Origin of the sequence: Gymnodinialimonas mytili, from assembly GCF_037544085.1 — a bacterium.
Lineage (GTDB): Bacteria > Pseudomonadota > Alphaproteobacteria > Rhodobacterales > Rhodobacteraceae > Gymnodinialimonas > Gymnodinialimonas mytili.
The window spans coordinates 1-115343 of record NZ_JBBIFW010000007.1 but is presented as its reverse complement, the minus strand read 5'-3'; the positions used below and the strand labels follow the sequence as shown (position 1 = coordinate 115343).

At 61.1% G+C, this 115343-nt stretch carries 92 protein-coding genes and 1 riboswitch; of the genes, 47 read left to right on the top strand and 45 right to left on the bottom strand.

Going from position 1 to position 115343, the window contains the following annotated elements:
* Positions 1–27 precede the first annotated feature (27 nt).
* Positions 28–480 carry an Lrp/AsnC family transcriptional regulator gene (locus V8J82_RS21765; protein WP_339978758.1) on the bottom strand — a complete coding sequence of 151 codons (453 nt, stop codon included), beginning with the start codon at positions 478–480 and terminating at the stop codon, positions 28–30.
* A 103-nt stretch (positions 481–583) separates the two neighbouring features.
* Here V8J82_RS21765 and V8J82_RS21760 point away from each other — a divergent pair, with 103 nt between their 5' ends.
* Both V8J82_RS21760 and V8J82_RS21755 read left to right on the top strand, forming a co-directional pair.
* Entirely contained in the window at positions 584–1264 is a 681-nt protein-coding gene (locus tag V8J82_RS21760) for an AzlC family ABC transporter permease (protein WP_339978756.1), read from the top strand.
* Positions 1261–1551, top strand: coding sequence for an AzlD domain-containing protein (locus tag V8J82_RS21755; RefSeq protein WP_339978754.1), 291 nt, complete (start codon positions 1261–1263; stop codon positions 1549–1551). Before V8J82_RS21760 ends, V8J82_RS21755 begins: the two co-directional genes overlap by 4 nt.
* 59 nt (positions 1552–1610) lie before the next feature.
* Here V8J82_RS21755 and V8J82_RS21750 read toward each other — a convergent pair whose 3' ends face one another.
* The 5 genes from V8J82_RS21750 to V8J82_RS21730 all read right to left on the bottom strand — a co-directional run bounded on the left by V8J82_RS21750 (position 1611) and on the right by V8J82_RS21730 (position 16558).
* A complete protein-coding gene (locus tag V8J82_RS21750) occupies positions 1611–5039 on the bottom strand; it encodes a hypothetical protein (RefSeq protein ID WP_339978752.1) in 3429 nt (1142 codons plus the stop codon).
* A 4-nt stretch (positions 5040–5043) separates the two neighbouring features.
* The gene (locus tag V8J82_RS21745) at positions 5044–11544 is read right to left on the bottom strand and encodes a CLIPPER-2 domain-containing protein (RefSeq protein WP_339978750.1); all 6501 of its coding nucleotides are present in this window, start codon (positions 11542–11544) and stop codon (positions 5044–5046) included.
* 730 nt (positions 11545–12274) lie between these two features.
* Entirely contained in the window at positions 12275–14440 is a 2166-nt protein-coding gene (locus V8J82_RS21740) for a TonB-dependent receptor (RefSeq protein WP_339978748.1), read from the bottom strand.
* Positions 14440–15750 (bottom strand): MFS transporter, encoded by a 1311-nt coding sequence (locus tag V8J82_RS21735; protein ID WP_339978746.1) that lies wholly within the window; start codon positions 15748–15750, stop codon positions 14440–14442. The genes V8J82_RS21740 and V8J82_RS21735 overlap by 1 nt, the downstream gene beginning before the upstream one ends.
* Before the next feature lie 145 nt (positions 15751–15895).
* Complete coding sequence (locus V8J82_RS21730; protein ID WP_339978743.1) at positions 15896–16558, bottom strand: TetR/AcrR family transcriptional regulator; 663 nt, start codon at positions 16556–16558, stop codon at positions 15896–15898.
* A 202-nt stretch (positions 16559–16760) separates the two neighbouring features.
* Between V8J82_RS21730 and V8J82_RS21725 the strand changes: the two genes are divergently transcribed.
* The 3 genes from V8J82_RS21725 (at position 16761) to V8J82_RS21715 (ending at position 20050) form a co-directional block, all read left to right on the top strand.
* Positions 16761–17474 (top strand): ABC transporter ATP-binding protein, encoded by a 714-nt coding sequence (locus V8J82_RS21725; RefSeq protein ID WP_339978740.1) that lies wholly within the window; start codon positions 16761–16763, stop codon positions 17472–17474.
* A gap of 30 nt (positions 17475–17504) precedes the next feature.
* Positions 17505–18641 (top strand): SufD family Fe-S cluster assembly protein, encoded by a 1137-nt coding sequence (locus V8J82_RS21720; protein ID WP_339978737.1) that lies wholly within the window; start codon positions 17505–17507, stop codon positions 18639–18641.
* Between the two features lie 371 nt (positions 18642–19012).
* Positions 19013–20050, top strand: a complete 1038-nt coding sequence (locus V8J82_RS21715) for a siderophore-interacting protein (RefSeq protein WP_339978735.1) — start codon at positions 19013–19015, stop codon at positions 20048–20050.
* A 185-nt stretch (positions 20051–20235) separates the two neighbouring features.
* Here the strand turns inward: V8J82_RS21715 and V8J82_RS21710 are convergent, their stop codons facing one another.
* Complete coding sequence (locus tag V8J82_RS21710) at positions 20236–22248, bottom strand: M1 family metallopeptidase (RefSeq protein WP_339978733.1); 2013 nt, start codon at positions 22246–22248, stop codon at positions 20236–20238.
* 506 nt (positions 22249–22754) lie between these two features.
* Here V8J82_RS21710 and V8J82_RS21705 point away from each other — a divergent pair.
* Positions 22755–25547, top strand: a complete 2793-nt coding sequence (locus tag V8J82_RS21705; protein ID WP_339978731.1) for a bifunctional aconitate hydratase 2/2-methylisocitrate dehydratase — start codon at positions 22755–22757, stop codon at positions 25545–25547.
* Positions 25548–25765: 218 nt separating this feature from the next.
* On the opposite strand, the gene V8J82_RS21700 is transcribed toward V8J82_RS21705, so the two are convergent.
* The 3 genes from V8J82_RS21700 to V8J82_RS21690 are packed head-to-tail and all read right to left on the bottom strand — an operon-like array spanning position 25766 to position 28337.
* On the bottom strand, positions 25766–26521 hold the full coding sequence (locus V8J82_RS21700; RefSeq protein ID WP_339978729.1) for an ABC transporter ATP-binding protein: 756 nt from the start codon (positions 26519–26521) through the stop codon (positions 25766–25768).
* Positions 26521–27297, bottom strand: a complete 777-nt coding sequence (locus V8J82_RS21695) for an ABC transporter permease (RefSeq protein ID WP_339978727.1) — start codon at positions 27295–27297, stop codon at positions 26521–26523. Before V8J82_RS21695 ends, V8J82_RS21700 begins: the two co-directional genes overlap by 1 nt.
* Positions 27298–27302: 5 nt before the next feature.
* On the bottom strand, positions 27303–28337 hold the full coding sequence (locus V8J82_RS21690; protein ID WP_339978725.1) for an ABC transporter substrate-binding protein: 1035 nt from the start codon (positions 28335–28337) through the stop codon (positions 27303–27305).
* 166 nt (positions 28338–28503) lie between these two features.
* On the opposite strand from V8J82_RS21690, the gene V8J82_RS21685 reads away from it, so the two are divergent.
* The gene (locus tag V8J82_RS21685) at positions 28504–30024 is read left to right on the top strand and encodes a sulfatase (RefSeq protein ID WP_339978723.1); all 1521 of its coding nucleotides are present in this window, start codon (positions 28504–28506) and stop codon (positions 30022–30024) included.
* Between the two features lie 24 nt (positions 30025–30048).
* On the opposite strand, the gene V8J82_RS21680 is transcribed toward V8J82_RS21685, so the two are convergent.
* The 6 genes from V8J82_RS21680 to V8J82_RS21655 are packed head-to-tail and all read right to left on the bottom strand — an operon-like array spanning position 30049 to position 37503.
* On the bottom strand, positions 30049–30996 hold the full coding sequence (locus V8J82_RS21680) for a formylglycine-generating enzyme family protein (protein WP_339978721.1): 948 nt from the start codon (positions 30994–30996) through the stop codon (positions 30049–30051).
* Positions 30983–31969, bottom strand: a complete 987-nt coding sequence (locus V8J82_RS21675; RefSeq protein ID WP_339978719.1) for a sugar-binding transcriptional regulator — start codon at positions 31967–31969, stop codon at positions 30983–30985. The genes V8J82_RS21680 and V8J82_RS21675 overlap by 14 nt, the downstream gene beginning before the upstream one ends.
* A gap of 3 nt (positions 31970–31972) precedes the next feature.
* Positions 31973–32638 carry a class II aldolase/adducin family protein gene (locus V8J82_RS21670; protein WP_339978717.1) on the bottom strand — a complete coding sequence of 222 codons (666 nt, stop codon included), beginning with the start codon at positions 32636–32638 and terminating at the stop codon, positions 31973–31975.
* Positions 32638–33702, bottom strand: a complete 1065-nt coding sequence (locus V8J82_RS21665) for a zinc-binding dehydrogenase (RefSeq protein WP_339978715.1) — start codon at positions 33700–33702, stop codon at positions 32638–32640. Before V8J82_RS21665 ends, V8J82_RS21670 begins: the two co-directional genes overlap by 1 nt.
* Positions 33699–35216, bottom strand: coding sequence for an FGGY-family carbohydrate kinase (locus V8J82_RS21660; protein ID WP_339978713.1), 1518 nt, complete (start codon positions 35214–35216; stop codon positions 33699–33701). The genes V8J82_RS21665 and V8J82_RS21660 overlap by 4 nt, the downstream gene beginning before the upstream one ends.
* Before the next feature lie 10 nt (positions 35217–35226).
* Entirely contained in the window at positions 35227–37503 is a 2277-nt protein-coding gene (locus V8J82_RS21655; protein WP_339978711.1) for a molybdopterin-dependent oxidoreductase, read from the bottom strand.
* Positions 37504–37585: 82 nt separating this feature from the next.
* On the opposite strand from V8J82_RS21655, the gene V8J82_RS21650 reads away from it, so the two are divergent.
* A complete protein-coding gene (locus V8J82_RS21650; protein ID WP_339978708.1) occupies positions 37586–38512 on the top strand; it encodes a transketolase in 927 nt (308 codons plus the stop codon).
* A 12-nt stretch (positions 38513–38524) separates the two neighbouring features.
* Positions 38525–39529 carry a transketolase family protein gene (locus V8J82_RS21645; RefSeq protein WP_339978706.1) on the top strand — a complete coding sequence of 335 codons (1005 nt, stop codon included), beginning with the start codon at positions 38525–38527 and terminating at the stop codon, positions 39527–39529.
* A gap of 121 nt (positions 39530–39650) precedes the next feature.
* Here V8J82_RS21645 and V8J82_RS21640 read toward each other — a convergent pair whose 3' ends face one another.
* The 8 genes from V8J82_RS21640 to V8J82_RS21605 all read right to left on the bottom strand — a co-directional run bounded on the left by V8J82_RS21640 (position 39651) and on the right by V8J82_RS21605 (position 49203).
* On the bottom strand, positions 39651–40802 hold the full coding sequence (locus V8J82_RS21640) for a substrate-binding domain-containing protein (protein WP_339978703.1): 1152 nt from the start codon (positions 40800–40802) through the stop codon (positions 39651–39653).
* Between the two features lie 43 nt (positions 40803–40845).
* Complete coding sequence (locus V8J82_RS21635; RefSeq protein ID WP_339978701.1) at positions 40846–41970, bottom strand: ABC transporter permease; 1125 nt, start codon at positions 41968–41970, stop codon at positions 40846–40848.
* Positions 41971–41983: 13 nt separating this feature from the next.
* Positions 41984–42745 carry an ATP-binding cassette domain-containing protein gene (locus tag V8J82_RS21630; protein WP_339978698.1) on the bottom strand — a complete coding sequence of 254 codons (762 nt, stop codon included), beginning with the start codon at positions 42743–42745 and terminating at the stop codon, positions 41984–41986.
* Between the two features lie 307 nt (positions 42746–43052).
* Positions 43053–44153 carry a substrate-binding domain-containing protein gene (locus tag V8J82_RS21625; RefSeq protein WP_339978696.1) on the bottom strand — a complete coding sequence of 367 codons (1101 nt, stop codon included), beginning with the start codon at positions 44151–44153 and terminating at the stop codon, positions 43053–43055.
* Positions 44154–44195: 42 nt separating this feature from the next.
* The gene (locus tag V8J82_RS21620) at positions 44196–45215 is read right to left on the bottom strand and encodes an ABC transporter permease (RefSeq protein WP_339978694.1); all 1020 of its coding nucleotides are present in this window, start codon (positions 45213–45215) and stop codon (positions 44196–44198) included.
* 11 nt (positions 45216–45226) lie between these two features.
* Positions 45227–46747: a sugar ABC transporter ATP-binding protein gene (locus tag V8J82_RS21615; RefSeq protein ID WP_339978692.1), complete on the bottom strand. Its 1521-nt coding sequence runs from the start codon at positions 46745–46747 to the stop codon at positions 45227–45229.
* A 156-nt stretch (positions 46748–46903) separates the two neighbouring features.
* Positions 46904–48307 (bottom strand): NADP-dependent phosphogluconate dehydrogenase, encoded by a 1404-nt coding sequence (gnd, locus tag V8J82_RS21610; RefSeq protein ID WP_339978690.1) that lies wholly within the window; start codon positions 48305–48307, stop codon positions 46904–46906.
* On the bottom strand, positions 48304–49203 hold the full coding sequence (locus V8J82_RS21605) for an SMP-30/gluconolactonase/LRE family protein (RefSeq protein WP_339978687.1): 900 nt from the start codon (positions 49201–49203) through the stop codon (positions 48304–48306). Before V8J82_RS21605 ends, gnd begins: the two co-directional genes overlap by 4 nt.
* 85 nt (positions 49204–49288) lie before the next feature.
* Between V8J82_RS21605 and V8J82_RS21600 the strand changes: the two genes are divergently transcribed.
* Together V8J82_RS21600 and V8J82_RS21595 are read left to right on the top strand one after the other, a co-directional pair.
* Positions 49289–49705, top strand: coding sequence for a GlcG/HbpS family heme-binding protein (locus V8J82_RS21600; RefSeq protein WP_339978685.1), 417 nt, complete (start codon positions 49289–49291; stop codon positions 49703–49705).
* Positions 49636–50565 (top strand): NAD(P)-dependent oxidoreductase, encoded by a 930-nt coding sequence (locus V8J82_RS21595; protein ID WP_339978938.1) that lies wholly within the window; start codon positions 49636–49638, stop codon positions 50563–50565. Before V8J82_RS21600 ends, V8J82_RS21595 begins: the two co-directional genes overlap by 70 nt.
* Here the strand turns inward: V8J82_RS21595 and V8J82_RS21590 are convergent.
* Positions 50552–51583: an L-idonate 5-dehydrogenase gene (locus V8J82_RS21590; RefSeq protein WP_339978682.1), complete on the bottom strand. Its 1032-nt coding sequence runs from the start codon at positions 51581–51583 to the stop codon at positions 50552–50554. The two genes, V8J82_RS21595 and V8J82_RS21590, sit on opposite strands and share 14 nt — an antisense overlap.
* A 9-nt stretch (positions 51584–51592) precedes the next feature.
* Positions 51593–52540, bottom strand: a complete 948-nt coding sequence (locus V8J82_RS21585; RefSeq protein ID WP_339978679.1) for a 2-hydroxyacid dehydrogenase — start codon at positions 52538–52540, stop codon at positions 51593–51595.
* Positions 52541–52624: 84 nt separating this feature from the next.
* Between V8J82_RS21585 and V8J82_RS21580 the strand changes: the two genes are divergently transcribed.
* From V8J82_RS21580 to V8J82_RS21530, 11 genes are all read left to right on the top strand, one after another.
* Positions 52625–53392: an SDR family oxidoreductase gene (locus tag V8J82_RS21580; RefSeq protein WP_339978676.1), complete on the top strand. Its 768-nt coding sequence runs from the start codon at positions 52625–52627 to the stop codon at positions 53390–53392.
* Entirely contained in the window at positions 53383–53898 is a 516-nt protein-coding gene (locus tag V8J82_RS21575) for a gluconokinase (protein ID WP_339978673.1), read from the top strand. Before V8J82_RS21580 ends, V8J82_RS21575 begins: the two co-directional genes overlap by 10 nt.
* Positions 53895–54782, top strand: a complete 888-nt coding sequence (locus tag V8J82_RS21570) for an NAD(P)-dependent oxidoreductase (protein ID WP_339978671.1) — start codon at positions 53895–53897, stop codon at positions 54780–54782. The genes V8J82_RS21575 and V8J82_RS21570 overlap by 4 nt, the downstream gene beginning before the upstream one ends.
* Positions 54779–55105, top strand: a complete 327-nt coding sequence (locus V8J82_RS21565) for a hypothetical protein (RefSeq protein WP_339978669.1) — start codon at positions 54779–54781, stop codon at positions 55103–55105. Before V8J82_RS21570 ends, V8J82_RS21565 begins: the two co-directional genes overlap by 4 nt.
* A 102-nt stretch (positions 55106–55207) precedes the next feature.
* On the top strand, positions 55208–56242 hold the full coding sequence (locus V8J82_RS21560; RefSeq protein ID WP_339978667.1) for a LacI family DNA-binding transcriptional regulator: 1035 nt from the start codon (positions 55208–55210) through the stop codon (positions 56240–56242).
* Positions 56243–56432: 190 nt separating this feature from the next.
* Positions 56433–57731 carry an amidohydrolase family protein gene (locus V8J82_RS21555; protein WP_339978665.1) on the top strand — a complete coding sequence of 433 codons (1299 nt, stop codon included), beginning with the start codon at positions 56433–56435 and terminating at the stop codon, positions 57729–57731.
* A gap of 29 nt (positions 57732–57760) precedes the next feature.
* On the top strand, positions 57761–58744 hold the full coding sequence (locus V8J82_RS21550) for a BMP family protein (RefSeq protein ID WP_339978662.1): 984 nt from the start codon (positions 57761–57763) through the stop codon (positions 58742–58744).
* Positions 58745–58750: 6 nt separating this feature from the next.
* Positions 58751–60103 carry an amidase gene (locus tag V8J82_RS21545; RefSeq protein ID WP_339978659.1) on the top strand — a complete coding sequence of 451 codons (1353 nt, stop codon included), beginning with the start codon at positions 58751–58753 and terminating at the stop codon, positions 60101–60103.
* Positions 60100–61626 (top strand): ABC transporter ATP-binding protein, encoded by a 1527-nt coding sequence (locus tag V8J82_RS21540; RefSeq protein ID WP_339978657.1) that lies wholly within the window; start codon positions 60100–60102, stop codon positions 61624–61626. Before V8J82_RS21545 ends, V8J82_RS21540 begins: the two co-directional genes overlap by 4 nt.
* Positions 61616–62659: an ABC transporter permease gene (locus tag V8J82_RS21535; RefSeq protein WP_339978936.1), complete on the top strand. Its 1044-nt coding sequence runs from the start codon at positions 61616–61618 to the stop codon at positions 62657–62659. Before V8J82_RS21540 ends, V8J82_RS21535 begins: the two co-directional genes overlap by 11 nt.
* Entirely contained in the window at positions 62656–63597 is a 942-nt protein-coding gene (locus tag V8J82_RS21530; protein ID WP_339978654.1) for an ABC transporter permease, read from the top strand. The genes V8J82_RS21535 and V8J82_RS21530 overlap by 4 nt, the downstream gene beginning before the upstream one ends.
* Here V8J82_RS21530 and V8J82_RS21525 read toward each other — a convergent pair.
* The 4 genes from V8J82_RS21525 to tssH form a co-directional block, all read right to left on the bottom strand.
* Positions 63594–63881 (bottom strand): hypothetical protein, encoded by a 288-nt coding sequence (locus V8J82_RS21525; protein WP_339978652.1) that lies wholly within the window; start codon positions 63879–63881, stop codon positions 63594–63596. The genes V8J82_RS21530 and V8J82_RS21525 overlap by 4 nt on opposite strands.
* Positions 63882–63968: 87 nt before the next feature.
* Positions 63969–65045 carry a hypothetical protein gene (locus V8J82_RS21520; protein WP_339978650.1) on the bottom strand — a complete coding sequence of 359 codons (1077 nt, stop codon included), beginning with the start codon at positions 65043–65045 and terminating at the stop codon, positions 63969–63971.
* A gap of 86 nt (positions 65046–65131) precedes the next feature.
* Entirely contained in the window at positions 65132–65608 is a 477-nt protein-coding gene (locus V8J82_RS21515) for an Hcp family type VI secretion system effector (RefSeq protein WP_339978647.1), read from the bottom strand.
* Positions 65609–65687: 79 nt separating this feature from the next.
* Positions 65688–68273: a type VI secretion system ATPase TssH gene (gene tssH, locus V8J82_RS21510; protein WP_339978645.1), complete on the bottom strand. Its 2586-nt coding sequence runs from the start codon at positions 68271–68273 to the stop codon at positions 65688–65690.
* A gap of 247 nt (positions 68274–68520) precedes the next feature.
* Between tssH and V8J82_RS21505 the strand changes: the two genes are divergently transcribed.
* From V8J82_RS21505 to V8J82_RS21440, 14 genes are all read left to right on the top strand, one after another.
* On the top strand, positions 68521–69564 hold the full coding sequence (locus V8J82_RS21505) for a type VI secretion system protein TssA (RefSeq protein ID WP_339978643.1): 1044 nt from the start codon (positions 68521–68523) through the stop codon (positions 69562–69564).
* 179 nt (positions 69565–69743) lie between these two features.
* Complete coding sequence (gene tssB / locus V8J82_RS21500; protein WP_339978641.1) at positions 69744–70259, top strand: type VI secretion system contractile sheath small subunit; 516 nt, start codon at positions 69744–69746, stop codon at positions 70257–70259.
* Positions 70259–71740, top strand: coding sequence for a type VI secretion system contractile sheath large subunit (gene tssC / locus V8J82_RS21495; RefSeq protein WP_339978639.1), 1482 nt, complete (start codon positions 70259–70261; stop codon positions 71738–71740). The genes tssB and tssC (V8J82_RS21495) overlap by 1 nt, the downstream gene beginning before the upstream one ends.
* 1 nt (position 71741) lies before the next feature.
* The gene (gene tssC / locus V8J82_RS21490; protein WP_339978637.1) at positions 71742–73154 is read left to right on the top strand and encodes a type VI secretion system contractile sheath large subunit; all 1413 of its coding nucleotides are present in this window, start codon (positions 71742–71744) and stop codon (positions 73152–73154) included.
* Entirely contained in the window at positions 73151–73954 is an 804-nt protein-coding gene (locus tag V8J82_RS21485) for a type VI secretion system accessory protein TagJ (RefSeq protein ID WP_339978636.1), read from the top strand. The genes tssC (V8J82_RS21490) and V8J82_RS21485 overlap by 4 nt, the downstream gene beginning before the upstream one ends.
* Positions 73947–74483 carry a type VI secretion system baseplate subunit TssE gene (gene tssE / locus V8J82_RS21480; RefSeq protein ID WP_339978634.1) on the top strand — a complete coding sequence of 179 codons (537 nt, stop codon included), beginning with the start codon at positions 73947–73949 and terminating at the stop codon, positions 74481–74483. Before V8J82_RS21485 ends, tssE begins: the two co-directional genes overlap by 8 nt.
* A complete protein-coding gene (tssF, locus tag V8J82_RS21475; protein WP_339978632.1) occupies positions 74476–76251 on the top strand; it encodes a type VI secretion system baseplate subunit TssF in 1776 nt (591 codons plus the stop codon). Before tssE ends, tssF begins: the two co-directional genes overlap by 8 nt.
* The gene (gene tssG, locus V8J82_RS21470) at positions 76248–77222 is read left to right on the top strand and encodes a type VI secretion system baseplate subunit TssG (RefSeq protein ID WP_339978630.1); all 975 of its coding nucleotides are present in this window, start codon (positions 76248–76250) and stop codon (positions 77220–77222) included. The genes tssF and tssG overlap by 4 nt, the downstream gene beginning before the upstream one ends.
* Positions 77219–78472, top strand: coding sequence for a hypothetical protein (locus tag V8J82_RS21465; RefSeq protein WP_339978628.1), 1254 nt, complete (start codon positions 77219–77221; stop codon positions 78470–78472). The genes tssG and V8J82_RS21465 overlap by 4 nt, the downstream gene beginning before the upstream one ends.
* Positions 78462–79781: a type VI secretion system baseplate subunit TssK gene (tssK, locus tag V8J82_RS21460; protein WP_339978626.1), complete on the top strand. Its 1320-nt coding sequence runs from the start codon at positions 78462–78464 to the stop codon at positions 79779–79781. Before V8J82_RS21465 ends, tssK begins: the two co-directional genes overlap by 11 nt.
* Positions 79778–81265: a type VI secretion system protein TssL, long form gene (gene tssL / locus V8J82_RS21455; RefSeq protein WP_339978624.1), complete on the top strand. Its 1488-nt coding sequence runs from the start codon at positions 79778–79780 to the stop codon at positions 81263–81265. Before tssK ends, tssL begins: the two co-directional genes overlap by 4 nt.
* On the top strand, positions 81262–84744 hold the full coding sequence (gene tssM, locus V8J82_RS21450; protein WP_339978622.1) for a type VI secretion system membrane subunit TssM: 3483 nt from the start codon (positions 81262–81264) through the stop codon (positions 84742–84744). Before tssL ends, tssM begins: the two co-directional genes overlap by 4 nt.
* Positions 84745–84747: 3 nt before the next feature.
* Positions 84748–86100 (top strand): type VI secretion system-associated protein TagF, encoded by a 1353-nt coding sequence (gene tagF, locus V8J82_RS21445; protein WP_339978620.1) that lies wholly within the window; start codon positions 84748–84750, stop codon positions 86098–86100.
* A gap of 58 nt (positions 86101–86158) precedes the next feature.
* Positions 86159–87265, top strand: coding sequence for a polysaccharide biosynthesis/export family protein (locus V8J82_RS21440; RefSeq protein WP_339978618.1), 1107 nt, complete (start codon positions 86159–86161; stop codon positions 87263–87265).
* Between the two features lie 87 nt (positions 87266–87352).
* Here V8J82_RS21440 and V8J82_RS21435 read toward each other — a convergent pair whose 3' ends face one another.
* The 6 genes from V8J82_RS21435 to thiC are packed head-to-tail and all read right to left on the bottom strand — an operon-like array spanning position 87353 to position 92610.
* On the bottom strand, positions 87353–88321 hold the full coding sequence (locus V8J82_RS21435) for a ThiF family adenylyltransferase (RefSeq protein ID WP_339978616.1): 969 nt from the start codon (positions 88319–88321) through the stop codon (positions 87353–87355).
* A complete protein-coding gene (locus V8J82_RS21430; RefSeq protein ID WP_339978614.1) occupies positions 88318–88911 on the bottom strand; it encodes a thiamine phosphate synthase in 594 nt (197 codons plus the stop codon). The genes V8J82_RS21435 and V8J82_RS21430 overlap by 4 nt, the downstream gene beginning before the upstream one ends.
* Positions 88911–89678, bottom strand: a complete 768-nt coding sequence (locus V8J82_RS21425) for a thiazole synthase (RefSeq protein WP_339978612.1) — start codon at positions 89676–89678, stop codon at positions 88911–88913. The genes V8J82_RS21430 and V8J82_RS21425 overlap by 1 nt, the downstream gene beginning before the upstream one ends.
* Position 89679: 1 nt before the next feature.
* Positions 89680–89877, bottom strand: a complete 198-nt coding sequence (thiS, locus tag V8J82_RS21420) for a sulfur carrier protein ThiS (RefSeq protein WP_339978610.1) — start codon at positions 89875–89877, stop codon at positions 89680–89682.
* Positions 89846–90814, bottom strand: a complete 969-nt coding sequence (locus tag V8J82_RS21415) for an FAD-dependent oxidoreductase (RefSeq protein ID WP_339978608.1) — start codon at positions 90812–90814, stop codon at positions 89846–89848. The genes thiS and V8J82_RS21415 overlap by 32 nt, the downstream gene beginning before the upstream one ends.
* Positions 90811–92610 carry a phosphomethylpyrimidine synthase ThiC gene (thiC, locus tag V8J82_RS21410; protein ID WP_339978606.1) on the bottom strand — a complete coding sequence of 600 codons (1800 nt, stop codon included), beginning with the start codon at positions 92608–92610 and terminating at the stop codon, positions 90811–90813. The genes V8J82_RS21415 and thiC overlap by 4 nt, the downstream gene beginning before the upstream one ends.
* 99 nt (positions 92611–92709) lie before the next feature.
* Positions 92710–92830, bottom strand: a riboswitch (TPP riboswitch).
* Between the two features lie 342 nt (positions 92831–93172).
* Between thiC and V8J82_RS21405 the strand changes: the two genes are divergently transcribed.
* The 5 genes from V8J82_RS21405 (at position 93173) to V8J82_RS21385 (ending at position 98648) form a co-directional block, all read left to right on the top strand.
* Complete coding sequence (locus V8J82_RS21405) at positions 93173–94009, top strand: MurR/RpiR family transcriptional regulator (RefSeq protein ID WP_339978604.1); 837 nt, start codon at positions 93173–93175, stop codon at positions 94007–94009.
* Positions 94010–94039: 30 nt separating this feature from the next.
* Positions 94040–95158 carry an ABC transporter substrate-binding protein gene (locus V8J82_RS21400; RefSeq protein WP_339978602.1) on the top strand — a complete coding sequence of 373 codons (1119 nt, stop codon included), beginning with the start codon at positions 94040–94042 and terminating at the stop codon, positions 95156–95158.
* 75 nt (positions 95159–95233) lie between these two features.
* Positions 95234–96979, top strand: a complete 1746-nt coding sequence (locus tag V8J82_RS21395; protein ID WP_339978600.1) for an ABC transporter permease — start codon at positions 95234–95236, stop codon at positions 96977–96979.
* A gap of 11 nt (positions 96980–96990) precedes the next feature.
* On the top strand, positions 96991–98049 hold the full coding sequence (locus V8J82_RS21390; RefSeq protein ID WP_339978598.1) for an ABC transporter ATP-binding protein: 1059 nt from the start codon (positions 96991–96993) through the stop codon (positions 98047–98049).
* Positions 98049–98648 (top strand): histidine phosphatase family protein, encoded by a 600-nt coding sequence (locus V8J82_RS21385; protein WP_339978596.1) that lies wholly within the window; start codon positions 98049–98051, stop codon positions 98646–98648. Before V8J82_RS21390 ends, V8J82_RS21385 begins: the two co-directional genes overlap by 1 nt.
* A gap of 68 nt (positions 98649–98716) precedes the next feature.
* On the opposite strand, the gene V8J82_RS21380 is transcribed toward V8J82_RS21385, so the two are convergent.
* Both V8J82_RS21380 and V8J82_RS21375 read right to left on the bottom strand, forming a co-directional pair.
* Complete coding sequence (locus tag V8J82_RS21380; RefSeq protein ID WP_339978594.1) at positions 98717–99826, bottom strand: Fic family protein; 1110 nt, start codon at positions 99824–99826, stop codon at positions 98717–98719.
* 97 nt (positions 99827–99923) lie between these two features.
* Positions 99924–100943: a LacI family DNA-binding transcriptional regulator gene (locus V8J82_RS21375; RefSeq protein ID WP_339978592.1), complete on the bottom strand. Its 1020-nt coding sequence runs from the start codon at positions 100941–100943 to the stop codon at positions 99924–99926.
* A 137-nt stretch (positions 100944–101080) separates the two neighbouring features.
* Here V8J82_RS21375 and V8J82_RS21370 point away from each other — a divergent pair, with 137 nt between their 5' ends.
* From V8J82_RS21370 to V8J82_RS21360, 3 genes are read left to right on the top strand one after another with little or no spacing between them, the layout of a single operon-like run.
* Positions 101081–101590, top strand: a complete 510-nt coding sequence (locus V8J82_RS21370; protein WP_339978590.1) for a TRAP transporter small permease — start codon at positions 101081–101083, stop codon at positions 101588–101590.
* Positions 101587–102870: a TRAP transporter large permease subunit gene (locus tag V8J82_RS21365; protein ID WP_339978588.1), complete on the top strand. Its 1284-nt coding sequence runs from the start codon at positions 101587–101589 to the stop codon at positions 102868–102870. The genes V8J82_RS21370 and V8J82_RS21365 overlap by 4 nt, the downstream gene beginning before the upstream one ends.
* 19 nt (positions 102871–102889) lie before the next feature.
* Positions 102890–103864 (top strand): DctP family TRAP transporter solute-binding subunit, encoded by a 975-nt coding sequence (locus V8J82_RS21360; protein WP_339978586.1) that lies wholly within the window; start codon positions 102890–102892, stop codon positions 103862–103864.
* A 105-nt stretch (positions 103865–103969) separates the two neighbouring features.
* Here the strand turns inward: V8J82_RS21360 and V8J82_RS21355 are convergent, their stop codons facing one another.
* From V8J82_RS21355 to V8J82_RS21330, 6 genes are all read right to left on the bottom strand, one after another.
* Positions 103970–105004 (bottom strand): ABC transporter ATP-binding protein, encoded by a 1035-nt coding sequence (locus tag V8J82_RS21355; protein WP_339978584.1) that lies wholly within the window; start codon positions 105002–105004, stop codon positions 103970–103972.
* Complete coding sequence (locus tag V8J82_RS21350; RefSeq protein ID WP_339978582.1) at positions 105001–106023, bottom strand: oligopeptide/dipeptide ABC transporter ATP-binding protein; 1023 nt, start codon at positions 106021–106023, stop codon at positions 105001–105003. Before V8J82_RS21350 ends, V8J82_RS21355 begins: the two co-directional genes overlap by 4 nt.
* Positions 106024–106025: 2 nt before the next feature.
* Positions 106026–106979: an ABC transporter permease subunit gene (locus V8J82_RS21345; protein ID WP_339978580.1), complete on the bottom strand. Its 954-nt coding sequence runs from the start codon at positions 106977–106979 to the stop codon at positions 106026–106028.
* Between the two features lie 14 nt (positions 106980–106993).
* Complete coding sequence (oppB, locus tag V8J82_RS21340; RefSeq protein WP_339978578.1) at positions 106994–107917, bottom strand: oligopeptide ABC transporter permease OppB; 924 nt, start codon at positions 107915–107917, stop codon at positions 106994–106996.
* Between the two features lie 62 nt (positions 107918–107979).
* Positions 107980–109578 carry a peptide ABC transporter substrate-binding protein gene (locus V8J82_RS21335; RefSeq protein WP_339978576.1) on the bottom strand — a complete coding sequence of 533 codons (1599 nt, stop codon included), beginning with the start codon at positions 109576–109578 and terminating at the stop codon, positions 107980–107982.
* A 286-nt stretch (positions 109579–109864) separates the two neighbouring features.
* Entirely contained in the window at positions 109865–110710 is an 846-nt protein-coding gene (locus tag V8J82_RS21330; RefSeq protein WP_339978574.1) for a hypothetical protein, read from the bottom strand.
* Between the two features lie 117 nt (positions 110711–110827).
* Between V8J82_RS21330 and V8J82_RS21325 the strand changes: the two genes are divergently transcribed.
* The gene (locus tag V8J82_RS21325) at positions 110828–111565 is read left to right on the top strand and encodes a helix-turn-helix domain-containing protein (RefSeq protein ID WP_339978572.1); all 738 of its coding nucleotides are present in this window, start codon (positions 110828–110830) and stop codon (positions 111563–111565) included.
* A 12-nt stretch (positions 111566–111577) separates the two neighbouring features.
* Here V8J82_RS21325 and V8J82_RS21320 read toward each other — a convergent pair whose 3' ends face one another.
* Entirely contained in the window at positions 111578–112288 is a 711-nt protein-coding gene (locus V8J82_RS21320; protein WP_339978571.1) for a DnaA N-terminal domain-containing protein, read from the bottom strand.
* 430 nt (positions 112289–112718) lie between these two features.
* Between V8J82_RS21320 and V8J82_RS21315 the strand changes: the two genes are divergently transcribed.
* Both V8J82_RS21315 and V8J82_RS21310 read left to right on the top strand, forming a co-directional pair.
* A complete protein-coding gene (locus V8J82_RS21315; protein ID WP_339978569.1) occupies positions 112719–114074 on the top strand; it encodes an AAA family ATPase in 1356 nt (451 codons plus the stop codon).
* Positions 114071–115165 carry a ParB/RepB/Spo0J family partition protein gene (locus V8J82_RS21310; protein WP_339978567.1) on the top strand — a complete coding sequence of 365 codons (1095 nt, stop codon included), beginning with the start codon at positions 114071–114073 and terminating at the stop codon, positions 115163–115165. The genes V8J82_RS21315 and V8J82_RS21310 overlap by 4 nt, the downstream gene beginning before the upstream one ends.
* Positions 115166–115343 lie beyond the last annotated feature (178 nt).

The following is a 115343-nucleotide window of genomic DNA, read 5'->3' as shown; positions in this document are numbered from 1 at the left end:
AATCTATCCGGAAACATGTGACCAACTCTAGATCGGCACTTCAAGGGTGGCTTTTTCGGTCGAGACCACGATCGAGGTTCTGAACTTGCGGACGGTCTTGTCGGCAAAGAAGAACCGATGCGTGAACGCCTCGTAATCAGCGATGTCTCTGGCCATAACGATCATCATGAAGTCCGCGTCCCCCGCGATGCAGTAGAAATGTGTGACCTGCGGATCTTCGCGCGCCTTTCGCTTGAAGGCGTTGATCTGGTCGAGCCGGTCCCGTTCCAGTTCAACGGCGACGATTGCGGTGACGCCCAGCCCGACCTTCCTGGGATCGATCACAGCGACTTCTTTTCGGATCACGTCTGCGTCGCGTAGCGCTTTCAAGCGTCGCTGCACGGATGCGGTGGAAATGCCTGTATCATCCGCCAGGTCCTGGATCGAGGTCTTTGCGTTTTGCTGCAAGGCTCTGAGCAAATTCTGATCGACGGCATCCATGATCTAAGTACCTTAGGAAAGCTCGCGTTGGTGATCTCATAGCATCGCAAAACGACGATATCATCCCTGTTTCCTATCACTGTCCTACTCCATATTCGGCGCCATGAAACAGGGTGCAATCGCAATTCTACCCCTCGCTGCGGGAGCCGCTCTTTATGGCTTCGCCTTTGGCTTGCTCGCGGCGCAGGTGGGCTTTCCGTGGTGGAGCGTGGGGCTGATGAGCGCATTCGTTCACGCGGGATCGTCTCAGATAGTCGCCGTCGAACAATTTGCCAACGCGCAGATGGTGCTTGGCGCGGCGCTTGCGGGCGCGGCGCTCAACCTGCGCTATATCGGGATCGTCGCATCCCTATCGGACGTTCTCGCAGGATTGTCGTTGCGCGCAAAGCTCTGCGCCATCCATATCACCGGCGATGAGAATTGGGCGCTCACCCTCTCCGAACGCGCCAAGTCGCAAGAGGTCGGAGCGCCCTTCTTGATCGGATCTGGTTTGGTCATGATCAGCGTCTGGACGGTTTCAACGGCGTCCGGCGCATTGTTGGGCGCGGCCCTGCCCGACCTGGAAAGGTTCGGCCTTGGCTTCGCCTTCACCGCCGCGTTCATCGCGATGGCGTGCGGGCTTTGGCGGGGGCGGTCCAATGCGCTGCCTTGGGCCGTGGCGTTTGGCACAGCGATTGCGATGGTGTTACTCGGCTTGCCCAAAGCCTACGCAATTGTCGCGGGCGCCCTGTCCGGGCTGCTGGCATCCTATGTGATCCGTCAGACAGCACGTATCCTGCCATGACCAGCTCCCATTGGGCTCTCATCCTCGTTCTGGCGCTTGCGGCAATCTCGATCCGGATCGCGGGACTGCTTGCAGGCGACAGGATCAGAACCTCCTCCCATGCCTGGGTGCTGGACGAGCTTCCCGGCCTGATCGTCGTCAGCCTCGTGGCTGCGTCCCTGGCCGGACAGCCCTGGCAGGTGTGGTCCGCCGCAGCTTTGGCGCTTGTCGTGGCGATCACGACAAACCACGTCCTCGTCACGATGTGTCTGGGCATAATCGTATTCGCATCGCTGAACATGATCTGACAGGTGGAGCAACACGTGATCCAGACCCAAGCAAAGTCTAAAGCTATATATTCGAGCGTTTAGAAGCGCCCGACCAGGTTGAGGAACAGGCCTTGTGCGTCGTAGTCGATGACAGTGGGATCGCCCGAGACCGAGCCCCATTCAACGCCGCCGCCGATGGAAACGGTATCGTTAATGTGGCGGTAGATGCCAAGGACCGCACCGCTTTCGGTGATATCCGTTTCTTCGGTGTAGAGCATCCGACCCTCGGCCATGACATCCCATTGCGCCAAAACCTCATAGTCAAAGCGCACAACGCCCAAGGTTGCCGTATCGGCAAAGAAATCGTCACTCCCCCGCTCCGCAATCTCCGAGGCACGGAAACCGAGATTGCCGGTCACGGTCAGACGCTCGTTCAGATCGTAATTGGCTCCGATTGAGAACACGGTGGAGCGTTGCTGTGGCCCATCAGTCGCTCCGCTGCCGCTGCGTTGATCCTCGGGGGAGGTGTCCTGAATATAGATCAGCCGTGACAGCACATTCAGCCGCTCATTTGCGATGGGACGATAGGCGTAGCCGATGCTCGCGGACAGATATTCGGCATCCGCCAAAGGCCCTTCCTCGGCGTCCGAGAAAATCGCATCTACATTCGCGAGCAATCGCCAATCGTCAGCCAATTGATAGCTGTAAGACCCCGAAATCGCCCAAGTGTCGCGATCTCGATCTGCGCCGTCACCGTCCTCGGTGCGATACTCCAACCGGACATGGGCGGCGCGATCGTCATCTGGGGACCAGGCAATGCCGAGCGACACACCGAGCCGATCGAAATCGCCGCTATCCCCATCCTCGATCCGCGCGGCCTCAAGACCACCGGACAGAGCCCAGGTTTGGCTGGGCGTGTAGGTCACCCCGTAGACTTGCGTCAGTGAGGTTTCATGCCCCGGTTGCGCATAGACGAATTCGTTGAAGACCCGCACCTGCTCAGAATAGGTGTATGCCGTCCCTGCAACCAAACGACCTCTGTCGCGTTCGCCGGGCTGACGCGAGCGCAGCGTGGGATCCAATGAATAGCCAATGTAAAGTTCGCCATTGTCATTGGGCCGCCAACTCGCCCGGGCATCGGCGGCCAGGCCGCCATCGCCGCCGGAAACTTCGCCCGAAACGCTGACGCGGTCACCGATATTGGCGACGGCCCCGAAGCCGGCGCGGTTGTTGGATGCCAGGCCACCAGACCGGTCCAATGTGCCTTGGGCAAAGGCGTAACCCAAGAAATCTTCGTTTGGCTCATAGGTCAGACGCAGGGCGGCGTCGGTCCGATCACCGGTTTCATCGGGCTCGCCAAGGGTAACCCGGTCCTCATGGGCCAGCGCGGCAGTCACCGACCAAATATCGGTCAGCCGATAGGTCAGGCTGATTTCGCCCTCACTTCGCCGCTCTCCGGTCTCGCGGCTGAAATCCTCAATCGCGGCGCCGAACCGCAGACGCTCGCTGATCCCCAGATCCAGGGTTAGACCATAGAGTTCCTGATCCGCCGCGGTGCTTTCGGTAAGGGTTTCAAAGCCTTCGTCACGGATCTGCGCATAGGCGGTGATACCGCCATCGGCGTTCAAACCCAGATCGCTGAATTGCAAAGCCCCACGCAGCTCAAACGCCATGGATTGATTTGCGACGCCAGCCAATTGCTCAACGCTGGTCAGCCCCCCATCGGTCGATGTTGAACGCCCGAAACCGGGGCCATCGGATTGCGCCAATTCCAATTCGATAAAACTCGCCTCGCCGAATTCTAGCCGGGTATCGACGCTCATCACGTCGTGCCGCCCCGCCCCGGTTTCGTCCGACATAAGCGTTGCGCCCAGGCGCACTTGATCGCCGATCCACCCCTCGGCACGACCGCCGTAGGAGGCATCGCCGATTTCACCGCTGGGGACGTATTCGTATTGCACGACCAGGTTGAACACCTGTTCGTCCCCTGCCCCGCTGATAACGGATCCGTCTTCGCCACCGCTGGACAAGGGCCTTGTCAGGATCACGACGCCTTGCAAGTAATCGACAACATAGTCTTCGCCTTCCACGAGGGTCCGGGACGATGTGACGAAACCTGTCACCGCGTCGGTTTCCTCAACCCGGATGGTGGCTGACCCACCGATCACATCGCGGCGCGATAGAAAATACAGTGATCCGCCGGTACCACGTAGGATATCGCGTTGCGGCAAGCTATCCGGCAAAGCAGCGTAGACAGATGCGCTATAGCGAAGCCGACCGTCGGCGGTGGTTCCCGGGCTGCGCAGGTCGAGCGATGCGCCGTACAAATCGCGAGAGGTACGGATCAGACCCGGCCCTTCGATCTGCGCGGTGAAATCCCCCCATGCCAGCGCGGTCGTATCGGTTTCCAGCCGCAGGTAGACATTGCCCGATGTGGGCGTACTGTCATACCACGTACTGTCATCGCCGTAGGTGGGATAGAGATCTGTTCCGTCCGAGCGGAGCGTATCCAGTACACGCAGGGGATCGCGATCATCCAGCCTGGTAAAGACGTCTTCGAGCGGACCATAAGTTGTGTCGGCAGAAGCGGTCACATTCCACCCTTGTGCCGTGTATCCGTTCACATAAAACGCAGCGCGCCCATCAAGGTAGGTGTCCTCGCTATCGTTCGGACCGCCATGGCGCAGACCGGCGGTGATATCGATCAGACCGGTCCGGAACCAATCGGTTTGGGGCACATGGACATCGCGCAACAAGCGCCGTCCATAGGCGTCGATCTCGACCACATTGTCGCCCACAGGCAGAATACGGCTGACCACGAAAGATCCACTGGCATCGACGGGCACGGCATCGCCACCGATGCGGACCGTGTCGCCCGGGATCGCATTGTTGGCCGAGATGATCACGGTACCGCCGCGCACACGGATGTTGCGGATGGCGGTGCGATCCTCCCCCTCGCCTGGTGCATGGTACAGGCTGGACGCGCCGCCTGGATCAACCGGCCTGTCGGAGCGGTGAAGATGGGCGGGAATGGTTTCATCGAAGCGCCCATTGCCGTCATAAACCCGTAGCGTATAGCCCAGATCCTCCGGGCCGTCGGCGGGCATCACCCAGGTGACGGTGCCATTGGGCCGGATCGGCAATGTCGCGACCTGGCGGCGACCTGGGCGTGTCCGGTCGTAGATTTGCACCTCAGCACGCGCGATGTAGGCAGGATAGTTGGTCGAGGCGCGAAATGTCACCTCGTCCCCGGCTTGATAGACTTGACGTTGCTCTTCGGTCAGCACGTTCAGCAAACGCGTGCGGGCCAACGTGTCGAATTGAACATTCAGATCCAGTAACCGGAATTCCCGATCCACCGGCGCTTGGCCCGGGCGGAATGGCGGCGTTGCCCCGGCAATGGTTTCGCCACCGTAAGAGATTGAGAACCCGGTCTGGTCAAAGTCTTCGGCAACGATTTGACCGCTGGCCATCAGGATCAGCACGGGAGTGATGGCTGTGGTTGCGAATGCACGCGTCATAAACATCGGATCACTCCCCCCGCCGTGTAAGTGTTTGCTCAATCCGCAATCGACCGGTGCCATTGCTGGACCATTGTCGGTTGATCTCCTCGGCGACCCGCCCCATGGCCAATCTGCCCTCGGCAACGGCATCGGGTCCCGCATTGGCGGGCAGGTGGTAGACCAACTCAACGATGGATGGCTCAACGAGCAGGCGCGCCACCATGGAGGCGATGCCATCTCGCATTGGTGCCGACACGGTCGGACCGTGTGCAAAGGCCTGCGCGCTCAGATCCACGCGCATCACCTGTGCCAAGCGAGCGCCGAAATTCATCTCGGTCATCACACCCGGGGTCAGGCGCATCACCCGCGGGTTCTGCGTTGTCATCGTGTAGCCCAGGGGCAATGTCCGCTCATCCAAGCTCAGCAGGAAGTTTGACCCGATATCGGCGGGCAAGGCCGCACAGGGCACTGAGAACAGGCCGTTCTGATCGGTGGTGATTACCAGACCGTCCAACGTCACCAAGCGCACACCCGGCAGGCCGACCTCATCGGTCAGGACCTCGGTCACCTCTTCGATTTTTGCCTCGCCATTGGGGTCTTCGGGGATCGCATTGGGATCGTAGGCATCCTGATAGCCGTCGCCATCGAGGTCATCGAACACCCGCCCAATAACATCGCTGCAATCAAACACGGCTTCCGGCAAAATTCGTATCTCGGCCGTCGCCGGGCCCGCCACCAACCCATAGAGCGGATCAAGGGCGATCGCCGTGTTGACGTAGGTGCCCGGATTGGCGCCATTCAGGATGCGTGCATTCAACCTTGCCGTGACCGTTGAATTCGCAGGAACGGTGATCCCACCAAAGGTGATCGTCTGCCCCGCCACATTCACCGCAAACGATGAGCCCTCGAAAGTGGCCGATCCGTCGATGTAGATGAGGCCTTCGGGCAGCGTATCGACCAGATCCAGATTTGTCGCAGGGAACGGATTGTCATTCCTCAATTGCAATGTGTAGGGCACGATCGTGCCACGCTGCACGACATCGTCAGGAGTGGTCTTGAGCAATGTCAGACCATCGGACGGGTTGGGCGGCTGTGCCGTCACCGTGCTGCTACCCGACACGGTCAGGGCGCTGGCGGCTGGACCATAGGTGCCCGTGGCTGTCGCGGTATTCTCGACCACGCCGAAATTGGCCACATCGGCGGCTGTCAGCGTATAGACAGCCGTGTAGGTGGTGCTGTCCACATTTGTCCCGTCCCCAGCAGCGGCCGGGTTCATCAGCGCAATCGGCCCCCCGGACAAGACGATTCCAGGCAGCATGTCCGTGACGGTGACATCGCGCAGCGGCACATTGCCGGTATTGGTGATGCGGAAACCGTAGAAAATCTGATCGCCGACTTGCACGCCATCATCGAATGCCGACGCATCCGTTATCGATTTGACCAGCTCGATCCCCGGAGCGGCGGGCAGGGTCACGCTTTCGGGATCATCATCGGTTACAGCCGAGCCGGTTGGTGGGTCGCCGGTCACAAATGCAGTGTTCAATCGCGCGCCTTCAGTCAGATCTGAAGGCGTCAGCATGTAAGTGCCCACATATGTCGCGCTATCGATATCACCGGGCGCCATTGAGGCAATCGGGCTGCCCTGCAGCACAAGCCCGGGTAGCGGATCGGTAACGGTCACATCGGTCAACGTAACGTTGCCGGTGTTACGAACCTCGAACCGATAGGTGATCGTGTCGCCGACCTGCGGCGGATTTTGCAGCGCTGAGGTATCTGCGGTTTTGATCACCTGCACGGCCGGGCCATCGGTGATGGTCAGAACCGTCGGGTCGTCATTGCCGAACCCTGTACCCGACATGTCGGAGACATCGGAGCCGATCGGCGGCGTGCCGGTCACCATCGCTTGGTTTTGCAACGTACCGGCATCGATATTCAGTTGGGTCAGCGCATAGCGCCCGGTGACAACACCCGTAATCGTCTGACCCGGTCCGATACTTGCCACAGGGGTGCCCGATAGCGTGATCCCCCGCAATGGGTCCGTCACAACGACATTGGTCAGCGTGACGTTGCCTGTGTTCCGGATCGAGAAATTGTAAGTAACAATGTCTCCCTCGACCGGTGGAGAGGACAATGCGCTGGTGTCGATCTCTTTCAACAACGCGATGCCGGGGGCCAATCCCGCGGTGACCGGCGTTGGATCGTTTTCGCCCGCTTCATCAGCGATATTGTCGCCGTCACTGTCGGTGTCGGTGCCATCATCGCTGGTGTCATTGGCCGTTTGACCCGTAAGCGCGCCGGTGCCTTGGGTCGTCGCCTGGTTTTCGTATTGACCGCCCGAGGGCTGCGTCGGCGGAAGGGGCGATGTGGGCTCGACCCGGATGCGGAAGGCGATGGTACAATTCGCACCCGCGGCCAAGCTAAAGCCCGACGCCAAAACCGTGTTGGTATTGCCATCGTACCCGGCGTTGAAACCACCACAGCTGCCCGATCCCGTTTGCACAATCGCATAAGTGCCCAATGCCAAAGGATCGGTCGCAGGGTTGGCCGGTGTCGCCAAAGTGCCAAATCGTGGCGCCGACCCGGACAGCGGATCATTGACCGAAATGTTGTTCAGTGGCTCGCCACTCAAGTTTTCGACCACCAGGTTAAATGTGGCCGAGAAGGAGCCGTCGGCGTTCTGGACCTGGTCCGTCAGGTCTTTGGCCAAACCAATTGTTGGCGTTGGGATCAATGTGAAGTCGTAATCGGTTGCTGCCGTTCGGTCCGGCACCTGAATGCCGGTGATCGCGTTGGGCGCGCTGGCCGTGCCCCCGCCCCCTGTGCCAGGCGTGTCGATACCGTCTGAGAAAAGCGGGTCAGATGGATCGCCGCGCGTGATCGCATAGGTCCATCCCGATCCGGGCAAGGTATCGAAGATGTAGTTGCCACTTGCATCGGTCACGGCCGTGCGTGTGATCGTGCGACCGTCCGGGTTGGTCCCAGTCAGGGTCATCGTCACGCCCGCAATGCCGGTATCTTCGGTCAGATTTTGAAGACCGTTATTGTCGTAATCCCGGAACAACGTCCCCGCGATCGAGGATGAAACGACCTCGACATCATCAAACGCGGTGACCGGGTTGGTGGTAATGTTGATCGAGTCGGTGGTGACCGCCGCATTGTTGCGCAACGTCTGAGGGTTCGACGTCACCGAAAGAACCTGAACAGGCACCGTTATCGTGGTATTCGTGCCTGCCGGAACATCACCGAGATTACAGATGAAATTTGTACTGCCTGGACCGCCGATACAGGCATTGGCCAAAAACGGCGTGGTCGGGGTGCCGGTCAACACCATTCCCGCCGGAAGCGTATCCGTCACCTGAACGTTCTCAGCCAGAGCCGCGCCAGAAGCGACCACCACACCGATCTCGTAGGTGAATGCCTCCTCCAATGCGACGCTGGTGGCAGAGGCGGTCTTGGTGATGCTCAGATCGGTGATCGTACGGACCGTCGTGTTTTCCGTGTTGACGTTGTTGCCCGTGTCACCATCAAGACCGTTCAGGGTTTCGAATGACCTGACCTCAACTCTGTTGTCGAAATCGCCACGCGCGACACCCGTCATCTCGACCTGGAACGTAAACACCTCGTCTTCGCGCAAATCCGGCAGATCACAGACCAGCGTGCCGCCGATATTATCCGAATCCACCATGGAATCGTCGCAAGAGCCGCCACCGCCGATGATGAAACGGACATATTCCATCCCCGCATTTGGCAATGTGTCGATGACCTGAATGTCTTCGGAGGTGGATGGCCCAAGATTGGTGACGGAGATCGTATAAAGCGTGTTGTTGCCCAGACCCAGTGGATCGACCGTATCGTCTTTGTTGATCAACAAGTCCGATGCCGCCGCAGTGACGGTGGTCTGTGCCGACGCCGTGTCGGTTTGATTCCCCTCATTGGGGTCTGCCCCTTCCTGGGGTGTGTCGGTATCGACCTCCGCGGTGTTGACCAGCGTTGTGGGCCCTGGAACCTGGGCATTTGTTGGCTGTAGCGTGATGGTCAGTGTGCGCTGTTCGTTGTTGCCGACACTGCCGTAGGAACAGACGATCTCGTTGTTGGGTGCGGCCGGGACAATGTCGTTCTCGGCAAACGGCGTCGTACATGTGCCCTGGGGCGAGACCGCCGATATGAACCGGGTGCCTGGGGGCAGGCGGTCGGTAATGGTGAAGTTGTCGGCATTCGATTGACCCGTATTGACGACAGACCCAACGATGGTGAACACAACGTTTTGCCCGGCTTGCGTGGACGGTGCGCTCGATGTCTTGGTGACCGTCACCTCCGTCAGGCGGTTTTGGGTGAACGACGTCTCATCAAAGTTGTTGCTTAGATCCGGGTCTGGTGTCGTGGCGGACACGATATCCGCGCGGTTCGGGATCGTTGTCAGATTGGTACCGTGGCGCACTTGCACCGTCACAATCGGACAGGTCGATCCCGAAACACAGGGCGCCAGAGCATCCGCGGTACAGGTCAGCAGGCGTTCGCGACCGCCCGTGGAAGCGGTGGAGCAGCTCAGATTTGTCGCGATGCCGTTGGGATCAGCGATCGAGAAATTGTCGAACCCGGGTTGTGCACCAGTGTCGCGATCGTTGATCAGGTTTTGGAACCGATCGGTTAGCGTCACATCCAAAGACGACGCTGGCGGTATCGTTGGCGGATTGCCGACGTCGTTGTTGACCAATTCCAGCGTGTAGGTCTGCAATTCACCGGCATTCAGAGGATTTGAGCCGGTGATGTTCTTGATCACTTCAATATCTGCAGACACGCCAGGTTGACCGCTGCCGATATCGAATGTGTCCGTGTCATTGCCGGGGTTTGAATCCGGGAAACTGGGATTGGTCGTTTCAATCGCCATCCGGTTGGTGAATGAGCCATCGGTATTGGCAGTCAGAACCAGATCGATTGTGTCAGCCTCGGCATCCGCGGCTAAGGGCGCGGCCTGGGTGTAGGTTCGGGTGCATTCGACTTCGTCTAACGGTCCCGGCGCGGGCGAGCCCGGTATCAGAATACAGCTCCATCCGGACCCGGTGGCAGAGACAAACGTAAAGCCGCGTGGAATGGTGTCGCGCACGGTCAACGTTCCGAAAAATGGGGAATTGCCCCGGTTCGCAACGTCCAGCGTGAATGTGTAATCTTGGCCGACAACGGCCAGGGCGGGGCTAGGTCCGCCCTTATTCGCGACCAAGTCAATTTCCTGATCCAGGATCCGCGTGGTCACGCTGTCCTGGTTGTTGCCGGGAACTTGGTCCGCTGGACCTGTCGATGTCACATTGACGACGCTGACCGCATCACCGTCTGCGACCGCCGTTGTTGGGATCACGATGGTGCCGAGCGACACCATATTCCCCGACGACGCGTTGGCGGGCAGAACCCGCGAAAAGGTCAGATCATTGCCGTTTTGCGTGATGGTCCAACCGGGTGCCACGATATCGCCAGGCACAAAGGTGAAGTTTGGTGGGACGGTGTGTGTGACCGTTACCGTATCGGGCGCATCGCCGGAATAGACAGGTGTCAGCGTGAATTCGACGGGAGAGTTTTCCAGCACCTCAAAGGGGGTGTCGCGCGAAATCGTTACCGACACGTCGGTGCCTGTCGTGATCAGCATCTGATCGGTCGAGGTATCGTTGCTGGCCACTGGATCGCCGGGAGAGTCTCCGTTTACATTCGCCGTCGCCGACACGTCCGAGCCAGATCCCGCCACAACGGCTGCATCAAAGGTGAATGTCGAGCTGGCGCCCACGGCGAAGGTTGACGTGATCGTACAGGTTACCGTGCCGCTACTCTCTGCACAGCCCGCTGGCAAATTCAGATCCGCGAGACCCGACGGAACGGCAAAGGTGAAGTTGTATCCATTGGAATCGTTGGGGCCGAGATTTTCGACATCAACGTCGAAATTGATCCGTCCGCCAGAAACGGCCGTGGGCGGAAGGTCGATTTCAATCGATAAATCCGCGCCCGCGCGAACCGTGGTGGTTTCCGTCAGGCTGTTGTTGGTGCTGCTGCTATCGACCCCGTTCACGTCCAGAACGGTCATCGTCAGATTATAGCTTTGCGGCGGGCTCGCCGGCGCTTCGGTCAACAATTGTGGTGTAAATCCAGCTTCCTGCAACGTCGCGAGGGGCGGCACGTCACAAATTACCCGTTCGCCCGCATTGGCAGGCAGTGGCGTACCGCCTGTAAACGGTGCCGTCGCCGTTGATGCAACAACCCGGCAATTGTTGATGACAGGACCTGAGCTTGGTTCGAGAGTTCCGGTCAAGGTCGTCAGATTTGGAACCGTGAACTCGATCCATGTTGCCGGAGCAGCGGAGCCGTTGTTGGTGACCGTCGCTGGGTAATCGACGGTGCCACCGGCTGGGATAGGGTCTGTTGCATCCGAGTAGTTGAGCAACCAATCGACGCTTTGCGCGTGCGAAGGGCCAGCATAGCCGAGCCATGTCATCACCGTGATGATTGTGGCCAGCAGGACCCGCAGCGCGACACTTTGCCATTCCACGGACACATTTTTAGACGCCGCAGAAATGCGGCGACCAGCAGTCGCACCTTGATAACGCACCCAGATCCCCCGATCCCCAGAAGCCGCCTATCCTACGGCTGAATCATCAATATGTGATGTGTATACAGGTTATTTGTATACAGGTGATGTGTGTACAGGTGTAGTGCAAGGGGATTTAACGCGGCAAACGGTGAGAGCAACTTTTGGATAAGCAGAGGCGAGTCAGATGCGAAGCGTGACACAAAAGCATCAAAAAAAGGTGCTCTTGCATCTGGCGAAGCCAACGTTCTGGCGACGAATAACCAATCACCGTCTTTAATTAGGTTTGCACGTCTTTGCGATACAACGAGAGCCGCAATCGGGCAAGGTGAACTGGTCATTTTGTCCACATTACCCGGCGAATCGATGTTACACATACGCAGCGCGCGCAACCGTTTCTTCGACAGAAAGGGTCAGGTCTTCAGGTCGAAACTCTCGGATTTGGACGTGAAGAGCTGATCAAATCTCGACTGAGCCTGATCTGTGCTCGTGGTATGGTCTGAGGTGGGAATGGCTTGCGCACAAGACGCAAGCCATGCTCGAAACCATGAATGGGTCAGTCACTTAGACATTCTGTTTGGGCGATCGGAGCTTGTCTATCATCCCCTGATATCAAACGCATTTAGACGGCCACACGCCGACAATATGCAACGCGTATTTGCCTCTATGCGATGCTATCTGCCCGACCGGATCAGAACTGAATTGTATAGCTTGCGAACAGACGGCGACCCTCATCTGCGACGGGTATGTTGTTGCCCGTCTCACGCGAAATTCGAACGACCGATGCGGTGGGATTCAACTGGTCCGTATCGAACAAATTGTCGACGCCAAAGCCGAACTCACCGCTGCCCAGGGGCAGAGATCCGCGGAGATTGATGCGCGTGGTCTCTTCCAGATCGGACAGGCCTGCATGGGATCGCTCGCCCGTGTAAACCAGCTCTCCCGACACGTTCAGACCATTGGCAAAGGCATAATCGGAATAAATCGTCGCCGTGAACGGCGCGACAATACGGTTGTTGGGCAGCCAGGAGTCAACCGATCCGTCGCCATCGTCGTCAAACCGACCCTCGGTGAATGCGGTGATCAGGCCCATGTTCCAATCATTGCTCAGCCTGTAATCCGCGGTTGCCTCGAACCCCCAAATCTCCTCCGCCTGTTGCGACAGCGCATTCGTCGCCGGATCAAACACCGTACCCTCATCTGAGGTAGAGAAAAACGCCGAGGCCGTCGCGGCGAGGACCGGTGTATTGTAACGCACGCCAACCTCAATCGTATCGACGATTTGAGCCTCCGGTGCGATCGATCCAAATGAAATCGTCTGCCCTGAAGCCGTCGGATCGTCGGTCACGGCCCGACGTGTGAATGCGCCAACATCCGGCAAAGAAAAGCCCTGGGAATAGCCGGCGAATACATCAAGCTCATCCGTGGCGCTCCAGACCGCCCCGATGTTGAACACCGTGGCATCGTAGTCGAAATCGCCACCGGTCACATTCAATGCAGGCAATGGAATGGCCACGCCGGAGCGCAATTCAATGGCGTCAGGACGCACAAAGTCCTCGACCGTCAGATCGAACCGCTCATACCGCACCCCTGCGGAGACTTCGAACGCGTCCCCCAAGGGAATGTCGATTTGCGCGAAGGCCGCATAGCTCGACTGATCCATCGGGGCGATGATGGGCGTGCCGTCCAGTAATTCCGTTGTGATCTCATCACGGCCAAGATCCACGCCCCAGGTCAACAAACTGCCATCCAGCGCACCCGACAAATCCGTACGTACCGTACTGCGAAGGCCGTAGGTGAATGTCTCCAACACCGATTGGCCGTCGGGCCGTTGCGCCGTGTCCGTCAAACTGATCGGATAATAAAGCGGATTTGCGGCCTCGTCCGGTTCCACCAAAGCAGCTTGGCGCCTGTTGTCGGAGGCATAGGCCTGAACCTCAACGTCCCCGATGGCCAATGCATCATTGCGCCAGGTCAGGGTGAAGGCCTGCGTATCGTCCGTGATCGGCTCACCGGTATAGGGCCGATCCGTCACGCTGACCGGTGTCATGCTGTAATCGGTGAAGAAGTCAATATCCTGCTCGAAATAGCTTGCATCAAAGCGCAGATCGATCTCGTTCGCGCCCCAGGCATATGCTGCAGCCAAGCCAAACTGATAGCTTTGATTGTTGTCGCCGCCGCCCTGGCCAATGATCGGATCATTGGGGATCAACCGCCCTGCCCCGTCAAACCGGTCGCCCATACCCAGAGTGCTAAGCTCAAAACGCAGATCAAGATCGCCAAGGCTCGTATTGTGTCCGATGGAGAACTGGTAGCCTAAGCTATCGGCAGCGTTTTCGGGCTGGACAGACAAGCGCGTGGTCACGCTGGTGCCCGGCTCCCCATCCGCGCCGCGCGTGATGACGTTGATCAAGCCGCCTGTGGCGCCATTGCCAAGCTGCGCGTTCGACCCGCGAATGACCTCGATCCGCTCGATGGACTCGGGGTTGATCAGCGCCAGTTCGCGGTCAAATCCGCGTAACTCGCTGGTTCGCGCCACGCCGTTGATCAGGATCTGCAGATTGCGGCCTCGCATCGTCTGGCTCGCCCCGCCAATTGTCCCGTTGGAGGGCGACAGCCCCGGAACGAAATCGGACAAAACACGCTCCAGCGATTGTCCATCCCCGGCCCGGCGCAGGATGTCTTCACGTTCGATGACCTGCACCGCACCGGGGATCGAGGCCACTTCGCTGTTGTTGCGGAAGCTCTCCAAGACGATGCGGCCAAGCAATTGCGGCTCATCGGGATTGGTTTGGGCCATAGCAGGTATGGCCACCGTCGCTGCGACGGTGGCACATGCGAAGCACTTGAATATCATCAGGGTTCCCCTTTTCCAGTGTGTAAGACCGGTTGCTGGGGCGCGAGCGCGGTGGCTTCGGTGCTTTTGTTAAGAAGGTGCATTGCGATCAGGCCAGTGAAGACCGACAGCACGGTAGCGAGCCAGAAGACGGGCGCATATCCAAAGGCCTCGGCCAATCCACCGGCCAGCATTGAGCCGCACATATAGACCAACAGATTGGCGCTTGAGAGAGTTGTGAAATCGGTGCCCGCCTGGTTCAGCGAGGCCACACGCATGAAGGCCGTGTAAAGCCCGACCAACTCCATATAGCGATTGGCCGTTTTCAAGAAGGACAACGCGACCAAAACAGCATCGGGCAGGCCCCAAACGGCGGCGATCCCATAGCCTGCGAAAATCAGGAAGCGCATGACCAAGATACCGACGAAGAAGGCGGCCAGGCCAAAACGGCGGATCAGGATGACACCCAGGGCCGCGCCACCAAGGCCAACCGCGGCCGCGGATCCACCGGAAATCAGGCCGATCTGCGACAACGAAAACCCATGATCGACCAGAAAGGACTGCTCCAGCGCTTGGATCAGACCTTCGGGCAGCCGAAAGATCATTGCGAAGGCCACCATCGCCCAGATGCCAGGCCGCGCCAGAAACGCGCGGATACTCGGCGCTTTTGCAACCATCGTCACAGGGCGGCGCCCCACATGCTCGGGCAATAGCAAAAACGGCACCACCGCGATCAACGAGGCGACACCCGCAACTAGAATAGAGAGCTGCCAGCCAATTGCATCATGCAGGATCAGCGTGCCAGTCCCGCCCGCTAGGACACCGATGGCGACAGACCCGCTTTGGATCGCATTCCCGCCCGCCTGCTTATGTTTGGGCAGGTGTTCGACCGCGTATCCATCGCTGGCGATGTCTTGCGTGGAGGCGGCAAAGGACATCAACAACAGGATCGGGAACAATGCGGATAGATCCTCAGCGGGATTCAGTGTCGACAGCAAGACAATCCCAAGAACCACAAGCGCCTGGGTGATCAAGACCACGCCTTTCCGCCCGATGGAGGGATGCCGAGACAGCCGGTCAACCAACGGCGCCCACAACGCTTTGAGCACCCAGGGCAAAAGTAGGATCCCAAGTCCACCAATCGTGGCCAGATCGACCCCGTAAGAGCGCAAGATGGGCGGAATCGCCGCCGCAACGAGGTATACTGGGATGGCTTGAGCGACATAGAGCCCGATCAAAACCGGCCAGAGACGACGGTCCAAGGACTCCTGCCCGTCAACGCGGGGGGCTGGCACCGCCTGCCCGTCCGGCACGTCACTTGCATTCGCCATATCTGCGCTGCCCCACCGGTCTCGCTGCATTCGGCGGAGGGTTTAGACCGATTTACCAAGAGGCACAACAAAAAGTGAGCATAAGCTCATAAAATCCAGAAACACGCTCTGTGCCAATGCTTTAGATTCCGAAACAAGTTTTTGGTCAGTCGGCGGCGCGTCGATCCACCCCTGATAACCGGTCGAAATCAAACACCAGCAAGGTCACCTTGCGACACCAATTCAAGATGTCATCGCGATTGGGGGAAGCTTCGGTCGCCGAGAGAACCTCAAGGCAAGCGATTGTGACTTGGTTCAGCAACAATGCAGCCTCGCGCCGCACGGATTCTGGCGGGCTCACGCCAAACTTGTCCTGCAAAGCGAGAATGCGCTTCACGACCTCCTGCTGATGCGTCGCCTCCAACTCAGCCAATTGCGCAGAACTCGCCATCGCGTTGCGCAATTGCCAGTTCGAGATGGAGTTCAGGCTCGTGTCGCCACCAAGCGCCTTCAGCACCGCCTCGACACAAGCCGCCTTACCCTCGGCCGGATCCACCTCTTGATAGACACGATCCAAAGAGGCGAGCGTTTGCGCAAGCCAGCGCTTGTAGAGCTCGTAGAAGATCGCCTCTTTGTTGGGAAAAAACTGATAGAGCGAGCCGATGCTGATCCCCGACATCGTGGCAATCGCATTCGTCGTCACCTGATCTGCGGGCGATTCCGAAAGCATTTTCAATGTCGTCGTCAGGATAAGCTCGATCTTTTCCTTCGACCTACGTTGCTTGGCTTCCTTCCTCGGCGAAAGGATGGCTTGGGATGTCTGGGTCATGGTCCAAAAAATAGCAGATTGCGATGATCATGCGATGGGCGCCGCAGGTTGGCACAGGCATCAAAGGTGACAAGGCGCGCTGTCTCGTCAACCCAAAAGACCCCGATCCCTGCTGCGCCAAGCGCCAAACCCGTTTGACATAGATCAGGGCATCACGTCATCTTTCGGTATCTGATCAATTTAGTCAGGAAAGGATGTTGCGATGCTGGAAGTCAAAGATCTGACCGTCGAAGTCGACGGCAAACCTGTTCTAAACGGTGTAGACTTGGCGCTGGCCGAAGGCGCGCTGCATGTCTTGCTCGGCCCCAATGGCTCGGGCAAATCCAGTCTTCTGGCAACGATCATGGGGCTGCCGTCCTTCAAGGTGACGGGCGGCGATATCCTGTTTGATGGGCAATCGATCCTACACCTTGGCATCCATGAACGGGCCAGCCTGGGCGTTGGGATGGCGTATCAACGGCCGCCCAGCCTCGACGGCGTCAAAATCGACAGCTTCGCCGCCGCGTTGGGCGCAAGTGACAGGCTGGCGCAAGCGGCAGAGGCGCTGGACCTGACGGAATTTCTGGACCGCGACATGAATGTCGGCTTTTCCGGCGGAGAGATCAAACGCTGGGAAATCCTGAAACTCACGCTGCAAGACCCACGGCTGCTTTTGTTCGATGAACCCGAAAGCGGCGTTGATTTGGAACATGTCATCGCCGTGGGTCAGGCGATCCAACGGGTCGTGGCCGCACCGGATCATAGGGGCCGGATCTGTTCGGCCTTGGTGATCACCCATACAGGGTTGATCCTGAACCATGTCGATGCCGATCAGGGCCACATCATGAGAGAGGGGCGCATCGTCCATTCGGGCGATCCCCATGAGATTTTCAACCATATCCGGACCAAGGGCTACACCGTGCCAGATGCCGCTTGACCCCGCTCAATGACAAGATGGGAGACAGAGATGGACGACACGACCAAACACATCGCCGATGGCCAGATCCGTGGCGATTTAAGCAACGAGGAACGCGATATCCTGCACGAGGTCGGGTTTGATGATCCGGGGTCTCGGGCGGCAACGGGTGTGCTGGCCGATCACAAGATGAAAATTGCGCTCAGCAATGATCCAGGCGTTGAAATCATGCCGCTTGCCGCAGCACTCAGGACTTATGAATTCGTTCAGGATCTGATGTTTGGACTGGTGGACCGAGATGCGAACGCACACATTTCCTTGGTCGCCGAACATATGCACGACCCGCTTGGCCATTTCATCTGGGTCAAACCGGGCGCTAAGGTGAGCCTGCCGGTACAAAGCTTCAGCCTGCTGGAAACCCCGCAGGCGCGGCAATTCACCCATGACATCACGCTGATCGATGAAGGCGCCGAGGTCGACATGATCTCAGGCGCAGCGGTGCCGTCGTCAGTTCACAGGGGCCGCCATATCTCGATTGGCGAGACCTATATGCGCGCCGGAGCGTCGTGCAAATCCGTCACCATCGAGCATTGGGGGACGGATATGGAGGTCTATTCCTACGGCTATTGCCATATGGGCCCCGGGACGCGGAATGACTCGACCGGGATCATGATGGCCCCAATCGCCCATCATACCAGCCGCTCTCATACCGTGCTTGAGGCCGATGCAAAGGCGACCTCGCAGGCGATTGTCTTTGCCCCCGAAGGCACCCACCGCGTGATTGAAACAGAAACGCAGCTCTCTGCGCCCGGGGCAACCTCCGAAGATGTCGCCCGCATGGTGTCCGCCGGTGGACAGATCGTCAACAACGCGCTTTTGATAGGCGGAGCCTCCGGCACGAATGGGTTCCTGGGATGTGACGGCCTGAAGCTTTCGGATGTCGGTGAGATCATAGCCGTTCCCGCGCTGCGCGCCATCGCAGAAGGCGCGATGCTCAGCCATGAGGCGTCGGTTGGCATGATCGACAGCAATAAGCTCACCTATCTGATGGCTGCGGGGCTCGATGAAGACGCCGCGCGCAACCTGATCATTCGCGGTTTTCTGTCCTTGGACGACAGCGCCATTCCCGAACGGCTGCAGGATCGCGTCACCGCGATGATAGCACAGGCAAAATCCGGCGGAATGTAGCCCGATTTCCCCGCGACGCGTGCGCGAACTCGGGCCACGCATCGCGGGGCGCAGACCGCCAAACGAGTGGTGCCAAAACATGAGCGAAACACCATGCTGTGTGCCTGTGGCCCGTCGCTATTGCTTGACATAAGCAAGAAGCCCAGTGTTATTCACTCGCGCCAGACCGGCGATACGCCATCAAGCTCTCATCCCCATCCGCAACCAAGCGACCCGCTACCAAAGCGGTCTCTGACGCTGAGAGCTTGCCATGCTCAAATTGAAGTCCATCCCCGTTCAACCGCTTTTGCCGATCTCAGATGCGCCATCCAGACCTGACTCACACCCTGTGCAGCCGCGTGATCCCCATCTGATCGTGGTCTGAGATCGATATGACCAAGCACCACATCTATACCGATCTCTCCGGCCTGACTTTCGATGTGATGCAGGCATTTCTTATACATGAAGCGCGTGCACATGAACTTGACGTGGTTCACAACACGGTCAACCGCATCTCCGTCGAAACGCTGTTGGGTGTGATCGATCTGCGCGTTTTGGGCAACGCGCATCTCCGTCTGAAAATCGGCGCGCAAAGCCTTGGTGACATGCATATCCTGCGCGATTCCGTTGTCTCACATATTGTCGAGGTGTTTCCTGCTACGGCCCAAACGATCCGCTGGTCGGACGCGCCGCAACAGGGCGAATATCCCCCGAAGTTCCAATTTGCGACAGTGCTTGGACGGCGCGACGTTTCGGTAGATTTTGTGCGCGTAATTTTGCGATTGGACCGGTCCGAGAGCTTCACCGACAAAGCCATCCATTTTCGGTTCGTGCTGCCTAACCCAGACGATCCCGCGCCGATTTGGCCTGCGATGCGGGAAAACGGAACGACCCTTTGGCCGCAGGACGACAAGGCGCTGCATGTACCGGTCTACACCATCCGCACGCAACGCCAAGACGAGGTAGAGGTCGACATCTTTCGCCACATGGGGGGGCGTACCCTCGCCTGGGCTGAGGCCGCCGCAATCGGGGATAGGGTCGCAATCATGGGTCCTGGGGGGAGTGGGGTGCTGGATCGTAACCGGGTTATCTTGGCTGGAGATGCCACCGCCTTTCCCGCAATCGCGCGCCTGTTGGATGCCCTGCCCACCCATGCAAAGGGCCATGTCTTCTTACGCGCGCCCGGTCGCGCGCGCGACTACCCGATCCATCCCGGTGCGCAGATTAACCTGACCTGGCTAGACCCGGACGACCCAGACGCCCTGCCCGAACGGACCGCGCGAGCACTCCGCGCCGCACCGGATCATTTCCTCTGGTTTGCAGCCTCCAAACCCGAGGTCGCTGCGTTCCGCGCGTTGATCGCCGATCTCGATATCGACAAGTCAAACAAATACGTCGCGCAATTCTGGTCGCCAGAAGCAAGCAGCTAATAGATCAACATGGTCGGGGTTTTCTGTACGGCTGCTATCCACGCCACCCGGCAACACCGCGCCGGGTTCGCGGCACGCCTCTGCAAGCTCGGAATCCGATCAGACAAATCCGTCACTTATCATGATCATTGGGTGGCCCATGAGGCGAAGACAGCCCGAAGACCACATTCCGCGCGACGCCCGATTTACTCCGTAGAAGAGATATCGAGCAAAATGGCAGCTGCATCCGCAGGCACCGGCCAGACGCCGCTTTGGATAGCCTCTCCATTCTCGAACGCGACGTAGCTGCCACTGGTATAAAACCTCAAAGCGCTTAGATCCGTCTCCAAATCCTCAAGCGCGTCAAACATCAGAAATCCCCAGAGGCGACCGGTGTCATCCCGTTCGATCCAGAAGCGTGTCGCCCCTTGTTCGGCAATCTCCGGCATGGGTCCCAAATGTGACGGGCGCAGCATCGCAACATCGCCGGCATACCCGACGATCAGCGTCGGCGAGGTATCGCCTTCAGGAAGCCTGTCTTGCCAGACAAGTTCGACGTCGCCGGTAAGCGGCGCCAGTATTTCAGAGAGAATGCGGCCGCTATCTTCGATATGTGATGGCGAGACGGCTATGATTTGACCGGTCCTGTTCAGGGACCGCAGGATCGGCGCCAATTCTCCCGCAAGAGGTCGCCGCACCAAGTTGAAATCAGGATCGAGACGCACCGATCCCGGCGGTTCTGACAGGGTAAATGTCACCGAAGAAGACGTCTCTCGGATGCGGGCGGTGTAGATCTGTTCGCCCGACGCCGTCTCTAACACAATCGGAATGCGCAAGCGGTAGGCTGGCGCGCTTTGCTCGATATCGAGCGTCACCTCATACGACCCGTCGCCGCTGTTCCGCACATCCGCATCGGCAATCCAGATCTCCGGCAGGCCGGACCGGCGAACCCATTGTTCGAAGAACCAATCAAGCTCGCGGCCGGACGTCTGCTCAAAGGCCGTTTGCAAATCAGACCAACTCGCGATGGCGTGTAAATTCGCCCGATAGAACCTTTGAATGCCGAGACTAAACGTGTCATTCCCAAGTTCAGCGCGGAGCATGTGGAAGACCAACGCAGCCTTCCCATATCCTTCGCTTTGATCGCCTGCATGAGAGCTTGAGCGAAATGCCGTCAGCGGACGCATCTTATGGTCCGGCAAACTCGCAAGGTTCCGGATCCAATTGATGCGCACATCCCGCGCTGTCTGCGCGCCAAGCTCCTCTGCCAAAGCGTAGTCCGCCTGAAATGTCGTCAGGCCTTCGGCCCAGTTGCCCGTCGCATAATCCACCCCGACCGCATTGCCCCACCAGCTATGCAACACCTCGTGGGCGAGGGAACGACCGGTCATGTAGGAATGGGCCAGAATGTCCCGGCTGACGTAGGTCAGCCCGGCAAATCCAAGACCAACTGGCATGGTCGAGGATACAACCGAAAAGCCGCCATAGGGGTAGTCCCCCACCTCCGCCTCGTAACGGTCGATATATTCGGCGACGGCAGACAGATAGCGCGGCGATAGCTCCGATGCTTCCGGCTCGAAATACGTGCGCAGGCGAAGGTCATCATGCAGCCTTTCGGTCACCTCGTAAGGTCCGGTGAACAACGCAAGATCCGTGCTGTGGCCCCTGAATGCAAAGCGTGACCGCGTTTTGCCGTCTTCCGAACTCTCCTCCATCAACGTGCCGGTTGCAGCTATGCGCTGATCTTGGGGAACGGATATTGTGAGGACGTGGTCTCGTATTGCAGAGCGCTCGAATGGAAACCAGATCGCACCGATCACATATGTGGCCTCCGGGCGGGAGGCCGCCGCGACCATGGGAACATCCACCGGCGGGAATGAGACGGACATGGTGGCGCGAATGTCCTGCTGTTGGTGGCTATCGGCCTCAACCACACCATCCGATACGGTTTCGACAGGCACCGCCTGCCCCGCCACCGTCAGAGAGTCGATTGTCAGCCATTCTGCGTCCGGGAGGATGACATCGCCTTGCGGCGCCTCAAGCCAAGCATCGGCCACGAAAATCCCCGTCTCCGGGCTGATTTCGATACTCAAAGCAACATCTAGCGCGTCGGGTTCGGTCGACATCTGCGCCAAAGTCACCGTCGGAGAAACCAAAAGATACGCGCCGAGTGCAACCAGCTTTGCTTTGGTATCGAAGCGAAGAATGGACCAAGTCATTTATGCGGTTCCCCCATGAATACGGGCTTTGAGGGCGATCTGTCGGCAGATCGCAATCGTCTCTCGCAGCGCGCTGCCCGCTCAAGACGTCGAGAACTGGCATGCTCATTCTGACGCGGATCGTATTTGCAGGCACGCGACCCGATCTTGATGGCTCGCGGCAAGAGATCTTTTAACGGTAGGGTCCAGATACCAGACGGCGTTCGTGTGGGGACGTCAGCATATGCCGCCATGGATTCTGTTTCGCGATAGGTGTTGGACCGCTAGGCTATCCTGGCTTCACAAGCGAAGCAGGTCCGGGATGCACATTCAAGATCTTAGTTGATACCAGGCTATGCATCGCTTCGCCTGACTTGCTTTGCATTTTCGCGCCCTTGCGCAGAATGCCGCAACCAGCCTGCTTGAAATTGCCAACGATAATGTATACCGAAGTATACAAAGTGGTCATCTTGATATTTCAGGTGCCCCGAAATGCATCATCAGAACGCCAGATTTGGATATATCCCATGAGCCTGTACGCAGATTATCTAGCCGAGATCGAAGACCGCAAAGAACAAGGGTTGAGCCCTAAGCCCATCGACGATGCAGCGCTGACCAAAGAGGTCATTGACCACATCAAAAATACGGAGAGCGCACACCGGCAAGCTTGCCTTGACTTTTTCATCTACAACACGCTGCCCGGCACCACGAGCGCAGCGGGAGAGAAAGCGCGGTTCCTCAAAGAGATTATCCTGGGCGAAGCTGTTGTCGCGGAAATCACCCCAGCTTTCGCCTTCGAATTGCTGTCGCACATGAAAGGCGGCCCTTCCGTCGAGGTGTTGCTTGATCTGGCGCTTGGAACGGATCAGGGGATCGCCGAAGGCGCCGCTGAGGTCCTTAAAACACAAGTGTTCCTTTACGACGCTGACACTGATCGGTTGAAAGCGGCCTACGATGCTGGCAACGCCTTCGCTGCGGATATCCTTAAAAGCTATTCGGAGGCGGAGTTCTTCACCAAGCTTCCGGAGATCGAAGAAGAGATCAAGGTCGTCACCTATATCGCTGCAGAGGGCGATATCTCCACCGACCTTCTGTCGCCGGGCAATCAGGCCCATTCGCGTTCCGATCGCGAACTGCACGGTAAGTGCCTGATTTCCGAAACCGCCCAACAAGAGATCGAGGCGCTCAAGCTTCAGCATCCCGACAAGCGCGTCATGCTGATTGCCGAAAAGGGTACAATGGGCGTCGGCTCCTCGCGGATGTCCGGCGTCAACAATGTGGCACTTTGGACCGGCAAGCAGGCCAGTCCCTACGTTCCTTTCGTGAACTTCGCCCCCGTGGTCGCAGGCACCAATGGTATTTCGCCGATCTTTCTGACCACCGTGGGCGTGACCGGCGGGATCGGTGTCGACCTTAAAAACTGGGCCAAGAAAATGGGGGAAGATGGCAAGCCGATCCTCAACAATGATGGGAACCCCATTCTAGAGCAGCGATATTCGGTCGAAACCGGGACAGTGCTGACAATCAACACCAAGAAAAAGAAGCTCTATAGCGAAGATGGCGTTGAAGAACTGGTTGATATGGCTGCATCATTTACGCCGCAGAAGATGGAGTTCATGAAGGCTGGCGGCTCTTATGCCATTGTCTTCGGCAAGAAGCTTCAGACATTCGCTTGCGAGACCCTGGGCGTCGAATTGAAATCAGCCTTCGCCCCGGCCAAAGAGATCAGTCACGAAGGCCAGGGGCTCACGGCGGTTGAAAAGATCTTCAACGCCAACGCGCGGGGCACCACGCCGGGCAAGGTGTTGCACGCCGGGTCCGACGTGCGGGTCAAGGTCAACATCGTGGGCAGCCAAGACACCACCGGTCTGATGACCAGCCAGGAGCTGGAGGCGATGGCCGCAACCGTCCTGTCGCCTTCCGTCGACGGCGCTTATCAATCCGGCTGCCACACGGCGTCTGTCTGGGATCAGAAGGCGCAGGCCAACACGCCCCGCCTGATGGCCTTCATGCATAAATTCGGCCTGATCACCGCGCGCGACCCCAAGGGCGTGTACCATTCGATGACCGACGTGATCCACAAGGTGCTCAACGACATCACCGTGGATGATTGGGCGATCATCATTGGCGGCGACAGTCACACACGCATGTCCAAGGGCGTGGCCTTCGGCGCCGACTCGGGCACTGTGGCTTTGGCGCTGGCGACGGGTGAGGCCACCATGCCAATCCCGGAATCGGTCAAGGTCACGTTCAAGGGCCAAATGGCCTCGCATATGGACTTTCGCGATGTGGTGCACGCGACACAGGCACAAATGCTGGCCCAACACGGCGACAACGTGTTCCAGGGTCGGATCATCGAGGTTCATATCGGCACGTTGCTGGCCGACCAGGCCTTCACCTTTACCGACTGGACCGCCGAGATGAAGGCCAAGGCGTCGATCTGCATCTCCAACGACGACACGCTGATCGAGTCGCTGGACATAGCCAAGGCCCGGATCCAGGTGATGATCGACAAGGGCATGGATAACGACGTGAAGATGCTTCAAGGGCTGATCGACATTGCTGATGCCCGCATCGCGCAGATCCGCTCGGGCGAAAAGCCCGCCCTGCGGCCCGACGACAACGCAAAGTACTTCGCTGAGGTGGTTGTGGACTTGGACGCCATCGACGAGCCCATGATTGCCGACCCTGACGTGAACAACGCCGACGTGTCCAAGCGCTACACCCACGACACGATCCGCCCGATCTCCTTCTACCGGGCAGAGAAGAAGGTCGATCTGGGCTTTGTCGGCTCCTGCATGGTGCATAAGGGTGACATCAAGATCGTGGCTCAGATGCTCCGGAACCTGGAGGCCGAATACGGCGAGGTCAAATTCCAGGCCCCGCTGGTCGTCGCGGCCCCCACCTACAACATCATCGATGAGCTTAAGGAGGAGGGCGACTGGGCCATTCTACAAAAGTATTGCGGGTTCGAGTTCGATGATGCGGCCCCCAAGCAAACAGCGCGGACTGAATACGAAAACATCCTCTACCTCGAACGTCCCGGCTGTAACCTGTGCATGGGCAACCAGGAAAAGGCCGCTAAGGGCGACACCGTTCTCGCCACCTCAACACGGCTGTTCCAAGGCCGGGTCGTGGCCGACAGCGCGACCAAGAAGGGCGAGTCACTGCTTGGCTCCACCCCAGTCGTGGTGCTTTCGGCGATCCTAGGCCGCACCCCCACATTGGATGAATACAAGGTCGCCGTCGAGGGAATCAACCTGACCAAGTTCGCCCCACCACTGGAACGTCCGCTGAAATCAATGTCCGCGCATTTCTAATCGGTGCGGCCGGGGCAAGCACCTGGCCGTGTCTAAGCGACCTGCACCCAGATCCCTTGGCGGGTTGGGGTGCAGGTCGCTTCCGGCAGCCAGCCCATGACGCGCCCGAAACCGTGCTGCTGGTTTGACAGCGCAATCTTTGGTTGAATTGGAAATAGCGCGATGTGATGCATCGCTCCAGCAGCCACGGGCTCTAAGACCATACCTCGTAGTTGGCTTCAGTGGTCCAACATCGCCCAGAGCCGACGCTTGATCGCCAGAAATTCCTCAGTGAGGCGCATTTCGTCTTCACGTGGGCGCGGCAAGCTGACCTCTTCGATATGGTGCACGCGGCCTGGCCGGGCGGACATCACGACAATCCGGTCCGATAGAAAGATCGCCTCTTCAATATCATGCGTCACGAAGACAACCGTTTTCCGGGTCTGTCGCCAGGTGTTGAGCAAGTCGGACTGCATCCGTTCCTTGGTCTGGGCATCCAGCGCGCCGAAGGGTTCGTCCATAAGCAGCACGTCAGGATCGTTGGCATAGACCCGACCGATATCGACGCGTTTGCGCATACCGCCTGACAATTCACGAGGCCAGCGATCTTCAAACCCTTTGAGACCGACCATCTCAGTCCATTTCGCCTCGATCTCGCGCTGTTCGTCTTTCGAGGCACCCCGCAGGCGCGGGCCATAGCTGATGTTCTTGGCAACCGTCATCCAGGGGAACACAGCGTCTTGTTGAAACACCATACCGCGGCGCTGATTGGTGCCTTTGATGATCTCGCCATCCAGGCGCATCTCTCCATCCGTGGGATCGAACAACCCGGCCATCATCTTCAGCAAAGTGGATTTCCCACAGCCCGACGTGCCAATGATCGCGTTGAAGCTGCCGGACTCGAATGTCAGATCGATATCCTTCAACACCGTCAAGGCGTCGACACCGCCCTTGCCGAAGGTATGACTTAGTTTGTCGACGACAATCTCGGGCATTACTCGCGCGCCTCTGACCATTGCATGAGAAAGGCCTGAATTCGGCGAAAGATACGGTCCATGATGAAGGCGCAAGCCCCGATAATGACGATGATCATCATGACCTGATCGGTTAGGAAGTACCGGCGCCCCTCCTGCAGCAGAAAGCCAAGCCCGTTTTGGGCGGCCAAAAGCTCTGAGGCGACAAGCGTTGTCCAGGCGGCGGCCAGCGCAATGCGGTAGCCGGTGATGATAAACGGGGTCGCCGCGGGCACGGCCACCGTCCGGAACACCTGAAATCGCGTCGCCCCCATGGTGGAGGCTGCATCGACATAGACCTGCGGCACGTTCTTCATGCCTGCAATCACGTTGACCACGCAAACCATGAAACAGGCGATGGTGATGATCAGAACCCGGCTAAACTCGCCGATACCGAACCAGATGATGATGATCGGGATATAGGCGAGCGGCGGGATGGGGCGCAAAGCCTCGATCAGAGGATCGACCAGATATTCGATGGTTTTGTACCATCCGACCAGACAGCCCACGATCAGCGCCAATGTGGTGCCGATGAAGAAGCCCATGAATATGCGAAACAGGCTCGCCCCCAACGCGGCCATCAAGCTGCCGGAGGTAAGGTTGGTCTGAAACGACGTGACGATATCCGAGATTGGCGGCAGCAGCGCCGGGTTGTTGTCTGGTCGATTGGTGATCCAGATGTAAAATGCAAAAACCAGGGCAACCGACAAGATGCCCAACCACAGGCGCCTTGACGTCAATACGGATACGATATCCATCGGCTTTAGATCTGCGCCACGATCTGATCGGAAATCAACGCATCCAGGTCCGGCATCCCGCCGATCCGCTCATTCGCGACCAGGAATTCCGCCTGCACCGATACGGCATTCTGCAACGCACCGCTCGCATAGACATCTTTGATCTCGTCACTGTCGAAGTAGAAATACCCGTTGAGAAGTGGCTCCACCTCTTCTGCAGTCACGCCTGCGCGACCGACGCTTTCCTGCCAAGCGATCATGCGCTCAACCACGGCGGCATTGTCTTCACGCAACATGCCAACGCCGTCGCGATGGAACGCGCGCACCACTTCGACAAACGCCTCCTGCTTGGCATCGACAGTGTCTTGGATCGACATGAAGACGTCCATGATCGACGGGCGGGCTTCGAGTGGCATCTGCGAGCCGTCGGCCAACAGGCTTGCGCCGGGCAGTCGGTCAAAGATCAGCTGTCGGGAAGTGGCGAGGGGCACGGTGGCATCGACGGCACCCGCAATCAACGCTGCCTGTGCATCGATCGGCTCCATATTGATGCGTGTCAGCGGCATCTCGGACAGGCCCTCATTCTCCAAAGCGACGCCAAGGAAGAAGTCGAAATTGGATCCGGACGTGACGGCAATCCGCATACCTTCCAGGTCGGCCAAGCTTTCTAGACCCGGCTTACCGACAATCGTGAACAGTCCCGATGCGTCGCCGCAGACCGAGATTTCGCGGAAATCGGCGATCTGGCGGTACATCGCAGCTAGCGGCGGAACGGATCCGACAGTGATCGTGTCAACCGAGCCACCGACCATCGCTTCGATTGCAGGCGGACCGGAAGGGAAGACACTAAACTCCATCTCTACGCCGGACGCAAAACCCTGATCCTGAACCAGCCAGTAGATGCCGAAGGAATAGGCGGGGATGATGCCGACGCGCAGCACTTCGTTATCGGCATGGGCCTTGCCCACGAAAAATGTCGGCGCGGCCAGGGCCGCCGAAGCCGCCACACCGGATTTCAGAATTGATCTACGATTGATATAGCTGGTCTTCGAATTGGCCATGACGCCCTCCCTTGGTCGAAGCCTTACTGACTTGCGCGGCGGGCCTTCTCACGACCCGTTTTCGCGCCTCCCTAATTCTGACATATGTCACTATTTTTAACACTTGTCAATTAGGGCTTGTGATCCTACGCTTGGCCTATCGACAGATCGATGCAAGGACGCCCCAATGAACATCATCCTGGTTCTCGTGGACAGTCTGACGCGAAATTGCCTGCGCGCCTACAATCCCAATAGCCGTTGCGAGACGCCAAATATCGACCGTTTTGCCGCGCGCGCGCAGGTCTTCGACAATCACTTTGTTGGAAGCCTGCCCTGTATGCCGGCGCGCCGTGAGTTGATCGCAGGCCGCAAGGAGTTCATGTGGCGGCCGTGGGGATCGCTGGAGGTCTTCGACCCGCGCCTGCCTGCCGAGGTGAAGAAGGGCGGCTACCACACGCATATCGTCACAGACCATTATCACTATTGGGAAGAGGAGGCGAACGGCTACATCCAGAGCTATGACACGACCGAAATGATCCGAGGTTACGAGGTCGATCACTGGGTGCCGATGGACCCGAATGAGGACAGCCTGCCCTGGGTGAAGAAGGTCGAGGAATTCCGCGCCGCGGAACATATCGGCCAATACTACGCCAACACCAAGGATTTTGATGGCGAGGAAGATTTCTTCTCCGCAAAGACCTTCGGAAGCGCCTGCGATTGGCTCGACCGCCACGCCGCCAAGGGCAAGTTCTTCCTGCATGTGGAAACCTTCGACGCGCATGAACCGTTCCACGTGCCCGAGCCTTACGAAAGCATGTATGCCGATGGCGCCTCGAAGAACGAGTTCAATATCTGGCCGCCCTATCAGGTCTATGACGATCTGAACGCCTTTATGGATCAGACCAGTGACGCCGAGTTGGACTTTCTGAAATCCCAATTCATGGGCAAGGTCACCATGATGGATAAATGGTTCGGCACCCTGATGGACAAGCTCGATGAGATGGATCTGTGGGACGACACGATGGTGATTTTCACCACCGATCATGGCCACGACATGGGCGAACGGCGAGCCTTCGGGAAACAACACCCACATTTCGACAGTCACGCCAATATTCCGTTGATGGTCTGGCACCCGGCAAATCCCGGTCGCGGCAAGCGAGTCTCGGGCCTGACCCAAACGGTAGATCTTTTTGCGACGATCATCGATGCGGCGGGAGTTGAGATCCCAGAGGCCAACCGGCACAGCCGATCTTTGTTGCCAATGGTGGTAGAGGGTGCATCCTCTCCCCGGGACGCGGTGCTCTATGGGACCTTTGGCCAAGGGATCTGTGCGACAGACGGCACCTGGACGATCCTGAAAGCACCCAAACCCGACGCGCCGTTGTTTTTGTATTCCACGGCGATTTTCCGGCCTCTGATCGTGGATAACCCGGTCGACGGTCGCTTGGCCAAGGCGCCAAACAAACCCGTCGATCAGGGCTATTTCGACCCTTCGGTCGACCTGCCCATGTGGCAAATTCCGATCAAGATCGATCCGCGAACGGAGGAGGATTTCCTGTTCCACCGCACCGACGACCCGGAGCAGGAAAACAACCTCTGGAGCTCCGAACCGGATCAACGCGCCAGAATGCTCGCTCTGGTCCGCGACCTGATGGATGCCGAGGGGTGTCCGCCCGAGCAACTCCGCCGATTGGGACTGGCTGACTAGAGTGAGATCACGCTTATCGGGCGCTTAGGCCGCCCACACCACCCGGAACCCGGTATGGGTCGTCGTACTGTCGGGTGAATTGCCGGTCCGCGCAGCGATGCGGTATCGGTAGCAATAGCTTTTATGACACAGAAATGAGCCGCCTTTGGCGAGTTTATAACCCGTCATCTGCGCTTGACGGGCTTTGGCCGCCCGCCTTTGGGAGCGGATCCGGAATGGCTCTGACGTCCATTCCCAAACATTGCCCACCAAATTGTAGAGCCCATAGCCGTTGGGTGCGAAGGCATGTGCAGGCGCGGTCGTCTCGTAGCCATCGGCGCAGCTATTGGTCTGCGGGAACCGCCCCTGCCAAATGTTGCAAGGAAAATGGGTAACATCATCAGGCTCTCGATCGCCCCAGGGGAACCGCACATCACCCAAGCCTCCGCGGGCGGCGTGTTCCCATTCGGCTTCACTGGGCAAACGCCCCCCGATCCACATCGCATAGGCCCTGGCGTCGTTCCAAGAGACGTGAACAACCGGATGGTCGGGCAGGTCTTCTGCAGGAATACCACCTGGCCCATGGATGTGCCGCCAAGTGGCGCCATCGACACGGCGCCACCATTCCACATCCCGCACACCTTGCGTGGCAGCAGCCGCAGCCGGGACCTGGGACCAAAAAACGAAAGACCAGCCGAAACGCTCCGCCTCCGTCACATATCCGGTCTCGGCGATGAACGCTGCGAACTGAGCATTTGTGACCGCCGTTGTACCGATCCGAAACGGGGCCAGACGCTTCTTTCGGATCGGTCCCTCCGCATCATCAGGAATGATTTGGTGCGCGGTACCGATCAGAGCCATGCCGCCTGGGACAATTACGCTTGGAGGCGGTTCTGCGGTCCGCGATGGGAAGATCGCCTCTTCTGCCGTGGTGCCGCGCGTGCGCCGGAGTGGCGGACAGCATCCCGGCGACTTCGGATCAGACTTCGACATCGAGCAAGAATTGCGCCAGCGCGTGATCAACACACAGATGCGTCACCAGCCCACCTTTGATTGCGGCCAACGCGGCCTCGCCCCGGTCCACCCCGCAGACCGCAAGCAATCGCTTCCGCGCCGCGCGCAAATTCTCAACCGTGGCGGCAATCAGACGGTCATGGGGTGGCAACACGATCTCGTTGCCGTCGCGGTCGAGATAGCGGCAACAGACAACACCAACCGACCCGGCATCACGCGCCGCGTCCAACTCCGCTGGGGTGGCCATGCCTGCCGCCCCTAAATGGGTGTCTGGCGCGACATTCCCGATGGCAAAAATCGTCATATCCAGCGCCTTAAGCCGCTGCATCTGTGCGGTAATCGTGGGCTCGGCCAAGAAGGTGCGCGCCAAGTCAGCCGAGGAAATCAGCCCCGGCGCGTGCAAGGTGAAACACGCGGCCGCATCAAGTTTGTTGGCAATCTGGATCGTACAGTTTTCGGATGCCGGCACGCGGTCGGAAATCATCGAACCGATAAGCTGGCAGACCTCGACATTTGCAACGGGGTTGCGCGGCATCGCATCGGCCACTGCCATGATCGTCTCACCCCAGGCCACGCCGATCCGGTCGCCAGGTTCGACCGCATCCAGGATGGCGGTGGCCGCCACACGCGCAAGCAAGCCCAACGTCTCGTCGCGGCTGGCGCTGGCATCCGCCGCATCGGCCTGACTGACATAAACATCCTCAAGACCGAACTTTTCACGCAACGCACGCGCCAGACCCGACCCGGTTAGATGCTGGCCGTCGACACGGATATCGACGATCCCCAAATCCCGGCTTTCGCGCAGCATGTTTACGATGGTCGCGCGGCTGACCTTCATCCGCTTGGCGATCTCGCCCTGTGTCAGCCCCTCGCCGTAATAGAGCAGCGCAACATTCGACAGCTGTGCACGCTTGTCGCCACTTAGGCGCTGCGGTGGGCTTGATTTATCCATGGCTCACGCGTTTACGGGCTTTTGTCCCGCCTGGCCATAGTTCTGCCGAAACCAAGCGTAGCAACGGTCGATCTCTTCCTGGGGCAGCTCCTCGACCGGGCCACGCAGCATGGCCAGATGTGTGGTCATCGCGGCCTCCTCCAGATACATCGCAATCGAGGTCGCCTCCGTGGCCGATTTGCCCATTGTGAAGACGCCATGGGCCTTGACCAAAACGGCCAGACCGCCCTCCGCCGCTTCAAGGATTGCCTGGCCGGTATCGACCTCGCCCGGCGTCGCATAGCGCGAGCAGGGTACGTCGCGTCCCAGAATATGGGTGATCGGGGTCATCAGCGCAGGGATGCGTTCACCGCGCCCGGCAAAGCTGGAGGCATATGGCGAATGGGTGTGGCACATGCCATTCACATCATCACGATGCCTGTAGACATAGAGGTGAATGCCGGTATCGACAGAAGGCTTCATGTCGCCTTCGATCACGGTTCCATCCAGATCCACCACCACCATTGTGTCCGGCGTCAGCTTAGAGAATTTCACCCCCGACGGCTTGATGACGAGCAGCCCGCTTTCGGGGTCACGACCCGAGACATTGCCACCGGATCCCACCACTAGCCCATTGCGGGGTAATTCGTGGTTCTGCTCGCAGACCTCTTCCTTCAATGCCTCAAGCATCATGCGGCCTCCTGTGTGTCGGTGGGCACGCCATGGGGATAGACGACGATTTTCAGGGATTTTTCCGCCTCGACCAGCACCTTAAACGCTTCGGGCGAGTCCCGAATATCGAAACGATGCGAGATCGCTTGATCGGCCTTGATCCGGCCCGACTCGAGCAATCTGATATAAGAATATGTGTCGGTATGATCGGAAGAATAGCGCGAGGTGACGGTGATCTGATCGAAATAGGCGGCATTTCCGTCCCGAACCCAATCGATATCCGGCGGCAAGGGAGCCCCGAGATGCAGGCATCCACCCACCTCCACCAGCGCAAGCGCCTGGTCCCAAGCTGAGGGGAATGGCGCGATCACGATCACGGTATCGGCAAGGCGACCATTGTTGAGTACGCGCATCGCCTCAACCGCATCTTCGGTTTTCGGATTGATCGTGTGGGTTGCGCCGAATTCTCTGGCCCGCGCCAGGCGCCAGTCGGAGAAGTCGAGCGCCACCACCTTGCCTGCGCCGAACAGCGGTGCGAGATGGACAAACCCCTGCCCCATGAACCCTGCCCCCACCACGGCGACAGTATCGCCCGGCTGGATGTGGCAGACCTTAAGCCCCGACAGAACGCAGGACCACGGCTCGATCGTCACCGCCTCTTCGGTGGAGATACCGTCGGGCAGCACATGGGCGTCCATCGCCAAGTGTTGCGCAGAGACCCGGTAGTAGTCGCAGACCCCACCAGGATCGAGTTTCATCGACTTGTAAAAGGGATCGCGGGTGAAATGGCCGCGCCGCGACAGATGCGAATTCACGCGGCCCACATGGTGGTTGATAAACATCCGGTCGCCGATCTTGTAATCGGTCACGCCCGCACCGAGCTCGACGACCTCGCCCACCGGCTCATGGCCAAGAACCTTCGGCTCGGTCTTGTACCAGGCCATGGTTTCTCCGCCGCAAAGGCCGCAGGCCAGCGTCTTCAGCAACATCTCACCCGATCCGATCTGGGGCACGGGGCGTTCTTCGATGCGGATATCGTCGATGGCGTATTGGACGGCGGCAATCATCATATTGCTGGTCATTGAGCAGTCTCCTGCAGCGATTTGAGGCGGGTCTGAACATCGCGCGCGGCTTCTGACAAGATCAGATAGCGCGCGAAGGCTTGGTCGTAGGCCAGGGTGGTTTCGTGGTTTGGGATGAAGGTCCTGTGCGTCTCCGTACGCTTTGCCAAGGCCACAGGCGCGCCCTGACCAGCGGCGGCGGCGCCGATGCAGGCCACGCCCCACAGGCCTTGGTCAGAGGCATCGCTGACCATAACGGGCTGGCCCATGACATCGGCGATGATCTGGCACCACGTGTCGTTTTTTGAACCGCCGCCGGTCAGCTGGACAGGGCTGGTAGGCAGGCCGCCTTCAGCTTTGAAACAATGACGCAGGCTGAAGGCCGCGCCTTCCATCACAGCCCGTCCCATCTCCGCCTTGGAGGTGGATGCGCTTAGGCCATGGAACCCGGCACGGATATCCGACGCGACGAAAGGGGCACGTTCGCCATTGAGATAGGGTAGGAAGATCACGCCATTCGATCCAGGCGGCACATCTTGGACGAGGGCATTCAGTTTGCCTGCGATCTCGCCGGCGCTTTGCCCACCGAGGGTCTGCGGGTGAAGCCCCGTGAACCAGTCAAAAGCAGAGGCGCCCGTGGTCGGCGCGAAAACCCTTATGACGACGTCGGAGGTTGGGTGCAGGACACTCGCACCCACGGGCGTATCGATCGGTTCTACATGGTCGGTCAGGATGTTCACCACCGCCGTAGTGCCCATGATCATCATCGTTTGACCGGCACGATCCATGCCCATGCCAACGATCATAGCGGCCAGATCCAGCGTGCCGACCGAAACTGGCAGACCCTCGGGCAGGCCCGTTTGCGCCGCCGCCTGCGCGGTGACTTTGCCCATCTGCTCCGTCGCAGCGCGCAGGGGCAACAATTTCGGCGCAAGATCCGCGCAATCAAGGGCCGCAAGCTGCGCTGGCCCATAAGAACGCGTTTGGAAATCCAGAAACGGGATCGAGGCATTCGAGGCATCCGTTGCCTGGACCCCCGTCAAGCACAGACCGATCCAATCGGCGCATGTCATCACATGGACCGTTTTCGCCGCCGCCTTCGGATCATGGACACGCAGCCAGCGCCAGAGCATGCCAGAGGTGCCCGTCCAAAGCGCAGTATGGCAGCCACGCCCGATGACATCCACCGTGCCGCTTTGCGCCAATGCATCTAGATCCGCCGCCGCTCGCGTATCGTTCCAAAGCATTGCAGGCGCACTCGGTTGTCCGTGTCGATCCACCGGCCATAATCCGTCGCCCTGTCCGCAAATCCCCAGCGAGATCGCTTGGCTGAAATCAACCTGGCGCCCCAGCTCTGACAGGACATTACACACGCTGGCCCAGACCGCGTTCATATCCTGTTCGCTTCGGCCCTCACCATATTGGGAGACTGGGCTTGGCGCCTGCGCTTCGGCCAGGCGGATGCCATCGGGGGCGTAGGCGGCCGCTTTCACAGCCGTTGTGCCTACGTCCAATCCCAACCAAAGCTCGGCCATGGTTGCCTCCCTACCCTACCGACATCGCGGCGATCTCCGGGGGCCGGTCCACGGACAATGGCGGTACGGCGCCTGTCCATTTCTCGACCTCGACCAGCGCCGTATGGGCGATGTTACCCTGGCTCAGCCCCGAACAACCCTTGTCGATCGTCAGGACATTCGGATTGCCATGCACCTCGAGCGGCAGGCCGTCGACCATTTGCCGATCATACCAAGCGCCCGTAGCCAAGCTGATGCAATCGGTGCGCAGAAGCGGGTCCAACCGAAGCCCCGCAAGACAGGCACCGCGCGGATTGAAGAGCCGAATGATATCACCCGGAACCAGGCCTAGCCTATCTGCGGTGCTAGGGTGCAGATAGGCGGGCTCTCGGCCGTGCACCTTGTCGGATTGCGCCTCAGACCCGCGGTCATTCTGCCCATGCAACCTTGTATCGGGCTGACCTGAGATCAGATGCAGCACGCCGTCTGGGGCATCCAACAGTGTCTCGATCGGAGCCATCCATGTCGGATGGGGCGGGCAATCCTTCAGATCGAAACCCGCAATCGTTGTGTTCGTCAGCGTGATCCGACCGCTCTCAGTGGCAAGTGGATGCGCATCGGGGGAGCGTACGAAATCCCCAAGGGCCCTGCGATGCTCGGTGGCGTCCGGCACGTCAAACCGACCTTCAGCGGCAAAGCCATCAAAGTCCGGTACGGCTATCCCCTCGGCACTGCCAATCGCCACCGCGTTGTCCCACAGATGGCGCAGCCAGCCCTCGGCGTCCCGGCCCTGGGTAAACGCATCCTCCAGACCCAGATGCGCGGCGATCCTGCGGTGGATCTCATAATCGTCCAACGCGGCGCCCGGCGGATCGAAGAGCGGAGACATATAGATGAGTGACGGGTCGCGGCGGTTCATCATGATGTCATGCCGCTCTAGCGGAGAGGTCGCGGGCAGCACGATATCGGCCCTCCGCGCAGTGGCGGTCCACGAATGATCCTGCACGATCACGGTTTCTGGCCGCATCCAAGCACGATCCAACCGCGTCAGATCTTGGTGGTGGTGAAACGGATTGCCACCGGTCCAGTAGACAAGCCGAATGTCTGCATAGCGCCGTGTCTCACCATCATAGGTATAGGTCGCGCCGGGGCGCAGCAGCATATCAGCGATCCGCGCCACCGGAATGAAGTCATCAACCGGGTTTTGCCCCTGCGGTAAAGACGGCCAATTGATCAGGCGGGCAGGTCGACCGACCGGAGTGGTTGAGCCATATCCAAAGGCGAAACCCGTACCCGGCTGACCGATCTGACCAACAACACAGGCCAAAGCCAATCCGGCCCAGATTACCTGTTCCCCATGGTCGCAACGCTGCATACCCCAATTCATCGCTATCATACTGCGTTGGATCGTTAGTTGCTCCGCCAACTCGCGGATCTGATCCGCCGGGATATCGCAGATCGCAGCGGCCCAATCCGGCGTCTTGGCCTGCCCATCGACGTCGCCCATCAGATAGGCCCGATACGTACCCCAACCGCTGGTGCAACGCCTGAGGAATTCGGTATCCGCCCTGCCCTGCGCGACGATTTCTTGCGTCAGAGCGAGGATCAACGCAGTGTCGGTGCCCGGTCGAACAGAAAGCCACTCCGCTGACGCCATGTCCGATCCGCGGGGCGAGATATTGATTATGCGCGCGCCCGTCTTCGCCAAACGGTCAATCCACCCCGGCACCTCGTGAAAACTCGTCCCGGATGAGGTGACTTGCGACGTCCGCCCGGAAATCCCGCCAAAGGCCAGCAGGATGTCACAATGCTCTGCGACCTCATCGAGGCTGGTCATCTGATCCTGGAAAGCGCGGTTGCTGAGGCCCAGCAGATACGGCCAAAGCACCTCCGCTGCCGCATGGGAGTAGGTGTTGCGCGCCGAAACATAGCCGCCCGCGCAGTTCAAGAACCGTCGCAAGTGGCTTTGCGCGTGATGAAATCGCCCGGCGCTTGCCCACCCGTAGGAACCGCCGAAAATCGCCCCGTTCCCGTAGACATTGCGCACTCGGTCAATCTCATCCGCGACCCGTTCGGTCGCCTCATCCCACGACACCTCGACATAGCTGTCATCGCAGCGCGCCTGCCCGCCGTCACGCTCCAGCCAGCCTTTTCGGATCACCGGCGCCAAGATCCGGCTTTGCATGTCTCGCGCGGCCGAGACCCAGCCATGCCCTATTCGCGCGGGTGCAGGATCACCATCAACCGGCACAAGACCACCATCGTTATCGAACTGATAAGTGCCCCAATGAGCAGCGGTATAGCGCATGAAACCTTCCTCCACCCCAAGGCGCTTGATTTTTACATATGACTGATCTAATGACATTTGTAAACCATTCAGGGAGCGCCTCATGCGCAATGAAAGGCAGACCGAAGACGTTGCGCTCGGCATCCGCCGACGGGTGTTCGAACACTCCATCCGCAACAATGGCGGCTATCTGAGCCAAGCCTGTTCTGCGGCCGAGCAGTTGGCATGGCTCTACAACGAAGAGCTGAACCTGGGCGCGCCGACCCTGCCGATGATCCCCAAACCGTTTGAAGGTGTCCCCTCCCCCTACAATCACGATTACCACACCGGTGCAGGCTATAACGGGCCACCCGCCCCTGACTATGACCGGTTGTTCATCGCGCCCGCCCATTATGCCCTGGTCGCCTATGCCACATTGATCGAGGTCGGCCGCATGGCTCCGGAAGGGTTGGAGATGTTCAACAAGGACGGCTCCTCGGTCGAAATGATCGGGGCGGAGCATTCGCCGGGAATGGAGGTACATAACGGCACACTTGGTATCGGCTTGTCGACGGGTGCTGGGCTCGCCTGGGGCCGCAAACGCCGCGGCGAGACCGGACGCACCTGGGTCTTCATGTCAGACGGCGAAGTGCAGGAAGGCCAGACCTGGGAGGCCGTTCAGGCCGCCGCCTTCCACAATATCGACACCCTGTACGCGATCATGGATGTCAACGATCAGCAATGCGATGGCGCGATGTCCAGCGTGATGGAGGTGGGTGATATCGCCACCAAGTTCCGCAATTTCGGCGCGGCCTGCGTGGAAGTGGACGGGCATGATCTTGGCGCGATCCGCGACGCGGTGAACGAACCCCATCCGGGCCGCCCCCTGATCATCCTGGCGCGCACCAATCCGTTCCAGACCATGTCGATCCTCGAAGAACGGTTCCCGCGCCTGCATTACGTGCGCTTCAAATCCGAAGAGGAACGTGCACGATTCAACACCTCGATTGCTGCGGATCTCGGTGTCGACCCCGTCGATTACGCCCATTGAGGAGTTGCGCCTATGGTTGAAATGGTAAGCCGACCCTATGCCACAGCATTCGAGAACTTCGCCGCCGGAAACCCTGACATTCTGTGTCTCTCCGCGGATCTGACGTCGTCCTGCGAGATCGATGGCTTCCGCGACCGCCATCCCGATCAGTTTCTCTCCCTCGGGATGGCGGAGCAAAACATGATGAGCTTCGCAGGCGGCCTTGGCCTGGCAGGTTATCGTCCTTTCATCCACACATTTGGCGTCTTCATGTATCGCAGGCCCTATGATCAGTTGATGGCGTCAATCGCCTATCCCCGCCGCAAGGTGCGTCTGATGGGGTTCTTGCCCGGCGTCACGACGCCCGGCGGCATGACGCATCAATCGATCGAAGATATCTCGGTGATGCGCTCGATCCCCAACATGACCATCCTGGAAACAGGGGATGCGACCGAAGTGGAAAGCATCTGCGAGGCTGCCGATAGCATTGACGGCCCGGTCTGGTGCCGCGTGCTGCGCGGGTCTGTCCCGCGCCTCTTCGACACTCCGATTAAGGTGGGCGAGATGCGGGTATTGTCCGAAGGCGACGATGTGCTTGTCGTGACCTCGGGCATTTGCACCGAAGAGGCAATGCGCGCCCGCGCCGCATTTTCGAAAGCAGGTTTGAGCATCCGGCACCTGCATCTGCATACGATCAAACCGTTCGACGCAACCGCATTACTGGATCATATCGGGTCTGTGAAACACGGCGTGATCACTCTGGAAAACCATGTCACCGAAGGTGGGATCGGATCATTGGTCGCCGAGAGCCTGGCCGATGCGGGTGTCGGCAAGAAACTGGTGAGACTCGGCCTGAAAGACACTTATGCCCACGGCGGCTCACGCGCTTATCTCATGCGCTACTATGGGCTCGACGCGCTCGCCTTGGTGCGCGGGATCGAAAAGCTGATGGGCCAGAACTTCGGAATCTCGGAACAGGATCTGGATACGGCCCGGGTCGATGACGTGCACTCACTGGTCAAGGCCGAAGCGCTATAGTCCAATCCGGTCCACGCCACTCTACCGTAAGCATGGCAATCTGAGCCTGAAGACGGCCCTTTACCCACAATGGAAAGAGAGCAGAGACAGCCAGGGCCCAGGCCCTGGCTGTCAGCGCACGTTAACGTTCCAGTGCGTCGACACCGGAGAAGCGGAAGGCTTCTTCTTGCAATGCCGTCAATTCTTCTTCGGACATCTCATCATGCGCCACGGTGATGCGGCCCAAGAAAACGAAGGGCAATTCTTCACCACGGCCTTCCAGATGATAGCGGATCGCCTCAGCCGTGGCAGCGCCCACGTCGTCCCCCATCCGCATCGGCGTGGCGTTCAACTCACCACGGCGGATCGCATCCAGCTCAAGGCCAGTACCGCCCCAGCCAGTGGAGAAGACGTTTTGCGCCGCGTCGACGGCCAATTGCGCCTCGACCGAGCCCATCGACATCGCTGTGTTCGCGTTATGGATCACAGTCGCCTCGGGATAGGCCTGCAGCATCAGCTGCGTGCCTTCGAAGCCGCCTTCCCGGCTGTATTCGCCGTAATGTTCATAGGCCAATTCCCAATTGCCGTTTTCTTCCACGCAGGCCGACCAATCGCCTGAGCGCTGGTTGTCGGTGATTCCGGGAATGCCGCGGTTCATGGCGTAGGTCACATCGTTGCCCAAACGCTCCAGCATGTAGTCACACATCACCAGAGCCCCCGCCGCGGACGAGAAATCGAACCAATTGGCAGGCTGATTATCGAGATATTGCAGCGGCGTGTGGAAGGCCCAGACAAAGGTGGTCAGGTCAGGGTTTCCGGCGAGCTTGTCGATATTGTCCGCCTGAGTGGCCAGCTCCGATGGCCCAAAGATAACGAAATCGTAGATATCGGCATCCTGTTCCACCTGGCTGGCATAAGTGGCCTGCAGCGAATGCTCAATCTGGCGGCTGGCGAATTCCGTCGTCTCATATGGAATGCCCAACTCATCCAAACGACGGATCAACGCGAGATAGTTGCGCGCCCAGAAATCCGAGGTATCGGCCGACGGGTAGATCAGTGCGATCTGGATCGGCTCTTCCAATGTGCCCGAGAACGGAACCGCGTCGGTGCCGACGACCTCTTGCAATGCATCCAGGGCGCCTTCCGCATTCACCTGCTCCGGCAGCCAGTAGTCGCGGTCACCATCATCCGGCAGCGCCACCAGAGGCAAGTGCCCATCCGCCGCAGCCATGCCCGCCCCCAAGATCACGGCCGTCGCCATCGCAGCGAGCCCGGTTTTTTGAACATATGTCATCTTAATCTCCCATTTAGATGTCGTTTGGTTCTTTTTTGTGTGATCAGCCGCTGGCGCCCGGAGGGGTCGCAAGGCCCGCCCCCAGCGCACCGAGGATCAGGATCGCGCCCAGGATGATGCCGCTGAGTTTGATCAATTTGATGGTCTCGGGGTTCTTCAGCGTCTCAGCCAAAGACCCAGAGCCATCGCGGTCCTTCTTCAGCAGCCACGCATAGGCAGCGACCGACAGGATGATGACCACGCCCGAGGCCACTGACTGCCAGAAGAATTCGATCCGCAAAGTGACCAGCGCATTGATCATCATCGACAAAAGCAAAACCCCTGCCAAAGATCCGATGATCGACGGGCGCCCACCGAACAGTGATGTGCCGCCGACCACAACCGCCGCAATGACGTGAAGGTTGAAATAGGGCGCCGAGGTTGCCTGGATCGCGTTCAGCTTGCCCATCAACATGATACCCGCCAGCGCTGCCATGGTGCCCATCAGCACATAGGCGTAGATCTTATGGCGGTTCACCGACACGCCGGTCATCTCAGACGCTTCGGGGTTCGAGCCGATGGCAATCGTGTAGCGCCCGAAATACGTCCGGCGGAGCAGGATATAGCCGAAGATCATCGTCAGTAGACCGATCACCACTGGCGTCGGCAGGATGACAAGCGACTGCCCACGGCCAATTTCGGTCACAAGATCCGGGAAACGAGCCAGCACGAGGCCCTTCGCCAGAACCAGCGCGAGGCCGCGATAAACCAGGTCCATGGCCAGCGTGCCGATCAGATCCGGCACATTCAGCCGGGTGATGACAAGACCATTGAGCAGGCCCATCAACGCCCCAAGGGACAGGGCGATCATGGCCGCTGTCCAGGCTGGAAAACCATATTGCCGGATCAGAAACGCCATAATAATCGCGGAAAGTGCTGCAACCGATCCGATCGATAGATCGATCCCGCGCTGCGTGATGACGAAGGTCATAGCCATGGCCATCGGCATATAAAGCGCCGCATCCAGCAGGATTTGATTCATATTCGACAACCGGAAATACCGAGCCGGTTCAAAGATCCCCATAAAGATCGCGATCAATAAGATCATGACCAACGGGCCAAGGATGCCCATGACGGGTTCGATACGTTGGAGAAGAGTGGGGCGGGCCGCTGCGGTGACGTCAGACATGGTTCTTTTCCTTTTAGGCCGCGAGCTTGGCGCCGGTGATAAGGGCCAGCACCTCTTCGGTGCTGGTGTCAGCCGCCTTCACGACACCGGCGCATTTCCCGCGCCTTTGCACATGGATGCGGTCGGCGATCTCGAACACATCATCGAGCGAGTGTGAGATCACGATGACCGCCAGCCCCTGATCGCGCAGCGTTTTGATCAATTGCAGCGTCCGCGCGGTTTCCTGGGGGCCAAGTGCCGCGGTCGGTTCATCCATGACCAGGATCCGCAAATCGGCGTGGCGGACCGCCCGAGCAATAGCGACAGCCTGACGTTGTCCACCCGAGAGGCTTTCAGTCGGCGCGCTCATATCGCGCAGCGTGACACCCAGGCGCGACTTCAGGACCTCAGTCGCCTCCGCATCCATGGTAGCATTATCCAGGATCGGAATGCCCAGGACGGATCGGGTCAGTTCCGATCCGAGGAATAGGTTCTGCGCCGGTGTTAGGTGATCGGCCAAGGCAAGGTTCTGATAGACAGCATCGATACCATGGGTAATCGCCTCGGAATGGTCGGCCATCACAAAGTCGTCGTCATCCAGAATGATACGCCCGGATGTGGGCTGGTAGACGCCGGTCAGGATCTTGATCAGGGTGGATTTCCCGGCGCCGTTATCGCCGACAATCGCCAGGACCTCACCCGCATAGGCATCCAGATCAACGCCGTCGAGCGCCACAACCCCCCCAAAGCGTTTTACGATGTCGCGCATCGAAATGATCGGTTTGGTTTCGGGCATAGCGTCTTCCTCCCTGAAGCTATTTTTCAGAAGAGGCTAAATGGTATCGATAACATACGTCAAGTGTTAACGATATCATCAGAAGGTGATTTGGCTGGAATCATCAATAATCTGGAGGTGGAAAGCGGGCTGGGGTCTGATTTGGCCAGATGCAGGAGCGTGTATTTTCATGGGCCGACCGAATCTCTCTCGATTGCAGCGTTGGCGCCGGCCAACAAAAAATGCGCCCCCGGATCTCTCCGACGGCGCATCTTTTGCGGAACCGGCCTGACAAAATCGCCAGGCCGACCCGACAGGGAGAAGCAGGTTAGTTCACACCCCAGATCGCGGAATACTCATCGCGATATCCGTTGGCGGGATCGAACAGATTTCTGTCACCGCCATCGAAATCGATGTTGTCAGGCGTGACAACGTGCAACGGCGACAGGTAGCCGGACCATTCTGCCCCGTTCAGCGCGCGGTTCATCTCATCGACGATCTGCCAACCTTGCAGGTTCAGCGGCTCGGCCACGGTGATGGCCTGATACTGCCCGGCCCGGATACGCTGATATGCGCTTTCCGATCCATCCCCGGCGGCCACGGCCAATGGGCGCGCATCGCCCGGAATGCCAGCGGCGGCCAAGCTAGGCCCCATGAAGTCGAAATAGATGTCGTTGATGGCAATCGAATGCGTCCAAGCCTCGCCGTGGCGCTGCAACAGGGCAGTGGTCAGGGTCGGCATCCGGTTGGATGTATCGGCAATCGGCGTGTCGACATATTCCAGAACGGTGCCGCCAAGTTGTTCGATCACCTCTTGGATGCGGTCGGCTTTGGCAATCGCGATCTCAAAGGTTGAATCGGTGAAGATCACCACGCCGGGCTCACCACCCGCATCGGCAAATGCCCACATCGCGGCTGCGGCAGAGACCTCCATCGCATCGGTGGACACATTGGTGAAAATGCCGTTGTCAGCGTCCGGGCCAATTACGGGGCCAGCATGCCAGCTGACCAACGGGATCTCTGCCGCACGCACCTGTTCCAGGGCAGCTTGCTGTTCGATCGCGTCAAACCCGTTGATGATGATGCCATCGGGCTGCAGGGCCAACGCCTGACCGATCGCAGCCGTGCGGCCCTGAATTGATCCACCGCCATCCAACACACGAACGTCCCACCCGATGGCAGCTGCGGCCTCTTCGACACCATTGGTTACACCCAGGATGCCGCCATTCGTCAGATCACCGGCCAGCACCACAATCGTGGCGCCTTCATAGGCAGCCGGACCCTCCGTGGGACCGTCCCACTCAGTCTTGCGGCCGGCATGTTGCTCGACCTGGGCCATGGCCTCGTCGACCGTGGTCTGGGCCGGTGCAAGTGTCGGCGCAAACGCCATCGCGGCTGCAACACTGGCCGTTAAAACTGTTCTTAACATCTGCTTATACTCCCATTTAAGCTGTAAATTCTCGGCCCGGCCTTAGCGTCCAGAGCCCTTCTTGCGTTGTGCATATCCGGCGATGCCGATGGCGATCAGCAGCGTGGCGCCGTTGAATAACGGCTCAACCCAGAAGGATCCGCCAAATTGCTGAATGCCCGAGATGCCGACAGCCAGGATGATCACGCCGACAATCGTGCCCCAGACATTCACGCGGCCAGGCTTGATCGTGGTCGAGCCCAGGAAAGCACCGACCAGAGCAGGCAGTAGGAATTCAAGGCCGACACTGGCCTGACCAATCCGCAACTTCGACGCCAGCAGCACGCCGGTCAGTGCGGTCAGAGACCCCGAAGCGATGAAAGCGCCGACAACGTATTTGCGGGTCGGGATACCGTTCAGCGCCGCGGCCTTCTGGTTCGCCCCGATGGCGTAAAGAAACCGCCCGACAGAGGTGAATTCCAGCAAGATCCAAAGGAATATGGTGATCCCCAGAACGTAGAACCCGGTGATCGGCAGGCCGAACACGAACGTCCCGTTCAGCGCGTAAAAGCCATCCGGCAAAACACCGACGACCTGACGACCACCCGTATGCCACAGGGCCAGCGCATAGAGCACCGTGCCGGTGCCAAGCGTCGCAATAAACGCGTCGATCTTTGCGATTTCGACCAAGAAACCATTGAACAACCCCGTCAACGCGCCAAGCCCGATCACGGTCACAACGGCAACCGGCCATGGGAAACCATAGAGCGTCTGCAATGAAATCGCGAGGATGTGCCACAGTACGATACCGTAGCCGACCGTCAGGTCGATCCGGCCCGCCACCATCGGGATCATCGCAGCCAGCGATAGCAGCGCAATGATGGATTTATCCGAGACAATGGCCCGCAGGTTCAGGATCGTAGGAAAAGTATTCGGCAACAGAACCGAAAACAGGATGATCAAAAAGACCGTCAGGATGACCAGGCCATAAACCGGCACCAGGCGGATCAGCTTTTGCGCAAAGCTCATCCCTTGCAGCTCATCTCGGGTGGGTTCCAATGCGTCGGATTCAACGGAGTTCATGGGCGTTTCTTTCAGGCGGCTTCGTCACTGGCCGATGCGGCCTGGATGAGCGTTTCGGTGGTCAAAGTGTCGCCGGACAATTCTGCGACGACATGGCCGCGGCTGAATACAAGCGCGCGGTGACAGATATTGGCGATTTCTTCGAAATCGGTGGACACGACCAACACCCCCATCCCGGAGGCCAAAGCCTCATAGAGCAGATGGTAGATCTCGGCCTTCGCCCCGACATCGACACCGGCGGTCGGGTCTTCCGCGATCAGCAGGCGTCGCCCGGTGTCAAGCCAGCGGCCGACGACGATTTTCTGTTGGTTGCCGCCCGACAGCGCCTCGATAGCGAGGGTCGGGTCATTGGGTGACAAGCCCACTCGCGCACCCAGCTTTCGGGTCATCTCATCTTCTTGGCGACGGCCCATGATCTGCATCATACGGCGTCCCGTAGCGGCGGGGTTCATGAAGGCGTTTTCGCGAATGGTCAGAGCGGGCGCGATGGATTCCACCACACGATCTCCGGCAACAAATCCAATCCCGGACCGCATCGCGGCAATGGTCGAGCTTAGATCGGGGGCTGATCCATCAAGCTTCACCTCACCCTGATGGGGCGTGATCCCGTATAGAGCGCGGCCAATCTCTTCATGCCCGGCGCCGCGCAACCCGACCAATCCCACCAACTCACCATGATGCACATGGGCTTCGACCGGCCCGGCATTGGCCGTGCAAAAGCCCCTCAGTGACAGGACCTCACTGCCTTCCCGCGCCGCGGGACGTTCGATCTCACGGGTCTTGCGGCCGACGATCAGCGACACAAGCTCTTCGGGTGTGGTGTCCGCGATATCGCGTTCGCCCACCATCGACCCGTCGCGCAAAACCGCGACCCGGTCAGCGATCTTGAAAATCTCGTCCAAACGGTGGGAGACGTAAATCATGCCCACCCCTTTTTCGCGCAAGGGGCGCAACGCGGTGAACAACCGCTCGACCTCATCGGCGGGCAGGCTCGCCGTCGGCTCATCCAACACGAGGAAATCGCACTCCACCGCCAAGGCGCGTGCAATGGCGACCAGGGATTTCTCCGTCCGGCTCAGGCTTGAGACGCGTGCGGTCGGCGGAAACTCTGCATCGACCTTTTTCAACGCGTCGACGGCGATCGCTTCGACGGCGGGCCAATCGATAAAACGCCCCTTGCGCGGGTAACCCACGGCCATGGCGATGTTCTCTGCGACGCTCATCCATTCGATCAAGCCAAGATCCTGGTGAATGAAGGCAACCGCCTGGCGCTCGGTCACGGATCCGGCGACGTGACGATAGGGGGTGCCATCCACTGCAACCTGACCGCTATCGGCAGTGTGAATACCGCCCAGAACCTTGATCAGCGTGGATTTCCCGGCACCATTTTCGCCCAGAAGCGCGACAATCTCGCCACGTCCGATTCCCAGCGAAACGCCCTTGAGCGCCTGTGTACCCCCGAAGGATTTCACGATTGTATCGAAGGTCAAACCATCGGTATTTGCCAAGCCGAACCCTCCCAATACTGCCATCGCAGGTGCGGTTAACGATAACAGCGTCAATGATAACGCAGAGTGAGTCAAGGAAAAAGTTATCGATAACATTTTTACGGGTGCGTGAGTGAACTCAACGGAGTTAAACCGTCAATTTCCTTGATAAACCACGTTTTTTCAACGCATTATGTCGTTCTATACCGCCCAGGGTCCATGTTGCCCTGAGCTGCCATCGTCCAACCGCTCAAACCCGTGAAGGCCGAAGTAATCACGCTGGCCTTGGATCATATTCGCAGTGCCGCGCGCGGTGCGCATCGTGTCGAAATAGGCAAGCCCGGACGACAACGCGGGAACCGCGATCCCATGGGCGACCGCGGCCCCAACCACCTTGCGCAGCGCGACATGGGTTTCCGCCAAGATCTCCGCGAAGACAGGTGCAGCCATTAAAGCCCGCTTTGGATCGTCGGACAAAGCCGCTGCCATATCGTCCAACATGGCTGACCGAATGATACAACCCTCGCGCCAGACCCGCGCCACGTCGGGCAAGGACAGATCCCAACCGAATTCATTTGAGGCCGCGGCGATCATGCCGAAGCCCTGACTGTAGCATAGGATCTTGCCCGCGGTCAGCGCCTGTTCCATCTCATCCAATGTGATATCGCCGTTCAACGGCACGGGGCCTGTACCGAACAGTGCCTCCATCTCTGCGCGGGCGTCGCGCCGGGCCGACAGATTTCGGGCCGCAACGGCAGCTTCAATCACCGGAACCGGAGCGGCGATATGCTGTGCTTCAATCGCTGTCCAGCGGCCCGTGCCTTTCTGGCCCGCCGCATCGACGATCACATCCAAAAGCGGCCCATTCGTCGCTGCATCCTGCGTCCGCGCAACCGTCGCTGAAATCTCGATCAGGTAGCTTTTCAGCGGGCCGTCATTCCAACCCGAAAAGACATTGCCGATCTCGGGGGCCGTCATCTCCATCCCGTCGCGCATCAAGCCATAGGTTTCGGCAATCATCTGCATATCGGCATATTCGATCCCGTTATGCACCGTTTTCACAAAATGTCCGGCCCCTTCAGGGCCCAGATAGGCGACGCATGGCGACCCCTGGAAATCCGCCGCGATGGCGGTCAGAATGGTTTCGACCCGCGACCAATGGGCCGCGTCACCGCCAGCCATGATGGATGGCCCATTCCGCGCGCCCTCTTCCCCGCCGGACACACCAATGCCGAAAAAGCCGATATTGCCGGTGGCAGCGCTGCGCCGGTTGGTATCACGGAAATTGGCATTGCCCGCGTCGATGATCAGATCTCCGGGAGATAGAAGCGGGGCCAAAGCTGCGATTTGGTCGTCCACCGGCTGACCAGCGGGCACCATCAAGATGATCGCGCGCGGCGCACGGATCGCGGCGACCAGATCCTTCAGCGTTTCTGTCGGCGTGATCTGCGACGCCAAGAAGGGACCAGCTTCTTTGGCGAATTCCTGCGTCCGGGCCGTAGTGCGGTTCCAAACCGCCACCTCAAATCCGTTATCAGCGATGTTCAGCGCCAGGGCCGCCCCCATCGTGCCCAATCCGATCAATCCGATATCCGCGTCGCTCATGGGTATTGCACTCCGTTCCGGACAAGCGTGACCCGATACAGGCTCGTTGTCGCCGTGATGTAAAGTTCATGCTTGGCCCGTCCGCCAAAGCATACATTCGAGACCAGTTCTGGCACCAGGACCTTGCCCATCAGATGACCATCGGGCGCGATGCAATGCACGCCGTCTGCCGCGGAAGACCAGAGATTGCCATCGCTATCCACACGGAAACCATCTGCCGCGCCGGGATCGATCTGATGAAACACCTCGCCACCAGACAACGCGCCATCCTCGGCACAGTCCCAAACCCGGATATGCTGTGCGTCGTCAGAGAACATGCGCCCGGTATCGGCCACGTAGAGCAAGCGTTCATCGGGTGAGAACGCAAGGCCGTTGGGGCAATTCATATCGTCGATCATAACGTCCATCGCGCCAGTTGCGGGATCGACCCGGTAGACGACGCAAGGCAATTCCTGTTCGGACTGAAAGCCTTCGTAATTTGTCATGATCCCGTAATGCGGGTCCGAGAACCAGATCGAGCCGTCTGATTTCGCAACGACATCGTTGGGCGAATTCAAAGGCTTGCCGTCATAGCTGTCGGCGATCACCGTGATCTGGCCGTCCCATTCCGTCCGCGTCACGCGGCGCGTGCCATGTTCGCACGAGATCAAGCGGCCCTCCCGGTCGCGGGTATGGCCGTTGGCATAGTTGGAAGGTGCACGGAAGGTCGAGATGCCGACATCCGGCGTCCAACGCATGATTCGATTGTTGGGGATATCTGAGAAAAGGAGGCAATTGGCATCCCCGAACCAAACAGGTCCTTCAACCCAGTCGAAGCCTGTGGCCAGCTGCTTTACCGTGGCATTGCCCAGAACAAAGCGTCCAAAGCTTGGGTCAATGATTTCAAAATGCGACACCGGCCGGGGCCTCCTCTTCTTGCTTTGCTTCGCCGAACGTTATCGATAACATTATGGGAGTTCAATCGAAAGAAAGGCGGCGCCCATGTCCTTTACACAAAACAGCCGAATCCTCACGCATCAAGGGGCGATGGCGATGTTGCAGGCGGCCATCGCACGGGCAGAGGCCATGGGCCGCCCACAATGTATCGTGATCGTGGATGGCTCGGGGGAAGTCATTGCCGTGTGCCGGATGACCGGAGCGAAGTTTCTCAGCCGTAAATCCGCTATGGCCAAGGCGCTAACGGCAGCCTCGATCGGCGCTGACAGCACCAGCATTCCCGAGGCTGTGCGACCATTGATTGGATTGGCCACAGATGGCGCGGTGACGGGCTTGCCCGGTGGCTTGCCGATCATGGTCGAGGGCGCGCTCTTGGGCGGTATCGGCGTCGGATCGGGTACGGGAGACGAGGATATCGACGTGGCGCGGGCAGCGCTTGCCGCCATCGGGAGCGCGCCATGAGGGTTGCAGTTCTGGGCACCGGCCTGATGGGGGCACCTATGGCGCGGCGATTGCATATGGCGGGGCATGATCTGAGCGTCTGGAATCGGAGCCCGGACCGCGCCCTGCCACTGGCCGATATCGCGCGGATCGCCACCACCCCGGCCGAGGCCGTGCAGGACGCCGATATCGTGATCGCCATGCTGCTCGACGGACCCGCGACGCGGGCGGTCTTGCTGGATCATGGCGTGTTGGACGCTGCGCCGCCGGGCGCGCTCATCATCGACATGGGGTCTGTCGATCCTGAGACAGACCGTGCGCTTGGTCGGGAGGCCATCTCGCGGGGTCTCGTCTTTATCGATGCGCCGGTCTCAGGCGGCGTCGTGGGCGCCGAAGCCGGGAGCCTATCGATTTTCGTCGGCGGCAATGCCAAGGATTTCGATCGCGCGATGCCCATATTCGACGCGCTCGGGCGCCCCACCCATCTGGGTTCCATCGGCGCGGGGCAGACCGCGAAGCTCGCCAATCAAGTTATCGTGGCAATCACCATTGGCGCCGTGGCGGAGGGGCTGCGCCTGGCCCAAGCGGGTGGTTGCGATATCGCCGCAACGCGGGCGGCGCTGATGGGCGGCTTCGCCGATAGCCGGATTTTGGATCTGCACGGCGCACGCATGGTCGCAGGCGACTATGTGCCCGGCGGACGCTCTGTCGCCCAGCTCAAAGACCTGGACAATGCCGCAGCGCTGGCCAGCGAGAACGCTCTGTTCTTGCCGCTGTCAGACACCATCCGGGCCGGATTTCACGATCTGGTCACGCATCACGACGGGGCGGAGCTTGACCATTCCGCCTACTTCCACTGGCTTGAACTCAAGCGAAACTGATCTGAGCCTTCATCGCCTGGCTCCGGTCGCCTGCCATTTTGAACGCGGCCCGTGCATCCTCCAGGGGAAAATTGTGGGTGATGAACGGCTTCACATCGATGAGACCCTTCTGCATCAGGCTGACCCCGGTGAAGAATTCTTCATGGAAACGGAAGGAGCCTTTCAGGGACAGCTCCTTCGCCGTGAGCGTCTGCACCGGCACGGTCATGTCCCCGCCAAGGCCAAGCTGCATGATGGTACCGCCGGGGCGCATCGCATCAATTCCACTGGCCAAGGCGGGCGCCGCGCCAGAACACTCATACAACACATCAAACGTGCCCTTTTCGGCCGCAAACCCGGCCAGAGCGTCAGATGTCTCGGCCATATTGATAACCTCATCTGCCCCAGCTGCCTTGGCCATCTCTAACGGGAAGGGCCCAAGGTCTGTTGCCACGATCCGATCCGCACCGGCGCAACGTGCGGCCAGGATACTCAGCACCCCAATCGGCCCGCAGCCCGTCACCAATACAGATTTGCCCAGCATCGGACCAGCGCGACGCGTGGCGTGCAGGCACACGGCCAACGGTTCGGCCATCGCCGCCTCGCCCGCGGTCAATCCATCGGCAGGTGCGCATTGCGTCGCATCGGCCACCAGCACCTCGCGAAAGGCTCCTTGGATATGCGGGAAGGGCATGGCCGAGCCATAGAACCGCATGTTGAGGCATTGGTTGAACATGCCCTCGTCGCAGAAGCGGCAATTCCGACAAGGACGCGAGGGCGAGATGGCCACCAATTGACCCACCGAAAGCCCTTCGACACCCGCGCCCAAGGCTGTGATATGACCTGCCACTTCATGGCCCAGAACCATCGGTTCCTTCAGGCGCACAGTGCCGAAACCGCCATGGTTGAAGTAATGCAGGTCCGATCCGCAAATCCCGCCTGCAACCATCTTGATCTGCACCTCGCCCGGTCCAGGCGTCGCGACCTCTTGTTCTTCGATCCGCAGATCTTGGGCTGCGTGAATGACGATGGATTTCATGGCGCTCCCCTACACAACCGGCGTCAGCAGATCCTGACCGGCGAAATGCGCCGCCAGATTGTCGCGCATCAACTTGCCCATGTCCTTGCGCGTCTCCACTGTTCCCGAGGCCTGGTGGGGCTGAAGCATCACATTGGGCAGATCGAGGAAGCGTTTGTCGATATTCGGCTCGCCATCAAACACATCCAGCGCCGCACGGCCCAGCTTGCCGTTTTGCAACGCAGCGATCAGCGCATCCTCATCGATATTCGATGCGCGCGAGATGTTGATGATCATACCCTCAGGGCCAACCGCCTCTATCACGTCGGCATTCACGATATGGCGTGTCGCTGCCGAGGCCGCGAGCGTGACGAACAGATAATCCGAATGCGCGGCCAGCGCCTTGGCATCGGGCATAAAGGTCCAATCGGGGGCATAGTCCTTGGCTGCAACATCGCTATAGGCGATGTCCATATCGAACCCGGCAAGACGGCGCCCGACCTCAAACCCGATCCGGCCCAGACCCAGGATCCCAACCTTGCCGCCCCAGACCCGGCGCGTCAGATCCAGCATCCCGGTGCTGGCCCATTTGCCCTCTTCGACCCAAGCCTGTCCCGGCACGATACCGCGCGCCAGACCCAACATCATCGCGACGCCGAAATCTGCGACATCCTTCGTCAGAACGTCTGGCGTGTTCGTCACACGGATGCCCTTTTCGCGGCAGGCTTCGATATCTACGGCATCGAAACCGACGCCATAAACAGCAATCACTTCCAGGTTTGGGCAGGCCTCGATCACCGCGCGTGTGGCGCCAAGTTCGCCGCGCGTAGCGATGCCCAGAATACGCGGCCCGACCTCAGCCAACAGAGCCGCCTGGTCGGCGGCATCGTAATAGCGATGCATCGTAAACGCCGCGTCCAGCGGGCTTTGATCCCATTCAGGATATGGCCCCATCTGCAAGATATTTGGATTTGCCATGGCGCGTAATCTTCCCTGTTGACTCGATTTGTTATCGATAACATAAACAGGTCAAAGTCATGCTGTCGAGAGGAAATGCAAGCGATGAGTCTCAAACTATTCGACCTGACCGGCGCGCGCGCCCTTGTCACCGGCTCTTCGCAAGGGATCGGTTTTGCGCTTGCCAAAGGCTTGGCGGCAGCCGGGGCTGAAATCGTTCTAAACGGGCGGGATAAGGCAAAACTCGACGCCGCCGCAGCCGAGCTAGAGGCCACCGGGGCTACGGTCCAAAAACTGGCCTTCGACGTCACGGACCATGACGCCGTGCGCGATGCCATCGATGGGTTCGAAGCCGAAATCGGTGCCATTGATATCTTGGTGAACAATGCCGGGATGCAGCACCGCACGCCCCTGCAAGACTTCCCCGCAGATGCATTCGAAAAGCTCCTGCAAACCAATATCGCAAGCGTATTTCATGTGGGTCAGGCAGTGGCCAGGCACATGATCAAACGCGGGCGCGGCAAGATGGTAAACATCTGTTCGGTCCAGACCGCACTCGCCCGCCCGGGCATCGCGCCCTACACCGCAACCAAGGGCGCCGTGGCGAACCTGACCAAAGGTATGGCGACGGATTGGGCGCAATATGGGCTGCAATGCAACGGCCTTGCGCCCGGCTATTTCGACACGCCGCTTAACGCAGCCCTTGTTCAGGATGCCGAGTTCAGCGCTTGGCTCGAAAAGCGCACCCCTGCGGGCCGGTGGGGTCAAGTGGAAGAGCTTGTCGGCACCTGTATCTTCTTATCCTCCGACGCCTCGTCCTTCGTGAACGGCACCACCATTTTTGTAGATGGCGGGATCACCGCGTGCCTCTAGGCGGGCGTTATATCGTGATGGGCGTTGCCGGTGCGGGGAAAAGCCATATCGGCGCCGCCTTTGCACACCGCACAGGCGCCACCTTTATCGATGGCGACGATCTGCACCCCCCGGCAAACATCGCCAAGATGAGCCGCGGCGATCAATTGACCGATACTGATCGCTGGCCTTGGCTTACACGGGTCGGCACCGCCTTGACCGAAGGTAATAGCAAAACCGGCATCGTCATCGGCTGTTCCGCCCTGAAACGCGCCTATCGGGACCATATCAGATCTATCGCCGGAGAGGTCACGTTTGTCCTGCTGGATGGCTCCTATGAGCTTCTGACCAAACGCATGTCTGCACGGACCCATCATTTCATGCCGACCTCACTGCTGGACGGCCAATTGGCAACGCTTGAGCGGCCCGATCCAGACGAAACCGCGATTGTTGTCGGGATCAATGCTGCACCCGATGCCATAGTGACTGATATCTTGACCCAATTGACCGAAAGGACGCCCTCATGAGCGTGAATATTGCCCTAATCGGAGCGGGAGCCATGGGCGGCGCCATCGGAACGCGCCTGGTCGAAACCGGCAATCAGGTGCAGGTATTCGATCTGGATGCCGAAAGGGTCGCATCGCTGGTCGACAAGGGCGCATTGGCAGCCGACAGCGCCGCCGCTGCTGCCGCTGCGTCAGATTACGTGATCACCAGTCTGAATGCGCCCAAGATCGTCGATTTGGCGGTATTCGGTTCAGAGGGTGTGGCACAGGGCGCCAAGCCCGGCACGTTGATCATCGACATGTCCTCAATCGATCCCGATGCCACCAAAGATCTGGCAGCGCGGGCAGCCGAACGGGGCCTGCGCTGGGTCGACAGCCCACTTTCGGGCGGCGCGCCCAAGGCCCTGATCGGGGAGCTGACCCTGATGGCGGGCGGCGCGGCGCAAGACGTGGCCGATGCCCATGAGGTCCTTAAGCACGTCGCGACGAATTACACCCATATGGGGCCCGTCGGCGCTGGTCAGACCACCAAGCTGATCAACCAGGTCTTGTGTGGCCTTGGCTTTATGGCGGTGGCCGAGGCCACGCAGCTTGCACTCGATGCCGGCGTCGATGCCGCGAAAGTGCCGCAAGCGCTCCGGGGAGGGCGTGCCGATAGCTCGATCCTGCAGGAATACATGCCGCGCTTTGCAACCAAGGATTATCACCGCACAGGCCGGATCGACAACATGGTTAAGGACTTGGAAGGCGCCCACGATCTGGCGCGCCGCACCCATACCTCGATGCCGCTGACCGCGCTCAGCCTCGAAATTCACCGCATGTTAACCGCCGCTGGACTGGGCGGCGAAGACCAAGCCGCATTAATGGAATTCTTCCAAGGTCCCAACAAGGAGCATTTCGAATGATCACCCGTTTCGCCCTGTTCGAAGGCCACATCCATGACGGCCAGACCGATGCTTTCCGCCAAGCCGTACAAGACCGCCTTGTGCCGCTTTGGACGCAATTTCCCGGCCAAACCGGTGTACGCGTCATGTTCAGCGATGACCGTGACGCAGGCGCACCGGAATTTCCGCTGATCCTGGCGATCTCCTACCCGGATATGGAGACGATGACCGCCGCGCTCGACAGCCCGGCCCGCAGCCAATCCCGCGATGTGACGGGTGAAATCGTCGATCGCTTCTTCGACGGGCGCATCCATCATCACGTGACCTCTGCACATGAATTTTGACCGCACCGCTTTGCGGTAAAAAATGTTATCGATATCATCATGCTGGACACAATCTATCCGTCATGCGATCTTTGCCGCAGAGGTAACGTGCAGGCCGGTTGAGTGAATAAAACATCCCAAGCACATCGCGCGGTCACGATGAAAGATGTGGCCAAATCGGCTGGCGTGTCGGTCATGACCGTCAGCCGGGCGTTTAAGAATGACAGCTCGGTCAAAGAAAAGACCCGCGATCATATCCGCAAAACGGCGGAAGAGATGGGCTATGTCTTTGACAGCCTGGCCTCTAACCTTCGAACACAGCGGTCGAATTTCGTCGCCATCGTGATCCCTTCGGTCAACAATGCCAACTTCGCCGATACTGTGCGGGGCCTCAGCGATGAGATCGAGGCCAGCGGTCGGCAATTATTGATCGGCAACTCGAACTACGATGTTCAGCGCGAGGAAAAGCTGATCGATCAGCTGCTGCAGCGCCGACCGGAAGCGATTGTGCTGACCGGCGGGCGCCACACAGACCGCGCCCGTCAGCGTCTGCAATCGGCTGGCATCCCGGTTGTGGAAACCTGGGATTTGCCCGAAGATCCCATCGGCCATGTGGTGGGCTTTTCAAACTCCGCAACCATGGAGGCATTGGTCGCCCATATTGCTGCCTCCGGGCGCAGTCGGATCGCCTTTATCGGTGGCGACGGCAATGGCGACACAAGGGGTGCGGAACGGCGCCGTGGCTTTGTGCAGGCGATGGAGGCGCGGGGCCTGCCCGCTGACCGCCTGGTCGGCATCGGAAGCCCACCGGCTTCGATGCATTCCGGGGCCGAGGCGATGGCCCGCCTTCTGAACGATCAGCCGGATGTCGAGGCCGTCATGGCCGTTTCTGATCTGGCGGCCTTTGGTGCATTGACCGAATGCATGCGCCGCGGGATCTCCGTGCCAGGACAGATCGCGATCGCGGGGTTCGGCGCCTATGATATCGCAGCGGTTAGCGTCCCGCCCTTGACGACCATTGATGTGACGCCACGGGCCATCGGGCAAAAAGCAGGCGCAATGATCGTTTCTCTGCTGGACGGACAGGGCTTGCCGGGTGACGCCCCGCAAATCGTGGAAATTCCCACAACGCTTTCAGTGGGTGGGACCGCGCCCTGAACTCTATCCCAGTATAAGATCTTCGGACCACAGACTCGCCAAACCCAAAGGCGCGACACTGTTCCGCGCCAAGGCCTCAGCTTTGTCGAAATCTTGTGCGGATCCAGAATGCCAACCCGCGAAACCTGAGAAAAAAATAGCAGTCGCCGTGAAACACTCTTAGTGTCTGGTCGAACGAAGGGGGACGGGGATGCTGGATATCCTCATCAAGCAGGTCCATCTGCCGGATGGACCTAAACTGGTAGACGTTGCGATTTCGGGTGAGAAAATTGCCGAGATTGCACCAACCATTGAGGCGGATGCGCAAGAGGTAATCGATGGATCGGGCTGCTTGCTCGCTCCGCCCTTTGTCGACCCCCATTTCCACATGGATGCCACGCTCAGCCTTGGGCAACCCCGCCTAAACAATAGCGGCACCCTCCTGGAGGGCATCGCGCTCTGGGGCGAGTTGAAGCCGCTTTTGACCCCCGAGGCCGTGATCGAGAGGGCCCTGCGTTATTGCGATCTGGCCGTGTCACAGGGGCTGCTGTCGATCCGCACCCATGTCGACGTGTCCACCGCGCCACTGGTCGGGGTCGAGGCCTTGATCGACGTCCGCAAACAGGTTGCCCCCTATATCGATCTGCAGCTTGTCGCCTTTCCACAAGACGGGCTCTACCGCGCAGCCGGGACCGAGGAAAACCTGCTTCGCGCGCTGGATCTGGGTGTCGATGTCGTAGGGGGCATTCCGCATTTCGAACGGACGATGGCCGATGGCGCCCGTTCCGTTACGCGACTGGCCGAAATCGCGGCGGAGCGTGGTTTGCAGCTTGATCTGCATTGCGACGAAAGCGACGATCCGATGTCGCGCCATGTCGAAACCCTGGCCTATGAGGCGACGCGGCTTGGCCTGGGCGACCGCGTCGTGGCCAGCCATGTCACCGCGATGCATTCCTACGACAATTACTACGCCACCAAGCTGATCCCCTTGATCGCGGAATCCGGCATGCATGTCGTGCCCAATCCGCTGATCAACATCACGCTTCAGGGACGATCAGACACCTATCCCAAACGCCGCGGTCTGACCCGTGTACCGGAACTGCGCGCAGCGGGCGTCAACGTGGCCTTCGGGCAGGATTGCACCATGGATCCGTGGTACTCTCTAGGGTCCGCCGACATGTTGGAGGTCGCCCATATGGGCGTTCACGCCGTGCCGATGACCTCGCGCGAGGCGATGGCATGGGCCTTCCAATCCGTCACGCTGAACGGCGCCAAATCGATGGGGTTGCCCGACCCGACCTTGCGTAAGGGAGGTCCGGCAAACATGGTCCTTCTGCAGGCCCGCGATCCCATCGAAGCGGTGCGCCTCAAAGCCACGCGGCTGGCCGTGATCCGCAGCGGTAAGGTCATTTCCCGAACGCCGCCTAGGATCGCAACACTCGATCTTTCCGGACGGCCCGACAACGTGAACCCGGCCGATTACGCCCCTGTTCAACACACCAAATCATAACAAACGTCATAACAGCGAGAGGACATTCCATGAAACTCACACCCACACGCCGTCAATTGATGGTCGGCGCCGCAGCCACCCTGGCCCTACCCGCCTATATCCGCCGCACCAACGCCCAAAGCGTGGTACGCGTCGCCGCGGTGCACGGCTCGCCCGTCGAAAACGCCTGGAACAGCCGCATTCACCTGGCCTTCCAAGAAGCCGCCTCTGCCGGTGCCATCGAATATGAGTTTTCCGAGGGCGTCGCGCCGACCGACTATCCCCGCGCCATGGCGGAATATGCCGATGCCGGCGCGCAGTTGGTTTGGGGTGAATCCTACGCTGTTGAGCGTGAGGCGCGCGAAGTGGCTGCGGATTACCCCGATACGGCCTTCCTGATGGGCTCTTCCGGCGGTGCGCAAGGCGACAATTTCGGCGTCTTCGGCACGCGCAACCACGAAGCGGCCTATCTTGCGGGGATGCTGGCCGGTCAGATGTCTGAGACGGGCACGTTCGGCTCCGTCGGTGGTTACCCGATCCCCGAGGTCAACATGGTCATCAACGCTTTCCGCGCGGGCGTGACCGAGGTGAACCCCGATGCCACCTTCCTGAATGGTTTCATCGGTGCGTGGTTCGATCCGGCTCGCGCGAAAGAGGCCGGGATCGCGCAGATCGATGCGGGCGCTGACATCCTGTTCGGGGAACGGATCGGCACCGCCGATGCCGCCGAGGAGCGTGGGATCAAGGCCATTGGCTCACTGATAGACTACACGCCGCGTTATCCCGGCACGGTTTTTGCTAATGCGATCTGGAACTACGGCCCCACGATCGAAGCCATCGTCGCCGATCTACAGGCAGGCAATCCCGTGGGTCGTGACTACACCGAGTTTTCCTTCATGTCTTATGGCGGGAATGAGTTGATCTTCGACGCCGCCCAAGTGCCCGCCGATGCGCTACCGGTGATGGAGGCCAAGCAGGCCGCCGTTGTGGCCGGTGAATTTGAGGTGCCGATGGATGGGGAAGAGCCCGCCTGATCCACCATGCACGATGCGACGGCCCTCGCTGCCGCCATCGCCGCGGGGCACATCAGTGCCGCTGAGGTGATGGAGGCGACCCTCACCGCCTGCTCAGCGCAGGCGGATTTGGGGGCTGTCGTATATATTGACGCCGAAATGGCGCGGGCCGAGGCCGCAGCAGCAGATGCGGTGCCCCATGATGCGCGCGGGCTGTTCCATGGCATTCCCATTCTTATGAAAGATTTGGGTGCCGAAGCCCGTGGCCTACCCGCTGCGGCAGGCTCCACCGCCTTTCGCCGTCAGGCCTATGTGCCCGAGACCGACAGCGATCTGGCCTCCGCCTTCCGCGCCATGGGCCTGATCCCTTTCGGCCTGACCGCGACACCGCCTTTTGGTCTGTCGCTCACATGCTTGCCCGACGGGCTGCCATCCACCCGCAATCCCTGGGATCTGACACGCACGCCCGGTGGCTCTTCAGGCGGAGCCTCAGCAGCTGTTGCGGCTGGGATCGTTGCACTTGCCCATGCCACTGACGCCGCCGGTTCGATCCGCGTACCCGCCGCCTGTTGCGGCCTGACTGGTTTGAAACCGTCTCGCGGCGCGGTACCGGGCGGCCCAACTTACAATAACCACCTGATGGGCATCGCCTCGGAGTTTCTGCTGGCCCGTTCTGTGCGTGATATTGCAACCGCCTTCGGATTGCTTGGGTCGGATGATACGGACCTACCAGACAGACCGCGCATCGGCCTTGCTCTGCCTGACCGCTGCGACTCCATTCAACGCCGCGCAGCCGAGCAAGCCGCCACCGCTTTGCAGGATGCTGGATGTGTGATCCGCCCTATCGCTGCGCCCGACCAGCTTGGCGGACAGGCCCATGATATTGCGCTACAGATTCTTTCTGTATCTCTCGCCGATTGGCTCGCCGCGCGCGAAGTCGCCTTTGCCAATGTGCCACCCCTCGCTGCGACCCATGCCGCGCAGGGCCGTGCCATGTCAGCGACCAAGCTTTTTGCTCTAACCCGCGCTATGCAGCAGGTGATGCAAACCACGTGCGCCCTTTTCCAGAATATCGATGCGATCTTGATGCCCGTTCTCGCCCAGGCGCCGCTGCCCTTTGATGCGCTGGATCTCTCCGGCACGGATCTCGACGCCCATTTCGCAGGGATGGAAAGCTTCGCCCCCAATGCCGCGATTGCCAATGTTGCGGGCCTGCCTGCGCTTGCCCTGCCCTTCGGTGTCGACAGCGGCCTACCCCTGGGCGTGCAACTCATGGGACCACCTGGCACGGATGCGCGCCTCCTCAACCTTGGTGCGTTGGTCGAAGCGCGGGCCCCCGCCCTGACCTTCCCCGGTCCCATCGCGGGGCTCCCCATATGACCAAGGTCCTCGAACTCACCGGGATTACCAAACGCTTCGGCGCGCTCACCGCCAATGACGACGTCAGCCTGTCGCTTGCCCAGGGCGAAATCCTGGCTCTTTTGGGGGAAAACGGTGCCGGAAAAACCACACTGATGAACATCCTGTTCGGTCACTACACCGCGGATGCGGGTCATATCCGACTCTTCGGCCAGGATCTGCCCCCCGGCCAGCCCCGCGCAGCGATTGAGGCGGGCGTGGGTATGGTGCATCAACACTTTACGCTCGCCCACAATCTGACCGTGCTCGACAACATTATGTTGGGGTCGGAGCCATTGTCGCGCCTGCGTTCCGCGCGAAGCGGGACTCGTACAAAACTGATCCAGATCGCTGACCGTTTCGGCCTACCCGTGGACCCTGACGCCAAGATCAGCACCCTGTCTGTCGGTGAACGCCAGCGCGTCGAAATTCTGAAGGCACTCTACCGCGACGCGCGCGTGCTGATCCTGGATGAGCCCACAGCCGTCCTTGCCCGCCCAGAGGCGCAGCGTCTGTTCGAAACCCTACGCGAGATGACCCGCGAGGGCCTGTCTCTGATTTTCATCAGCCACAAGTTGCACGAGGTGATGAGCGCGTCGGATCGCGTTGCCGTCTTACGCGGTGGTAAAATGGTGGCCGAGCGTGTCACGTCGCAAACCAATCCAGCCGAACTGGCTGAGCTGATGGTGGGCCGCAAGGTCGAACGCCCTATGCGCCAGGCACATAAGATCGGCGCGCCGGTTTTGGTGGCCAAAAACGTCTCGGTGGGACCGTCCGAAGCCAGGCAGCTAGAGGATGTCTCGTTTATCGTTCGATCCGGCGAAATCCTTGGCATTGTCGGTGTCTCCGGCAATGGTCAGGCCGCGCTCGGTGCCCTCTTGTCGGGCCTTACCTCGCCCAGCAGCGGCAGTCTCATGTTGAACGGAATTGACGCCGCGCGGCTCGGACCCCGTGGTCTCATCGGCAACGGCGCGGGACGGGTGCCCGAGGATCGCAATACCGAAGGTGTGGTGGGTGAGTTGAGCATCTGGGAAAACGCTGTTCTGGAACGGCTGCGCAGCCCCGATTTCTCACACAGGGGTTTCGTGCGACGGACGGCCTGTAAAGATTACGCCGCGGGCCTGATCGACCGCTTCGACATCCGCGGCGCCACGCCAGACACGCGCACCCGGTTATTGTCCGGTGGCAACATGCAAAAACTTGTTCTGGGGCGCGTTCTGTCAAACGATCCGCAATTCGTGCTGGTCAACCAGCCGACCCGCGGCCTCGATGAAGGCGCCATTGCCGCTGTCCATTCCGAATTGCTCGCCGCGCGCGGCAACGGCGCGGCGATGCTGCTGATTTCCGAGGAATTGGAGGAGGCCGTCGCATTGTCCGATCGGATCCAAGCCATCGTGAAGGGCCGCCTCTCCGATCCAGTCGCCGCCGAAGAGGCGGATCCTCAGCGCCTTGGCCTGATGATGGCCGGTATCTGGACGGAACCGGAGAATGCTCATGCGTCTTGAGCGCCGCGCCCAGACACCGCTTTCTGTTGTCATCCTGGTGCCACTTGTCGCCATTTTTGCCGCGTTGCTGCTCGCCGCGGGTCTGATCGCGGCGGCGGGTGTGAACCCTCTGACCGCCTATGCCGAAATGCTGCGCGGCGCGCTCGGCTCGCGGCTGGCCATCACCGAGATGCTGACCCGTGCCACACCCTTGATCTTCACCGGCCTGGCCGCCGCCATCGCCTTTCGCGCCCGTCTTTGGAACATTGGCGCAGAGGGCCAATTTTTCGTGGGTGCGCTCGCCACCGCCGCCATCGGCCATACGCTCGGGGTGCCCGGCTGGCTTGGCATTCCGCTCCTGATGCTGGCAGGTATGGCTGCGGGCGCGCTGTTGCTGGCCGGTCCGGCCTTTCTGCGCCTGCGCTTTGGTGTCGATGAGGTCGTCACGACGCTCTTGCTGAATTTCATCGTGATCCTTTTTGTCGGCCTTATGATCGAAGGCCCGATGCGCGACCCACTCGCCTTCGGTTGGCCGGCCTCCGTGCCCGTCGACGGCGCCTTCCGCCTGCCCGATCTGGTGCCCCGCACGCGGCTGCATATCGGGCTGCTCTTTGCGATTGCCGCCGCCGGGATCGTCTGGTTGGTTCTCGCGCGCACCGTCTTTGGCGCCGAGACACGGGCCGCCGGCTTCAACGCTCAAGCCGCCGCCTTTGCGGGCGTGTCTCTGCCGCGCACGATCATGGGTGTGGCGCTTCTGTCCGGCGCGCTCGCCGGGCTTGCCGGATCGGTTGAGGTCATGGGGGTCACTGCGGGCGTTACGACTACGATGAGCCCCGGTTTCGGCTATGCGGGCATCGTCGTGGCCATGCTGGCCGCTTTGCATCCCGCGGGGGTCGTTGGCTCCGCCGTGTTCATCGCGACTGTCTTTGTCGGCGCCGACGCGATGGGCCGTGCCACGGGTGTGCCCAGTTTCATCGCCGATGTCATCGTCGCGCTGTGCCTGCTCACGATGCTGGTGGCACTTTTGTTCACAACCTACCGGATCCGCCGATGACAGATGCGATTGACCTTCTGCTGAATACCAGCCTCTGGGCGGCCGTCCTGCGCATCGCGACGCCGTTGATCTTCGGTGTGCTCGGCGCGCTGCTCTGTGAGCGCGCGGGCGTGCTTAACCTGGGGATCGAGGGCATCATGACCATGGGCGCGATGACCGGTTGGCTCGCCGTGTTCCTCGGCACCCCACTCTGGATGGGCCTTCTGGTCGCGGTGATCTGTGGCGCCTTGATGGGCCTGATCCATGCAGCGCTGACCGTGCCGTTGGGCCTATCGCAACACGTATCTGGGTTGGGGATCACACTCTTTGCATCGGCGCTCGCCGCCTATCTCTATCGGCTGATTGTCGAGGTTGGCGACTTGCCCCCCGCGATCGAGCCATTCCGCCCGATCGATCTGCCCCTGCTCTCCGATATTCCGGCCCTGGGGCCAGTTCTGTTTTCCCAAACGCTGCCCACTTATCTCGCGCTTCTGGCTGTTGCACTGATGGCCTATGTCCTTTTTCGCACACCGCTCGGCCTTGCCATCCGGATGACCGGCGAAAACCCCCACGCGGTAGAGGCCCAGGGGCTCAACCCCAACCATATCCGCATCTGTGCCGTTGTCGTGGGCTCGGCGTTGATGGCCATGGGCGGCGCGTTCCTGACCATGGCGGCCTTCGACAGCTTCTTTCCCGGCATGGTGCAGGGTCGTGGCTGGATCTGTATCGCACTGGTCGTCTTCGCATCCTGGCGTCCGGGCAAAGCACTGATCGGAGCGTTACTCTTCGCGTTCTTTGATGCCTATCAACTGCGCCTACAAACGACATTGGACGCCGTGCCCTATCAACTCTTCCTGATGGCGCCGTATGTTTTGTCGATCCTCGCTCTCATCTTGGTGGCCCGCCGCGCAGAGGTGCCCGCCGCGCTCATGAGCCCTTTCCGCCGGGGCGAACGCTAGACCGCCAGACGCGGAGTCAACCCGCTGGGAACGATCAACGCCGCAGGTCTGCGGCGGATTTGACTCGCAAAGCCAAGAAGAGCGCTCAACCAATGTTTTGGAATAGCACCATCGAACTGATTGGCTTTTATGCCGTCGTACTTTCTGAAAACAGCTTGGTATGACAGCGAACAGGCGCAGATCACGGTGAGCGTGTGATTAGCGCGCTCGATACAGAGCCGCCATTTCGAACCTGATTTTCTTTGCAAAAGACTTTGAAAATACAAGCGCTTCTCGGCTGGCATCCATGACAACCGAGAAGCACATTAATCTGCCAAATACCGTTATCAGCCTTCGTTTTTGCAGGCGCATATGTGACGGCGAAGCTCTGGCTAGAACGCAGGTTGCGGCAGAACAGTTGTCATATTTGTGGTGGCAGTCAGGATTTCGAGCATCTTGGCGCCATTGCGCATGACCCAAGGCGTGTTTTCTTCACGCGTCCAGCTCTGGGTGATGAACGTCGGCGGCCCGGTAAATGCCGCGGCACCATCGGCAAGTTCTTCTTTATAGAGTGTGTTGATCCGGTCCTCGATATGGCCACCAAGATCGCGCCGATGCACTTTATGGCCGTAACGGCTGACCGGATATTCTGCGCTGCCGGGAAGCGCCGTAATCGACCGGTATTCGTTGCGAATGCCGGATTTCGACATCGGAGCGGGAACTTGAACCACCAGGTAATCCTGTTTCATCAACAGATCCATATAGAGGATCAGCTCAAACCGGCGCTCATAAGTGGCGCGCAGAGGTTCAAGGCTGGTCACATTCCGCGCAACCAGGCGCGAGCTTTCCAGTTGGGTCAAAACATCCAATTTCTCGGCATCGTGTCCCGGTGTGTACTGCAATTCCAGCAGCACATTCTGAACTTCGGTAAAGCTGCGCTGAACCTCACCGCGCAGCACCGAACGTAGCGTTTCGGGATGCCCGTCGGTCAAATCACCGCTGCTTGAATGCATAGACGCAACCGCCGAGGCCAGGCCCTTTTTGCGCAGCAACGACACGGTGTCTTTGCTGATACCTCGCAAGACAGCTTTCACAACCGTTCGATTGGCGAGATTGGTTTGGGCGGCATCGAGAAACGGCTTCAATTGCGATGTCTTGATCCGCGATGCCGCACGGTTGATGACGCGACCAGCGGCCGAGCCCATAAGCATCGCACCAATCGGTGCCGCAGTGATCGCAGCTCCCGCACCCGCCAGTAGAATGGTCAGGGCGATTTCGGCCTTGAGATCGTCGGCAGCCTGTTGTCGAGCCAGCGTCTGGTTGTACCTGTCAAAGGCCCGCGAATAAGAGGTACACAAGACATCAAGCGGGCCCCTAATCCAGGCATCCGCGTTGGTCTGACACTGCTCTCGCATCTTCTCGAGCCGTTGGTCGATGGTCAATTCGGCCATCATTGTCACTTCAGCCATCTCGGCCTCCCGCATGCAGCGTGAAATTCAGGAAATCAAAAAAGAGACCGGGCGCGAGGCATGCGCCCGGTCCTGAAGTGCCGAATTTAGGCGGCGCGTGTCGTTGTTAGATCGTAGGAGGCGATCATCGGCGATTGCGGCGAGTGGTTTTCGTCGTGCGGGATGTACTTCACTTCCATCTTGGTGAAGTTCAGGCGGATGGTTTCCACCGGACGGTCACCGGATGTGTCGACCGAATAGTTCGACACAAGCGTATTGGTCAGACGGTATTCGACATAGGTGTCGCCGGGGTTACCGGTGGTGACCATGTGGATGGTGCACAGCTTGCCGGTGCGGCCGGTGCAGGCTTCGGCAAACAGGCGCGTGGACGAGCTGTCCGTGACCTTAGTTAGCACCACTTCGCTGACCGTTGGCTCGCTGGCCTCGCGGTTAGCGGTGGAGCCCGCCTGCGTGTTCATATTGCGCGAGACGTTCCAGTGCAGTGTTTCGATGTCCATCCACTGGCGATGCGTTTCGTGCGTCGCGTCACCGGGGATACCATCGAGTTGCATATAGATCGGCATTGCGTGTTGCTCCTTGGATCAATCGGGTTTGGTAAGTTCAGCTGTTTCAATTCCGAGACCGCCGCGATGTGCGATGGTCTCAACTCGCGAGACGTCGTTTCCTTCCAATTGGGGTGATCTGCAGCTCCCCGGTGTCATCGACGTCCAGTCCGGCCGCCCGTGGGACAAGCCCGCGTACAACCGAATCCAGGAAAAGGTCTGCCATACGTGGAAGAACCTTCTGTGATAGCATTGTTTCAATGGCCCGCGCGCCGGTATCACTGGCTTTGGCCCGCGTGCTCAACGCGGTGCGGGCGGCTTCGCTGACCTCAAGCCGCGCGCCGTAGCTGGCCTCGACCCGTTCGGCGATCTTTGCGATCTGAAGATCCACGATGCCCTTCAGCACCTCGGTCTCCAGCGGCAGATACGGCACGATCGCAAGACGGCCCAAAAAGGCGGGTTTGAACTGCGCCAGCAGTTCTGGCTTTAGCAAATCGGGCAGCAGCTCGGGCTCAGGCATGGTGTCGGGATCCTCGACCAGATTGGCCAAAGTCTCGGTGCCGGTATTGGCCGTCATCAGGATCGTGGTGTTGCGGAAATCCACATCTCGGCCCTCGCCGTCGCGCAGGACGCCCTTGTCGAACACTTGGTAGAAAATGTCCTGAACACCCGGATGGGCCTTGTCGATTTCATCCAGCAGCAGCACCCCATAGGGCCGCCGCCGCACCGCTTCGGTCAGCACACCGCCTTCGCCGTAGCCCACATATCCGGGGGGTGAGCCCATCAGCAGAGACACTTTGTGCTCTTCCTTGAACTCCGACATATTGATCACGCTCAGCGCTTGGCTGCCGCCGTAAAGCTCATCGGCCAGCGCCAGCGCCGTCTCCGTCTTGCCGACACCAGAAGTCCCACAAAGCAGGAACACCCCCTGTGGACGGCGCGCATCGCCCAGACCCGCCCGCGCGACGCGCATCGCTTCGGCAATCGTGTCAATCGCAGCGTCTTGGCCCAGGACCCGCGCCTTCATCCGGTCTGCCAGCGATCCGACGGCTTCGATCTGACTGCGCATCAGGCGACCGGTCGGCACCCCTGTCCAGCGGGCGATCACCTGGGCGACCGCTTCCGCGTCGACGACGCGATGCACCAGCGGCGCCTCGCCTCCCGATTGGGCGAGCGCCTTTTCCGCATCGGCCAGACGGGTCAAATCCTCACCTTCCGCGGCAATGGCATCCGCCTCGTCGGCCAGGGCGCGCTGTTCCTGAAGCCGGATGGCGATATCCTCGGTGGCTTTCTGTTCCACTTCCAGATCCGCGCGCAACGCTTTCAGATCCGCTGCACTGCTGGGCGTCGGCGGTTCGGCTTCGCAACGTGCTATCTCGGCCTCCAGATGCGACGCCTCCACCCGGTGGCGATCCAGCGCCTCAGGCGTGATCTCACGGCTCAATCGCACCGCGGCGGCGGCTGTATCGATGACGCTAACCGCCTTGTCGGGCAACTGCCGTTCGGGCAGGAACCGAGCGCTCAACTCGACCGCTGCCCGCAGGGCGCTTTCGCGGATCGAAACAGCGTGATGGTCTTCAAACTTACCGGCCACGGCACGCAACATCCGCACAGCGGTTTCGACATCGGGTTCGGCCACCTTCACCGGCTGGAACCGGCGGGTCAGCGCCGCGTCCTTTTCGAAATGCTTCTTGTACTCACCCCAGGTGGTGGCCGCGATTGTGCGCAATTCACCCCGCGCCAGAGCAGGCTTGAGGATGTTGGCGGCATCGCCCTGCCCGGCTTGGCCACCTGCCCCGATAAGACCATGAGCCTCATCGATGAACAGGATGACGGGACCGGTCGCGGATTTCACCTGATCCAGCACGCCGGTCAGGCGCCGCTCAAACTCGCCTTTGACGCCTGCACCGGCCTGCAGCAAGTTCAGATCCAGCGTGTAAAGTGTCACGTCGCGTAGCGGACCGGGCGCCGTCCCATCGGCCAACATGACCGCGAAGGCTTCAACCACAGCGGTCTTACCGACCCCGGCTTCGCCCAGCAGGATTGGATTGTTCTGACGGCGCCGCAGCAGAATATCGACCATCTGCCGCAACTCGGCATCGCGCCCCACGATCCGGTCGATTTGACCACTGCGGGCCTGTTCGGTCAGATCATGCGCGTAAAGCGCCAAAAAGTCTTCGCCACCGGTAGCCGGACTCGGTGCAGAGGCCGCGGAGCCGCTGGTTTCCGCAGGCATTGCCGCCACACGGTCCTCCAACGCACCCAGGTCAAGCGATAGCAGCGCCGGCGCGATCCGGCGCAGATGTGCGCGCAGACTGGTATCGGTGCTCAGCACCAACAGGATGATTTCAGGCGTGACGCGGGACTGTGCAAATCGAAGGCTGGTGGCTGTCCAGGCCTCTCGCGCCAGGTCGATAAGCGCGCTTGCCATCGACGGCGTGCCCGCTGAACCGCGCGGCAGACTTTCGACGGCGCGCATTGCTTGCGCGCGAGCCTCGGACGGGTTGACACCAGCCGCTTCCATCGCCTCGGCGCCGGTGTTTGTGTCGCACAGTGCGGCCACCCAATGTTCCGGTTCGATACTGACATGGGTGTTGCGCACGGCAATGCCCGCTGCGCGTTCCAACGCTGTCGCAAGATCGGGCGACATGCGAGAAATCAGAACGTGCAAATCGATGTGAGACATACGTGCGGTACCCGTCAAAAAGGCGCAAAAAAATGCCCGGTCGAACTCACCGGAGGCGCTCAATCAAATTGAATTTACCGTGTTACGTGCCCCTTAACGATTCCAACTCGCCCCCTTACAGTCAACCTCTATATCCATTCGGAAATCCTTACCTCCTGCTGTACGCTCAGACGCGAATCGGGATGCCGAACACTATTAAGCCCTTGATGAAACACTGTTTTTAGTTTCGCCACTTTGAGGATAGATTTTGCCGGATGACGCGACACACCCCACGCTGCTGACAGATGTCGGCGAGAATCCGCGCGAGAATGAGCGTGGTTTGGCTCAGTATCGGCAACTGCGGGATGCCCGCTCGGCAGCCCGCGCCGAAGAGCGTCGGCAAGAAGGCGCCGAAGCGGGCGGTCGGGTGCTTAAAGTTGCAGCAGAATGGTCGGATGTAGCGCGTCTCTGCCAAGACCTACTAACCGATATCGGACGCGATATTGAGGTGGCGGTTTGGCTGATCGAGGCCGAGACACGGCTGGATGCCTTCGCCGGGCTGGCTCGATCGGCCGGGATCATGGCCGACATGATCGAGGCGCACGGCACCGCGCTGCACCCGCAGCCCGAAGATGCCTTGGACCGCCCCTTCGATATTATAGCAGCACTGAACGGTGTGGGTCGGGAAGGCACGCTGATCCAGCCGCTGCATCTGGTGTCTCTGGCACCCGAGGGGCAGTTTGGAGCACACGGGTTGTGGAACGTGACAGATGGTGCGGCGAGCGCCGATGTCGCCGCTTTGTTGGCCGGCGCAGGATCGGCTGAGATTGAGGCGCGCCTTTTCGATATCGCCCAGGCGCGTGCCGCTATCGCACGTTGTGATACGTTGCTAACCGATCTTCTGGGCCCGGAGGCACCGCCATTTGCCAAGATCACCGATATTCTCGATACATCTGCCGCCACGATCCGAAATCTGGCCGGAGATCTGCTGATTGCCGCGACCGAGCCCGATATGGACGAAACGCCCGCGGCGCAGACCGCCGCACCGGGTAGCGATACACCGCCCGCCTTCGGTACCATCACATCGCGCGAGGATGCCTTCGCACAGATGCTGCGCATCGCTGCCTATTTCCGCCGGACCGAACCGCATTCGCCCATCGCCGACGCGTTAGAGACGCTGGTGCGCCGCGGGCGCATGGATTTTTCGGCCCTGCTGGCCGAGTTGATCCCAGACGACCATGCCCGCAGCGCGGTGCTGACTTCGGCCGGGATTGGCCCGCGCAGCGGACCAAATGATGGGGGAGGCGGCTGAAAGACGCATGAATCAATCGTCCCGCCCATTGGCGCGGGATCTGTCAAGGCGCCGCAATCCATAGCGGATTGCAACGTCAAACCACGACTGCCCCCGCATAGGGTTCGGGGCAGCGACACCGGGGGTGGAGGTCCGCGCCAGACACGGGCCGTCTCCACAAAGATTGAAGGAGGCCAGAAATGGCAAGCATTCACGATAAGCTCGACAAGGTCCGCAAACCGCGGGTCCATATTAAGTACGAAGTCGAGACCGAAGGCGCGATGGTCGAAAAGGAACTGCCCTTTGTGGTGGGTGTCCTGGGGGATTTTTCCGGCGACCCGACCCAAGATCTGAAACCCTTCGGCGAACGCAAATTCGTTCAGATCGACAAGGATAATTTTGACGAGGTGATGGCCAAGATGACACCGGGCCTGAACTTCCGCGTCGAAAACACGCTGTCGGACGACGATACCGAGATGAAAGTGCAACTGGCATTCCAAAGCCTCGAAGATTTCGACCCCGCCCGCGTGGTCGATCAGGTGCCCGCGCTCAAGGCGCTGCTTGAAAGCCGCAACCAGCTGCGGGATCTGCTGTCGAAAGCCGATCGTTCGGAAGAGCTTGAGACACTGCTTGAAAAGATGTTGCAGGATGACGCCGCGCTGAAAGACGTTGTCGATCAGCTTCAGGCGCAAACCGCCAATGGGGAGGATTCCTAATGGCCACCGAAACCCAAACCAACCCCGCCGCAGACGCCCAGACAACCGAGGCCCCCAGCCTTCTGGCCGACGTCATCGGCGCCACCCGCCAAACCGAACCGGATCGCACCAAGGAATTGCTGAAAACGCTGACCGATGCCGCGCTGGACGGTACTGTCAGTTACAATCGCAACCTGACGATCACACTTACCAAGGCGATCGAACAGCTTGACGCGAAGATCTCGCAGCAGCTCGCCGCGATCATGCAGGCGCCGGAATTCTCCAAGCTCGAAGGCTCTTGGCGCGGGCTGTGGCATCTGGTGCAGAATTCCAACACGTCGGCCAATCTCAAGATCCGTGTGCTGAACGCCTCGAAGAAAGAGATCGGGCGCGATCTGGCCAAGGCGGTGGAATTCGACCAATCCCGCCTGTTCCAGTCTATCTATGAAGATGAGTTTGGCACACCAGGTGGCGAGCCGATGGGTGCGCTGATCGGTGATTTCGAATTCGACAACAGCTTCGAAGATCTCGAATGTCTGCAAGGGATCAGCCAGGTGTCGGCCGCAGCGTTTGCGCCGTTTATCTCCGCAGCCTCCCCGCAGCTCTTTGGCTTCGACGACTATACCGAGCTGTCCAAGCCGCGGGACCTGTCCAAGATCTTCGACGCCACCGAATACGCCAAATGGCGCAGCTTCCGCGCGACCGAAGAAAGCCGGTTTGCCACGCTGACCATGCCGCGCGTTCTGGCCCGGATGCCCTACGGTCCGACCACCCGCACCATCGACGAGTTCGATTACGACGAGGCCGCCGCCTATGACGGTGGGCGCATTCCGCATAACAATTATTGCTGGATGAACGCCGCCTATGCCATGGCCACCAACCTGACCGAGGCATTCAATCAGACCGGTTGGTGCACAGCGATCCGCGGCGCTGAGAATGGCGGTAAGGTCGATGGCCTGCCGATGCATCTGTTCTCGACCGACGATGGCGATGTGGACATCAAATGCCCCACCGAAATCGCCATCACCGACCGGCGCGATGCGGAACTGGGCGCGATGGGTTTCCTGCCGCTCTGCTACTACAAGAACCACGATTATGCGGTGTTCTTCGGCGCGCAGACCACCCACAAGCCTGCCAAATATGATCGGCCAGAGGCCACTGCAAACGCTGCCATCTCGGCGCGTTTGCCTTACATGATGGCGACCTCGCGCTTTGCCCATTACCTCAAGGTGATTGGCCGCGATAAGATCGGCTCCTTCATGGAACCGGAGGATTGCGAAGCGTGGCTGAACCGCTGGATCAACAACTATGTCAACGCCAATGACGATGCGGGCCCGGAAATGCGCGCGCAATATCCGCTGCGTGATGCCAAGGTCAGCGTTGAGGAAATTCCAGGCAAACCCGGAAGCTACAATGCCGTCGCTTGGATGCGCCCCTGGTTGCAAATGGAAGAGCTGACGACATCGCTTCGCATGGTCGCCCGCATTCCGGAGAAGCAATGACATGACCGCACCCGTTGCCGTGCCGATGCGCGGGATCGGGGCGGTGTTCGACTTGCCCGCGCCGTCCGACGCCGAAGCGGCGGCGCGGATCGACCGGCTGATCGTCGCTATCGACGCTGTCCTGACACGCCAATTGGATGCGATCCTTTCAGCGCCCGAGTTCCGGGCGCTGGAGGCCCGTTGGCGTGGGCTGGCGCGGCTGGTCGAGGATGCCGGCAGCGACGGGCGGGTGATCATTCGCGTGTTCGATGCCTCCTGGCGGGCCGTGTCGCGGGATCTGGACCGCGCGGTGGAATTTGACCAATCGCATCTGCATCGCCTGGTCCATGATGGTGAGTTTGGGATGCCCGGCGGCCTCCCCTTCGGACTGCTGGTCGGGGATTATGCCGTCTCGTCCGCCACCGACCGCGCTCGCGGCGATCAGGTCGAAGCGCTAGGCCGCCTCGCCGCCGTCGGCGCAGCCGCCTTCTGCCCGATTGTCCTGGCCGCTGCGCCGGATCTGTTGGGCGTGGACGGGTTTGACCGCATCGCGCCCCATACCGATCTGACCGAGCCAAGCCGCGGCCTGGCCCAAGATCCCAACGCGTTGCGCTGGTCCACCCTGCGCAAGCGCGAGGATACGCGTTTTCTGGGCCTTATCGCGCCGGATCTGGTGCTGCGCCCGCCGCGCCAGCGCCTGTCACCGGACCGCGCCGATGGATTTACCTTCGACGAGGATCCGCGCCGCGCCCTGATAATCTCGGGCGCCTTTGCCTTTGCAGCCACAATCATCGCAGCCTTCCGCGCCTCGGGTTGGTTTGCCGCAATCCGCGGCGCCGTGCAGGATAGCGATGGCGGCGGCGTGGTCCCAGATTGGCCCGGCCTGGATCTGGGCACGGACGGACATAGGCTCTCGGAACAGCCCGCCGCGACCCTGCGCTTGACCGCCGCCCAGGAAGAGGCGCTGATCGCCCGCGGGATCGTGCCGCTTTCGACCTTGCCGCTGACAGGGACGAGCGTGTTCAACGCCAATCCGTCCCTGCACCGCCCAGAAAGCTATGGCACTCCAATCGCCACGGAAAACGCGCGCATCTCGTCGATGCTGCAATATGTGCTCTGCACCGCGCGGTTCGCCCATTATCTCAAGGTGATGATGCGCGATGAAATCGGCACGGTCGCGCCGCCGTCGCAAATCCAAGAGCGCCTTGGCGATTGGCTGCGGAGCTATTGCCTTGGCAACGAAGATGCTGATCGCGATCTGAAGGCCGAATACCCGCTGCGCGATGCGGCGGTCTCGGTGGCGCCACTGCCTGGCCGCCCAGGGGCCTACGCCGCCACGATCCGCCTGCAGCCTCATTTCCAACTCGACGATATTTCGACCTCCTTCCACCTTGTGTCTGAGGCCCCGGCGGGCCTGGAAAGGACTCCAGCGTGACCGACGCCCACACGACAAGCCTTTCAGATCTTTTGGCCCAAGACGCCTTGCCCGACGCGGTCGAGGCGGCGATTGCCCGCGTGAAAGCCGCGCCGCAGGATGCCGGTGCGCGGATGGCCCTGGCGCAGCTTGCAGCGCTTTCGGGCGATCTGCCTCGCGCGGAAACCCATGCCCGTATGGCCCAAACGCTAGATCCCGCGCGCGCCACCACCTTGGCGGAATTCCGGCAGTATCTACGTGCGCTTGAAGCTCGCGCCGCCTGGTGGAACGACGCCGCCACACCTGGTTTTCCAGACGGCCCCACAATGTTGGATCAACAGGCCATGGCCTTGCATGTCGCCTCGCGCGCGGGCGATGCGCAAGCCGCCGCAAAGGCGGCCCAAGCGCTTGAGGCGGCCCGCGCTCCTTGCCCGGCGAGATGGGATGAGACCCAGACCGATGATTTGCGGGATGTCGATGACCGGCTGCCCCACGCGCTTGAGGCGCTGACACCCGGTGGCCATTACCTGTGGCTCGACCTTGCGCGCGTTGCGACGGTCGAATTCGGCGCCGTTCTCGCCCCTTTCGATCTGCTCGCGCGACCCGCCCGTGTGGAATTGCGCGACGGCGCCGCCGCCGATCTGCGCCTGGTTGCGATCTACGATGAACCGCGCAATCCCGGTGAGCAATTGGGCCGCGTCACCGAGTTTTCCGAGCTTTCGCCGGGCCTGATCCGTGCCCACGGACAACGCTCTTTCCTGGTGGGCGACGACATGGCCGGGCTTCTGTCACCAAGCGTGCTGGTAATGGCCAATGGCTAGGCCCGGCACGCCCCCTTCCGACAAGCGGGTCGCGCCCGCTTTGCTGGACCGGCTGATCGACCTCGATCCCGATCTCAGCGCCGATCCCCCGCTGACCGAGGCGGAGACTGTCATCGGGCTGCGCGCCGCCCTGCGCCGCGATCTTGAGATGTTGCTCAATACCCGCTGCGTACCGGATACGCCGCCCGATCATCTGCCAGCCCTGGAAGACAGCGTTTTGACCTACGGAACGCTCGATTTCTTCTCGGCCGATCTGAACACCGACATGCAGCGCAACGCCTTCGCAGCCGAAGTGCAGCGCCGGATCGAACGGTTCGAGCCGCGACTGGAGAATCCGCAGGTCACGCTTGTCTCTGATCCGGTGCCCAGCCGTCGCCATTTGCGGCTGCGGATCAAGGCGCGCCATGTGGCCAGACCCGGCCTTCCGCCAATCATTTTCGAAACCGCGATGGATCCCGTGGCCGGGCATTTCTCGGTCACCGAAACCGGCGGCGCCACCGCCAGACCGGAGGGGCGCAGCCGTGGCTAACCGCTTCCTCGATCACTATTCGGCGGAATTGGACGGGCTGCGCCGCCGCGCCGCGCGCTTTGCCCAATCGCATCCCAAGATCGCCGGGCGCTTGCGTCTGGCACCGGATGTGGCCGACGATCCCAATGTCGAACGCCTGATCCAATCCTTCGCCTATACCGCCGCACGGGTCCGCCAAAAGCTGGATGATGGCCTGCCCGAGCTAACCGATGGGTTGCTGGAAACGCTCTACCCGCATTATCTCGCGCCGTTGCCTGCGCTGACCGTTTTGTCCTTTGCGCCTGATCCCGGCATGGATGGTGCCTTGCCCGTCCCGCGCGGGACAGAAGTGGTCTCCGACATGCTGGACGGCGACCGTGTCCGCTTTGCCACCACGCAAGAGGTGCCGCTGGCGCCGCTGCGTCTGACTGATCTGCGCCTATCGCAGCGCCCGTTCGAGGCGCCACCCGCCCCGAGTGGCGCTGCCGCTTGTCTACGTCTCTCTCTCGCGCCCCTGGGCCAAGTGCCAATCCGCGAGATGGGGCTGTCCCGCCTACGCCTGTTTCTGTCTGGCCCGATGGCCGAGGCGCAGGGCCTTGCACGGTTGATGTTACAAGACACGCTGGGGCTGTCTGTCGCCGCCCATACCGCCGATGAGGGCGCACGCCGCCTGCCCACCACGGCGTTGCGACCCGTGGGTTTCGAGGCCAAAACGGCGCTGATCCCCTGGCCCGAAGGCAGCTTCGCAGGCTACCGGACGTTGACGGAGTTCACGGCCCTGCCGGAAAAATTCCTGTTCTTTGATATCGACCCTGGCCCGCTGCGCGAAACCGACCGGCTCGATATCTATGTGTTTTTCAGGCGCGCACCCGATGAGGCACTCAAGCGGGTCGACACGGGCTCCGTGACACTCCATGCCACACCCGCCGTGAACCTGTTCCCTACCCGGGCCGAGCCGATTGCCCTCAACGGCACCCGCACCGCCTATCCGCTGGCCGCCGATGCGCGCAGACCACGCACCCGCGCCGTGCATTCCGTGCGCCGTGTTACCGTTGCGGGCGCCGATGGCACCACCCATCCAGCGGCGCCACTGTTCCACCGGCTAACCGATCACCGCGGCGATGGGCTCTATTGGCATCTGCGCCGCCATGCCCCTGACCAGGGCGGCCGCGAAGGCGCCACCACGTTGGCCTTCGTCGATCATCGCGGCGTCTCGGACGCACCCGAGGCGGGCACAGCCGGCGTAGAGATCTTGGCCACCAATGGCGACCTGCCGCGCAAACTGCCCTATGGGGGCGGGCAACCGCATCTCACCCTGTCGTCACCGTTTGATCCAATCACCGGGGTCACCTGCCTGCGTGCACCAACCACACCAAAACCGCCCCGCGCCGATGAAGATCGCGCCTGGCAGCTAATGTCGCATCTGTCGCTGAACCATTTGTCGCTGCAATCCGGCGGTGCTCCGGTGCTGCGCGACCTGTTGCGGCTCTACGATCCAGGGGACGGGCCGGACGTGGCCCAGATGATCGACGCCATCGACAGCCTATCAGCCACCACCGGTCTTGCCCGGATCGACGGGGTTGGCGTGACCGGCACAGATCTGACGCTGGTCTTTGACGATAGCCGGATTTCCCAAGGTCAGGCGGTGCTGTTTGCCGCGATGCTGGACCGGTTCTTTGGCTGCTACACCACGCTCAACACCTTCACGCGCCTGTCGGTGAAGATGAAGGACCGTACCGATTGGCTGGCGCGGTTTCCCGCGCGCTCGGGCGAGGGGGCACTGATATGAACACCAGCGCGCGTTTCGATGCGCTCTGCGCGGCACCCCACCGGTTTGAAGCATTGACAGCCCTGCGCCTGGCCGAGGCCGAGGCCCGTACCCGTGGCCTGTCGCTTGAAGTGATCGCCCTGCCCAAGGGCACGCTCGCGCCGACGGCGATTGGCGCGATCACCGTCACGGATCGGTCCATTCGGGTCGAGTCCGCTTTTGCGGGGTTGGTTGGGCCGCTGTCGCCCTTGCCGCCCGCCTGGACCGAGATGGCCGCCATCGACCGACGCCGCCGCGCCGGCGGGCTGGCTGCATTTCTCGATCTGTTTTCCGGACGGCTGGCAGTTTTGTTTGCCCGCGCCGCCGCAAAATACGACCTACCGGTGCTGCTGCAATGGGCGCCGCGGCGCGCCAACCGAGTGTTGGGGGCGTTGAATGCGCTGATTGGTCTGCATAGCCCCACGCTCGACGAACAAATGCCGCTGCCCGGCGATGCGACCCTGGCCCATGCCGGGCTTCTAGCCAATCGCACCCGGTCCGCCGTGGCGCTTCAGGCCATGGCGCAGGCACATTTGGGCCTGCCTGTACGCGTCGATCAGTTTCATCGCCGCTGGCGCCCCGTGCCGGAAACCGAGCAAACCCGCCTTGATGGCAGCCGCGCCCTTGGCCGCGATGCCTCGGCCGGGGCCTGGATCCCCGACCGCGCCGGTCAGGTCCGCCTTGTGGTAGGCCCCGTGCGATATCCCGATTTCCTGTCGCTGGAGCTGGGTCAACCGCGCCTGCGCGATTTCGCTAGGCTGATGCGGTTTGCCATCGGTCCAGTGCTCGATTTCGACATCCAGATCGTGCTCGACCGGCGCGACATTCCGATCACCCAGATCGGGGGCGATGGACCGCCCGCGCGGCTCGGTTGGAATTCCTGGGCGCGCGACCAGGACGCGGAACGCGATGCCGATGAAGCGGTGATCGATGGGCGGAGGGCTGCGGCATGACGCTTCTGGTGCTTGAGCTGTTGGATGCGGGCGAACGACGGCTGGTGCAGCGTGGCCAAAGCTTCACCATGGGCACCTTTCCCGGCGCGACCTGGCCCCTGCCCGCCACGCCCGGCGCCGCCAATGGGGGCGAGGTGCGCGTGCAGCCCGACGGGGTGACCGCCTCAATCGCGCTGGTGCGCGGCTCTGCGACGCTGGATCAGCGCGCCCTAACCGAGGAACCCCGCACGCTGTCCGCCGATGCGATTATCATCATCGGGCCCCACCGTATCGCCGCCCGGTTCCGCGATGATCTGACAATTGCCCACGCGACAGAGGCGCCGACAATCAGTGCCATCCTCGCGGATGTCGCCCCGGGGGGCATCACCGCCTCCAGCCCGGTGCCTGCGCGCGCGCAGGACGATTGGATCGGCACCTTGACCGGCGATGCGCCCGAGACCGGTCGCCCCGATTGGAATAGCCTGGGCCGCTATACTGGCCAGCCAAAGGTGACCGAGGAAACCCACCATGCCAATCCGCTGGACGTACTGCCGTCAGGCAGCACATTCCTGCCGGACGATTGGGATGCCGATCCGGTGCCAGGTGGTGCGGCAAGCTCCGATCTGCAGGATCGGCTGGTCCAATCGCGCGCGCCGGGACACGTATTGCCCGGCGGCGCGGGCACCACGCCCAGACCCGCCCCGCAGCATGGGCTTGATCCAGGCAGTCGCGCATTTCTGACCGGTGCCGGGCTCCTGGGTGACGATATGGCCGATCTTACGCCAGACGATATGGGCACGCTTGGGGCGCTCCTGCGCGAGGCGCTCGATGGATTGGCCCGCCTGGAACAAGAGGCACAGACCCGCGCCACCGATATCGGCCTACCCGCTGCGGCCACCGGACTGCCGCGCGAGGCGATCCGCTTTCTTCTGGGCGCGGTACAATTGGGCGACGGGGCGCTGGCGCAATTGGACGCCCGGATCACGGATCTGGCGCGGATGCAGGCCGCAACCCATGACGGGGCCCGCCTGTTCGCCGCCGAGGCAAGAAAGGCGCTCGACCCCGACACGATCCGCGCCGAAACCGCCCGTGGCGCCCTGCGATTAGGTGCCAGCCGCGCCGCCTGGGCGCTCTATGAGACACGCTTCGCTCAAGGACCGGCTTCCGGGCCGCCGCCCTTGTCCGATCAGGCGCTCGCCGCCATGATTTCTGCACGCTTGCACGGGGTCACCCCGGTAGAAGACACGAAGGAAGAACCCAGTGAAGACTGACAATCGCGTTGCCTGGTCCGAGGGGATGTTCCTGCGTGTGCAGCATTTCCAACAGGCCGATCGCTGGACCGAACGGCTGGTGCGCGACCGAACCGCCCCGCTTGCGCCCTATCCCTGGGGGTTCACGAATGTCGAGATCGATCAGGCCGCCTTGGGTGTGGGTCGTGTGGCTTTGAGCGCTGTGTCGGGCATTCTGCCCGATGGCACGCCGTTCTCTGCGCCCGATCTGGCGGATCTGCCTGCACCGCTGCAATTGGCCGAAGGCTCGGGCGCGACGACGATCTACCTTGCTGCGCGAATGCGTCAGCCCGGACAACCCGAATACGGCCCCAGCACCCGCCATGCCCGCACGGATTACGAGGCTGAGGATGCCAATGCTGACACCGCCTTCACCGCCGAGATCGAAATCGGTCGCATGGCGCTATCGCTGAAATCCGATGCCGATGAGCGTGAGGGCTTTGAATGCCTGCCCATCGCGCGGGTGATCGAAACCCGCACGGATCTGTCGGTCGTGCTGGAGAAATCCATGGTGCCGCCGATCTTGCATTTAGGTGCAGCACCGCGCATCCACGGGTATATCACCGAAATTACAGGGCTTTTGCGGCATCGCGCCCATGCGATTGCACAGCGTATGGGGGATCTGTCGATGCGCGGCGCCCCTGAGATGAGCGACTACATGATGCTCCAGGCGATCAACCGCGCCACGCCGCTTATGGCCCATCTCGACGCGCAGGCGGGGCAAATCCACCCCGAGGCCGCGTTCCGCGCGCTGATCACATTGGCCGGGGAAATGGCCACCTTCACCGCCGATGGCAGCGTGGCCGCCGACATGCCCGCCTATACCCATATGGATCCGGAGGCGACCTTCGTCCCCGTCATCGAGGAATTGCGGCGTGCGCTGTCGGCCGTGCTGGACCAGTCGGCCACATCCATCCCGCTGGAGCTGCGCCGCCATGGCGTGCGCGTCGGGATGCTCGCCGATGCCGGGCTGAAGCAAGATGCCGTCATGGTGCTGGCCGCGCGCGCCGATTTGCCAACCGAGCAATTGCGCCGGTCGCTGCCAAACCAGATCAAGATCGGCTCGGTCGAGCGTATTTCTGAATTGGTGAATGTCGCGCTGCCCGGCATTCCGGTACAGCCGATGGCCGTGGCGCCCAAACAATTGCCGCATCAACCGGGATCGGTGTATTTTGAGTTGGATACCGGCGATGATCTCTGGCGTGCGGCCACCGATACCGGCGCGCTCGCGATCCATCTGTCCACCGAAATTCCGGGGCTCGACCTGAAACTCTGGGGGATCCGCGCATGAGCAGCGGCTCCGGCAGCGCGCCACCCCTCGACGAGGACGACGACACGCCCCGTATCGTCCTACCGACGCCCGGTGGGCTGAGCGCAAAGCCCGAGACCGACGTGCCAGCCCCCGCGCCCGCCGACCCGCCAGCACCCGATCCGGCCTTGTCGGTCGGGGATATCCTGCTCGGTTTCCATTTTGCGGGCGGCGATCTGCCCGTGATGGTGGCCCGCGCCGCGCCGCTGCTGAACCTGGCCCATGCGCTGCGCACCGGACGGCAACCGCCGCCTGTGGCCGATTTGCGGCGCGAATTGACGCAAGCCGCGCGCGAATACGAAACCGCGCTGGCCGCCGCCGGGATCCTGCCCGATCAGGCGCGCTCAGCCCATTACGTGGTCTGCGCGACGCTCGACGACGTGATCCGCAACACCGAATGGGGTGTCGAATGGGCCGTGGAAGGCCTCGTATCGACATTCCACGACGATGTGCATGGCGGCGACAAGGTCTTTGCCCTGCTGACCCATTTCCAAAAGACACCGCGCGCCAATCGCGACCTTCTGCTTCTGATCTATCTGTGCCTGTCCTTGGGGTTCGAGGGGCGCGCGCGCGTCTCGTCCCGCGGCGCGGCGGAACTGGCAATCGTGCGTGAAAACCTGTTCCGCACGCTGCGCACCGAATTTGACATTGTCGAACGGGACCTGTCGCCGCTTTGGCGTGGCGAGGATGCCGCTCACCGACCACTCCGCGCCGGGTTGGCCTTTTGGTTGATCTCGGGCCTGGCGCTGCTCGCGCTTTTGGCGGTGTTCTTGATCTACAGCCTGCTTTTGAACCGGGCCGCTGATGCGACCCTGGCACAATTGACCGCCCTGCCGCCCGGCCAACCACCGTCTCTGGCCCTGCCCGATCCGCCGCCACCGCCGCCCGAGCCTGTTGCAGAACCCGATCCCGCGCCGCCCGCACCGATACCGGACGATGTGCCTGTGACACCGCCCATCGACACGTTCATTGCCTTCCTGCAACCCGAAGTCGATGAGGGTCTGGTACGGCTCTACCGCGAAGAGGATGCCGTGCTGGTCCGTGTGGCCAATGCGGGCGCTTTCGGCTCTGGCAGCGCGGATATCGAGCCCGCCTTCACCGACGTATTCGACCGAATCGGACAGGCTTTGGCTGCGGAGACTTTCGACGTGACCATTCTGGGCCATACCGATGACCGCGCGATCCGCACCGCGCCGTTCCCGAACAATTACTTTCTCAGCCAGGCCAGGGCCAATGCGGTGCAGGACATCCTTCTGCAATATGTCGACCCGAGCCGTGTGGATATAGAAGGTCTCGGCCCTGATCGGCCCATCGCCAGCAACGCGACGGAGGATGGCCGCAGCGCCAATCGGCGCACCGAGATCCTGGTGCGCGAACCGGGCGACCGTGTGCCCGACAGCCTGTTGACGACAGGCGTGCAAGATCCTTTGGCCCCAGAGGCTGCCCAAGCGGAGGATGAGCAATGAACCCCCTCGGCATGTGGACAACGATCCGGTCGAATGTCTCCGCCTATGCGTCGGTTCTCGGCCCGCGCTTTGCGGCTTTGGTGTGGGTCGGTGCGCTGTGCGGTATCGTCTGGATCTTCGGCCCACGCTTGCCCTGGGGCGACACCCGTCCGCTGGAGCCTGTCCGCGCACGGTTGATTGTGATCGGCGTGATCATCGGCCTTTGGCTGATCTATGCGCTTGTATCTTGGGTCCTGGCCAGGCGGCGCGCCAAGGCCGAAGACGACGCCGTCACCGAAAGCCCTGAAGATATTGCCGCGGGCGAAACCCGCGCCGAAATCGCCGAATTGCGCGACCGTCTGCGCGCCGCGCTGAAGACCATGCGCAAGCTGGCCCGGCGGCGTTTCGGATATACCTACGATTATCCATGGTACCTGATGATGGGTGCGCCTGGCGCGGGAAAGACCACGCTTCTGCAGCGCTCTGGCCTGAAGTTCCCCTTGGGCGATGCCGAAGGCGCGGAACCCGTCCAGGGCGTGGGTGGCACCCGCAATTGCAATTGGTGGTTCACCGACCGTGCCGTTCTGATCGATACGGCAGGCCGCTACACCACCCAGGAAACCGGCCGGGCGCGCGACCGTGACGGGTTTTTAGGCTTTCTGGCGATGCTGCGCCGGTCACGGCGGCGGCAACCGATCAATGGCGTCATCCTCACGCTGTCTCTGACCGATCTGCTGACCCAAGACCCCGAAGAACGCTTGCGCGACATTCGCGCCATTCGCCAGCGATTGACAGAGACCGAAGAGACTCTGGGCGCCCGTATCCCGATCTACATGGTGCTGACCAAAGCCGACCGACTGACCGGCTTCACCCGCTTTTTCGACAGCCTGGGGCAAGAGGCGCGGCGCCAAGTCTGGGGCATCACCTTTCCCTATGACGAAGCGCTCGACGCGCCCGGGGTCACGCCCGATATCTTCTCGCGTGAGTTTCAGGGGCTGTTGACCCGGTTGAACGCGATGCTGGTCGAACGGCTGCAACAGGAAACCGATATCGACCAGCGCGGGCGGATCTTCCGCTTTCCTGCCCAGGTCTCCGCCCTGCACGATGCATTGCGCGAGATCGTGGAAGAGCTGTCATCCGGCACCGGCAGCGTGTCCGAACCCCTGTTGCGGGGCATCTACTTCGCCTCTGCCACACAGGATCTAACGGGGCGCGAGGCGCGGCCGATCCCCGGTGTGCCCCAGGCCGCCTCTGCCATGAACCGGACCTACTTCGTGGACCGTTTGTTTGGCGATGTCATCCTGGGCGAGGCCGCCCTGGTTGCACGCGACACCCGCGTTTCGCGGCGGCAGCGCATCGCCACGGGCCTCGCCTATGGCATTGCCGCCTCGCTGGCGCTGATCTTCCTGGCCACGTGGACCATCGGGTTCATGGCCAACCGGCAGGCAATCGCCGCCGTGGAAACCGGCCTGACGGAATATGAAACGCTGGCCCAAAACATCCCCGTCCGCGATGTCGATGATGCCGATTTTCTGCGGGTCCTGCCCGCCCTGGAACGTATCGCTCGCAGTCCTGACGCCTTTGGAAGCGTCGAGATCGGCCCTGTGCCGCTGCACCGCGCGGGCTTTGGTATGGATCGCAGCCCCCGCATCACCCGCGGCCACGACACCGCCTATTCCGAAGCACTCGGCGCCTATCTGCTGCCCCGATACATGGTCGCGCTGCAAAACATCCTTCGCGATGAGACCACCGATGAGGCGCGCGCCTTCGAGACCCTGAAACACTACCTCTCGCTGGCCGGGCTTGGCCCGATTGACCGCGACGGCTTGCTGGCCCAATCCGAGCGCCTCTTTGCCGAGCTCTATCCGGGTTCGGGCCGCGTCGGTACACGCGATGCACTGCAGGAACACGTGACGGCGATGCTCGATCGAGGTACGCTGCCAGTGCTTGAGATCGACGACCAATTGGTGACCGAGGTTCGCGCGCGCATCATCGACCGCAGCCCGGCGCAACGGGTGCTCGATTTACTGGCTGTGCGCGAGGTTGCGCGCGCCCTGCCCGATTGGTCCGCCGCCGAGGTGGCGGGCCCCCAGGGCCGCGATGTCTACGCGCCGGGCCTGGCCGAATTGCGGATCGATGGGATCTATACGCGCACTGGCTTCCGCGAGGTGTTGATCCCCCAAATCGGTGCCCTGGCCGAAGTCGCCGCCGATGAAGATTGGGTGCGCGGCCCCAACGCGCCCAGCACGGCCACACCCAGCGAGATCGCCAACAACGCCGTCACGCTTTACTATGCCGCGTTCGAGGCCGAATGGCGCGCCGCCATCGGCGCCATCACCATCGCCGAGGCTGACAGTCTGACCGAGGCTGCCGACCTTGTCGCCGCTTTGGCCACCGCTGCCGATCCCCTGGGCCGCATGGCGCGCAGCATCGCGACCCGCACCGATCTGGCCACGCCCGGCACCGGCGATGCGCTGCTGCTGGCCGAGGTACCCTTTGATCCGGCCGCTGCACCCGACCCTTATGGCCCCCTGCGCCGCGCCCTGGCACCCGACACCGATAGCGAGGGCAACCGGGTCGACGCGCTGACCCCTCTGACGCCGCTCTATGATGAGATCTTTCAGCAGCTGACCCGTCTGGATGCCCCCGACCCGGCTGCCGCCCAGGCCTTGGCCTCTGAGGATGCCTTGCGCGATGCCGCACAGGCCTTGGTCGCGGCTGGACGGCAATTGGATGCGCCGATCGACACATGGGTGGTCACCATCGCCGCGCGCGTGTCCGAGGCCGCGGTCGGCCAAGCCCGGGCAGCGGCAGACCGGCTCTGGCGCGCGGAGGGCGCCGCCCAATGCCGCCGTGCAATCTCGGATCGCTACCCGTTCAGCCCCGTCGCCTCCACCGATGTGACGCTCACGGATTTCACCGCCATGTTCGGTCCAAACGGCCTGTTCGCGACGTTCTTCGATGAATATCTGACCGATATCGTCGACACGACCTCCGATCCTTGGACCTGGTCCGGGGGCCTCGCCGCGGAGGGCGAGATCGACAATTCCGCCCTGCACCAATTCCAGCGCGCCGCGCAGATCCGCACCGCCTTCTTCCCGAACGGCGTCGCTGATCCGCGCGTGGAACTGTCGGTGGATCTGGTCACCATGCCGCCCGGCGCCAATGTCGCCCTGTTTGAAATTGGTGACCGCCGCTCGGCCCATCGCGCCGATCTATCGGACGAAGACCGGCTGCTTTGGCCCGCTGAGAACGGCGCCGACACCGCCCGCGTGATGCTTCTGCCCGGCGACCGCGCCACTGCGCCGACTGAAAATGGACCATGGGCGCCTTTCCGCCTAATCGATCAGGCCGTGGTGCTACCTGGCAATGACAACCAATTCCAGGCGCGCTTCACCGTCGATGGACGCGATGTGACCTTCCGATTGACATCCGGCAGCGTGAACAATCCGTTCAACCTGCCCGCTCTGACGGCGTTCCGCTGTCCAACGGGGTTCTAGCCGATGAAAGCTCAACCCACCTGGCGCGGTTATTTTGGCAAGATCCCCCAAGCGGGCGATTTCGTCAGCCACGGCTTGCCCCCCGCCGTCGAAACGGTGTTCGACGAATGGTTGCGCACCGCGATCCGCGACAGCCAGCAAGATCGCGGACGCCGCTGGCTGGATGCATTCCTGGTCACCCCGGTCTGGCGCTTCGCGATGGAAGGCGGCGTGGCAGGCCCGCAGCCCCTCGCCGGGGTCATGATGCCCTCGGTCGACCGTGTGGGCCGCTATTTCCCCCTGGTCATCGCCTGCGCGCGGCCGGATCTCGGGCAGAATGACCTGCTGTCGCTTTGCGATGATCTGGCATTTTTTGACGCGGCAGAGGCACTTGCAATGTCCTGCCTCCACGCCAAGGTCTCACCCGCAGCGCTGGCGGAAGGTGTGGCTTGCCTGCCCACAAGCCCCCTGCCCAACCGCCCGCGCAGTGAAGAATTCGGCGATGCCCCCTCGGCGTTCTGGTGGACCGGTCGCAATGGCGAGCGCAGTCACTATACTGACTACATGCCGCAACATTCTGATTTTTCACAATTTTTTCTAGGAAATGCACAAGGTAGGACGGAAGGCGAGCGTCGGCCCGTGCTGATCTCGCCCGTGCCCGAGGATGCCCCTCCTGCTCCACAGCCGCCCGCGCCCGCGGCGCTGCTTTATCGCGATTACGCGGCCGCGTCCTTGCGCGGCACCCGCAGCGCCGGCTTGACCGACGCCACCGCGATGAATGCCGATCACCAGGCCTTTTCGCTGCTCGCCGGGATCGGTCCCTCGCCAACCTTGCCGACCCAGGTCAAAGGCCTGGTGCCGGTCTTCGAAAGTATCGCAAACCCGTTTTCCATGAACGATCTGATCGCCGAAGCGAAGGGCAAACTGGGTAGCGCGAATACCCGCCTCGCCGCACGGGCCGAAGCGGCGGGCGAACAGACCGCCGTCGCGGCCTTGGTGCTTTTGATCCAGGCGCGCCGCTATGCGGTGTTGTGGTCGGGCAATTGCACAGCTCTGCTGGCGCGCGGCGGGACACTGCATCAGATCAATCGGCCCCATACCGATGCGCGGCTGCGGGGGATCGTCACCCATGCCCTTGGGGCCCGTCGGACAAATGCCCCCGACAGTTCGATTGGTCAGGTCGAAGATGGCGACCGGTTTCTGCTCGCCTCGCCTGGCCTGACCGAAATGCTGAGCTTCGACGAAATCGCCGAGATCCTCGCCGGTGCCAAAACACCTCAGATCGCTGTGACGGAACTGACGCAGAACGCACTCATCGCTGGCGCCACCCTTGACGCTACGGCGCTGTGTGTATTCCTTTCGCCGCACACGGGTTAGAGCGCACGACACGAGAATGACGCAAACCGGCAGAGCGCTCAAAATCAGGGACAATATGATGAAAAAACACCTCATCCTAGTTTTGATGGCAGTGACACTGGGCCTCGCCGCTTGCGGCCCAAGGGACGGCCCTTCGCAGGGCGAGGTGCGGCGCGATGCACGGGCGGCCGATGTGCCGATCCTGCCGCTGAACCGCTCCGTCATCAACGCGCTCGGCACACCCGCCCCCAGCGAGGGGTTTGGCCATCTCACGACGATGCCCTACACCCCCGGCGTCATCCGTCCGGGCGATGCCATCAACGTGCAGGTGTTTGAAACCTCCGATGACGGCATGTTCTCGGTCGAAGGCACATCATCGCTGCAACTGGGCGAATTTGTCGTCTCGCCCGATGGAACAGTGTCCCTGCCCTTCATCGGGGCCGTCCGTGTCGCAGGCAACAACAATGTCGGCGCGCAGCGGTTGATCACCAACGCGCTGCGTGAACGGGCCATCGATCCGCAGGCCACGGTCAGCGTCACGGTCTCGGCTACCGACAATTTCACCGTCCAGGGCAATGTCGGCGCGGGCGGCACCTACCCGCTGACCCCCCGGGGTGAAACGATCCTCGATGCGCTGGCCTCCGCCGGTGGCACCCAGGGCGCGCCGGATCAAACCAATATCATCTTGCGCCGCGGGGGTGAGACGCGCAGCGCATTGCTGTCGCAGATCCTGGCCGATCCGTCCCAAGATGTCGCTCTGCGTCCAGGTGATGCGGTGATCATCGGCGGCGGTCAGGCCAGCTTTATCGCAGATGGCGCGCTGTCCTCCCCCGGTGAGTTCAACTTCGTCGAAGGGGAACTGACCCTGGCCCAAGCCATCGCCCAAGCCGGTGGCCTGCAAGACAGCCGTGCCAATCCCAATGCCGTTTACGTGTTTCGCCGGATGCCTCCGGGTGAATCCTTTCTGCTGGAACAGCCGCCCGGCAACCCGCATATCCGCGTCTTCGGGGATGTGATTTTCCAGGCCGATTATACATCTCCCACCGCGCGATTGGATGCCGGTCAGTTCATGTTGCGGGACGGCGATGTGGTCTATGTGGGTAATTCGCCCCTGGCCGAGTTCCTGAAGTTTTTCCAGATCTTCGAGCGTCCGCCCGAGATCCCGGCCCCGTCTGGCCGCAGCTAACATCTCAAGCAGATGAGAAAGGGCGATCGAAACCATCGGGCGCCCTTTTTCCATCCACACCGACGCCGTCGTCAAAAGATCAGCAGCTCAACCGCAGGCCTGAGCCGCCAAAAGGGCAAGCTGACGGTGCCCTTTCGCCTGCAGAACTGAGGCGGCCCGCCAGGCCCGCAGGCCGCTCCGGCAGCACAACACAACGCGCGTGTCGGCTGGCGCCTCAAACCTATCCAGCCCATCTGGACGAAGACGCATCGCCGATGGCGCGATGGGCCGTGCCACTTCATCCTCGCTCCGCAATTCAATGATCTGATCGCTGTCATCCAACATGCTTTTCGCGACGAACGGCACATACTGCTCCGGCTCTGGGCTGCCGTGAAACGCGAACCCGCCAAATCGCAGCTTTGCCAAATCAAGTGTCACCAGACGCCCCAGCGGCGACGGATCAGACCTCAACAGAACTCTCAGCGCCATCTGCGCCTGCAAGGCGCCAATCGTGCCCACGGCCGGGCCCAAGACACCCGCGGTGGCGCAGGTGGCGCCATTATCCGGCAAATCTGGGAACACCGCCCTCAATGACGGGGCGGATCCACAGAACGCACCGACATAGCCGGATTGACCCAAAACGCTGGCGGAGATCAAAGGCGTCTTCTGGCTGCGGCAGGTATCCGACAAAATGTAGGACACGGCGAAACTATCGGCGGCATCGATGACAAGATCCGCGGTTTCGGCGATATCAGCCGCGATGCTCGGACCCAATGCACAGATATGGGCATCTATGGCGACATCCGGGTTGAAACCACGCACAAACTCGGCGGCAACGTCGGCTTTGGGGCGCCCCAGATCCGATATGCGATAAAGCGGCTGACGATGCAGATTGCTGTCCTCGATCACATCAGGATCGTACAAGGTGATGTGCCCCACACCGGCCCCGGCGAGGTATTGCAGCACCGGGCAACCAAGCCCACCGGCCCCGATGATCGCAACATGCGCAACAGCCAGCCGCGCCTGACCGTCGGCACCGATCTCGGGCAGCATCATCTGGCGTGCATAGCGGGTCATGGGGCACATGCCGCGATCCAGGCGCGGGTGCGCGCTTCAGGGTCATCGGCCCGCTGAATGTCTGTCACCACCGCTGCGCTATCGGCCCCTGCGGCAAACACACCGGGCAGCCGCTCAATGGTCAGTCCGCCAATGGCCACCAGGGGCGTATTGCCCACCTGTGCTTTCCAACGGGTCACGCGATCCAAGCCCTGCGGCGCCCATTTCATCTTTTTCAGCAAGGTCGGATAGACCGGCCCAAGCGCCACATAGGCCGGATCGTGGGACAAGGCGCGGTCAAGCTCCGCGTCATCATGGGTCGACAGGCCGAACCGGATACCCGCCCGCCGCAGCGCCACAAAATCCGCGCTGTCCATATCCTCTTGCCCCAGATGCACAAAATCACAGCCCAGATCGAGCGCCGCCTGCCAGTAATCGTTGACTACAAGTTGCGCGTCATGCGCCTCGCAGACAACCTTGGCGCGGGTGATCTGCGCCCGAATATCAGCCTCGGGCCGGTCCTTGATCCGCAATTGCACCAGCTTCACACCAAGCGGCACCAGGTGCTCGACCCGCTCGGCATCGCCAACGATCAGGTAGAATCGTTCCATCAGGCCAGTTCCGCCAGGCCGAGCACGGGCGTCGAGGGAACCGCCATGTCGCGCCGATCCATGGGATCCGCACCATATCCGATCCGGCCCGCATTGATCGCACCCGCCATCGCCCGCGCCATGGCCACCGGATCGCCCGCCTTGGCCACGGCGGTGTTCAGCAAAACTGCATCCATCCCCAATTCCATCGCCTGACAGGCATCTGAGGGGCGCCCGATCCCGGCATCCACGATCAGCGGCACGCCGGGGAAATGCGCTCGCATGGTCCGCAATGCATCGGGCGTGCGCAGGCCTTGCCCGGACCCAATCGGCGCCCCCCACGGCATCAAGACTTCGCAGCCTGCCGCCAGCAGCTTTTCCCCGACAATCAGATCATCGGTCGTATAGGGGAACACCTGAAACCCTTGGGCGGTTAGCTCTCCCGCGGCCTCGACCAAGCCAAAGACATCGGGCTGCAACGTGTCGGCATGGCCGATCACCTCCAGCTTGATCCAGCGCGTGCCGAACAGCTCCCGCGCCATCTGTGCGGTGGTGATCGCTTCGGAAACGGAATGGCACCCCGCCGTGTTGGGCAGGATCTCGACGCCGATATCGCGCAGCATCTCCCAAAATCCGGCCCCCGAGCCATCCGCCGTTTCACGCCGTAGCGAAACAGTCACGATCTCACACCCGCTGGCACGGATCGCCTCTTGCAGGATGGCGGGTGACGGATATTGCGCTGTACCCAAAAGCAGGCGCGATGTGACGGGCGTGCCGTAAAACTTCATCTCAACCTCCCTGCATCGGCGCCAGAACCTCCAGCCGATCACCGGGCAGGATCTGCGTGTCGGGGCGCGCATCGCGCGGGATGAACTGACCGTTCAGGGCCGTGGCAATAGCAGGGTTGGTAAACCCCAATTCTTCAAGCGCGGCGGATAGGGTCTTGCCCGTGACCTCATGCGGCTGGGCATTCACGAGGATGTTCATGGGATGTCTCCGAAAGAAGGGTGTCAGCGACGTGCTTGGCCATGGCAGGGGCCAGCAGAAAGCCGTGGCGATAGAGGCCGTTCAGCGCCCAGCCCCCTCCATGGCGGGTCAAGCGCGGCAGGTTGTTCCCATAGGCGGGGCGCAGGCCGGCCCCGATCTCCAGGATGCTGGCTTCGGCAAAACCGGGATGCAGGGTGAAGGCCGCGCTCAGCAATTCGCTGATCGACCGGAGTGTAGGTGGACGGGTCGACGAGCTTTCGATCATGGTTGCGCCGATCATGTAAATGCCAGCGCCACGAGGCACGAGGTAAAGCGGAATACGCGGATGCAGAAGGCGCACCGTGCGGGTGATCTCGACCTCCGGGCATTGCAAGATCGCCATTTCCCCGCGCACCGGGCGCAGGCCGGGCAAGTTGGCAGCCGGTCCGGTACAGTCCAACGTGACCCCTGCGGGCGCTTCGGTTGCCCATCGGAACGAGACACCGGCGTCGCGCGACGCCATGGTCAGATCTATCAACGCCTGTCTCGGGTTCAGATGCGCTTCCTTGGTGAAATGCAGGCCCTGATCGAACCGTCCGCCTAGTGCCGGTTCCAACTCCGCGATCCCGGCGCCATCGACCGGCGTGAAGTCCGATGTGCGGCGCGCAAACCGCGCCACCTCTTGCCGGTCGCGCGGCGGCGCCACGACAAGCGTCCCAAGGCGGGTCACGGCTGTGACCCCACTCCACCACTCCACCGCATCACGCCCGAGCGTCACAACCGCATCATCGGCGCTTTCGCGTTCGCACCACGGGGCGAGCATCCCGCCCGCATAGCGGGCCACGCTGCCTTTACCGGGGCCACTGGCCCGGTCATAGACCGTGACCTTGGCACCGCGCCGCGCCAGTTCCAGCGCAGAGGTGAGACCGGCAAGCCCCGCCCCGGCGATACGGATCATTCCTTGCCCTCCTCGGCGGGAATATAGAGCTCACCGCCTTCGCGGAACTTGGCCGCCATCGCCTCCATGCCCTCTTTCTGCGCCTCGGCGCGGATGTCATGGCTGATCCGCATGGAACAGAACTTCGGCCCGCACATGGAGCAGAAATGCGCCACCTTATGCGCCTCTTTCGGCAGGGTCTGGTCGTGGAAGTCGCGCGCGGTATCCGGGTCAAGCGACAGATTGAACTGGTCCTCCCAGCGGAACTCGAACCGTGCACGGCTGAGCGCATCATCCCGCCGTTGCGCGCCCGGCAGCCCCTTGGCCAAATCGGCGGCGTGGGCCGCGATCTTGTAGGTGATGACGCCGGTTTTGACGTCATCCCGGTCGGGCAGGCCCAGATGTTCCTTGGGCGTCACATAGCAAAGCATCGCACAGCCAAACCAGCCGATCATCGCCGCCCCAATGCCGGAGGTGATGTGGTCGTAGCCGGGTGCGATATCCGTAGTGAGTGGCCCAAGCGTGTAAAACGGCGCCTCGTGACAGCATTCCAGCTGCTTGTCCATGTTCTCCTTGATCTTGTGCATGGCCACATGGCCCGGCCCTTCAATCATCACCTGACAATCCTTGGCCCAGGCGATCTTGGTCAGCTCACCCAGCGTCTCCAGCTCAGCGAATTGCGCTTCATCATTGGCATCGGCGATGGAGCCGGGGCGCAGCCCATCGCCCAGAGAGAAGGACACATCATAGGCGCGGCAGATGTCGCAAATCTCCTCGAAATGCTCGTAGAGGAAGCTTTCCTTGTGATGATGCAGGCACCATTTGGCCATGATCGATCCGCCGCGCGACACGATCCCCGTCACCCGCTCCACCGTCATCGGGACCATGTGCAGCCGCACGCCGGCGTGGATGGTGAAGTAATCCACCCCCTGCTCCGCCTGTTCGATCAGCGTGTCGCGGAACACCTCCCAGGTGAGATCCTCGGCGATGCCGTTCACCTTTTCCAGAGCCTGATAGATCGGCACGGTACCAATAGGCACGGGTGAATTGCGGATGATCCATTCACGGGTATTGTGGATGTTGCGCCCGGTCGACAGATCCATGACCGTATCGGCCCCCCAACGGATCGCCCAGACCAGTTTCTCTACTTCTTCCTCCATCGAGGAGGTCACCGCAGAGGTGCCCATATTCGCGTTGATCTTCACCAGGAAGTTGCGTCCGATGATCATCGGTTCGCTCTCGGGGTGGTTGATGTTGGCGGGGATGATCGCGCGGCCTGCTGCGACCTCGTCCCGCACGAATTCGGGGGTCACATAATCCGGGATGTTGGCACCGAAATCCTCGCCATCCCGCGCCTCAACCACAGCCTCGCGCAGCTGGTTCTCGCGGATCGCGATGTATTCCATCTCGGGCGTGACAATCCCGGCGCGCGCATAGGCCAACTGCGTGACCGCCTTGCCGTCCTTGGCGCACAGGGGCCGCGCGCGGACCGGAAATTCCGGCGTCAGACGGTCACCGGAGACAAAGCCGTTGTCCTCGGGCTTCACGTCGCGCCCGTCATAGGCTTCCACATCGCCACGCGCTTCAATCCAGGCGCGGCGCAGGGGCGCTAGGCCGTGGTTGATGTCGGTCACAATATCCGGGTCTGTATAGACCCCCGACGTGTCGTAGACGGTGACCGGCGGCTCTCCGGCTGTTGGATGGACGGAAATCTCGCGCATCGGGACGCGGATATCGGGGTGCTGCGTCCCGCTCACATAGATCTTGCGCGATGCGGGCAAGCCGCCGGTCGTGACCTTGGGGGTGTGGACGTTCATATCGGTGCTCCTCAAGCCAACACTTAAAAAGACACCAGATGAGGTTGGGGTGGGAAACACCGAGGCTACGCCCGGATACCGGCCCGACCACGGATAAACACCGATACGGCCCTAGCTTCCTACGCCAGTATCAACTGGGTCAGGTTCAAAGGGTCGCATCACCGGGCATATGCCCTGTCAGCCTCTCAGTCCCCTAGGCGGGACCCCCCTGCGTGCCCTTTGCTTAGGATACAAATTCGCGCAAAGCAAGTTGGCCATCGGCAGCACATCGCGGACATGGCGGATCATCGCGCCGCGTTTCAGGCAGTGAGATCATGGTTGGAGAACCGCAAAAATCATCGTCCAAGACACTTGGGCCATTTCAAAATCTCGATCCAAGGGGAAAACAGATGCGGCATTTGGCCAAAGGCGGATCTTTCTCAACCCTCTGAAATAATGGAAAATACTTCATTTGGTGACGCGCTGTTGCACGTCACGCATCGAGTGATTGTGACGTTTGCATGACAACTTGCAACGTTTTGTGAATCATGCAAGTATGCTTGCGACAGCGTATGGGAGAACAATGTCACTCATCGAAAAGATATCGGGCGAGGCGAGCAATCTTACGCCGAACGAACGTCGGCTGGTGCAGTCTGTGATCGAAAGCCCCACCGCCGCCGCCCTTGGGACAGCAAACGAATTGGCCAAGGCTGTGGGTGTCCACGAGGCGACAGCATCGCGACTGGCGCGCAAGCTTGGCTATGACAGCTACGCAGCATTCCGCGATGCCCTACGGGATGAATTCATCGCCACGCGTGAGACGGCGACACGGTTCGAAAAGACGATCACGGATAGCAGCTCTGACACCATCCTGGGCAAGCTCGCCCATGAAGAGGCCAATGCGCTTGGCCGGATCGAAGAATTCATCACAGCCGATCAGATCGCGCAGGTGGCCGAAATCCTCATGCAAGCGGGTCGGATCTTTGTCTACGGCTATGGCAATGCCGAAGTGCTGTCACTGATGATGATCAAACGCTTCCGGCGCTTCGGCAAGGATGTGCATCAACTCACTGCCGATCCGCGGGCCATGGCCGAACAGGTCCTCGGCCTGCGATCCGGCGATGCCGTGTTGATCTTTGCGTTCCGACGCCCGCCGCGGGCCTATGGCGCGCTGATCGAAACGGCACGCGAGGCAGGGGCGCGGACGATTGTGATCTCGGGCACATCCGGCGCGTTGCTTGCCCCGGCGCCGGATCATTTGCTGGCCGCGCCCCGCTCAGGTGACCCGGATGCGTTTCAAACACTGACCGTACCGATGACGATCTGTAACGCTATTGTCATCGCGGCAGGACATACTGAAAGAGACGAGTCACTGAAAAAACTCGACCAGTTGGGGCAATTGATCGAACGGTTTGAGTAACCAGGGAAGAACCCAAGGGAGATTATCATGATGGGTCTGACGACAACGCGCCTCGGCGCGATCGGTATAGTATTGTCCACTGCAGCCTTCGCCGATGGGCATCTGGATGAGATGACAACTGACGAGCTTTTGCCCATGGCCGAAGCGGAAGGCGAGGTCATCGTCTATTCCTTCACCAGTCGGATCGGCCGCGTCGAAACCGCGTTCGAAGAGGTTTATCCGACGATCGATCTGCAAGGCTTTGACATTTCTTCGACCGAGCAGATTGCGCGCCTGACCGCCGAGGCGCAGGCCGGTGTCACCAATGCAGATGTCATCTACATCTCGGATACCCCTGTGGTTCTGACCACTCTTCTAGAAGAAGGTATCATCACACCCTATGTCCCGCCGCGAGTTGCCGACCGCGTACCGGCCGAGTTCCAATCGCCGCTTCTGGCGCAGCGTTTGTCGACCAAAGTGCTGATGTATAACGAAGAAGCCAATCCCGATGGCGCGCCAATCTCAAACCTATGGGAGTTGACGACAGAGGAATGGCGCGGACGCGTCGTCATGGTCGACCCCCTGCAACGCGGTGACTATCTCGATCTGATGACCGAGATCGTCTTGCGCGCCGATGAAATGGCCGCCGCCTACGAGGTCCAATTCGGCGCCGAAATCACGCTCGACGGGGCCGCGAATGCGGGCGAGCAATTCATCATGGATCTCTTCGCCAATGACCTGATCCTGGTGGGCTCCACCGACGATGTGAACGCCGCCGTGGGCGCGCTCGGCCAGGAGAACCCGCCGGTTGGGTTCACCTCCTATTCCGACCGGCGCGACAACGAGGATGAAGGTTGGGCGTTGCAGGTGGCCAATGACGTCAGCCCGGCGTCGGGGATCATCTTCCCAGCCGTCCTGGCACTCGCCACCGAGCCCAACAATCCCGCCGCGGCCCGCCTGGTGATCGATTTCCTGATGGGGGACGAAAGTGAAACCGGCGGCGCGGGTCTGGCACCGTTCTATGTGGCGGGCGATTACGTGACCCGCACCGATATCCCGCCCCATCCCGATGCCGTTCCGCTGGACGAATTCAACGCCTGGCGCATCGCCCCGTCGGAGACCGCCACAATCCGGTCCGAGATCGGCGATCTGGTGCTGACCCTGCAATAACGGGTCATCGCTTCGGGGGTGTGTATATTTCAATACCCGCCCCCACCTCATCCATCAGCAGAAGGATCACCGGGTATGGCCGAGACCGCCATGAACACGCGTGGACGGCGCGTCCTGTTCAAACAGGGCACCGTGCTCAAGACATTCGTCCTTGCATTGCTGATCGCGCTGATCGTGCTGCCCCTGCTCAGAACCGTTCTGTTCACGCTGGAGCCGGACAATCTGCGGGCCTGGTCCGACGTCTTGGTCGGGCGGCTCAGCGAAAACCTGTTCTACAAGCCGCTGGCCAACACACTTCTCATTGGTGTGGTGGTGGCCACGGCCTGCGTGCTGATCGGCGGCTTCCTGGCCTGGCTGGTGGTGATGACCAATGTGCCCTACCGCAAGCTGATCGGCGTCATGGCCACCCTGCCCTTCATGATCCCCAGTTTCGCCGCCGCACTGGCCTGGGGCACGCTGTTCCGCAATGATCGCGTCGGCGGTCAGGTCGGGTTTCTGCAAGGCTCGGGCCTGGATGTGCCGGATTGGCTCGCCTGGGGTATGGTGCCGACGCTGATTGTGCTGACGCTGCACTATTTCAGCCTTGCCTTCACCATTATCGCCGCGGCGCTGGCCACAGTGAATTCGGATCTGGTCGAGGCGGCGCAGATCGCGGGCGCCAAGGGCCGCCGCATCCTGATGGGGATCATCCTGCCGGTCACGACACCCGCGTTGGTGGCTGCCGGATCCCTGTGTTTCGCGGGGGCGGTGTCGAACTTCGCCACGCCCGCCCTGCTGGGTCTGCCGGTGCGGATGCAAACGCTGTCCACCCGGCTCTTTGGAATGATCGAAGTCGGCCAGGTCAGCCGCGGCTATGTCATCGGCATCATGCTGGTCCTGATCTCGGGCGCCTTTCTCTGGGCGGGCAATCGCATAGTCTCGGGCCGCCGCTCCTACGCCACGATCACCGGCAAAGGCGGGCGCGCCAAACGCTTCGACCTGCGCGGCGCGCGCTGGCCGCTTTTCGCAGTCGCGATGACCATCCTGATGGCCAGCACAATCGTACCGGTCGCCGTTTTGGCCGCCTCCAGTTTCGCGCCCTCCTCCTCGGATCTCTTCGCGAACTGGACCACGCATTTCTGGATCGGCGAAAGCCGCCCCGATTTCGCCCAAGGCACGGCCGGGATCATCCACAACGAGGACATCCTGCGCGCGCTTTGGGTCACGCTTGGCCTGGGCCTCGCCGTCGCTCTGACCGGTATGATCGTCGGGCTTCTGGCCTCTTATACGGCTGCGCGCTACCGCGAGGGCTGGATGTCGGCCGCGATCACGCAGATCAGCTTTCTGCCACTTCTGGTGCCCGGCATCGCCTTCGGGGCAGCCTATATCGCCTATCTCGGCGCGCCTATCGGCCCCCTGCCCGCGCTTTACGGCACCTTTGCCCTGCTGGTGATCGCGGGCACCGCCTACCTGCTGCCGTTTTCGGTGCAAACCGGTCGCGCCGTGATCCAACAGGTGGGCGGCGAGCTTGAGGAAAGTGCGCGCATCACCGGCGCCGGGTTCATCCGGCGCTTGGCGGCAATCACCGTGCCACTGGCCGTGCGGGGCCTGGCGGCGGGCGGCATCCTGATCTTCGTCAAAATCGTCCGCGACCTGTCTCTGGTGGTGCTGCTTTTCACGCCCACCATGCCTGTCCTGTCGGTGGTGGCCTATCGCTACGCGTCCGAGGGCTTCACCCAATTCGCCAATGCAATCACCGTCGTGATCCTGGCCATTTCGATCGCCGCCACGCTGATCGCACAGCGGTTGCAAACCAAATCCCAGCCCTGGCTGCAAAATTGAGGGCCCGCGCAATGCTTGAAATCAAGAACCTCCACAAACGATTTGGCAATTTCGAGGCCGTCAAAGATGTCTCGATTTCGGTGCCCGATGGCGCGTTTCTGGTGCTGCTCGGCCCATCTGGCTGCGGCAAGACCACGTTGCTGCGGATGCTGGCCGGCCTGGAATTGCCAAGCGCAGGGCAGATCATCTTCGGCGATCACATGGTCTCGGACGGTGACGAAAACTGGTCGGTCGATCCGGCCAAGCGCCATTCAGGGCTGGTTTTTCAATCCTATGCGCTGTGGCCCCATATGTCGGTGCGCGGCAATGTGGATTGGCCGCTGAAGGTTGCGAAACTGTCCAAAGAGGCGCGGGACAAGCGTGTGACCGAAGTGCTGGAATTGCTCGATATCGCAGCGCTGGCCGATCGATATCCCAACGAAATCTCGGGCGGACAGCAACAGCGTGTTGCCATCGCCCGCACGATCGCGCCGAAGCCATCGGTCTTGCTGTTTGACGAACCGCTGTCCAATCTCGATGCCAAGCTGCGGGTCGAGATGCGGACCGAGCTGATGCGTCTGCACCGCGCCACCGGCGCCACCACGGTCTACGTCACCCATGATCAGATCGAGGCGATGACGATGGCCAGCCATGTCGCCGTCATGAACCATGGCCGCGTCCAGCAATTCGGCACGCCCGCAGATCTGATCGATCATCCGGAAACCGCCTTCGTGGCCACCTTCGTGGGCACACCGCCCAACAACATGGTGCCGGTGGTCAAGAACGGGGCTGGCTACAAGGTGGGCGGCCGCATCATGCCAATAGACCCCCCCGCTGCGGATTGTCTGGCGATGTATCGCGCCGAAACGATGGTCCTCGCCCAGGAGGAGGCCGCGATGACGCTGCCGATGGAATTGGTCGAGACAAGCACCATTGCCGGGCGCACCATGGTGACGGGTCTTGGCGACGGGATGCGTCTGACCGCGATTGTCGACACACCGCCCAAGGCGCGCATCGGCGACATCGTTCAGTTTCAACTGCCCCCCGAACCCGACAGCTGGTTCGGCCCAGACGGTGGGAGGATCCGCTGATGCGTGTCCTCCTCGTGCGCCATGGCCAATCGGAATGGAACGCCACCCGGCGCCTGCAGGGCCAGGCCGATATCAGCTTGTCCGAGCTGGGGCGCGCCCAGGCGCGCGCCTTGAGGCCGGTGATCGCCGAGATCGGACCGTGCCGGTCTGTCTCCTCGGATCTGGCCCGGGTCCGAGAGACCGCGGATCAGATCGGCGCGGTGGAGCCACGCTTTGACTCGGGTCTGCGCGAGAACGACCTGGGCGATTGGACCGGGCGCGACATCGATGACATCCAGGCCGAAGACGCCGCGGCATTTCAAGGCTGGCGCGCGGGCACGGCCACACCGCCCGGCGGTGAGACCTGGGCAGCCTTTTCGAACCGGGCCTCCGCGGTGATCGAGGCCGAGCGGGCGACACCCTGCGATAACCTTCTTGTGGTCTGCCACGGCGGCGTTGTCCGGGCGCTCCTGCAGCATTACCTGGGTCTACCACCGGCCCATATCATTCCCGTCGCACCCGCCAGCCTCACCGCCTTCCAGCTGAGCGATGACAAGCCCGCGCGATTGGAGCTTTTCAATTACCGCCCGGACGAGTTGGACTTCGCAGCGCCCGATTGACCGCGCAGTGCCATGCTTTGCGGGAGATCGGCAAATGCGCCAAGGCCCATGGCATGGCGCCCGTGATGTCAGGCGGCGACCAGATTGAGCCAGTAGCGCGTGTGGCGCAGCGCGCCGGTGCGGCGTAACGCGCCCATCTCGACCAATCCTTGCAAATCCCGCGTCGCCGTGGCCCGCGACGTCCCTGTGATCGACAGGTAGTTTTCAGCACTCAGGCCGCCCTTGAACCCATCCGGGCCTTCCCGAAACATCCGCGTGATCGCCTTCGCCTGCCTGTCGTTGAACCGATCCCGGAACCGGTCGTAGAAATGCGCCTTGGCGATGAAGAACCCGACCCGATCCAGCGTGACCTGCTGCGCGGTCAAGACCGTCTCGGCGAACCAGTCCAGCCATGGTGTGACATCCAAGGTCTTTTGGTGGCGCTCCAGCTGATCGTAATAGGCCTTCCGTGCCCGCTCGATCGTGAAGGCCAGCGCGATCAGGCTCGGCTGTCCGATATTCTGCGCCAGCGATTTCTCCGCAAGGGCCCGGCCCAACCGCCCATTGCCATCCTCAAAGGGGTGGATGCTCTCGAAGTAGAGATGGCTCAGACCGGCCCGCGTCAATGCTGGCAGAGGGTCCGCCCCGCCCGGACCCGTCCGGTTGAACCAATCCGTATAGCGGTCCATCTCGCGCGGGACTTGCGCCGAGGCCGGCGCCTCGAAATGCACTATGGGCTGGTCCTGCCGCCCCGATACGATCTGCATCGCATCCCCATGCCGCCGATAGGCGCCGATGGCCTCCAAATGCCTGTCATGGGACAGCAACATGCCGTGCCACCGAAACAACGTATCCTGCGTCAGCGGTACGGCATAGGTGGAATAGACATCGACCATCATCTCGGCCACGCCCTGTTCCCGCGGCTTCGTCGGATAAGTGCCGGGGGACAATCCAAGGTGACGGCGCAGCGAGGATTGCACGCTCTGCCGATCCAGCATCTCGCCTTCGATGGCGCTGGTCTGCATCGCCTCTTCGCTCAACAGATCGATGCGCAATTGATCCCGCTCGGACGGGCTGACATGATGGACGGCGCCCAGAATTTCACCCGATGACAGCAGGAAACGCTGCTCCAACGGCGCCATCGCAGCCGCATCATAGCGGAAATCCGGCCAGCCGGGCATTTCCCAGTTCCATGGCATGAGCGATAGATTCCTTTTCTATAGCTCATGTATAATTTATTTTTGATCCATAGAAGTCAATTCTATACCTCAAACCCCTGTCTATAGGCCCCTGCAGCTAAGTCGTGTTGCCTTGAACCAGGGTCGCAACGAAATCCTCTCGCGGTGCAAATACCTCTCCGCGAATCGAGGCCAGGACGGCCCGCGCCGCTTCCTGACCCAGCGCATGTCGCTCGATATGGACGGTGGTCAGCCGGGTGCGCACCGAATGCTCGAACGAGGTGCCGTTAAACCCCGCCACGGCGATCTGATCAGGCACCGCAAAACCTGCGCCATGCAGCCACGACAATGCCCCAAGCGCCATCGCATCATTCAGGCAATAGAGCGCGTCGATATCGGGGTGCTGCCGCATCAGATCCTGTATCAACTTGGATCCCGACCCGGCCTGCCGCGGCATGTCTTCATCGGTGCAGTCGATCAGCTCCAGGCCCACCCCCGTCAGCACCTCTTTGAACGCCTCCCGCCGCCGCGCCGCGCACAGGTCCTTTTTCAACTCCGCCCCGATATAGGCGGGCTTGCGCACGCCCTTTTCGATGAAATGCTGCGCGATCATGCGCCCGGCATCGGCATGGCTTGGTGCAATGTTACCGTCATAACCGGCATCCTGCTCGTCCCAAATCTGGATGATCGGGCAGGGCCAGCTTTTCAGCAACTGACTGGCCCGCTCCGATCGCCGAATGCCACCCGTCACGATCATCCCGGCGGGCTGCAGGGAAAGGACGGTCTGAATGATCTCATCCTCAAGATCCGTGTCGAAATGCGATTCCCCGATAAAGGTCAGATAGCCCTCGGGGCGGATGACCGCGTTGATGCCGCTGACCACATCCCCGAACACTGCATCATTGATCGACGGCAGAACCACGGCGACGATATGGCTGCGGTTCGAACTCAGCGATCCTGCCAGGCGGTTGGGCACATAGCTCAGATCCCGCGCCGCGGCCCGCACGCGCTCCCGCGTCTGGGCCGAGATGCTGCCGGTGCCGCGCAACACCTTGGAGGCCGTCATCTTGCTGACCCCGGCACGGGCCGCGACATCCGCCAATGTCGTGCGCTTCAGGTCCGATATCGATTGGTCCATAAGGCTCGCCCCAGCTCAGAAGTCATCCGCGTATCATCGCGCAAAAGGCGCACCGATGACACGCTTGACTCGACTTTTTGTTATCGATAACTCAAAAGGAAGGTTATCGATAACCTTTGTGCTGGAGGGAGGCCCGCATGTCCAGAGCGTTGCGCGTGTTTTGGTCCGCTGTGGATGTGGTGATCGCAGGTATTCTGATCGCGATGATCACGCTGGTCTTCGCCAATGTGGTGCTGCGCTATGGCTTTTCGTCGGGCATCCGCGAGGCGATCGAATTGTCGCGCCTCTGCCTTGTCTGGCTGGTGATGCTGGGCGCGGCGGTGGTGCTGCGCCGCAACGAACACCTGGCCGTCCACGAGATCCTGCGCCTGCTGCCGGCACCGATCACATTGGCCCTTCGGCGTCTGGCCTATGTCGTTGTCCTGATATCGGTCCTCATGCTGTTCTGGGGCGCTTGGGGCCAGACGGTCGCGAATTGGCAGAACATCTCGCCGCTGACCGGCCTGCCCTCGGGGCTGTTCTATCTGGCAGGGGTGGTCTCATCGGTATTGATGACCGGTCTGGCAGTGGTGCGGATCATCGACCCGGATGCCCGGCTGGACGGGGGTGTCGATGACGATCTGGCCCGCCGGGGGGCGGATCAATGACCCTGTTCATCTTCCTGTCGGTTCTTCTGATCGGCATCCTGCTGGGATTGCCCGTGGCGTTTTCCCTGCTGCTGGCGGCCATGGCGTTGATGCTGCACCTGGATCTGTTCAGCGCCGACATCCTGGGCCAATCGCTGATCAATGGCGTGAATAGCTTTCCGCTCTTGGCGATCCCGTTCTTTCTGGTCGCGGGCGAGATCATGTCGGTGGGCGGATTGTCCAAACGCATCGTGCATCTGGCCACGACCCTGCTTGGCCATCGGCGCGGCGGCCTGGGCTATGTCGCGATCTTCACCGCCGTTCTTCTGGCCGGTCTGTCGGGATCGGCGGTGGCCGACGCCGCCGCGCTGGTCTCGATCCTCTATCCGATGATGCGCAAGGCGGGCTATCCCGAGGGTCGCTCGCTTGGATTGCTCGCCTCCGGCGGGATTATCGCGCCGGTCATTCCGCCATCCCTGCCGCTGATCCTGATCGGTGTGGCGGGCAGCATCTCGATCAAAGATCTGTTTCTGGGCGGTATCGCACCCGGTCTGATGATGGGCATCACCCTTCTGGTGGTGTGGACCCTGATGATGCGCCGCGAAGATCTGGAGGTTCTGCCGAAAGCCTCCGGGGCCGAGCGGCTGGTGGCGTTGCGCGAAGGGTTCTGGGCGCTCTTGCTGCCTCTGATCATCATCGGCGGGATCCGATTTGGCATCTTTACCCCGACCGAAGCGGCCGTGGTCGCCGCGGTCTATGCCATCGTGATTTCCACATTCGTCTACCGCGAATTGACCTGGCGCCTGTTCTATCAGGTCCTGATCTCGGCGGGCCGGGCGACGGCGATGGTCATGTTCCTGGTGGGCTGCGCCATGGTGGCGGCCTGGCTGATCACCGTCGCGCAATTGCCGCAGCAATTGGCGGAGATGCTGGGGCCGCTGATCACGCAACCGCGGCTGCTGATGCTTGTCATCATGATCTGCGTTCTGGCCATCGGCATGGTGATGGACCTGTCCCCCACCATCCTGATCCTGGTGCCCCTTCTGATGCCGATTGTCCGGGAAGCCGGGATCGATGAGGTCTATTTCGGGCTGATGTTCGTGATGAACACCTCCATCGGGCTCATCACGCCGCCGGTCGGCAACGTCCTGAACGTGGTCTGCGGTGTCAGCCGCGTTCCCCTGTCGCAAGCCATCAAGGGCACCACGCCCTTCATCCTGGCTTATCTGATGCTCCTTGGCCTGTTCATTGCCGTTCCGAGCATCGTCACCGTTCCGATGAATATCTTCATCGGAAATTGAGACCCTTGGGAGGAAACCGATGAAACTTTCGCAAACCCTGACGGCGCTATGCGCTGTCGCCATGCTGGCCACGCCGGTGCTGGCGGAGACCACGCTGCGCTTCGCACATCCTACGCCGGAGGCGGATATCCAGCACCAGATGGCCGAGTTCTTCGCCGCCGAACTGGCGGAGCGGACCGATGGCGAAGTGACCGTGCAGATCTTTCCGGCGGGCCAATTGGGTTCCGATGCCCAAGCCATCGACGGTACACGATCCGGCACGATCGATATCACCATCGCGGGCCTGAACAATTTCACCGGTCTGATCCCGGAGGCCGCCGCCTTTACCTTGCCCTTCATGTTCCCCACCCGCGAAACCGCCTATCGCGTGCTCGACGGTGCGGTCGGGCAAGGCGTCGGCGACCAGATGGGGGATTTTGGCCTGGTTCTGTTGGGCTATCCTGAGAACGGGTTCCGCAACATGACCAACAATACCAGTCCAATCCGTGTGCCTTCGGATGTGGCGGGCCTGCAAATGCGGGTCAACAATTCCCAAGCGTTGTCCGACATGTTTCAGGCCCTGGGTGCCAACCCGATCCAGCTGGACGTGAACGAGCTCTACACCTCGCTAGAAACCGGCGTCGTGACCGCGCAGGATCACCCGATCCCCGTGACATTGTCGTTCCGCTTCTATGAGGTGCAGGATTATCTGTCGCTGACCCGCCACGCCTATTCACCGCTCGGCTGGGTAATGAACCAGAACAGTTTTGCCGACTTGCCGCCTGAGCATCAGCAGATCTTGATGGAGGTCGCCGCCGACGCGGTGGCGTTCCAGCGCAACCTCGCCATCGAAGGCGAAGAGGCGATGTTGGCAACCCTCAGCGAACATCTGGAGATCAACGATGACGTCGATGGGGCCGCCTTCCAAGAGGCCGTGCGCCCGGCCTGGGATGGCTTCATCGCCGATCACGGCGACACCTTGATCAACGCGATCCTCGACGCCTCGGCGGAGTAATCCGCGCCCCACAGGACACCTCAAACGGGCGCTCCGGCGCCCGTTTCGGCCCCAACGGATCGAAGGGCGGGGTCGGTCCCCCACCCCCATTCCCGCGGAAATCGCCTAAAGGGCCGCGCGCGCCGCGCTCTGCGCATGGGGCGCCGTGTCGTCGGACGCGTCATGCCAGGGGCAGGCCACCAGATGATCGGCGCCCGCCTGCTCCATCACCGGGCGCGCCTCGGCGCAACTGTCGCGCGCGATCGGGCATCGGGTCCGGAACACACAGCCCGACGGCGGGTTCAGCGGCGAGGGCAATTCGCCTTCCAGGATCGGACGGGTGCGCGCCTTTTCCAGCTTTGGATCGGGCACCGGAACCGAGGCGATCAGCGCCCGTGTATAAGGATGCGCAGGATCGCCCGTGACATCGGCGGCACTGCCCACCTCGACTAATCGGCCCAGATACATCACCGCGATCCGGCTCGACACATGGCGGACCACCGACAGGTCATGGGCGATGAACAACAGGCTCAGCCCCATCTCGCGCTGTAGATCCGCCAGCAGGTTCACCACCTGCGCCTGCACCGAGACATCCAGCGCGCTGACCGGTTCGTCACAGATCACCAGTTCAGGCTCGGTGATCAGCGCCCGCGCGATGCCGATGCGCTGACATTGCCCGCCCGACAGCTCGTGAGGATAGCGGTTCTGCAGGTTCGACAGCAGGCCAACCCGCTCCATCATCTCGCCCACCTTGCGGCGGCGGGTGGCGGCGTCGGTGTCGGGCTTGTGGGTCATCAGCGGCTCGGCCACGATTTGCCCGAGGTTCATCCGCGGGTTCAGCGCCGCCAGCGGATCTTGGAACACCATCTGCACATGGCGTCCGAAGCTGCGCCGCTCCAATGCGGATAAACGCGTCAGCTCTTCGCCCTTCCACAGCACTTTGCCCCGGCTCGCCGGAACCGTGCCCACAATCGCGCGCGCCAGCGTCGACTTGCCCGAGCCGCTTTCGCCGACCAGGCCCAGGGTCTCGCCGCGGTTGATCACCAGATTGGCGCCGCTGACCGCCTGCAATTGATCGGGGGCGGTCCACGGCATGGCGCCACGTTTCGGCACCGGAAAGGTCACGTCCAGATCTTCGACGACCAAAAGGGGATCGGTCATGCCTGTACCTCCGTCCTGGCCGCGTGGCAGGCGCGCAGCCGGTCGCCGTCAAATCGCTCCAATGCCGGAACCGTGCCGGCGCAGGGCCCGTGGGCCAGCGGACAGCGTGGCGTGAACGGGCAGCCGGCGGGAACGCTCAGCAGATCCGGCGGATCACCGGGGATCGTGCTCAGCGCGTCTTGCTGCACATCCAGCCGCGGCACCGCGGCCAGCAGACCGGCCGTGTAGGGATGCGAGGGGGCGGCAAAGACCTTGTCGGTCGGGCCCGTCTCCATCACCTGGCCGGAATACATCACCGTCGTGCGCTCGGTGGCGCCCGCAACGATGCCCAGATCATGGGTGATCAGGATGACGGCAGTGCCGAAATCCTCGCGGATATTGCCCAGCAGATCCATGATTTGCGCCTGCACCGTCACATCCAGTGCTGTGGTCGGCTCATCGGCGATCAGGATCTTGGGGCGGCAGAGCAGCGCCATCGCGATCATGATCCGCTGCCGCATCCCGCCTGAAAACTCATGCGGATACATGCCCAGGCGGCTTTTGGCATCGGGAATGCGCACCGCATCCAGCATCTGCGCCGATTCCGTCAGGGCGTCCCGCCGTGACAGGCCTTTGTGCAGTTGCAACACCTCGGCCATTTGCAGCCCGATCTTCAGATACGGGTTCAGCGAGGTCATCGGATCCTGAAAGATCATCGCGATATTCTGCGCCCGGATGCGGTTGAGCTGGCGTTCCGGCAGGTTCAAGACCTCACGCCCCTCCAGCTTCACCGACCCGGTCGCGCGCCCGTTCTTGGCCAGCAATCCCAGGATGGCGAAGGCCAGCTGCGTCTTGCCGGATCCGCTTTCACCCACGATGGCCAGCGTATCCTTGGCGGCCAGATCGAACGAGATCCCGTTGACCGCCTTGACCACGCCATCGGGCGTGCTGAAGGCGACGGTCAGATCATGGACCGATAGCAGCGGGCTGGCGGGGTCTGTGGCCACGCTTGTCGCGGCCGTGTCGAGCGTATCTGTCATACTCATCGATCCTTCGGATCCAGGGCGTCGCGCAGGCCATCGCCGACAAAGAAGAACGCAAACAGCGACACGACGAAGAAGAACAGCGGAATGGCCAGCATCCAAAGGCCCTGCCGCATCTGGTCCGACCCTTCATTGATCAGCGCACCCCAGCTTGTCAGCGGCTCCTGCACGCCAAGGCCCAGGAATGAGATAAAGCTTTCATAGATGATCATCGACGGCACCAGCAGCGTCGCATAGACGATGACCACACCCAGCAGGTTGGGCACGATGTGGCGCAGGATGATCCGCATCGGCGGCACACCGGTCGCAATCGCCGCCTCGACGAATTCCTTTCCGCGCAGCGACAGGGTCTGGCCCCGCGCGATCCGCGCCATATCCAGCCACGAGATCAACCCGATCCCCACAAACAGCATCAGGATCGACCGCCCGAACACCACCAGAAGCAGGATCAGGACAAACATGTAGGGGATCGACATCAGAACATCGACGATCCGCATCATCACATTGTCGATCCGGCCTCCGAAATAGCCCGCGATCGCGCCGTAAAGCGTGCCGACGATCACGGCAATCAGGGCGCCGATCATCCCCACCATCAGGCTGATCTGCGTGCCCTGGACCGTGCGCGCGAACAGGTCTCGCGCCTGGGCATCGGTGCCGAACCACAGGCCGGTTTCCGAACAGGGCGGGATCTCGTTATCGGGGCCCGACAGGAAACAGGGGCCCCCCGCATTATCCACATTGCCCAGGATCGACCAATTGATCTCTTCGATGGAATTCTGAGCAATTAAGGGGCCCAGCATCGCAAAGCCCCCCACCAGTATCAGGATGACCAGGCCAGCCAGCGCGGCGCGGTTGCGCAGGAAGCGCGCCCGGGCATCGGCCCAAAGGGATCGCGGCGGACCAGCAGGCTCGGAATGAGCCAGCGTGTCGGCCCGTTGACGGGTAGCGAGCATAGGTTCAGCCCCCTTCAGTAGCGGATCTTCGGATCGATCCAGGCGTACAGGATGTCGACCACGAGATTGAAAATGATGGTAAGCGCGCCAAACAGAACGGTGATCCCCATCATCACGCCGTAATCGCGGTTCAGCGCGCTGGCGACGAAGAATTGCCCGATCCCGCCGGTCGAGAAATAGCGGTCGATCACAACCGATCCGGTGATCATGCCCACAAAGGCGGGCCCGAGATAGGAGATCACCGGCAACAAGGCCGGTTTCAGCGCATGGCGCATCACGATCACCCGCTCCGGCAGGCCCTTGGAGCGCGCCGTGCGGATAAAGTTCGAGGTCATCACCTCCAGCATCGCGGCCCGCGCAATCCGCGCAATCGAGGCCATAAACGACGTGGACAGCGCGATGATCGGCAGGATCAGATATTCGATCTGCCCGCCCTGCCAGCCGCCGCCCGGCAACCAGCCCAACCACAGCGTGAAGATCAGCACCAGGATCGGCGCCAGCACGAAATTCGGCAAAACCTGCGCCCCGATCGAGACGCCGACCGCCAGGTAATCCAGCCACGTATTGTGCCGGATCGCCGCCATGATCCCCAGGGGCGCGCCCACCAGAACGGCGACGACAAAGCTCCAAAACCCATAGGTCAGCGTCACCGGAAAGCCCTGCTCGATCAGGTCATTCACATCCTGATCGCGGTATTGGAAGGACGGCCCGAAATCGAATTGCGTGACGATATTCCAGATATAGGTGCCGATCTGGGCGATGAAGGGCCGATCAAGCCCGTATTCCCGCTCCAGATTGGCCAGCACCGCGGGCGGAATGCCGCGTTCCGACGCAAAGGGCGATCCCGGTGCGAGATACATCAGGATGAAAGTCACAACGATCAGGATCACCAATACGGGGATCGCGATCATCAGGCGTTTGAGGATGTAAGCGAACATAATCGATCACGGTATGACCGGGGCAAGCGCACGTAAGGCGCCCACCCCGATACGTCCCGTGCTTACTCGGCGACGCGATAGATATCGCGGACATACCAGTTGTTTTCAGCGTTATCGAACGCCCAGTTCCGGATCGAAGGATCCAAAACGAAGTTTTGCGTGTAGTGGTAGATCGGGATGATCGCCATATCGCGCGCCAGAACCTCTTCGGCCTGGGTATAAAGCGGCTGCGGATCGTCCGCCGTGGCCGCCTCGGCCAGAAGGGCGTCAAACTCTTCCGACGTATAACGCCCGTCATTGTTGTCATTGTTCGAGGTCAGCAGATCCAGGAAGGTCGACGCCTCATTGTAATCCGCGCACCACGCGCCGCGGGCCAGATCAAATCGCTGATTGGCGCGAATGTCCAAATAGCTCTGCCATTCGAAATTCGACAGGGTCACCTCAACCCCCAAGGGCGCCCACATCTGGCTCAGCGCGATGGCGATCTGACGGTGGTTTTCGGAGGTGTTATAGATCAGGTCCAGCTGAATGGGATTGTCGGGGCCATAGCCCGCCTCTTCCATCAGCGCGATGGCCTGTTCCATGCGCTCATCCTGGGTCAATTCCGAGTAATAGATGGTCGGCTGCTCGAAATCGGCCGTCGCCCAATGGGCAAAGTTAAAGGCAGGCGCCTGACCGGCCTGCAGGATCTGGTCGGTGATCACCTCGCGGCGCACCGCATAGCTCAAGGCGCGGCGCACATTCACGTCCTGCAATGCCTCATGGCCCGTCTCAGTATGGTTGACCGCATAATAATAGGAACACAGCCGCGGCACCGCATGGGCGACATCGGGCATCTCGGCCTCCAGATCCGGGTAGGACCCCGCTGGCAGATCGTCCATCATGTCGAATTCGCCTGCCTGAAAGCGGCTCAACGCCTGGTTCGCATCATTGATCACATAGCCGGTGACATCCGTGATGATCAGATCGTCGGCGCCCCAATATTCCGGGTTCGGGACCAATCGGAAGAATTCGTTGACCGCAAGCTCGTCCAGGATGAAGGCGCCGTTGGTCACGATATTTGCGGGCTGGGTCCAGTCGGACCCGTGTTCTTCGATCGTGGCCTGAGGCGACGGCATCAAGGTGTAATGCACCGTCATCTGTGGGAAATAGGGCAGCGGCGCGTCCAGCTCGACCTGCAGGGTGTAATCGTCAATCGCCGTCACACCCAGCGTGCCTGGCTCGGCCTCACCCGCGATAACGTCGGCAGCGCCGGTGATCTGCGCGAGTTCCACATACCAGGAGTACTCCGATGCGGTGGCCGGATCGGCGGCACGGTTCCACGCATAGACGAAATCATGCGCCGTGACCGGATCGCCATTCGACCAGCGCGCATCTTCGCGCAGCGTAAAGGTCCAGGTCTGGTTGTCTTCGGTCGACCATTCGGTCGCCACGCCGGGCCGCAACGTGCCATCCAAATTCTGGGTCAGCAGGCCTTCGAACAATTGCCGCGAGACATGGCCGCCGGCGGTTTCTTCGATCAATTGCGGATCCAGCGTCGGGAACTGATCCAGCAGGCGGTAAGAGAAGCTTTGGTTTTCAGCGAGCGTCTCGCCGGTCTCCGGATGGGTCTCTTGCGCCGCCACGGGCGCGGACAGAACAAGCGCTGTCGCAGTGGTCATGGAAAGAAGAAAACGCCGTGTCATGTCGGTATATTCCCTGTGTCATTGACTTTTTACGGTTTTGGGCTCCGTCCGAAGCCGGGTGAGGTGCGTGGAACCTCGGCTGTAATGATTGGACGGTTTTTCCCCTAGGTCCATATATCCTCGCCGAACGGCGCGGTGAACGCGACGTAAACCGAATTGATCGGCGGAAAATCGCCATCGACACCGGCAAAAGCCCCGCAGATTGCGCGTTTCCGCGGCAGCACAAGGGCCGAGGCCAAGCGCACCTGGCCTCTGCGCCCTTCTATGGGACGGTCTGCGCCGACAGCGTGCCATCCAGCATCGCGGGCAGCAGCAGCATATCTTCATAGGCGCCGATATCGGCCAGCCCCGGCGCATGTTCCGCGATCACATGGGCCGTGCCATCCGCCTCAATCCGGAACAGCGCGCCGGTGATCCAATCATTGACCAGAAGGGCCCCGTTCAGTCGAACGATTCCATCGAGATTGCCAACCGCATCGGCCAAGACGGTGATCTCCCGGTCGGACAGATCCACCGCCAACAGCGCGCCGGGCATCTCGGTCGAAAAATCGGCCCGCAGCCCTTCGCCCCAGGACCCGACCAACAGCCGATCCTCCTCGAGCAACAGCCCGTTGGGATGCGCCAGACGATCATTCTGCAACCATGGCAGGGCCAACCCATCGGTATAAAGCCAGATCCGATTGGCCATCAGATCGCTGACAAATGCGCGTGTCCCATCCGAGGTCACATCGTTCAGGAAAACCGCGCCCTCCAGATCAAGGCTGCGCATCACGGTTCCGGTCGCCAGATCGATCTCGTGCAGCCGGGTTAAATCGGCCACCAAAAGCGTCGTACCGACAATCGCCATGCCCTTCGGCGCATCCAGCCCCGCCACCCAGGCGCGATCAAGCACCGCGCCATCGGGGGAGAGCAGCGCCAGCGTCCCGTCGCCGTCGGCCGCCCCCGGATCGCCACCCATCACACTCAGGACAATCCGATCATGTATCGGATCGTAAATCGCGCTTTCGGGCATATCGAACGGGCCCGTGGTCCAATCCGCCGGGTCGGCCAGGCTCGGGGTCAGACTCGTCACAGCCACTGACAGACATAGCGCGATCAAAAGTTTCATGCTCTGCTCCTTTTAAGATGGCGCAGAGATTACAAAGTGATCCTTGTATGTATATTTTTGACTTTCTGGTATCACTATAAGATACCTTTTGGGAAACACGGTATCGCAGGGGCCCAGATGCAATCCGAACTTTTCGACCTTCTGCGCACGGTGCTGAAGGCCCGCGGCCTCACCTATGCGGCGCTGGCCAAGCGTCTGGACCTGTCCGAGCCGACGATCAAACGCATCTTTGCCGAACGCGATTGCAAGCTCAGCCGGATGACCGCCATCTGCAGCGTGCTTGATCTCACGCTCGACGATCTGGTGGCCGAGGCCAATCGCGTGGAGGTCACGCCGGTCTCGCTTGGCGACCGGATCGAGGCGCGGCTGGCCGATGACCGCCCCGCCTTTCACCTGTTTCTTCTGCTGCTCGACGGCATGACCTCCGAAGCGATCCAGAACCATTACGGCCTGGACGATCTGGCCCTATTCGCCATCGGGCGGCGGTTGGAAAAACTCTCACTGGTCGAGGTGATGCCCGGCGGGCGTCTGCGCTTGAACATGCAGGGCCCGGTCGAATTCCGGCGCGACGGGCCGCTCCACCGGACCTTGCTGGATCTCAACATGAATTTCCTGCGCGCCACCTATCTGGATCAGTATACCGAGCATTCGGCGTTTCTGACCCAAAGTCGGCGCGTCTCCGCCAAGACCGCCCGGCATATGCTGACCCAATTGCGCGCGCTCCGAGCTGAGCTGTCCGATCTCGCCCGAAAGGATCAGCTCACCCAACCTGACGCCGCGCTGCACAGCTATAAGCTCAGTCTCGCCTGGTCGCCGGTCGCCTTTTCCGAGCTGCTGGATCTCGACGCGGACTGACCGTGGCGCCCCCTACCCCTCCGCGATGATCTGGATATCGCGCGCGCGCCCGATCTCCGCCGTCACAGCCGCCAGCAAACGCATCGCAAAATGCGCCTGCAGGTAGGTCGCCACAAACCGCGACGGCGCCAGAAGCGTCAGGGTGCCGTTCTCCAGATCCACCGCCTGCAGGCCCGCAAACCACGCCTCGAACAGCGCCGGGTTCTCCTCCCGCAGCCGCGCCGCCACCTTGGCCCATCCGGTGCCATTATCCTCCACCGGCAATGACGCGCGCAGCGGGATCACATTGGTTTCCGCGCGCTTCTCCGGCGTATCGGTCATCCGCGCCACGAAATCCGGCCCCACCGCCGCCCAATGGGGCATGGTCGCGCGCAAAACCGCGGGCAGGTCGATCTTGTATTGCGCCACCCTGCCCCGCGCCGCCGGAACCGAAACTGCGATCCATCCCAACGCTTTCATCTGGGCCATCTCGCGCTTTGCGGTCCGCTCCGTCACACCCCACATCCGCGCCATTTCCTTGCGCCCGACCGAAAAGCTGCCGCTGCGCCAGTTGAACCGCGCGGTGATCAGCAGCGATAAGCGCAACGCCAACCGCGCCGCCGTTGCCTCTCCGCAGGTCGAGGTCACCAGCAAGGCCGTCAGAATGTCATACTTGATCGCTGAGGCACCGGGCCCAATCGTCGGCCTGCTAAGGGCATAGATGCCCGTCTCGTGTTGCGCCATGCCCAGGGCCCGCCTTGATGCTCTGCCTTGATCGGATAACGCGATCCCCCATCTGGTGCGGAGGCTTTTAGACGCTTTTCCCGATCTTGCAGCGATTAACGTTGGCAGACGCCTGTTTGTCAAGGCTGGCGATAATCTGACCCAATCCACTCCCCCTTAATTTCAGAAAAACGGGTATAAATTGGTAATAGGGGACATTCATGGCGTCCCCCTATCTTGCCTGGATGTCCCCCCAACATCTCGCGGAGCATCTCGGACGTCCCCCCAAATCTCACGGTCTCAGCGCGCCGCACGCCCCTTCGCCGATTCGCGCAACACAGGCAGCGCACGCGGTATAATGCGCAGAACCCAACGTAAAATTATCCATCTCGACAAAAAACGCAAATTGGGCGTAAATCAGAAAAGAGCAGTTAATAACGTCCGAGGCACCATGTTAACGCATTCCGATCTCCGCACGCTCCAGGCCCGCTCGCTCAAGATACAGGGCTGGATCCGACAGCAGACCTTTTCGCCCGAGAATGAAAAGACGCTGCGCCGCTTCTCGTCCTGGGAAGTGTCCGAACTGATCTTCGGCATGAACCAATCCACCTTCCGCGGCAAGCTCGCCGCCGACCCCACCTTACCCGCGGGTAAGGTCGAACCCGATGGGCGGCAGCGTTGGTTCTCCCTTGAAGAGGTCAACGTGCTCCGCCGCAAGCTTAAGCCGCGCGGCAAGCCGTTGATGCCCGCCCGCCCCCAAGGCCGCGCCTTCCGCACCGCCATCGCCAATTTCAAGGGGGGCGCGGGCAAGTCCACCGTCGCGCTGCATTTCGCCCATGCCGCCGCGCTCGATGGCTACCGTGTCCTCTGCGTCGATTTCGATCCGCAGGCGACGCTCAGCCATTCCATGGGCCTCGCCGATGTCAGCGAAGAGCATACCGTTTGGGGCATCATGGCCCGCGATCTGATCCGCGAGACCGAGGCGCAGAACAGCGCGCCCCGGGGGGCGTCCAGCGGCACCGCCCTGCCCCGCCGCGCGATCCCGGCCAGCATCACCGATCTGGGCCTGCAGGATTTGCGCCTCAGCGATTTCATTCAGCCCACCAATTGGCCGACCATCGACATCATCCCCTCCTGTGCCAATGCGGCCTTCGTTGAATTTGCGTCGGCCCAGTACCGGCATCTGAACCCCGAATGGTCGTTCTTCGCGGCGGTCAATCGCTTCCTGGATCAGCTGCCGGACGACCAATGGGATCTGATCTTCTTCGATTGCCCGCCCGCCATTGGCTATCAGTCGATGAATGCCGTCTTCGCCGCCGACATGCTCTACATCCCCTCGGGCCCCGGCTATTGGGAATATGACAGCACCACCAGTTTCATCGGCCAGCTTTCCGAGGCGCTGGAGGATCTCGCCTATGGGTTCGAGGGCACCTTATCCGCGGATAAGGTCGCGCTGCCAAAAGTCTTCCGCGACATCCGGTTCCTGCTCACCCGCTATGAACCTGGCAACGATCTGCACCGCGCGATGTTCGATGCGTTCGGCAAGGTGTTCGAGGATAAGCTTGCGCAACATCCCGTTGAGATGACGCGCGCCGTTGAGCAATCGGGCCGCTTCCTCTCCTCGATCTACGAGATGGATTACCGCGAGATGACGCGCGAGACCTGGCGCCGCGCACGGGCCAGTTTCGACCGCGCCTATGATGAGTTCCACGGCGTGATGCTGCCCCATTGGCAGGCCATGGGCGCGCCCACCTTACCCGCGGATAAGGTCGCGCCTGAACCGATGCCCGCAGGAGATCTCGCATGACCCGTAAGAAACGCATGTTCGATATCGAGATGCCGGTGGAAGACGCCCCCGCGGCCGAGGCTCCCACCCCGCAACGCCGCGGCCCCATGGCCAGCGCCATTTCCGAGAATGCCGAGGCGCTCCAGGCCCGCAAATCCGCCGCCGATGCGATCCGGGCGGAGAACGATGCGCTCGCCCATGAATATGTAGCGCTGCGCGATGCCGGTCATATCGTGCGCGCCGTGGCGCTCGAGGACGTCCATTGCCGGATGTTGGTGCGGGACCGTCTGCCCGGCGCCGATATGGAGATGGCCGAACTGGTGACCTCGATCCGCGATCTGGGCCTGTCCAATCCGATCCGCGTCATGCCGCGCCCGGACGGCGACAGCTATGAACTTGTGCAGGGTTACCGCCGCCTCACCGCTTATCGGCAATTGCTCGATGAGACCGGCGATGCGCAATGGGCCACGATCCCCGCGCTGGTTCTGCCGGGGGCCACCGATGTGGCCGGGCTCTATCGGCGCATGGTCGATGAGAATGTGATCCGCAAGGATCTGTCCTTCGCCGAGATGGCCTATGCCGCCCAGAACTACGCCGCCGATCCCGCCACTGGCGCCACGGATCTGTCCGAGGCTGTCGCGGCTCTCTTTCAATCCGCGCCCTATTCCAAGCGCAGCTATATCCGCTCCTTCGCCTTCCTCCTGGACACGCTCGGCGGGGCGCTGACCTATCCCGCCGAGATCCCGCGTGCCCTCGGGGTGGAACTGTCGCGGTTGCTCAAGGAGCATCCCGATGTTGCCGAGGCTGTGCGCCGAGATCTTCAGGCGCTCGGGTCAGAGCCCGCGATCCGCGATGAGCTGGACGTGCTGCGCCGCTATGCCAAGGCCGACGCGTTCGACGTGGTGCCAGAGCGGGCGAAGGCGCCGAAAGCTGCGGCGGGGCAGGGCAGGGCGAAGGCCAAGACAACCTTCCATATCCGCAGCGCCCATGGCCAGGTGAAATGCACCGCGGGTCAGGGCCGGTTGGAAATCAAGGTGGATCGCGACTTTACCTCGATCGACCGTGCCCGTCTAGAACAGGCCATCGCAACATTGGTCGACGGTCTCAGCTGACCTTATCCGCGGATAAGGTGGGGCCGGGGGGCTTTGTCCTGCCTCGCTTTTTTACTCACAGCCCTGCGGCTTTTGTGAGGTTGACGCGGAACCGGTCTCTGCGGCGTTGGTATCTTCGTGTCATTTCTGCGGAGGCGTGTCCGAGGTGGCTTTGGACGTGGCGTTCGTCGATTTCGGC

Bases quoted from the DNA above. Each gene is read 5' to 3' on its own strand.
- V8J82_RS21375 (WP_339978592.1), bottom strand. From the start codon at position 100,943: ATGGACCAATCGATATCGGACCTGAAGCGCACGACATTGGCGGATGTC.
- V8J82_RS21555 (WP_339978665.1), top strand. From the start codon at position 56,433: ATGCTGGATATCCTCATCAAGCAGGTCCATCTGCCGGATGGACCTAAA.
- V8J82_RS21435 (WP_339978616.1), bottom strand. From the start codon at position 88,321: ATGACCCGCTATGCACGCCAGATGATGCTGCCCGAGATCGGTGCCGAC.
- V8J82_RS21760 (WP_339978756.1), top strand. From the start codon at position 584: ATGAAACAGGGTGCAATCGCAATTCTACCCCTCGCTGCGGGAGCCGCT.
- V8J82_RS21640 (WP_339978703.1), bottom strand. From the start codon at position 40,802: ATGACATATGTTCAAAAAACCGGGCTCGCTGCGATGGCGACGGCCGTG.
- V8J82_RS21365 (WP_339978588.1), top strand. From the start codon at position 101,587: ATGACCCTGTTCATCTTCCTGTCGGTTCTTCTGATCGGCATCCTGCTG.
- V8J82_RS21685 (WP_339978723.1), top strand. From the start codon at position 28,504: ATGAACATCATCCTGGTTCTCGTGGACAGTCTGACGCGAAATTGCCTG.
- V8J82_RS21750 (WP_339978752.1), bottom strand. From the start codon at position 5,039: ATGTTTATGACGCGTGCATTCGCAACCACAGCCATCACTCCCGTGCTG.
- V8J82_RS21660 (WP_339978713.1), bottom strand. From the start codon at position 35,216: ATGGCCGAGCTTTGGTTGGGATTGGACGTAGGCACAACGGCTGTGAAA.
- V8J82_RS21380 (WP_339978594.1), bottom strand. From the start codon at position 99,826: ATGCCATGGAACTGGGAAATGCCCGGCTGGCCGGATTTCCGCTATGAT.
- V8J82_RS21600 (WP_339978685.1), top strand. From the start codon at position 49,289: ATGTCCTTTACACAAAACAGCCGAATCCTCACGCATCAAGGGGCGATG.
- V8J82_RS21385 (WP_339978596.1), top strand. From the start codon at position 98,049: ATGCGTGTCCTCCTCGTGCGCCATGGCCAATCGGAATGGAACGCCACC.
- V8J82_RS21535 (WP_339978936.1), top strand. From the start codon at position 61,616: ATGCGTCTTGAGCGCCGCGCCCAGACACCGCTTTCTGTTGTCATCCTG.
- V8J82_RS21670 (WP_339978717.1), bottom strand. From the start codon at position 32,638: ATGCTTGAGGCATTGAAGGAAGAGGTCTGCGAGCAGAACCACGAATTA.
- V8J82_RS21635 (WP_339978701.1), bottom strand. From the start codon at position 41,970: ATGTCTGACGTCACCGCAGCGGCCCGCCCCACTCTTCTCCAACGTATC.
- V8J82_RS21565 (WP_339978669.1), top strand. From the start codon at position 54,779: ATGATCACCCGTTTCGCCCTGTTCGAAGGCCACATCCATGACGGCCAG.
- tssG (WP_339978630.1), top strand. From the start codon at position 76,248: ATGAACACCAGCGCGCGTTTCGATGCGCTCTGCGCGGCACCCCACCGG.
- V8J82_RS21440 (WP_339978618.1), top strand. From the start codon at position 86,159: ATGAAAAAACACCTCATCCTAGTTTTGATGGCAGTGACACTGGGCCTC.
- V8J82_RS21370 (WP_339978590.1), top strand. From the start codon at position 101,081: ATGTCCAGAGCGTTGCGCGTGTTTTGGTCCGCTGTGGATGTGGTGATC.
- V8J82_RS21715 (WP_339978735.1), top strand. From the start codon at position 19,013: ATGACCAAGCACCACATCTATACCGATCTCTCCGGCCTGACTTTCGAT.
- V8J82_RS21350 (WP_339978582.1), bottom strand. From the start codon at position 106,023: ATGACAGATACGCTCGACACGGCCGCGACAAGCGTGGCCACAGACCCC.
- oppB (WP_339978578.1), bottom strand. From the start codon at position 107,917: ATGTTCGCTTACATCCTCAAACGCCTGATGATCGCGATCCCCGTATTG.
- V8J82_RS21315 (WP_339978569.1), top strand. From the start codon at position 112,719: ATGTTAACGCATTCCGATCTCCGCACGCTCCAGGCCCGCTCGCTCAAG.
- V8J82_RS21710 (WP_339978733.1), bottom strand. From the start codon at position 22,248: ATGACTTGGTCCATTCTTCGCTTCGATACCAAAGCAAAGCTGGTTGCA.
- V8J82_RS21405 (WP_339978604.1), top strand. From the start codon at position 93,173: ATGTCACTCATCGAAAAGATATCGGGCGAGGCGAGCAATCTTACGCCG.
- V8J82_RS21735 (WP_339978746.1), bottom strand. From the start codon at position 15,750: ATGGCGAATGCAAGTGACGTGCCGGACGGGCAGGCGGTGCCAGCCCCC.
- V8J82_RS21690 (WP_339978725.1), bottom strand. From the start codon at position 28,337: ATGGCCAATTCGAAGACCAGCTATATCAATCGTAGATCAATTCTGAAA.
- V8J82_RS21330 (WP_339978574.1), bottom strand. From the start codon at position 110,710: ATGAAACTTTTGATCGCGCTATGTCTGTCAGTGGCTGTGACGAGTCTG.
- V8J82_RS21550 (WP_339978662.1), top strand. From the start codon at position 57,761: ATGAAACTCACACCCACACGCCGTCAATTGATGGTCGGCGCCGCAGCC.
- V8J82_RS21570 (WP_339978671.1), top strand. From the start codon at position 53,895: ATGAGCGTGAATATTGCCCTAATCGGAGCGGGAGCCATGGGCGGCGCC.
- V8J82_RS21725 (WP_339978740.1), top strand. From the start codon at position 16,761: ATGCTGGAAGTCAAAGATCTGACCGTCGAAGTCGACGGCAAACCTGTT.
- tssC (WP_339978637.1), top strand. From the start codon at position 71,742: ATGACCGCACCCGTTGCCGTGCCGATGCGCGGGATCGGGGCGGTGTTC.
- V8J82_RS21320 (WP_339978571.1), bottom strand. From the start codon at position 112,288: ATGGCGCAACACGAGACGGGCATCTATGCCCTTAGCAGGCCGACGATT.
- V8J82_RS21705 (WP_339978731.1), top strand. From the start codon at position 22,755: ATGAGCCTGTACGCAGATTATCTAGCCGAGATCGAAGACCGCAAAGAA.
- V8J82_RS21720 (WP_339978737.1), top strand. From the start codon at position 17,505: ATGGACGACACGACCAAACACATCGCCGATGGCCAGATCCGTGGCGAT.
- V8J82_RS21590 (WP_339978682.1), bottom strand. From the start codon at position 51,583: ATGAAATCCATCGTCATTCACGCAGCCCAAGATCTGCGGATCGAAGAA.
- V8J82_RS21730 (WP_339978743.1), bottom strand. From the start codon at position 16,558: ATGACCCAGACATCCCAAGCCATCCTTTCGCCGAGGAAGGAAGCCAAG.
- V8J82_RS21345 (WP_339978580.1), bottom strand. From the start codon at position 106,979: ATGCTCGCTACCCGTCAACGGGCCGACACGCTGGCTCATTCCGAGCCT.
- tssL (WP_339978624.1), top strand. From the start codon at position 79,778: ATGAGCAGCGGCTCCGGCAGCGCGCCACCCCTCGACGAGGACGACGAC.
- V8J82_RS21335 (WP_339978576.1), bottom strand. From the start codon at position 109,578: ATGACCACTGCGACAGCGCTTGTTCTGTCCGCGCCCGTGGCGGCGCAA.
- V8J82_RS21585 (WP_339978679.1), bottom strand. From the start codon at position 52,540: ATGGCAAATCCAAATATCTTGCAGATGGGGCCATATCCTGAATGGGAT.
- tagF (WP_339978620.1), top strand. From the start codon at position 84,748: ATGAAAGCTCAACCCACCTGGCGCGGTTATTTTGGCAAGATCCCCCAA.
- V8J82_RS21515 (WP_339978647.1), bottom strand. From the start codon at position 65,608: ATGCCGATCTATATGCAACTCGATGGTATCCCCGGTGACGCGACGCAC.
- tssB (WP_339978641.1), top strand. From the start codon at position 69,744: ATGGCAAGCATTCACGATAAGCTCGACAAGGTCCGCAAACCGCGGGTC.
- V8J82_RS21620 (WP_339978694.1), bottom strand. From the start codon at position 45,215: ATGAACTCCGTTGAATCCGACGCATTGGAACCCACCCGAGATGAGCTG.
- V8J82_RS21580 (WP_339978676.1), top strand. From the start codon at position 52,625: ATGAGTCTCAAACTATTCGACCTGACCGGCGCGCGCGCCCTTGTCACC.
- V8J82_RS21525 (WP_339978652.1), bottom strand. From the start codon at position 63,881: ATGCCAGCCGAGAAGCGCTTGTATTTTCAAAGTCTTTTGCAAAGAAAA.
- V8J82_RS21655 (WP_339978711.1), bottom strand. From the start codon at position 37,503: ATGCGCTATACCGCTGCTCATTGGGGCACTTATCAGTTCGATAACGAT.
- V8J82_RS21325 (WP_339978572.1), top strand. From the start codon at position 110,828: ATGCAATCCGAACTTTTCGACCTTCTGCGCACGGTGCTGAAGGCCCGC.
- tssC (WP_339978639.1), top strand. From the start codon at position 70,259: ATGGCCACCGAAACCCAAACCAACCCCGCCGCAGACGCCCAGACAACC.
- V8J82_RS21625 (WP_339978696.1), bottom strand. From the start codon at position 44,153: ATGTTAAGAACAGTTTTAACGGCCAGTGTTGCAGCCGCGATGGCGTTT.
- V8J82_RS21400 (WP_339978602.1), top strand. From the start codon at position 94,040: ATGGGTCTGACGACAACGCGCCTCGGCGCGATCGGTATAGTATTGTCC.
- V8J82_RS21430 (WP_339978614.1), bottom strand. From the start codon at position 88,911: ATGGAACGATTCTACCTGATCGTTGGCGATGCCGAGCGGGTCGAGCAC.
- V8J82_RS21355 (WP_339978584.1), bottom strand. From the start codon at position 105,004: ATGACCGATCCCCTTTTGGTCGTCGAAGATCTGGACGTGACCTTTCCG.
- V8J82_RS21465 (WP_339978628.1), top strand. From the start codon at position 77,219: ATGACGCTTCTGGTGCTTGAGCTGTTGGATGCGGGCGAACGACGGCTG.
- V8J82_RS21630 (WP_339978698.1), bottom strand. From the start codon at position 42,745: ATGCCCGAAACCAAACCGATCATTTCGATGCGCGACATCGTAAAACGC.
- V8J82_RS21540 (WP_339978657.1), top strand. From the start codon at position 60,100: ATGACCAAGGTCCTCGAACTCACCGGGATTACCAAACGCTTCGGCGCG.
- V8J82_RS21530 (WP_339978654.1), top strand. From the start codon at position 62,656: ATGACAGATGCGATTGACCTTCTGCTGAATACCAGCCTCTGGGCGGCC.
- V8J82_RS21415 (WP_339978608.1), bottom strand. From the start codon at position 90,814: ATGATCCGTATCGCCGGGGCGGGGCTTGCCGGTCTCACCTCTGCGCTG.
- V8J82_RS21650 (WP_339978708.1), top strand. From the start codon at position 37,586: ATGCGCAATGAAAGGCAGACCGAAGACGTTGCGCTCGGCATCCGCCGA.
- V8J82_RS21310 (WP_339978567.1), top strand. From the start codon at position 114,071: ATGACCCGTAAGAAACGCATGTTCGATATCGAGATGCCGGTGGAAGAC.
- tssE (WP_339978634.1), top strand. From the start codon at position 73,947: ATGGCTAGGCCCGGCACGCCCCCTTCCGACAAGCGGGTCGCGCCCGCT.
- V8J82_RS21390 (WP_339978598.1), top strand. From the start codon at position 96,991: ATGCTTGAAATCAAGAACCTCCACAAACGATTTGGCAATTTCGAGGCC.
- V8J82_RS21545 (WP_339978659.1), top strand. From the start codon at position 58,751: ATGCACGATGCGACGGCCCTCGCTGCCGCCATCGCCGCGGGGCACATC.
- thiS (WP_339978610.1), bottom strand. From the start codon at position 89,877: ATGAACATCCTCGTGAATGCCCAGCCGCATGAGGTCACGGGCAAGACC.
- tssH (WP_339978645.1), bottom strand. From the start codon at position 68,273: ATGTCTCACATCGATTTGCACGTTCTGATTTCTCGCATGTCGCCCGAT.
- V8J82_RS21360 (WP_339978586.1), top strand. From the start codon at position 102,890: ATGAAACTTTCGCAAACCCTGACGGCGCTATGCGCTGTCGCCATGCTG.
- V8J82_RS21520 (WP_339978650.1), bottom strand. From the start codon at position 65,045: ATGGCTGAAGTGACAATGATGGCCGAATTGACCATCGACCAACGGCTC.
- V8J82_RS21765 (WP_339978758.1), bottom strand. From the start codon at position 480: ATGGATGCCGTCGATCAGAATTTGCTCAGAGCCTTGCAGCAAAACGCA.
- V8J82_RS21675 (WP_339978719.1), bottom strand. From the start codon at position 31,969: ATGGATAAATCAAGCCCACCGCAGCGCCTAAGTGGCGACAAGCGTGCA.
- V8J82_RS21645 (WP_339978706.1), top strand. From the start codon at position 38,525: ATGGTTGAAATGGTAAGCCGACCCTATGCCACAGCATTCGAGAACTTC.
- V8J82_RS21695 (WP_339978727.1), bottom strand. From the start codon at position 27,297: ATGGATATCGTATCCGTATTGACGTCAAGGCGCCTGTGGTTGGGCATC.
- V8J82_RS21755 (WP_339978754.1), top strand. From the start codon at position 1,261: ATGACCAGCTCCCATTGGGCTCTCATCCTCGTTCTGGCGCTTGCGGCA.
- tssM (WP_339978622.1), top strand. From the start codon at position 81,262: ATGAACCCCCTCGGCATGTGGACAACGATCCGGTCGAATGTCTCCGCC.
- V8J82_RS21665 (WP_339978715.1), bottom strand. From the start codon at position 33,702: ATGACCAGCAATATGATGATTGCCGCCGTCCAATACGCCATCGACGAT.
- V8J82_RS21615 (WP_339978692.1), bottom strand. From the start codon at position 46,747: ATGGCAGTATTGGGAGGGTTCGGCTTGGCAAATACCGATGGTTTGACC.
- V8J82_RS21680 (WP_339978721.1), bottom strand. From the start codon at position 30,996: ATGTCGAAGTCTGATCCGAAGTCGCCGGGATGCTGTCCGCCACTCCGG.
- V8J82_RS21740 (WP_339978748.1), bottom strand. From the start codon at position 14,440: ATGATATTCAAGTGCTTCGCATGTGCCACCGTCGCAGCGACGGTGGCC.
- V8J82_RS21395 (WP_339978600.1), top strand. From the start codon at position 95,234: ATGGCCGAGACCGCCATGAACACGCGTGGACGGCGCGTCCTGTTCAAA.
- V8J82_RS21700 (WP_339978729.1), bottom strand. From the start codon at position 26,521: ATGCCCGAGATTGTCGTCGACAAACTAAGTCATACCTTCGGCAAGGGC.
- thiC (WP_339978606.1), bottom strand. From the start codon at position 92,610: ATGAACGTCCACACCCCCAAGGTCACGACCGGCGGCTTGCCCGCATCG.
- gnd (WP_339978690.1), bottom strand. From the start codon at position 48,307: ATGAGCGACGCGGATATCGGATTGATCGGATTGGGCACGATGGGGGCG.
- V8J82_RS21425 (WP_339978612.1), bottom strand. From the start codon at position 89,678: ATGAAGTTTTACGGCACGCCCGTCACATCGCGCCTGCTTTTGGGTACA.